Source organism: Streptomyces sp. LARHCF249, from assembly GCF_052871255.1.
Genome location: NZ_JBIXJQ010000016.1, coordinates 1 through 115,343, shown reverse-complemented (window position 1 = coordinate 115,343; position 115,343 = coordinate 1). Strand labels below are relative to the sequence as shown.

General features: G+C 73.3%; 55 protein-coding genes and 2 pseudogenes (1 of these 57 running past the window's edge). 46 read left to right on the top strand and 11 right to left on the bottom strand.

From position 1 onward, the window contains the following. The 5 genes from ACIPUC_RS33380 to ACIPUC_RS33360 all read left to right on the top strand — a co-directional run. A protein-coding gene (locus ACIPUC_RS33380; protein ID WP_446594133.1) for an amino acid adenylation domain-containing protein crosses the window boundary here: on the top strand, positions 1–890 show its 3' portion. 667 nt of this gene lie to the left of the window's left edge; 890 of the gene's 1,557 nt are visible here — the last part of the coding sequence; its start codon lies off the left edge, out of view; the stop codon is at positions 888–890. Further along, the gene (locus ACIPUC_RS33375; RefSeq protein ID WP_446594132.1) at positions 887–1,567 is read left to right on the top strand and encodes a hypothetical protein; all 681 of its coding nucleotides are present in this window, start codon (positions 887–889) and stop codon (positions 1,565–1,567) included. Before ACIPUC_RS33380 ends, ACIPUC_RS33375 begins: the two co-directional genes overlap by 4 nt. Then, on the top strand, positions 1,564–1,761 hold the full coding sequence (locus ACIPUC_RS33370) for a hypothetical protein (protein ID WP_446594131.1): 198 nt from the start codon (positions 1,564–1,566) through the stop codon (positions 1,759–1,761). Before ACIPUC_RS33375 ends, ACIPUC_RS33370 begins: the two co-directional genes overlap by 4 nt. A gap of 67 nt (positions 1,762–1,828) precedes the next feature. Beyond that, a complete protein-coding gene (locus ACIPUC_RS33365; RefSeq protein ID WP_446594130.1) occupies positions 1,829–1,969 on the top strand; it encodes a hypothetical protein in 141 nt (46 codons plus the stop codon). A 70-nt stretch (positions 1,970–2,039) separates the two neighbouring features. Beyond that, positions 2,040–3,122 (top strand): hypothetical protein, encoded by a 1,083-nt coding sequence (locus tag ACIPUC_RS33360; protein WP_446594129.1) that lies wholly within the window; start codon positions 2,040–2,042, stop codon positions 3,120–3,122. 10 nt (positions 3,123–3,132) lie between these two features. Here the strand turns inward: ACIPUC_RS33360 and ACIPUC_RS33355 are convergent, their stop codons facing one another. After that, positions 3,133–3,537 carry an ACT domain-containing protein gene (locus ACIPUC_RS33355; RefSeq protein WP_446594128.1) on the bottom strand — a complete coding sequence of 135 codons (405 nt, stop codon included), beginning with the start codon at positions 3,535–3,537 and terminating at the stop codon, positions 3,133–3,135. On the opposite strand from ACIPUC_RS33355, the gene ACIPUC_RS33350 reads away from it, so the two are divergent. Genes ACIPUC_RS33350 through ACIPUC_RS33335 form a run of 4 tightly spaced genes read left to right on the top strand, consistent with a single transcriptional unit; the run spans position 3,502 to position 21,228 of the window. Continuing rightward, positions 3,502–10,632, top strand: a complete 7,131-nt coding sequence (locus tag ACIPUC_RS33350; RefSeq protein WP_446594127.1) for an amino acid adenylation domain-containing protein — start codon at positions 3,502–3,504, stop codon at positions 10,630–10,632. The two genes, ACIPUC_RS33355 and ACIPUC_RS33350, sit on opposite strands and share 36 nt — an antisense overlap. Beyond that, entirely contained in the window at positions 10,629–16,544 is a 5,916-nt protein-coding gene (locus ACIPUC_RS33345; protein ID WP_446594126.1) for an amino acid adenylation domain-containing protein, read from the top strand. Before ACIPUC_RS33350 ends, ACIPUC_RS33345 begins: the two co-directional genes overlap by 4 nt. After that, positions 16,541–19,798: an amino acid adenylation domain-containing protein gene (locus tag ACIPUC_RS33340; RefSeq protein WP_446594125.1), complete on the top strand. Its 3,258-nt coding sequence runs from the start codon at positions 16,541–16,543 to the stop codon at positions 19,796–19,798. The genes ACIPUC_RS33345 and ACIPUC_RS33340 overlap by 4 nt, the downstream gene beginning before the upstream one ends. A 23-nt stretch (positions 19,799–19,821) precedes the next feature. Next, the gene (locus ACIPUC_RS33335) at positions 19,822–21,228 is read left to right on the top strand and encodes a cation:proton antiporter (protein ID WP_446594124.1); all 1,407 of its coding nucleotides are present in this window, start codon (positions 19,822–19,824) and stop codon (positions 21,226–21,228) included. Positions 21,229–21,236: 8 nt separating this feature from the next. Here ACIPUC_RS33335 and ACIPUC_RS33330 read toward each other — a convergent pair whose 3' ends face one another. Beyond that, on the bottom strand, positions 21,237–21,992 hold the full coding sequence (locus ACIPUC_RS33330; RefSeq protein ID WP_446594123.1) for a 2OG-Fe dioxygenase family protein: 756 nt from the start codon (positions 21,990–21,992) through the stop codon (positions 21,237–21,239). A gap of 16 nt (positions 21,993–22,008) precedes the next feature. Then, the gene (locus tag ACIPUC_RS33325; protein ID WP_446594122.1) at positions 22,009–22,446 is read right to left on the bottom strand and encodes a hypothetical protein; all 438 of its coding nucleotides are present in this window, start codon (positions 22,444–22,446) and stop codon (positions 22,009–22,011) included. Positions 22,447–22,608: 162 nt separating this feature from the next. On the opposite strand from ACIPUC_RS33325, the gene ACIPUC_RS33320 reads away from it, so the two are divergent. From ACIPUC_RS33320 to ACIPUC_RS33305, 4 genes are all read left to right on the top strand, one after another. After that, positions 22,609–24,435: a prolyl oligopeptidase family serine peptidase gene (locus ACIPUC_RS33320; RefSeq protein WP_446594121.1), complete on the top strand. Its 1,827-nt coding sequence runs from the start codon at positions 22,609–22,611 to the stop codon at positions 24,433–24,435. After that, complete coding sequence (locus ACIPUC_RS33315; protein ID WP_446594120.1) at positions 24,432–24,620, top strand: hypothetical protein; 189 nt, start codon at positions 24,432–24,434, stop codon at positions 24,618–24,620. Before ACIPUC_RS33320 ends, ACIPUC_RS33315 begins: the two co-directional genes overlap by 4 nt. Next, the gene (gene rsgA / locus ACIPUC_RS33310) at positions 24,620–25,720 is read left to right on the top strand and encodes a ribosome small subunit-dependent GTPase A (protein WP_446594119.1); all 1,101 of its coding nucleotides are present in this window, start codon (positions 24,620–24,622) and stop codon (positions 25,718–25,720) included. The genes ACIPUC_RS33315 and rsgA overlap by 1 nt, the downstream gene beginning before the upstream one ends. Positions 25,721–25,912: 192 nt before the next feature. Then, positions 25,913–28,291: an AAA family ATPase gene (locus ACIPUC_RS33305; RefSeq protein ID WP_446594118.1), complete on the top strand. Its 2,379-nt coding sequence runs from the start codon at positions 25,913–25,915 to the stop codon at positions 28,289–28,291. Positions 28,292–28,300: 9 nt separating this feature from the next. Here the strand turns inward: ACIPUC_RS33305 and ACIPUC_RS33300 are convergent, their stop codons facing one another. Next, positions 28,301–30,055, bottom strand: a complete 1,755-nt coding sequence (locus ACIPUC_RS33300) for a 3-hydroxyacyl-CoA dehydrogenase family protein (RefSeq protein ID WP_446594117.1) — start codon at positions 30,053–30,055, stop codon at positions 28,301–28,303. Continuing rightward, positions 30,052–31,443: a crotonyl-CoA carboxylase/reductase gene (gene ccrA / locus ACIPUC_RS33295; RefSeq protein ID WP_446594116.1), complete on the bottom strand. Its 1,392-nt coding sequence runs from the start codon at positions 31,441–31,443 to the stop codon at positions 30,052–30,054. Before ccrA ends, ACIPUC_RS33300 begins: the two co-directional genes overlap by 4 nt. Positions 31,444–31,627: 184 nt before the next feature. Here ccrA and ACIPUC_RS33290 point away from each other — a divergent pair, with 184 nt between their 5' ends. From ACIPUC_RS33290 to ACIPUC_RS33255, 8 genes are all read left to right on the top strand, one after another. Then, on the top strand, positions 31,628–32,395 hold the full coding sequence (locus ACIPUC_RS33290; RefSeq protein WP_446594115.1) for a thioesterase II family protein: 768 nt from the start codon (positions 31,628–31,630) through the stop codon (positions 32,393–32,395). Beyond that, entirely contained in the window at positions 32,392–33,414 is a 1,023-nt protein-coding gene (locus ACIPUC_RS33285) for a 3-oxoacyl-ACP synthase III family protein (protein ID WP_446594114.1), read from the top strand. The genes ACIPUC_RS33290 and ACIPUC_RS33285 overlap by 4 nt, the downstream gene beginning before the upstream one ends. A 145-nt stretch (positions 33,415–33,559) precedes the next feature. Then, on the top strand, positions 33,560–34,825 hold the full coding sequence (locus ACIPUC_RS33280; RefSeq protein ID WP_446594113.1) for a beta-ketoacyl-[acyl-carrier-protein] synthase family protein: 1,266 nt from the start codon (positions 33,560–33,562) through the stop codon (positions 34,823–34,825). Further along, positions 34,822–36,069: a ketosynthase chain-length factor gene (locus ACIPUC_RS33275; RefSeq protein ID WP_446594112.1), complete on the top strand. Its 1,248-nt coding sequence runs from the start codon at positions 34,822–34,824 to the stop codon at positions 36,067–36,069. Before ACIPUC_RS33280 ends, ACIPUC_RS33275 begins: the two co-directional genes overlap by 4 nt. Positions 36,070–36,163: 94 nt before the next feature. Continuing rightward, positions 36,164–36,430: an acyl carrier protein gene (locus ACIPUC_RS33270; RefSeq protein WP_446594111.1), complete on the top strand. Its 267-nt coding sequence runs from the start codon at positions 36,164–36,166 to the stop codon at positions 36,428–36,430. 53 nt (positions 36,431–36,483) lie between these two features. Beyond that, positions 36,484–36,747 carry an acyl carrier protein gene (locus tag ACIPUC_RS33265; RefSeq protein ID WP_446594110.1) on the top strand — a complete coding sequence of 88 codons (264 nt, stop codon included), beginning with the start codon at positions 36,484–36,486 and terminating at the stop codon, positions 36,745–36,747. Between the two features lie 2 nt (positions 36,748–36,749). Further along, entirely contained in the window at positions 36,750–37,820 is a 1,071-nt protein-coding gene (locus ACIPUC_RS33260; RefSeq protein WP_446594109.1) for a hypothetical protein, read from the top strand. After that, positions 37,813–38,730, top strand: a complete 918-nt coding sequence (locus tag ACIPUC_RS33255; RefSeq protein WP_446594108.1) for an MBL fold metallo-hydrolase — start codon at positions 37,813–37,815, stop codon at positions 38,728–38,730. The genes ACIPUC_RS33260 and ACIPUC_RS33255 overlap by 8 nt, the downstream gene beginning before the upstream one ends. 18 nt (positions 38,731–38,748) lie before the next feature. On the opposite strand, the gene ACIPUC_RS33250 is transcribed toward ACIPUC_RS33255, so the two are convergent. Then, complete coding sequence (locus ACIPUC_RS33250) at positions 38,749–39,201, bottom strand: nuclear transport factor 2 family protein (RefSeq protein ID WP_446594107.1); 453 nt, start codon at positions 39,199–39,201, stop codon at positions 38,749–38,751. A gap of 202 nt (positions 39,202–39,403) precedes the next feature. On the opposite strand from ACIPUC_RS33250, the gene fabG reads away from it, so the two are divergent. The 15 genes from fabG to ACIPUC_RS33175 all read left to right on the top strand — a co-directional run bounded on the left by fabG (position 39,404) and on the right by ACIPUC_RS33175 (position 65,865). Beyond that, entirely contained in the window at positions 39,404–40,189 is a 786-nt protein-coding gene (gene fabG, locus ACIPUC_RS33245) for a 3-oxoacyl-ACP reductase FabG (RefSeq protein ID WP_446594106.1), read from the top strand. Positions 40,190–40,211: 22 nt separating this feature from the next. Further along, a complete protein-coding gene (locus ACIPUC_RS33240) occupies positions 40,212–41,177 on the top strand; it encodes an aromatase/cyclase (RefSeq protein ID WP_446594105.1) in 966 nt (321 codons plus the stop codon). 300 nt (positions 41,178–41,477) lie between these two features. Then, on the top strand, positions 41,478–43,982 hold the full coding sequence (locus ACIPUC_RS33235; RefSeq protein ID WP_446594104.1) for an FkbM family methyltransferase: 2,505 nt from the start codon (positions 41,478–41,480) through the stop codon (positions 43,980–43,982). A 16-nt stretch (positions 43,983–43,998) separates the two neighbouring features. Further along, entirely contained in the window at positions 43,999–44,850 is an 852-nt protein-coding gene (locus ACIPUC_RS33230; protein ID WP_069924401.1) for a 3-hydroxyacyl-CoA dehydrogenase family protein, read from the top strand. A 75-nt stretch (positions 44,851–44,925) separates the two neighbouring features. Continuing rightward, on the top strand, positions 44,926–45,180 hold the full coding sequence (locus ACIPUC_RS33225; RefSeq protein WP_069924400.1) for an acyl carrier protein: 255 nt from the start codon (positions 44,926–44,928) through the stop codon (positions 45,178–45,180). Positions 45,181–45,201: 21 nt separating this feature from the next. Continuing rightward, positions 45,202–46,380 (top strand): acyl-CoA dehydrogenase family protein, encoded by a 1,179-nt coding sequence (locus tag ACIPUC_RS33220; protein ID WP_446594103.1) that lies wholly within the window; start codon positions 45,202–45,204, stop codon positions 46,378–46,380. Between the two features lie 3 nt (positions 46,381–46,383). Continuing rightward, positions 46,384–47,454 carry an HAD-IIIC family phosphatase gene (locus ACIPUC_RS33215; protein ID WP_446594102.1) on the top strand — a complete coding sequence of 357 codons (1,071 nt, stop codon included), beginning with the start codon at positions 46,384–46,386 and terminating at the stop codon, positions 47,452–47,454. 60 nt (positions 47,455–47,514) lie between these two features. Then, on the top strand, positions 47,515–59,274 hold the full coding sequence (locus ACIPUC_RS33210; protein WP_446594101.1) for an amino acid adenylation domain-containing protein: 11,760 nt from the start codon (positions 47,515–47,517) through the stop codon (positions 59,272–59,274). Beyond that, positions 59,267–60,124: an alpha/beta fold hydrolase gene (locus ACIPUC_RS33205; protein WP_446594100.1), complete on the top strand. Its 858-nt coding sequence runs from the start codon at positions 59,267–59,269 to the stop codon at positions 60,122–60,124. The genes ACIPUC_RS33210 and ACIPUC_RS33205 overlap by 8 nt, the downstream gene beginning before the upstream one ends. A gap of 15 nt (positions 60,125–60,139) precedes the next feature. Then, positions 60,140–61,438: a cytochrome P450 gene (locus tag ACIPUC_RS33200; RefSeq protein WP_446594099.1), complete on the top strand. Its 1,299-nt coding sequence runs from the start codon at positions 60,140–60,142 to the stop codon at positions 61,436–61,438. A gap of 107 nt (positions 61,439–61,545) precedes the next feature. Beyond that, the gene (locus ACIPUC_RS33195; RefSeq protein WP_446594098.1) at positions 61,546–61,989 is read left to right on the top strand and encodes a DUF3291 domain-containing protein; all 444 of its coding nucleotides are present in this window, start codon (positions 61,546–61,548) and stop codon (positions 61,987–61,989) included. Positions 61,990–62,056: 67 nt separating this feature from the next. Further along, positions 62,057–62,569, top strand: a complete 513-nt coding sequence (locus ACIPUC_RS33190) for a DinB family protein (protein ID WP_446594097.1) — start codon at positions 62,057–62,059, stop codon at positions 62,567–62,569. Between the two features lie 125 nt (positions 62,570–62,694). Then, positions 62,695–63,879 (top strand): macrolide family glycosyltransferase, encoded by a 1,185-nt coding sequence (locus tag ACIPUC_RS33185; protein ID WP_446594096.1) that lies wholly within the window; start codon positions 62,695–62,697, stop codon positions 63,877–63,879. A gap of 813 nt (positions 63,880–64,692) precedes the next feature. After that, on the top strand, positions 64,693–65,397 hold the full coding sequence (locus ACIPUC_RS33180; RefSeq protein ID WP_446594095.1) for a hypothetical protein: 705 nt from the start codon (positions 64,693–64,695) through the stop codon (positions 65,395–65,397). A gap of 51 nt (positions 65,398–65,448) precedes the next feature. Beyond that, entirely contained in the window at positions 65,449–65,865 is a 417-nt protein-coding gene (locus ACIPUC_RS33175) for a hypothetical protein (RefSeq protein WP_446594094.1), read from the top strand. 367 nt (positions 65,866–66,232) lie between these two features. Here ACIPUC_RS33175 and ACIPUC_RS33170 read toward each other — a convergent pair whose 3' ends face one another. The 3 genes and pseudogenes from ACIPUC_RS33170 to ACIPUC_RS33160 form a co-directional block, all read right to left on the bottom strand. Next, positions 66,233–66,685 carry a hypothetical protein gene (locus ACIPUC_RS33170; RefSeq protein WP_446594093.1) on the bottom strand — a complete coding sequence of 151 codons (453 nt, stop codon included), beginning with the start codon at positions 66,683–66,685 and terminating at the stop codon, positions 66,233–66,235. A gap of 184 nt (positions 66,686–66,869) precedes the next feature. Continuing rightward, positions 66,870–67,196: a hypothetical protein gene (locus ACIPUC_RS33165; protein ID WP_446594092.1), complete on the bottom strand. Its 327-nt coding sequence runs from the start codon at positions 67,194–67,196 to the stop codon at positions 66,870–66,872. 132 nt (positions 67,197–67,328) lie between these two features. Then, a pseudogene (locus tag ACIPUC_RS33160) lies at positions 67,329–68,053 on the bottom strand (IS5 family transposase); the annotation flags it as partial. Positions 68,054–68,667: 614 nt separating this feature from the next. Between ACIPUC_RS33160 and ACIPUC_RS33155 the strand changes: the two are divergent. After that, positions 68,668–68,865 (top strand): annotated as a pseudogene (locus tag ACIPUC_RS33155) (transposase); the annotation flags it as partial. Between the two features lie 163 nt (positions 68,866–69,028). On the opposite strand, the gene ACIPUC_RS33150 reads toward ACIPUC_RS33155, so the two are convergent. Together ACIPUC_RS33150 and ACIPUC_RS33145 are read right to left on the bottom strand one after the other, a co-directional pair. Next, positions 69,029–69,349, bottom strand: a complete 321-nt coding sequence (locus ACIPUC_RS33150) for a hypothetical protein (RefSeq protein ID WP_446594091.1) — start codon at positions 69,347–69,349, stop codon at positions 69,029–69,031. A gap of 1,232 nt (positions 69,350–70,581) precedes the next feature. Next, positions 70,582–76,956 (bottom strand): RHS repeat-associated core domain-containing protein, encoded by a 6,375-nt coding sequence (locus ACIPUC_RS33145; protein ID WP_446594090.1) that lies wholly within the window; start codon positions 76,954–76,956, stop codon positions 70,582–70,584. Positions 76,957–77,546: 590 nt separating this feature from the next. Here ACIPUC_RS33145 and ACIPUC_RS33140 point away from each other — a divergent pair. The 9 genes from ACIPUC_RS33140 to ACIPUC_RS33100 form a co-directional block, all read left to right on the top strand. Further along, positions 77,547–81,473: a ricin-type beta-trefoil lectin domain protein gene (locus ACIPUC_RS33140; protein WP_446594089.1), complete on the top strand. Its 3,927-nt coding sequence runs from the start codon at positions 77,547–77,549 to the stop codon at positions 81,471–81,473. Between the two features lie 164 nt (positions 81,474–81,637). Further along, on the top strand, positions 81,638–83,464 hold the full coding sequence (locus tag ACIPUC_RS33135) for a hypothetical protein (protein ID WP_446594088.1): 1,827 nt from the start codon (positions 81,638–81,640) through the stop codon (positions 83,462–83,464). A 166-nt stretch (positions 83,465–83,630) separates the two neighbouring features. After that, positions 83,631–84,875, top strand: coding sequence for a helix-turn-helix domain-containing protein (locus ACIPUC_RS33130; protein WP_446594087.1), 1,245 nt, complete (start codon positions 83,631–83,633; stop codon positions 84,873–84,875). A 127-nt stretch (positions 84,876–85,002) separates the two neighbouring features. After that, complete coding sequence (locus tag ACIPUC_RS33125; RefSeq protein ID WP_446594086.1) at positions 85,003–85,137, top strand: hypothetical protein; 135 nt, start codon at positions 85,003–85,005, stop codon at positions 85,135–85,137. Beyond that, on the top strand, positions 85,130–85,342 hold the full coding sequence (locus tag ACIPUC_RS33120; protein ID WP_446594085.1) for a hypothetical protein: 213 nt from the start codon (positions 85,130–85,132) through the stop codon (positions 85,340–85,342). The genes ACIPUC_RS33125 and ACIPUC_RS33120 overlap by 8 nt, the downstream gene beginning before the upstream one ends. A 176-nt stretch (positions 85,343–85,518) precedes the next feature. Next, complete coding sequence (locus ACIPUC_RS33115) at positions 85,519–87,156, top strand: glycoside hydrolase family 1 protein (protein ID WP_446594084.1); 1,638 nt, start codon at positions 85,519–85,521, stop codon at positions 87,154–87,156. A gap of 91 nt (positions 87,157–87,247) precedes the next feature. Continuing rightward, positions 87,248–98,959 (top strand): SDR family NAD(P)-dependent oxidoreductase, encoded by an 11,712-nt coding sequence (locus ACIPUC_RS33110; protein WP_446594083.1) that lies wholly within the window; start codon positions 87,248–87,250, stop codon positions 98,957–98,959. A 174-nt stretch (positions 98,960–99,133) separates the two neighbouring features. Further along, positions 99,134–109,972: a beta-ketoacyl synthase N-terminal-like domain-containing protein gene (locus ACIPUC_RS33105; protein ID WP_446594152.1), complete on the top strand. Its 10,839-nt coding sequence runs from the start codon at positions 99,134–99,136 to the stop codon at positions 109,970–109,972. Continuing rightward, on the top strand, positions 109,969–115,343 hold a 5,375-nt coding region (locus tag ACIPUC_RS33100; RefSeq protein WP_446594082.1), incomplete at its 3' end, for a type I polyketide synthase. The genes ACIPUC_RS33105 and ACIPUC_RS33100, both read left to right, overlap by 4 nt.

The window sequence follows — 115,343 nt, the reverse complement described above, 5'->3', positions numbered from 1 at the left end:
TGCTGCGCGGCGGCGGCCTGTGGTCGCTGCCCGAGCTGCTCGAGGTCACCGCCGCCCACGGCATCACGATGTGGCAGCTGCCCACCGCCTACTGGACCCTGCTCGGAGCCGAGGCCGCCGTACGCGGCGACCTGCGACCGCCGCCCTCGCTGACCACCGTGCTGATCGGCGGGGAGGCAGCGGCCACGGCCGCCGCCCGCCGCTGGCTCGGCTCGCCGATGGGCGCGGTCCGGCTGCTCAACGCCTACGGGCCCACCGAGGGCGTGGTCACCTCCACGCTGTACGAGGTGCCGCGCGCGGCCGGGGCCCTGCCGCCCGGGGAGATCCTGCCCATCGGCCACCTGCTGCCCGGCCGCTCCGGCCTGGTCCTCGACGAGGACCTGCGGCCCGTTGCCCCCGGCAGCGCGGGCGAACTGTTCGTCACCGGGCCCTGCCTGGCCGACGGCTACGCCGGGGACGAGGCGGCCACCGGCCGCGCCTTCCCCACCCTGCCCGACGGCCGCCGGGCCTTCCGCACCGGCGACCTCGTCACCGAGACGGCCGGCGGCGTCCTCGTCTACCACGGGCGCCGGGACCGGCAGTTGAAGATCTCCGGCGTACGCGTCGAGCCCGGCGAGGTCGAGGCCGCGCTCGCCGCCTGCACCGGGGTCACGGCAGCCGCCGTCACCGTCGCCGGCGAGGGCGACCGCAGCCGCCTGGTGGCCCACGTGGTGCTCGCCGAACCGTCCGGCGACCCGGCGCGCCGCGCCGGCGCCCTGCGCGGCGAGCTCGCCGGCCGGCTGCCCGCGGCCATGGTGCCGGCCCGGGTCGAGTTCCACGACCGGCTGCCGCGCACGGTGAACGACAAGGTCGACCATCACGCCCTAAGCGAGAGCGAGGAGAGCCGGTGACCACCGCATCCACGGCCGCCACGCCGCCCACGACCACCACCACCGCGGCCACCCCGGTACGGGAGTTCGCGCAGACCCTGGCCCGGGCGGAACTCGCCGGCGCCGCCCGGGAGCTCACCGCCTTCGCGGACGCCCTGGACACCGCCACCGCCGAGCCCGAGCGGCCCGCGCCCGTCCCGGGCTGGGTCGAGGTCACCGGCGAGGGCGAGGACGCGACCGTCGCACTCGTGCCCGCCGGGGTCTCCCGGCTGTACGAGGAGCTGTGCCGCATCGCGGACCCCGCGCTGCTGCGCGCCGCCGTGGTCCTGCTCCTCAACCTGAGCGTCCGCCTCCAGCAGGTACCCGGCGGCGCACAGGCCGCGGCCGCGGTGATGCAGTGCGGGGCCGAACTGGCCCCCGTGCTGGAGGCCGTCAACGGCGGCGCCCCGCCCCTGGTGGGCCGCGCCGCGCTCCAGCTCACCGTCGAAGGCGAGCAGGTGCTGCTCGCCGACGAGCAGGCGCGCTGGATCGCGGCCGAACTGGACCGGCTGCCCGCCGGCCCGCGCCGCCGCTCCGTCCTCGGGCTCGCCGCGCTCGCCGAGCAGCTGGAGACCGATCCGGACGCCGTGCGGGCCGCCTCGACCCTGCGCACCGTCGCGGCGGACGCCGCCCGCGCCCTGGAAGGGGAGATCCGGTGATCACCAGCCAGACGCTCGGGACCACGCTCTACCCCGTCAGCATCGGCGGCCACCTCGTGGAGGCCGCCGTGGAACTCGCCCGAGGAGCGGCGGCCCGGCTCGGTGCCGGGCTCGACCAGGAACGGCTGCGCGCACACGGTGACGCGGCGGCCGCCCTCCTCCGCCTCACGGCAGCGGAACAATCCGCGCCGTGACCCACAGACGCCGGACCCCGCACCAGGCGGGAGCCGGAGCTCCACCAAAACACGACTAGGAGTCGACGTGACCCAGAACAACATGGACCAGCAGTCCGCCATCGAGCAGCAGTCCGCCCAGGTCGACAGCAAGCCGGTCGCCCAGGAGAAGGCGTCGATCAGCTCCCGCATCGGCAAGTACAAGAAGTACGACCGCCTCGAGGGCTGAGTTCGAGTCGTGTTCCGGGGTGCGAGCGAACGGCGCTCGCACCCCGGCACGCCTTTACAGGGAGGTTTCCGTGAGCACCGCACCGTCCGTACCGATCAGCCCGGAGCAGTTCCGCAAGGTGTTCGGGGGTGACCTCGGAGACGTCTTCCTCCTGGTCACGTCGCCGGGCGTGCGCAGCGCGCTCACCGTGGAGAGCAGCGCGACCCCGGTACAGGAGTACAACTGGACGGGCCCGGAATCCCGCGCGGGCCTCATCGCCGAGATGGCCGCCATCCGCGCCTCCGGCCGCCGCGCCTGCGTCCTGTGGATCGCCGACGACGAGTTCGTCCACTTCGAGGACGAGGAACTCGAAGGCATCGCCATGGGCGCCTTCTCCAGCTGGTCGGCCCCCTTCTCCGCGGAGACGCTGCGCAACAACATCCGCGTCGTGGCCGAAGTCGACTACGAGCGCGAGCTCGGCATCGAGGAGGAGTTCCTGACCCTCCTCGACCAGGCCGACGACATGCTCTTCCTCGGCCGCGAGTTCGGCACCGAGGCCGTCTTCCAGCACCAGCTCTCCGAGCACTGGTTCTCGCTGCACGGCCCGCTCATGCCCGGCCAGCAGGTCGTCCTGCCCACCGGCGAGCTCAGCTCGCTGGTCAACGCCTCGGGCGAGTTCGAGCTCGACACCCACTTCACGCTGAACGGCGAGATCACCCTCCAGGGCGCCCCCATCGTCCACCGCGGCGACCAGAAGACCAGCCTCGCCGAGACGGAGCAGGTCTACCGCGACCTCGTCTCCATGGCCGACCAGCCGGCGATCATCACGCTGGTCGAGGGCCGCATCACGGCGGTCCGCCCGGCCGTCGCCGGACGCACCGAGTTCGCCGCCAACCTCGAGAAGCTGCTGGCGAAGGACGAGCGCTACGCCAAGCTGCACGAGATCGGCTTCGGCACCAACACCAGCTGCGCCCCGCTGCAGCCCAGCAACTACTTCGCCAACGAGCGGCACCCGGGCGTCCACCTCGGCCTGGGCCTGGGAACCTTCACGCAGTACCACATCGACCTGATGAGCACCGCCATCGACGTGCTGATGCGGGGTGTCGACGGCAAGGACGTCGCGCTCTTCCCGGCCCTCGGGGTGGCCCCGGCGCGGATTCCCGCCGGGGTCTGATCCCCCGGAGTCAAACCGCCGAGAGGGTGTGCCCGGCCGCTTCCAGAGCGGTCCGGGCGCTCTCGTACTTCTCGGCCGGTACGAGTACGAGATCCGCGTCGAAGGTCGACGCGGCGAACACGCCGATCCCGGCACCGGCCAGCGGCACCAACAGGCTCGCCAGCATGCCGGGCAGGTCCAGGCCGTGGGCGTCGGCCCCGTACAGGCCGCGCCAGGGACCGCTGACGGGCCCGTCGCAGGCCGGCAGGCGCTCGGCGCACACCACGGTGAGCCCGTCCCGGGCCCGGGTGACCGAGGACCACGGCCGGGCGGGCAGCGCGGGCACGGGGGCATCCGACGGCAGGCGGTGCACCCACAACTGGTCAGGGAGGACGTAGAAGTGCTGCGGAACGATGGTGACGGAGAGTTCGGCCATGGGGACGACCCTAGGGCCTGTCCTTCGGATCAGGCCGGGTACTGGCTCCCGCGGCTGACCGGCGCCTTTCCCGAACCCCTCCTCGAGCCCGAGGCCTCCCCGGCCGCCGCCCCCGCCGGGCCCGCCGCGGTCGGTCCCGAAGCCGCCGCCGCCCTGCACGCGATGACCGGCGGCGCCCCCGAGGGCCTGCTGCTGCTCACCGTCGCCGCCGCCAGGATCGCCCTCGCCGGACTCACCGGGCACGGCGCGCGGGGCCGGGTGCCCGTCGTCGTACCGGCCCTCGGATCCCCCGGCCCGCAGGCGGAGTTCGCGCTGCTGGCCCCGATGGACCCGGCCGCGCCCGCGACCTCCTTCCTGGAGGCCCTGCACGCCGAGCTGGAGCAGGCCGCCGCCCGCCCCTGGCAGGACCGGGACGCGCTGCGCGCCCGGCTCGACGCCGTCACCCCCGGGGCCGGCGCCACCCTGTCCCAGCTCGCCGTCGTCTGCCCCGCCCTGTACGGGGACCGCTCGCCGGAGCCCGGGGCCGCGCTGGTGCTGCGCGTCGAACGGGCCCCGGACGGCGGCCTGTCGGTCGGGGCGCAGGGCACCGCCGCCCTCACCGGGGCCCTGCCCCGCTGCGTGGCCGCCGTACTCGAGGCCCTCGCCGCCGACCCGCGCCGCAGCCCCGACGCCATCGACGTCCTCGGCGCCGCGCTGCGCGCCGAACTCCTGGACCTCGCCGCCCTGCCCGCCCCCGCCGCCTTTCCGGCCGCCACCCTGACGGGCCTCTTCGAGGAGGCCGTGCGCCGCACCCCCGAGGCCGTCGCCGTCACCGGCGAGGGCCGCACCCTGACCTACCGGCAGCTCGCCGCCGAGGCCGGGCGGGCCGCCGCCGCGCTCACCGCCCGCCACGGCGTCGGCCCGGGCGACGCGGTGTGCGTCCTGGCCCCGCGCGGCGCCGGCCTGGTCACCGCCTTCCTCGCCGTCCTGCGCACCGGCGCGGCCGTCGTCCCCCTCGAACCCCGCCAGCCCGCCGCCCGCGTGGCCCTGCTGGCCCGCCTCAGCGGCGCCCGGCTCGCGCTGCGCGCCGAGGGCGTCGGACCCGCCGGCGCGGACCTTCCCGTACCCGTGGCGGACCTCGCCGGCCTGCTCACCGACGAGGCGGACGCGGCGGATGAAGCGGCGGCGGACCGGGCCGAGCCCGGCGGCCCCGCGATGATCCTGTTCACCTCGGGATCCACCGGAACCCCCCGGCCCGTCGCCGTCCACCACGACCAGCTGAGCCACAAGGTGCTCACCGGGGCCCGCGCGCTCGGCATCGACGCCCGCACCCGTACCGCGATGCTCTCCGCGGTCACCTCCGACGCGACCGCCTTCCAGGTCTTCACCACCCTCTTCGCGGGAGGCGCCCTCGTCGCCGTCGGCGACCCCGACCGGCTCGACCCCGACGCGCTGTGGCAGCGGGTGCGGGTCGGCGAGGTCAACCTCGTCAACTGCGTGCCCGGACTCCTCTCCGTCCTGCTGCGCGCCCTGCCCGAGGGCGCCGAACTCCCGCTGCGCCACCTCCTGCTGGGCGGCGACACCGTCCCGCGCGGCCTGCTGCCGCGCACCGCCGGACGGCTGCGCATCGGCACCTTCGCCAATCTGTACGGGCCCAGCGAGGCCACCGTCGAAGCCACCATGTTCATCCGCGACGGCGCGCCCGCCCAGAGGCTCGACCGGGTGCCCGTCGGCCGCCCCTCGCCCGGCTACGGCGTCTTCGTGGTCACCCCCTCCGGGGAGCTGGCCCCGCCCGGCGTACCGGGCGAGATCCAGATCGCCGGACCCGCCGTCGCCCCCGGCTACCGGGGTGACGCCGAGGCCACCGCCGTACGCTTCGGCCGCTCCCCGCACGCCGGGGACGCCCCCGTCTTCCGCACGGGGGACCAGGGCCGCTGGAACGCCGAGGGCGAACTGGAGTTCCTGGGCCGCTCCGACGGCCAGGTGCAGATCTTCGGCACCCGCGTCGAGACCGGCGAGGTCGAACAGACCCTGGTCCGGCACCCGGGCGTGGTCGAGGCCGTGGTCGTGCCCCGCACCGCCGCCGACGGCACCGTGACCCTGCACGCCTGGTACGTGGCCCGGAGCGCCTCTTCCGACGCGCCGCCCGAGCCCGCCGCGCTGGCCGACTGGCTGCGCGAACGGCTGCCCGCGCCGATGCTCCCGGCCGGCCTGCACCGGCTCGCCGCCCTGCCGCTCACCGTCCACGGCAAGGTGGACCGGGCGGCGCTCCTCGCGCTCCCCACCACCGGGCGGGGCCCCGTGTGGCAGCCCGCCGACTCCGTGGACCGCCTGGTGTACGAGGCCTGGACCGAGGTGCTGGGCCGCCCGCCGCTCTCCGCCCACGAGGACTTCTTCCGGGCCGAGGGACACAGCCTGTCCGCCGTCCAGCTCGTCGCCACGCTCTGCGAGGCCACCGGCCGCCCCGACGCCGCCCGGGTCCACGAGGTGTTCGACCTGCGGACCCCGGCCGAGCTGGCCGCCGTACTGCGCGCACGCGGGGCGCTGCCCCGGAGCCGCGCCGAGGGCGCCCCGGCCGCAGCGGACGAGGCCGCGCCCGCCGCCCCCCTCGCCGGGGACGCCTTCCCCGCCTCCAACGCCCAGCGCCGGATGTGGCTGCTGGACCGGATGGACGAGTCGCCCGTCCCCCCGTACACGATGGTCGAGGCCTACCGGCTCGACGGCGTCGTGGACGAACCCCGGCTCGCGGCCGCCGTCGACGCGCTGGTGGCCCGGCACGCGTCCCTGCGCACCGTCCTGCGCCAGACCCCCGAAGGCCTGACCCAGGTCGTCCTCGACCCGCCCGTCGGCGTCCTGCGCACCGAGCGCGACACCACGCCCGAGGAGGCCTTCGCGCGCGCCTGCCGCCACCGCTTCGACCTCGCCGAGGGCCCCCTGGCCAAGGTCTCCTGGGTGCCGGACGCCCCGGCCGGCGGCGTCCTGCTCTTCACCGTGCACCACGCGGTGTGCGACGGCTGGTCCTTCGGCCTGCTGATGCGCGACCTGCTGCGGCTGCTGACCGGCCCGGCCGGATCCGCGGAGCCCGCCCCCGCCTACACCGAGCACACCGAACGGCTCGCCGCCCGGCTGGCGGGTCCGCAGGGCGCCGCGCACCGCGCGTACTGGCGGGAGCGGCTCGCCCGGCTGCCCGAGCCGCTGGAGCTGCCCGCCGACCGCCGCCGCCCGGCCGCCCGCAGCGCCGCGGGCGGCACCGTACGCCTCACCCTCGACCCGGAACTGGTCGGCGCGCTCGGCGAACTGTGCCGGGACAGCGCGGCCACCTCCTTCATGGGCTTCACCGCCGCGCTGCGGGTGCTGCTGTGGCGGCTGTGCGCGGAGCCGGACGTCCTGCTCGGCACCGTCGTCGCGGGCCGGCCCGACCGGCGCTCCGCCGAGACGGTCGGACTGTTCGCCAACACCGTCGTCCTGCGCACCCCGGTGGACACCGGCGGCTCCTTCCGCGAGCTCCTGGCCGCCGTACGGACCACCGCGCAGGAGGCCATGACCCACCAGGAGTACCCCTTCGAGCAGCTCGTCGAGGACCTCGCGCTGCCCCGCGACCCCAGCCGCAACCCCGTCTTCGACGTGCTCGTCGAGACCGCCCTGGACGACGCCGTCGCGGGCGGACCCGGCCTGGCCGTCCGCCACCTCCCCTTCGAGCAGCCCGTCAGCGACTTCGACCTGGCCTTCAGCTTCCAGGACGCGCGGGCCGGGGCCGCGGGCGAACTGTGGGTCGGCTACACCGACGACCTGTTCGACCGGGACACCGCCCGGCGCATGGGCGAGCGGCTGATCCACCTGCTGGCCGGCCTGCTCGCCCGCCCGGACGCCCCGCTCGCCGGCATCCCCGTCCTGCCCGCCGCCGAACGGCGGTTCCTGCTCGACGAGGTCAACGAGACCGCCGCCCCCTTCCCCGCGGACCGCACCCTCCTGGACCTGGTCGAGGCGCAGACCGCCGCGGGCCCGGACCGGCCCGCCGTCGTGCACGGCACCACGGTCCTCACCTTCGCCGAGCTCGACGCCCGCGCCGAAGCCGTCGCCGCGCGCCTGCGGGAGGCCTGCGCGGCGGGCCCCGGCGCGCTGGTGGCCGTGGTCACCGAGCGCACCGAGTGGATGGTCGTCAGCGCGCTCGCCGTCCTGAAGACCGGCGCCGCGTTCGTCCCCCTGGACCCGGAACAGCCCGGCGACCGGCTCGCGTTCGCCCTCGCCGACAGCGGGGCCCTCGCGGTCCTCGCCGACGGCGGCCACCACGCCAAGGCCGCCGCGCTGACCACCCTGCCGGTCCTGGACCCGCGTACCGCCGCGGCGGGCGCCGCCCCGGCCGCGCTGCCCCCGGCGCCCCGGGCCACCCCGAGCGACCTCGCGTACGTCATCTACACCTCGGGCTCCACCGGCCGCCCCAAGGGCGTCATGATCGAGCACCGCGGCATCGTCAACACCGTCCACTACCGGGCCGGCTACTACGGGTTCGGGCCGGACGCGGCCGTGCTCCAGGTGCCGCCGCTGCACTTCGACAGCGGGGTCAACGACATCTTCTCCGCGCTGGTCGCCGGCACCCGGGTCGTGGTCCTCGGCAAGGACCGGCTCCTGGACGTCGAGCACGTGGCCGAGGAGATCGGGCGCAACCGCATCACCCACATCATGCTGGTGCCCAGCCTGTACCAGCTGATGCTGGAGCGCTGCGCCCCCCGCCTGGTCTCGGTCCGCCAGATCGTGCTGGTCGGCGAACGGCTCCCGCAGGCCCTCGCCGCCCGCCACGCCGAACTGCTGCCCCACACCGTCCTCTACAACGAGTACGGGCCCACCGAGGACAGCGTGTGGACCACCGTCCACAAGATCACCGACGCGGGCGCGGACATCCTGATCGGCCACCCCATCGCCAACAAGACCGTCGACGTCATCGACGCCCACGGGGACCTGGCCCCGGTCGGCGTCCCCGGCGAACTGTGCATCTCCGGCGCCGGACTGGCCCGCGGCTACCTCGGCAACCCCGAGCTGACGGCCGACCGGTTCACGCCCCACCCGCTGCGCCCCGGCCGGCTCATGTACCGCACCGGCGACCGGGCCGCCCGCCGGCCCGACGGCAACCTGCTCTTCCTCGGCCGCATCGACGACCAGGTCAAGATCCGCGGCCAGCGGGTCGAGCCGGGCGAGGTGGCGGCCGTCCTCGCCGAGCACCCGGACGTACGGCGCTGCGCGGTGCTGGCGGTGCCCGACGAGCGCGGCGAACCGGCCCTGGTCGCCTACGTGGTGGGCGCGGCCGCCCCGCGCGTCCTGCGGGCCTACCTCGCCGAGCGGCTGCCCGCCGCCATGGTGCCCGGCACGTACGTGGAGATCGCCGAGCTCCCGCTGAACCCGAACGGCAAGCTCGACCGCCGCGCACTGCCGGCCCCGCCCCGCGGGGAGGCCCCGGCGCGCACCGGTCTGAGCCCCGCCGAGGAGCGGGTGGCCAAGGTCTGGGAGGAGGTGCTCGCCGTGCCGGTCACCGACCCCGACACCGACCTGTTCTCCCTCGGCGGGCACAGCCTGACCGCCGCCCGCCTGGCGGCCGCCCTCCAGGAGGAGTTCGGCGTACGGGTCCCGCTGGTCACCGTCTTCCAGCAGCAGACCGTACGGGCCCTCGCGGCGCTGCTCGGGACGCCCGTCGGCACCCCGCCGGCCCCGCCGGTCCCGGTGGCCCCGCCGGCCCCCGCAGCGGAGCTCGGGCGGGCCGCCGACGGTGTCGTCCTGCCCCTCTCCCGCGCCCAGCGCCGGATCTGGATGGCGGCCCGGACCAGTCCCAGCCCGGTCGCCCTCAACATCACCGACGCCGTACGGGCCGGCCGAACGCTGGACACCGGCCTGCTGCGGGATGCCGTCGGCGCCCTGGCGGACCGGCACGAGGTGCTGCGCACCCGGGTGGCCGTCGTCGACGGAACCGCCCGGCAGATCGTCATGGACCGGCTCCCCGACGGGCCGCCGCTGTCCGTCGTCCGCGTCGGCGCCACCAACGAGGCGGTCGCCGAGGCGGTGACCGCCGCCCACTCCACGCCCTTCGCCCTCGCCACCGGACCGCTGTTCGCCGTCCGGCAGCTGATCGGCCACCCCGGCGGCGACGTCCTGGTGATCACCGCCCACCACCTCGTCTACGACGGCGACAGCGCAGCCCTCGCCGCCCGCGACCTCCTCGCCGCCTACGACGCCCTCGAGGCGGGAGCGCGGCCCTGGGACGGCCGCCCCGCCCGCCCGTACCGGGACTGGGTGGCCGAGGAGGCCGCCTGGCTGGAGAGCGCCGAGGCCGCGCGACAGCGCGCGTACTGGACCCGTACCCTCGCCGGGCCGCTGCCCCGGCTCGACCTGCCGGACGCCGGACCCCGCGCGGGCGCCGGACGCCAGGGCGCGGGCCTGGTCCGCCGGGCGCTGCCCGCCGCCGTGCTGCACGCCGCGGCCGAGGGCGGCGCTGCCACCCCGTTCACCGCCCTGCTCACCGCCTGGGCGCTCGTGCTGCACCGCCGCTCCGGCAGCGCCGAGGTGATCATCGGCTGCCCGGCCGGCACCCGCGACCGCGCGGACACGGCCGAGGTCGTCGGCTGCTTCGTCAACGCCCTGCCGGTGCGGCTCGCACCCGGCGAGGCACACAGCACCGCCGAACTGCTCACCCAGGTGCGCGACCGGCTCGCCGAGGCGTACGACCACGCCCGCTTCCCCTTCGACACCACGGTCATGGAGATCGCGGAGCGGCCGGCCCCCGGCCGCCGCCCCGTCTACGACGCCGGACTGAGCTGGGAGACGGCCGAACGCTTCGACGACGGGCCCGTGTTCCTCCCCGCGGACCCCTCCCAGGCCCCGCTCAGCGACGACCTGCGGATCTACGCGAGCGAGCGCGACGGCCGGGTCCTGCTCGAACTCGTCTACGACCGCGCCCTGTTCACCGAAACCACCGCACGCGAGCTGCTCGACGAGGTGGTCGGCGCCCTGCGCTGCCACCCGAACTGGTACCTCGCCGCAGGCCGGCCCTCGGACGGGCCCGCACACCCCCCAACCTCCTGCACCGACGAAACCGACCGACTGCAACCCGCAGGGAGCGTACGGCCATGACCGCAGCACCCCTCAGCCTTCCCGTGACGCGGGAACCGGCCACCGCGGCCACGGCGCTGCGGCCCCGGCTGACCCGCGAGAGCGGCCCCGGGCACGCCAGGCGCAGCCTGCCCCTGCCCGCCGCCTCCCGTACCGCCCTGCGCCGGGCCGGCGGGCACCCCGTGGACGAACTGGTGCTGCTGTGCGCCGCGGCGGCCCTCGCCCTGGCCGCCGCCGAGGACACCGACACCCCCGCCGTGACCGTCGCCGGCCCCGCCGGGCCCGTCGGCGTCACCGTCACCACCGCCCCGGCCGGCGGCCAGGGCGACGGCACGGCCGGAGCCCTGCTCGGGCGGATCCGCGAGCAGCTGCTCGCCGCCCGCCCCGCCGGGCCCCGCGCCGGGACCCTCACCGTCGCCGCGGAGGGCCCGGACCGGCCCGCCCCGGCCGGCGAGGCGCTGCTGCTCACCCTGGAGGGATCCGGCGAGGACCGCGTCCTGCACGCCGACGTGGACACCGGGCGCTGCGAGACCTGGTTCGCGGACACCGTGCTGCGCGTCGTCGCCCACCTGCTGGCCCAGCTCGGCGACCCCGGCCGCGAACTCTCCGCCCTCACCCTGGCCGACGCCACCGACCGGGAGACCGTCAAGGGCTGGGGGCGGGCCGGGTTCTGGCCGCCCGCCACCGCGACCACCCTGCTCGAGCGGCTGGAGCGCGGCCACCGGGCGGGCGGCGAGGGCCTGGCCGTCGTCACCGGCGGGGAAGGGGCCGAGGGCCCCGGCGAACTGGGCCACGCCCAGCTGCGCGCCGAGTCCGTGCGCGCCGCCCGCCGTCTGCACCACGCGTACGGGGTGGGCCGCGGCGACCGCGTCGCCCTGCTGGTCGGCAAGGGCCGCCACGCGCTCACCGCGCTGCTCGGCACGGTCCGGTCCGGCGCCGCCTACGTACCGCTGGACCCGGCGCAGCCCGAGGAGCGGCTCGCCGCCGTGCTCGCCGACGTCGGCGCGGCCGCCCTGGTGGCCGAGCCCGAACACCTCGGCCTGGGCCGCGCGCTGGCCGGGCGTACGGGCCTGCGGCTGCTGTCCGCCGCCGATCTGGCCGCCGACACCGCCGATCTGGCCGCCCTGCCCGAGGAGGAGCCCGAGCCGCCGCGCCCCGAGGACACGGCGTACGTCATCTACACCTCCGGATCCACCGGGCAGCCCAAGGGCGTCGTCATCCGCCACTCGGCGATCGAGAGCTACCTCGCCTGGAAGCACGACTACCACCGGCTGTCCCCCGACACCTGCCTGCTCCAGGTGCCCGCGCTGTCCTTCGACAGCTCCGTCTCGGACGTGTTCTCCGTGCTCGGCGCGGGCGGCGCGCTGGTCCTGGTCGACGGGGTGCGCCGGCTCGACGGGGCCCACCTGCGCGGGCTCGCCGAGCGGTACACGGCCACCCACGTCACCCTCGTGCCCAGCCTCTACGCCGCCGTCCTCGACGAGCTGGCCGCCGCCGGCACCCTGCGCGTGGTCACCGTCGCGGGCGAGGCGATGCCCGGCGAACTCGTCGCCCGCCACCAGCTCCAGCTGCCGCGCACCCGGCTGGTCAACGAGTACGGGCCCACCGAGAACTCCGTCGGGGCCACCGCCTTCGACTACCCCGCGCACCCGCTGCCCGGCACGCCGATCGGCTGGCCGCTGTCCCACACCGCCGTCGAGGTGCTCGACGGCGCGGACCGGCCGGTGCCCCCCGGCTTCCCCGGCCAGCTGCACTTCTCGGGCCCCGGACTCGCCGACGGCTACCTGCACCGGCCGGAGCTCACGGCGGCGGCCTTCCCCGCCGCGCCCGAGCAGCCCGGCGGCCGGCGCTACCGCTCCGGCGACCGGGGCTGGTGGCAGCCCAACGGCACCTTGCAGTTCCTCGGCCGCGCCGACGACCAGGTCAAGATCCGCGGCAACCGGGTCGAACTCGGCGACGTGGAGGCCGCCCTGGCCGCGCTGCCCGCCGTGGAGGCGGCCGTCGCCGTGGTCTGCCCGGGCGCGGGCGGCCGGCCCTCGCTGGTCGCCTTCGTCACCGGCCCCGCCGCCGAGACCCCCGCGGCCGTCCACGCGTACGCGGGCACCGTGCTGCCCGCGCCGCTGGTCCCCGACCGCGTCCTGCCGCTGGACCGGGTGCCGCTCACCACCAACGGGAAGATCGACCGGCGGGCCCTGGCCGAGCGCGCCCAGCAGGCGGAGCCCGCCGACGAGCCCGCCCCGGCCGCCGCGCCCGAGGCCCCGCAGAGCCTGGAGGAGCGCGTCGGCGCCGTCTTCCGGGAGACCCTCGGCGTCGACTCGATCGGCCCCGACGACAACTTCTTCGCCTGCGGCGGCCACAGCCTCCTCGCCGTCGACGTCATCGCCGCCCTCGAACAGCGCCACGGCCTGGTCCTGGGGATCGACGAACTCCTCGACGGCCCCTCGGTCCGCGAGGCCTGCGCGGTCCTGCGCGGCCGCGGCGAAGACGACGCCGGCCCGCAGCCGGCCGCCGCGGCCGAGGAGGGCGCCGACCACCCGCTGTCCGCCGCCCAGCGGCAGCTGTGGACCCTCGCCCGGCTCGACGACGGCGCGGACAGCGCCCACCACCTCACCGACGTCTTCCGGATCGACGGGCCCCTGGACGAGCGCCAGGTCGCCCAGGCCCTCGCCGACGAGGCCGCCTGCGCCCAGCTCCTGCGCGCCCGCTTCTTCGTCCGCGACGGCGAACCCCGCCAGCGCTTCGTGTACGGGGACCGGCCGCCGCTCACCGTCCTGTGGCCCGCACCCGGCACCGACACCGCCGCGACCCTGCGCGCCGAGGCCCGGCGCCCCTTCGACCTGGAGCGGCAGCCGCCGCTGCGCGCGGTCCTGCTGCGGCTCTCCCCGACCAGGGCGCTCCTCGCGCTGACGGTCCACCACATCGCCTGCGACGGCGAATCGGCGGTCCTGCTGGCGGCACGGATCTTCGACCGGCTGCGGGCGCTGCGCACCGGCACGGCCGCCCCCCGGCCCGCCGAGGGCAGCTACCTCACGCACATCGCCCGCGAGGCCGCCGCCCTGGAAGACCCCCAGGCGCAGCGGGACCGCGCCCACTGGCACGCCGAGCTGGCCGGCCCGCTGCCCTTCCCGCTGCTGCCGGCCGACGGCGAGCGCGGCGCCGCGCCCGGCCCCGGCGGCTCGAGCCGGCTGCGGCTCTCCGAGAGCGACAGCCAGGCCGTGCGGGCGCTGGCCCGCACCTGCGGCACCAGCATGTACGGGACCGGGCTGACCGCCCTGGCCGAACTGCTCCAGCGGTTCACGGGCGAGCACCGGATCCTCGTCGGCACCCCCGTCACCCGCCGCGACGACCCCGCCTACGCGGGGGTGATCGGCCCGTTCCTCAACACGGTGGTGCTGACCTGCGAGGTGGCACCGGACCTCGGCTTCGCCGAGCGCGCCGCCGCCACCCGCTCCGCCGTGGCCTCGGCCATGGCCCACCGGGCCCACCCCTTCGAGCGGCTCGTGGCCGAGCTGCCGGGGGCCCGCGACGGCGGCCGCACGCCGCTGTTCACGGTCATGTTCACCGCCGACGAGCGCGGCGCGGCCGGTACCGGCGACGGCAGCGAGCTGGACGCCGGGCCGGGACTGACCGTACGGCGGGAGCAGTACGCCGATCACGCGGCCGAGTTCGAACTCAGCTTCCACCTCGACAACTCCGCGGAGCGGCTCGAACTCACCGCCGAGTACGACGGCGCGCTGTTCAGCGCCGCCCGCGCCACCCGGCTGCTGCGGCACTGGGCCGACCTGCTGCTGCGCGCGGCCGCCGACCCGGGCCGCACCCCGGCCGGTACGCCGCTGCCCGACGCCGAGGTCGCGGAACTGGCCGCGCTGGCCGACACCTGCGCCGCCCACCCCGGCGCCCGGATCACCGACGCCGCCGGGCGGCCCGTACCGGTCGGCGTCCCCGGCGACCTGAGCACCGGCGCCGGGGCGAGCGGGCTGCGCGCCCACTGGTCGGAGCGGGGCGAGCTGGTGCCGCGCGGCCGCGCCGGGCGGCTCGTGCCCGACCCGGACCGTCCCGGCACCCACCTCGACCCGGCCGAGGCCGAAATGCTGCTGCTGGCCCACCCGTCGGTGCGCGCCGCCGAGGTCCGCGCCGCGGCGCCGGGCGAGCCGGGGCCCCTGACCGCCCGCGTCACGCCGCATCCCGGGCACACCGTGAGCCCCGGCGCGCTGCGCACCCTGCTGCGCCGGGCGCTGCCGCTGCGGCTGACCCCGGCGACCGTCCACGTCCTCACGGCGCAGGAGGGACCGCAGGCGCCGGAACCGGCCCGGCAGTCCCCGGCGGCGCAGCCCGCCGCCGGTCCCGTCGAGCTCGTCGCCCAGGCCGTCGCCGAGGCGCTCGGGCACGAACGGGTCGGCCCGGACGAGGACTTCTTCGACCTCGGCGGCGCGTCCCTGGACGCCGTCGCCGTGGCCGCCCGGCTGCGGATCTCGCTCGGCCGGGACGTGTCGCCCCGGCTCGTCTTCGACTCCCGCACCCCGGCGGCGATCGCCGAAGCCATCGGCGGGGCCGTCCCCGCCCCGGCCGCCGCCCTCGCGCGACCGGACGGTCCTGTGCGCGGACCGGCCGGCGGCCCCGCCCCGCTCAGCGCCGAACAGGCCGAGATCTGGCAGGCCCTGCAAGGCGGCGCCGCCCCCGCCGCGTTCGTCGTGTTCGAGGCGCTGCGCGCCTCCGGCCGGACCGTCGACCCGCACGCCCTGCGGCAGGCCGTCGAGCACACCGCCGCCCGCCACGACGCCCTCTCCTCCCGGCTCGTCGTCACCGACGCCGGCCCCCGCTGGCAGCCGCTGACCGTGCCCCGCACCGGCTGGGCCGAGGACGACCTGTCGGCGCTGCCCGAGGCGGACCGGGCGGCCGCACTCGACGCGCTGGCCCAGCGGCACCTGGAGGAGCCCTTCGACCTCGCGGCCGGACTGCTGCTGCGGGCCCGGCTCGTGCGCCTGGGCGCCCATGAGCACGTCCTGCTGCTGGCCGTGCACCACATCGCCGTCGACGGCCGCTCCATGGAACTGCTCGTGCACCAGACGGAGGCCGCCTACGAGGAGTTCGCCGCCGGACGCTGGCCCGCCGACCGGGCCGGCGAGCCCCCGCTGCGGCTGGCCGACGTGGCCCGCTGGCAGCAGGAGCGCACCGCGGCCGGGGCGGACGAGGACTGGCGCCGCGCGCTGGCCGGCGGCGAGCCGCCACGGCTCCCGCTGCCCTACGACCGGCCCCGCCTGGTGCGCGGCGCGCTGATGCCGACGGAACTGCCCTTCGCCTTCCCGGCCCCGGGCACCGGGGCCTTCGGCCGCGCCGGCGGCCTGAGCCCGTTCGCCCTCGGCCTCACCGCGCTCGTCGCGGCCCTGGCCCGGGGCGGCGACGGCACGGACGGGCCCCCGGACGAGGTGTGGCTCGCCACCGTCCTCAGCACCCGGTCCCGGCCCGGCCTCGCGGACGTCGTCGGCCCGCTCACCGCCACCGCCCTGCTGCGGGTGCCGACGGGCGCCGCCGGCACCTACCGTGAACTGGCCCGCGCCGTCGGGGACGCGCTGCTCGCCGCGCACGACCGGCCCGGAGCGGGCCTGGACGCCGTATCCGCCCTCGCGGAGGGCGAGTTCGGCGTGGACCGGGCCCGCCTGAGCCAGGTCCTCGTGGTCGCCCAGGAGGACGCGGCCCCGGCCGCCGGCGCCCTGTTCACCCCCGACGGCACCATCGCCGCCACCCGGCCCACCGCGACCGCCTTCGACCTCGTGTGGTCGCTGCGCACCGGCGAGGACGAAGCCGACGGCGTCCTCACGTACAAGGGCGAGCTCTTCGACGGCTCGACCGCCGGACGCCTGGTCGAAGGCACCCGGCAGGCGCTGGCCGCCCTGGTCGCCCACCCCGACACTCCCTGGAGGCAGCGGCCGTGACCCCCGACCCCGGCGCCGTGACCGCCGACCGCGCCGACCCCGCCGGTACCCCGGTGGCCTGGCAGCGGACCCTGGCCGCCCTCAACGACACGGCCGCCCCCGTCCCGGACGGGCCGGTGGCCGCGCTGCTCGCCGAGCGGGCCCGCCCGGTCGCCGGCCGGCCCGCCGTGGTGGCCCGCGACCGCTCCCTCAGCCACGGCGAACTGCACACCCGCGCCGAGGATCTGGCCGTCCGGCTGCGCGCCCGCGGCGCCGGGCCCGGCGTACTGGTCCGGGTCTGCCTGCCCCGCTCCGCGGAGCTGGTCGTGGCCGTACTGGCGGTGCTGCGGGCCGGCGCCGCGTACGTGCCGCTGGACCCGGACCACCCGGCCGAGCGGCTCGCCCAGCTGGTCGACAGCGCCCCCGCGCCGCTCACCCTGACCACCGCCGCGCTGGCCGGGCTGTTCCCCGGCCCGGGCGTGCTCACCGTGGACCTCGACGCCCCAGACGCCCCCGACACCCCGGCCGCGCCCGCCGCCGGGGTGTCCGTTCCGCCGGTCGGCGGCCCGGCGCCGGGCCCGGACGACCTCGCGTACGTCATCCACACCTCGGGCTCCACCGGCCGCCCCAAGGGCGTGGCCATCGAACAGCGCTCCCTGGTCAACCTGCTCGAGGCCACCGCCGTCCCCTTCGGCCTCGGCCCGGACCGGCGCGTGCTGCAGTTCGCGAGCCCCGCCTTCGACGTCTCGGTGTGGGAGATCCTCGCGCCGCTGTGGGCCGGCGCGGCCGTCGTCGTCTTCGACGAGCCCGTCGCCTCCGCCGAGGCCCTGGCCGCGCTCGTCCGCGAACGCCGCGCCGACACCGTCTTCCTGCTCGCCGCGCTGCTGGCCCAGCTGGACCCGGCCGCCTTCCCGGACGTACGGACGGTGGTGACCGGCGGCGAGTCCTTCAGCCGGGCGCTGGTGGACCGCTGGGCCCCGGGCCGGGACCTGATCTACGTCTACGGGCCCACCGAGGCGACCGTGTTCCAGTCCTGGCACCGCTGCCCGCCCGGCCTCCCCGAGGAGCCGCCCACCATCGGGCGCCCCATGGCCAACCTGCGCTACTCCGTGCGCGACGCCTCCGGCGCACAGGTCGGCCCCGGCGTGGAGGGCGAGCTGTGGATCGGCGGCATCGGCGTGGGCCGCGGCTACCTGGGCGATCCCGGGGACGTGCCGGCACGCTTCGTACCCGACCCCGGCGACCCCCGCCCCGGCGCCCGGCTCTACCGGACCGGAGACCTGGCCCGCCACCGGGCGGACGGCACCCTCGACTTCCGGGGGCGCGCCGACCGGCAGGTGAAGATCCGCGGCTTCCGCATCGAACCCGGCGAGGTGGAGACGGCGCTCGCCGCGCTGCCGGGCATCGCGGCAGCCGCCGTGGTCGTGCCCGAGGGCACGGCGCAGCCGCTGCTCGCCGGATACGTCGTCACCGACGGCCCGCTGCCCGCCGACTGGCGGGCCCGGCTGGCCGAGCGGCTGCCCTACTACATGGTCCCGGCGGCCGTCGTTCCCGTGGAGCGGTTGCCCAGCACCCCCAACGGGAAGATCGACCGCCGCGAACTGGCCGCCCGGCCGCTGCCGGACACCCCGGCCGGGCCGCCGTCCGGCGAGGCCGGGGGCGAGGGCGCCGATGAGGTACGGGCCGTCCTGCGCGCCCTGTTCACCGAGGCGCTCGGCCGGCCCGTCGGGGACGACGGGGACTTCTTCCTCCTGGGCGGGACCAGCCTGAAGGCCGCCTCCGTGGCCGCGGCCGCCTCCCGGCGGCTCTCCGCGCCGGTGCGGACCCGCGACGTGTTCGACTGCCCGAGCGTCGCCGCCCTCGCCCCGAGGCTCGCGCCCCGCGTCGGCACCGCCGCCTCCGCCTCCGCGCCCGCCTCCGACTCCGCCGGCTCCCCGGCCGGGGGCCCGCGACGGGCCTCCGCCGTCCAGAGCTGGCTGTGGCTTGAGGACCGCGCCCGGCGCGCGGGGAAGGCGGGTACCGCCGCCTACCACGTGCCCATGCTGCTGGACTGCCACGGCACGGCCGATCCCGCTGCCCTGCGCGCCGCCTTCGCCCGGCTCCAGGAACTCCAGCCGCAGCTGCGCACCGTGTTCCGCGAGGAGCGCGGCGAGCCGGTGCCCGGCCCCGCGCCGGCGCCCGCCCGCCTGGAGGTCCTCGACCTGCCCGACGAGCCCGCGCGCGAGGCCCTCGTACGGGAGTGGGCCCACCGGCCCTTCGACCTGGCGGCCGGGCCGCTGGTGCGCGCGGCCCTGCTGCGCCGCCCCGGCGGCCGGGACCGGCTGCTGGTCGTCCTGCACCACATCATCGCCGACCAGACCTCGCTCGAGGTCATCGCCCGCGCGCTGGCCGGGGCCGGGGGACCGGAGGCCGAAGCCGCCCCCGAGCTGCCGGTGCCCAGCCCGCACGAGCAGTCGTACGACGCCCAACTGGACTACTGGAAACGGCAGTTGACACCGCTTGCAGCTCCCCTCCCGCTGCCCGTGGACCATCCGCGCACCGGCCCGGCCGGCCGCGGCACCGCCGTCACCACCGTCCGGCTCGACGCGCGGGAGCTCGGCGCGCTGGAGCGGCTCGCGCGCGGCCACCGTACGGGGCTGTTCGGCGTGCTGGCCGCCGCCGTGGCCGCCGCCCTGCACGAGGCGACCGGCGCCGCCGACATCAGCCTCGGCACCGCCGTCAGCCGCCGCCCGTCCCTCGGGCCGGCCGGCGCGGTGGGCTGCCTGGTCAACACCGTGGTCCTGCGGACCGCCGTCCACGGGGAACTGCCCTGTACGGAGCTGATCGCGGACCTCGCCGGCAAGACGGTCGGCGCGATGGACCACGGCGGGCTGCCGTTCAGCGACCTCGTCCACGCGCTGGACCCGCCGCGCGTGCCCGGGCGCAACCCGCTCTTCGACGTGTGGGTGACCCTCTGGGACGAGATCGACACCGGGCCGGGCACGCTGCGGCTGACGGGCGGTCCGATCCCGCTGGACGAGGGCCTGTTCGACCTCTCGTTCCAGTTCATGCGTTCCTCGAGCGGATTGAGACTGCTCCTCCAGTACGACCGCGCACTCTACGAGCCAGGTACGGCAGCGCTACTGGCCGAGAAGGCCGCCCGTGCCGCGCGCCGCCTCGCGGCGGCCGGTCCGCAGGCCCCCGTCTGCTCGCTCGTCCCCGAGGCCCCGGCGCCGCAGGACCCCACCGGCCGCCCGGCGTTCGCGGGATTCTCCTGGGACGCCTCCCGGCCCTGAATCCCGAAAGGGAGCGCCTGGCAATGCCCAGCAACAACGAACTGACCATGCTGTTCTTCGTGCAGCTCGGCACTGTGCTCGTCATGTGCAGGCTGGTCGGGCTGCTGTTCCGCAAGCTCGGCCAGCCGCAGGTCGTCGCCGACATGGTGGCCGGCTTCCTGCTCGGCCCCACCCTGCTCGGCTACGTGTTCCCGGCCCTGTTCCAGGACCTCTTCCCCAAGGTGCTGGCCGTGCCCGGCACGGAGGCGGGCGTCCAGCACCCGGCCCTGAGCACGCTCTTCGTCGTCGGCCAGCTCGGCCTGGTGCTGTACATGTTCCTGGTCGGACTGTCCTTCGACCACTCGATCCTGGCCGGACACCTCAAGCAGTCGGCCCTCGCCTCGGCCGCGGGCATCCTCGCCCCGGTGCTGATCGGCGGCTTCCTCGGCTGGCAGCTGGCCGGCAGCGACACCTTCTTCCCCGAGGGCGTCGCCGCCTGGCAGGGCGCCATGTTCGTCGGCGCCGCCTGCTCCATCACCGCCTTCCCGCTGCTCGCGCGGATCATCTACGAGCGCGGGCTGACCCGGACCAAGGTCGGCACGATCGCCCTGGCCTCCGCCGCCGTCGACGACGCCGCCGCCTGGATCCTGCTCGCCGTCGTCATCGCGGGCACCACCGGCGACCCGCTGCTCGCGGCCCTCGCCCTGGGCGGCAGCCTCGTGTACGTCGCCGTCGTGATGTACGCCAAGAAGCGCCTGGCCCGCCGCGCGGAGCGGCTGGAGGAGCCGGGCACGCTGAACCGGTCCGGCGCCCTCGGGGCCGTCGTGATCCTGCTCCTGGTCTGCGCCACCTTCACCGAATGGGTCGGCGTCCACGCCGTCTTCGGCGCGTTCGTCCTCGGCGCCTGCATGCCCCGCGGCGCCTTCGCCGACGACCTGCGCGCCCGCCTGGAGCCGATCACCGTCCACGTGCTGCTGCCGGTCTTCTTCGTCTACGCAGGCCTGAACACCCACCTCGACGCCCTGCTGGACCCGGTCGTCCTGGGCACCTTCTGCCTCGTCCTCGTGGTGGCCTTCGCCGTCAAGGGCGGCGCGTGCACCCTGGCCGCGCGCTCCGCCGGCACCTCCTGGCGCGACGCGGCCTCGCTCGGCACGCTGATGAACGCCCGCGGCCTGACGGAGCTGATCCTCCTCAACATCGGCCGGGACAAGGGCCTGATCACCACCGAGCTCTACACGGTCATGGCCCTGATGACGATCGTGACCACCCTGGCCGCGACCCCGCTCTACGAGTGGATCCAGCGCCGCTGGCCCTCCCCCGACAACCTCTTGCGAGACCTCCCCCCGAACCTGACCCCCGCCCCGACCACCGCGACGGCGCCCCGGCCGGCCGCCCGGGCCGAGGCATCCGCCGAGAAGCAGCCCGAGGTTCCCGCCGGGATCGCGGTCTAGCGAGCAGGTCAGCCGATCCGGCGATAGCTGGTCAGGAGCATGTCGCGGTAGCCGTACGGGCGGCCCGACGCCGGGTCCAGGCGGACCGGTTCGGTGCCGTGCAGGATCCGGCGGTCGTCCGCGTACAGGGAGTCCAGCGGTGCGGCCAGCAGCGGGCGGGCCAGGGGGCGCTGCGAGGGGTCGCAGATGATGCTGCGGCCGCCGGTCACCCCCGCCCGGCCGATCAGGTGCAGGGAGATGTAGTCGAAGCCGTCCCGGTGCACGCCCTCGGGGGAGGGCAGGCCCTGCTCCCTGGCACTGGCCCGGATGCGCACCAGGTGCACGTCCACCTCCCAGTCCAGGGTCCGCCCGGGCTCCGCCCCGTCGAGCTCCGAGAACACGCCGACGCCGTGCAGCAGCAGCCGGTGCAGGAACGGGTTGACCCGTACCGCCCCGGTGACGGGCGCGAACAGGCGCGGCGAGCCGCCCGCGAACGGGTTCACCTCGGCGCTCTGGTGGTAGGGGCCCGGCGGGTGCGCGCGCAGCACCCCCTGCGAGGCCGCCCGGTGGGTGTAGCGGACGTGCCGGCGGAAGCGGTACGCCCCGCCGTCGGCCAGGTACTCGTCCGGCCGGAGGTCCTCGTAGGCCCGGCTCAGCTGCCGGAACTCCTGCGCCCCGGGACCGGTGTCGAAGCCGGTTCCCGGGGCGAACACCCAGCCCTGCTTCCGGATCCCCTCCCCGATGTCCGTGCGGGTCAGCGGGCCGGGAAGAACTGCGGAGGGCATGTGAGGTCTCCTTGCGTCAGCTCCGGCCCACGAGGTCCAGCATGCGAAGGAGAGCCTCCCGGGCCGGCTTGAGGCCGCTCTCCTCGTCCCACTCGTTCTCCCGGTCCTCCGGGACGTGGCGGGTGTCCGTGAATTCGCCGCCCCGGTCGGGGCGCAGCACCGGGAACCGGCCGTCGCGGACGGTCTTTGAAAACGTGTCCCCGTCGCATGGAGAGAAATCCGGATCGACCCGGAGTCGTCCGTCGTCCGGTTTCTCGATGGTTTTCAGCTCGCCGTCGAGAAAGGTCGCGAAGGAGGAGTTGTTCTCGGCCCGTTCGATACCGGAGACCCCGGTTGGCGAGTACGGGATCCGGCTGCCGGTACACACGATTACGCGGCGGGCCCGGCGGGCGGTGCCGGCCGCGTCCGTGGCCGTGAACAGGCTCTCGCCTCGGGAAAGTCGCCCCCGGTCCACCGACCGACCCCCTTCGCTCGGTTCTCAAGCCGCGCCCGAAGAAATGGAAGAGGAATGCACAAAGCGCAGGGACGGCGCCATGGGAATTTCACCCGGCCACCCTGTGGCTCGAATTGGATATTCGCTCTTCCTAGGCCTGTTCGTCTTCTGCATAATGGCCTGGTGACTGTATATACCGCTGCGCTCGAGCCGGAGTCGAGACCGGTGGACCGGTGCACCGCGCCCGCCGTCGAACTCCCCTTCTGGGGCCGACTGCGGCCCGAGGTCTGCGCGCTGCGGGGCAACGCCACCGGCACCGCGCAGTTCTACCTCTGGGACCGGGCCGGCGGCGGGATCCGCCAGCTCACGGACGCCCCGCACGGCGTCGAACTCGGCCTGCTCGACCCGGCCGGACGCTGGCTGTGGTGGTACCACGACGAGGACGGCACCGAGCACGGCACCTGGATGCGGGCCCCGCTGCGCGGCGGCCCCGCGGTCCCCGCCCTGCCCGGCGTCCCGCCCGGCACGCCCGAGGGCCTGGCCGTCGGCGCCTCGGGCCTGGCCGTCGCCGGAGTCACCGCGGCCGACGGCCGTACGGACATCCACCTGCTCCGGGCCGGCGCGGACCGGGCCGAACCGCTGTACGGCGCGGACACCCCGCTCTACCTCGGCGGCCTCAGCGACGACGAGGCGTACGTGCTGGTGCTGCACGCCGAGTACGGCGATCCGCTGCGGCCCTCGCTGCGCGTGCTGGACACCGACGGTGCGCTGGTGGGGGAGTTGAGCGACTGGCCGCACAGCGGGCTGCACGTCGTTCCGTACGGCTCCCCGTTCCTGCCCGGCGGCCGGCTGGTGCTGGCCACGCACACCCGGGGCGGCCGCCCCGCCCCGCTGCTGTGGGACCCCGTCACCGGTGAGGTGCGGGAGATCGACACCGGCCTGCCCGGCGACGTACGCGCCGGGTTCGTGCCCGACGGCACCGCGCTGCTGCTCCACCACCGCACGCACGGGCGCAGCGAGCTCTACCGCTACCGGCTCGCCGACGGGCACCTGGAGCAGCTGCCCGTGCCGCGCGGCACCGTGCACACCGCGGTGGCCCGGCCCGACGGCGACTGCTGGTACACCTTCTCCTCGGCGACCACCCCGCCCGTCCTGCGCGACCTCGCCGGCAAGGACCTGCTGTCCGTGCCCGGCCCGGTCGTACCGGCCGCCCCGGTCACCGAAGTCCCCGTGCCGCACGGGGAGCTGACGGTCCCGGTGTTCCTCAGCGTGCCGGCCGCCGGCCGGGCCCCGTACCCGACGGTCTTCCTGCTGCACGGCGGCCCGCACACCGCCGACGGGGACGAGTACAACGGCCCCGCCGCCGCCTGGAACGACGCCGGCTACGCGGTGGCCCGCGTCAACTACCGGGGCTCGGCCGAGAACGGCACCGCCTGGCAGTTCGGCCACCGCGAGGCCGTCGGGCTCACCGAACTCTCCGACGTGGCCGCCGTCCGCGCCCACCTGGTCGCATCCGGCGTGGCCGACCCCGACCGCTGCGTGCTCGCGGGGAGTTCCTGGGGCGGCTACCTGACCCTGCTCGGCCTCGGCACCCAGCCCGGCCTGTGGGCCTGCGGGCTCGCGGAGGGCGCCGTCGGCGACTACCCGGCCGCCTACCGCGAGCAGTTGCACAGCCTGCGCTGGGTGGACCGGGCCATGTTCGGCGGCAGCCCCGACGAGGTGCCCGAGCGCTATGCCGCCGCCTCCCCGCACACGTACGCCGACGCGGTCCGCGCACCCCTGCTCGTCCTGGCCGGGGACCGCGACGCGCGCTGCCCGGTCGGCCAGATCGAGTCATACGTACGGGCGCTGGCCGCCCGCGGCGCGGACGTCGACCTCCGGCTGCGCTCCACCGGCCACGCCAGTGCCCGCGCCGAGGTCGGCGCGGACGCCATGTCAGCCCAGATCGCCTTCGTGCGGAGCCGCATCGGCGACTCCGCACCGACCCGGAAGCAGGAGCAGAACGCATGACCGAGCAGACCCCCTCGAACGCAGCCGGCACCACGACCGGCACCACGACCGGCACCACAGCCGCCGCCCCGGCCGCCGCCCCCGCGCCGCGCCGCCGCCTCACCGTCCAGCGCGGCGGCTGCGGCTGCGAGGGCAAGCCCTCCCCGACCAAGCAGCCGAAGCCCCAGCCCACGGAGAACAGCTGATGACGTCGGAACCCGACTCCGCCGCACTCGCCCCGCTCGGCTGGCACGAGGCCCTCGCCGAGGCCTGGCCCGGACACCTGGCCGCACTCGGCGGCGCCGCCCCCGGCGAAACCCGCTTCCCCGCCCGCGTCGGCCAGGTCGACCGGGGCGCCGCCACCATCCTGACGCCCGGCGGCGAACTGCGCGCCCAGCTCGGCCCCCGGCTGTTCCAGCACGGCGAACCGCCGCTGGGCGGGGCCCAGCTGGCCACCGGCGACTGGGTCGTGGTCGGCGGCCCCGCCCCCCACCTGATCCTCGACGTCCTGCCGCGCCGCTCGGCCTTCGTCCGCGGCACCGCGAACCGCAGGACCGAGTCCCAGATCGTCGCCACCAACGTCGACACCGTCTTCGTGGTCGCCGCCCTCACCGGCGAGCAGCGGCTGCGCCGCATCGAGCGCTACCTGGCCGTCGCCTGGCAGAGCGGAGCCCAGCCCGTCGTGGTGCTGAGCAAGGCCGATCTGCACCCCGATCCGGCCGCCGCGGCCGAGGAGGTGGAGCGCATCGCGCTCGGCTCCCCCGTCCACACCGTCTCCTCCCGTACCGGCGAGGGCCTCGACGCCCTGGACCAGTACGTCGAACAGGGCCGTACCGTCGCCCTCGTGGGCCTGTCCGGCGTGGGCAAGTCCACGCTGACCAACCGGCTGCGCGGCGAGGAGGTGCTGTCCACCCAGGAGGTCCGCTCGGACTTCAAGGGCCGGCACACCACCACGCACCGCGAGCTGGTCCCGCTGCCCGGCGGCGGCCTGCTCATCGACACCCCCGGCATGCGGGCACTGGCCGTGTGGGACGCCGAGGAGGGCATCGACAAGGCCTTCGCGGACGTCGAGTCCCTCACCGGCGACTGCCAGTTCCGCGACTGCGGCCACCAGGACGAGCCGGGCTGCGCCGTCCGGACCGCCGTCGTCACCGGCTCCCTGGACGCGGACCGGCTCGGCAACTGGGAGAAGCTGCGCCGCGAACAGCGCATGCTGGAACTGCGCCAGGACGCCCGCGCCCGGTCCGAGGACAAGCAGCGCGTCCGCACCCGCGCCCGGGCCCTGAAGAAGCGCCCGCACCGCTGACCGCTGACCGCTGACCGCTGACCGCTGACCGCTGACCGCTGACCGCCGAGCGCTGACCGCCGGCGCTCCCGTCCGGTGTCCGGCTCCGCGGCTTCCCGGCCGGGGCTCGAGCGCGCCTCAGGTCGCCCACCAGCGGCTTTTCGCCCGGCCCCGGCACACTGCCGGGAGCGGCACCGCACGGGGGGAGAGCCGATGACACCAAGGCCGCAGGAACTGGTGCGGCGGGACCGGGAACTCGGCAGGCTCCGGGAGCTGTTCGCCGTGACCCGGCGCGGCGAGGGCCGGGCCGCCCTGGTCACCGGCAGCCCCGGCACCGGCAAGACCGCGCTGGTGCGGGCCTTCACCGCAGAGGCGGCGGACGCCGGGGCCCTCGTCCTGCACGCCTCCGCCTCCCCGGCGGAACAGGGCATCCCGCTCGGCGTCGCCGGACAGCTGCTGAGCGCCGTACCCGGATTCACCGGGCCCGATCCCGAACCGGCGGCCGCCCTGCCGGTGGTACGGGACGTCCTGACGGAGCTGGCCGCCACCGCCCCGGTCGTCGTCGCCGTCGACGACATCGAGTACACCGACGAACTCTCCGCGCGCTGCCTGCTGTACCTGTGCGGCCGGATCGGAGCCGCGCGCGTCATGCTGCTCGGCGCGGGCTCCGCCTACCAGCCGCCCCACCGGCCGGCCGCCGCGCTGCCGGTCGCCGAACTCGCCCGCCACCCCCGGTGCCTGGCCATCGCCCTCACCACCCTCGACGAGGACGGCGTCGCCGGGTTCCTGCGCGCCCCGGACGGCGGGGCCATGGACCCGGCCGAGGCCCGGCGGCTCGCCCCCGCCTGGCACCGGGCCACCGGCGGGAACCCGCGGCTGCTGCACGCCCTCGCCGAGGACCGGCTGAGTTGCGGACCGCTGCGCTCCGTCCGCCCGGTGGCCGCCGCCGCCTTCAAACGGGCCGTCACCGGCTGCCTGCGCCCCGACGGCACCCGGGACGCGGCACGGGCCCTCGCCGTACTGGGCCCCTCCGCCACCCTCACCACGCTCGCCCGGCTGCTCGGCGTCCACGAACGGGCCGTGGGGCCGCTGATGGACGTCCTCACCGACACCGGGCTGCTGGACTCCGGACGGCTGCGCCACGAGGCGGTGCGGGCCGCCGTACTGGAGGAGCTCCCGCCCGGCGAGAGCGCCCGGCTGCACACGGAGGCCGTCGCCCTGCTGCGCGCCGACGGAGCCGGGGCCGAGACCGTGGCCCGGCACCTGGTCGACGCCGACGGGCCGGCTCCGGCGGCCGCGGAGCCGTGGGCCGTCGACGTTCTGGCCGAGGCGGCCGAGCAGGCCCTGCGGGCCGCCCGGCCCAAGGCGGCGGCGGGCTTCCTCGACGCCGCGCACCGCCGCTGCCCCGACCCGCAGCGCCGGGCTGCGCTGCTCGACGCGCTGGCCGGCGCCGAGTGGGAGAGCGACCCCGCCGCCGTGACCCGCCACCTCCCGGCCCTCGAACAGGCCTTGGACGCGGGGCGGTTCGCGGCGGACGGGGCCGCCGGCCCGCTCGGGCTGCTGCTGTGGCACGGCCGCCCGGGCGCCGCGGCCCGCGCGCTCGACACCCTCGAGGCCCTCGACGCGCCCGGCGGGGGAGAGCGGGCACGGCGGCTGCGCGCCGGGGCGGCGTACGTCTACCCGGAACTGGGCCCGGCGGACGGGCCGCGGCACGGCCGGGCGGACGGCGCGGCGGACGGCGCGGTGGACGATCCGGCGGACGGCCCGCCCGACGGCCGGGAGTTCGGGCCGGCGTTCGGGCCGGCCGGCGATGCCGACCACACGGCCGCCGTGGAACGGGCCGCTGCGGCGCTCGTATCGCGCCAGCACCCGGCCCCCGGGGTGACGGCGGCCCTGTGCGCCCTGCTGTACGTGGGGGAGAGCGACCGGGCCGAGCACTGGCACGCCCTGCTGCGCGAGACGCGGACCACGCCGGGAGCCCTGGACACCCCCGCCCGCCGGGCGGTGGCCGCGGCCGCCGCCGCCCTGGTGCACGGCCGCCTGGGCCGGCACGCGGAGGCGGCCGCCGAAGCGGAGCGGGCACTGGGCCTGCTGGCGCCCGGGGCCTGGGGGATCGCCGTCGGGATGCCGCTGGCCGCGGCCGTGCTGGCCGCGACCGGGCTCGGCGACCACGAGGAGGCGGCCCGGCTGCTGCGCGTGCCCGTTCCGGAGGCGATGTTCCGCACCCGTGTCGCCCCGCACTACCTGCTCGCCCGCGGCCGGTTCCGGCTCGCCGCGCAGCAGCCGGTGGCCGCCCTCGGCGATCTGCACGCCTGCCGGGACCTGATGGCCCGCTGGGGCATCGAGCCGTGCGAGGCCCTCGACTGGAGCCCCCCGGCGGCCGGCCACCAGGACCCCGTGGCACGGCTGAGCCGGGCGGAGCGGCGGGTGGCGGTCCTGGCCGCCCAGGGCTGCACCAACCAGGTCATCGCCGCCCGCCTGTTCGTGACCGCGAGCACGGTCGAGCAGCACCTGACGAAGGTCTACCGCAAACTGGGCGTGCGCTCCCGCACCGACCTCGCCGAGCTGGTCGGCCCGGGCCGCGCTGCCTGAGCCGCGCGGTCAGCCGCGGCGCTCGCCCGTGCGGAAGCCCCGCTGGTTCTTGCGGCCGAGGGCGCCCGCCGCGACCAGTTCGGCCAGGGGCTGTGAGGGGACCAGTTCCGGCAGGCCGAAGCTGTCGAAGAGCCGTTCCTGGATGGCGAGGGAGACGTCGAGGCCGATCGTGTCCAGCAGGGCGAACGGCCCCATCGGGTAGCCGTACCCCTGCTCGACGGCCGCGTCCGTCGCCGCGATGTCCGTGCCGGCCCGCTCGAGCAGGTCCAGCGCGTCGCCGAGGTACGGGAACAGCAGCCGGTTGACGATGAACCCGGTCCGGTCCGGGCACTCCACGGCCGTCTTGCCCAGGTCGCGGCAGAGCGTCCGGGCGGTCGCCAGCGCGTCCTCGTGGGACTCGGCGGTGTGCGCCAGCTCCACCAGCCGCATGACCGGGGCCGGGTTGAAGAAGTGCAGGCCGATCACGTCGGCCGGGCGGCCCGACGCCTCGGCGCAGGCGGCGACGGACAGGCTCGAGGTGGTGGTGGCCAGGACGGTGCCCGGTGCGCAGACCTCCCCGAGGCGGCCGAACAGGACCAGCTTCGCGTCGAGGTCCTCGACGACGGCCTCCACGACCAGATCGCAGCCGCCGAGCGCCGCCAGGTCGGTGGACGTCTCCAGCCGGGCCAGCGCCGACTCCCGCTCCGCGGGGGAGATCCGGCCCCTGCGCACCCGGCGGGTCAGCGAGTCCCCGACCGCCGCCAGGGCCCGCTCGGCCTGCTCCGCGCCGCGCGCCACGAGCACGGTGTGCCGGCCGCCGGCCGCCATGACCTCGGCGATGCCGCGGGCCATGGCGCCCGAGCCGACCACGCCGACGCGGGTGACCGGCCGGGCCCGTCCCGCGCCCGGGCCGCCGGCCGCAGGCGCCACCACGGCGCCCAGTTCGTCGTACGCGGCGAAGCCCTCGCCGCTCTTGCGGCCCAGACGGCCGGCCGTGACCATCCGGCTGAGGAGCGGCGACGGCTCGAACGCGCAGTCCCCGGTGCGCCGCCAGCGGGCGAGGAGCGCCGCGTGGGCCGAGTCGATGCCCATGAGGTCGAGCGTCTCCAGCGGGCCCAGCGGAAGACCGCAGCCCAGCCGCATCGCGGTGTCGATGTCCCGGGCGCTCGCGTAGCCCTCGTCGCACAGGATCGCGGCGCGGTTGAGGTAGGCCAGCACCAGGTCGTCGGCGTCGGCGGCCGACGGGGCGGCGACGGCGACCGGCCGCAGGCCCAGCTCCTCCACCAGGGCGTCGAGCGCCGCCGCGGTGGCGGCCGAGGCCAGCGGGGAATGGACGGGCAGGACGGGCCCGCCGGCGGCGGGCGGCGTGAAGAACCGCAGGCCCGCGACCGATCCGGGGCTGCCCGAGCCGATGGCCAGCCGGGGCACGGACAGCGTCGTGGTGGTGGTCAGTACGGGCACGCCGGGCGCGCACCGGGCGACGAGGTCGCCCAGCACGGCCTTCTTGACGGCCTCGTCCTCGGTGACGGCCTCGATCACCAGCTCCGCCCGGGACAGGGCGGATGGGTCCGTGGTCAGGGTCACGGCGGGCCGGCCGGCCCCGTCGGCCCCCTCACCGCGCGCGGCGTCGGCGGCCTTGAGCCGCCGGGCGGTGCGGTCCAGCGCGTCCAGGGCGGTGTCGACACCGATGACCTCGTGCCCGGCCTCGTGGGCCAGGCGCAGCAAGGCCTCGCCGAGGGTGCCCAGTCCGACGATCCCGGTGATCGGGGTGTGCTCGGTGGTCACTGTCCGGCCTCCTCGGGCCCGGTACCGATGCCGGTCCCGGTGTCGGTGCCGAGGTCGGTCCGGAACCGGTTGATGGCGTCGAGGTGCGTGGCGCGCAGCTCGTGGTTCCGTACGCCCAGGCCCTCCCGCGGGGCCAGCGCGAGGACGCCGACCTTGCCGTGGTGGAGGTTCTGGTGGACCTCGTACGCGGCCTGGCCGGTGTCCTCCAGGGAGTGGACCTTCGACAGGGTGGGGTGGATCTTGCCCTTGGCGATCAGCCGGTTGGCCTCCCACGCCTCGCGGTAGTTCGCGAAGTGCGAGCCGACGATCCGCTTGAGCGACATCCACAGGTAGCGGTTGTCGAACTCGTGCCGGTAGCCGGAGGTCGAGGCGCAGGTGACGATCGTGCCGCCCTTGCGGGCCACGTACACGGAGGCGCCGAAGGTCTCGCGGCCCGGGTGCTCGAAGACGATGTCCACGTCCTCGCCGCCGGTCAGCTCGCGGATGCGCTTGCCGAAGCGCTTCCACTCCCTCGGGTCCTGGGTGTCCTCGTCCTTCCAGAACCTGTAGCCCTCGGCGTTGCGGTCGATGATCGCGGTCGCGCCCATCCGCCGGCAGATCTCGGCCTTCTGCGGACTGGACACCACGCACACGGGGTTGGCGCCGCCGGCCAGGGCCAGCTGGGTGGCGTACGAGCCGAGTCCGCCGCTGGCGCCCCAGATCAGGACGTTGTCGCCCTGCTTCATGCCGGCGCCGTTGCGGGAGACCAGCTGGCGGTAGGCGGTGGAGTTGACCAGGCCGGGGGAGGCGGCCTCCTCCCACGTCAGGTGCTCGGGCTTGGGCATCAGCTGGTTGGACTTCACCAGTGCCAGCTCCGCCAGGCCGCCGAAGTTGGTCTCGAAGCCCCAGATGCGCTGCTCGGGGTCGAGCATCGTGTCGTTGTGGCCCTCGGCGGACTCCAGCTCCACGGACAGGCAGTGGGCCACCACCCGGTCGCCGGGCTGCCAGCGGTTCACGCCGGGGCCGGTGCGCAGCACCACGCCGCACAGGTCGGAGCCCAGCACGTGGTACGGGAGGTCGTGGCGCCTGGTCAGTTCGCTGAGCCGGCCGTAGCGCTCCAGGAACCCGAAGGTCGCCAGCGGCTCGAAGATCGACGACCACACGGTGTTGTAGTTGACGGCGCTCGCCATGACGGCGATCAGCGCCTCGCCGGGGCCCGGTTCGGGGGTCGGCACGTCCTGGAGGTGCAGGGACTTGCGGGGGTCCTTGTCCGCCGTCGCCATGCCTTCGAACATGCCGGTGTCTTCCTTGCGGACCACATTGCCGCGGTAGCTCTCCGGCAGCCGGAGGTGCTGGAAGTCACCCGGGGCCGCGTCCTCGGAGAGCAGAGCACTGATGATCTCGTCCACGTGATGTCCCTTGAAGTCGAGGAGCGCCTCAGCCAAACGTAGGAACGCGCCCCCCTGCCCCGGCACCCCAGACGTTCCCCTAGGCCCGGGCGGCGCCGCGGCCAGGGGGGTTCCAGGGGATCCGGACCCGGCGGGGGCACCCGCAGGCTGGGTTTCGAGCTCTGTCCGGGAATGAGGAGATCCGATGACGCGAACGACCGACGGAAGTCCCTGGTTCAGGAACTACCGGCCCGCCCCGCAGGCGCCCGTCCGGCTGTTCGCCCTGCCGCACGCGGGCGGGTCCGCAAGCTACTTCCACCCCCTGGCCTCCGTGCTCTCGCCCGCCGTGGACGTGTACGGCGTCCAGTACCCGGGCCGCCAGGACCGCCGCTCCGAACCGGGCGAGACCTCGCTGGAGCGGCTCGCCGACCGGATCACCGCCGAGCTGCTGCCGCTCGACGACGGCCGCCCGTACGCCCTGTTCGGGCACAGCATGGGGGCGATGCTGGCCTTCGAGGTGGCCCGCAGGACCGAGGCGGCCGGGCAGGGCCCCGCCCACCTGTTCGTCTCCGGCCGCCCGGCCCCCTGCCAGGACAGCTACGAGGCCTGGTTCCCCCGCACCGACGAGGAGGTCGTCCGGGAACTGCGCGCCTTGAACGCCACGGACGACGGACTGCTCGACGACCCGGAGGTGCGGCGCATGCTGCTGCCGCCGCTGCGCACCGACTACCGGGCGGTGCGCGAGTACCGCTTCGCGCCCGGGCCGCCGCTGCGCACCGCGATCACCGCGCTGACCGGCGACGCCGACCCCATGGCCGAGGTCGGCAAGGTCGACGCGTGGCGCGCCCACACCGGCTCCGCGTTCGGGCTGTGGGTGCTGCCAGGCGGCCACTTCTACCTCAGCGACCGCCTCGAGGAGGTCGCGGCCGCCGTCACCGACGCGCTGCTGCTGCCCTCGGCGGTGGCCGCGTGAGCGTCCACTCGCCCGGCCTGGGATCCATCGGCATCCTCGGCACCGGCTCGTACCTGCCCGAGCGGATCGTGCCCAACGAGACGATCGCCGCCCGGGTCGGCGTGACCCCCGCGTGGATCGAGCGCAAGACCGGGATCAGGGAACGCCGGTACGCGGCCCCGCACGAGGCCGCCTCCGACCTGGCCGCCGCGGCCGCCCTGCGGGCACTGGAGGACGCCGGCACCGACCCCGGGGACCTCGCCTGGATCGTGGTCGCCACCTCGACGCCCGACCACACCCAGCCGGCCACCGCCGCCCTCGTGCAGCACCGGCTCGGCGCCCGCCAGGCGGCCGCCTTCGACGTGAACGCCGTCTGCAGCGGCTTCGCCGCGGCCCTGCACACCGGCGCCCGGCTCCTCGCCGCCCCCGAGGCCGACGGCCGGCGCCGCCCGGTGCTCGTGGTCGGAACCGACGTGTACTCCCGCATCGTCGACCCCGCCGACCGCAGGACGGCCCCCCTGTTCGGCGACGGCGCGGGCGCCGTCGTCCTCGGCCCGGTGCGCGAGGGGTACGGGCTGCTCGGCACCGGCCTGCGCACCGACGGCAGCCTGCACGGGCTGATCGGCGTCGGCGCCGGCGGCAGCCGCAAGCCGGCCGCCCTGAAGACGGTGGCCCGCGGCGAGCACTACTTCGCGATGCGGGGGCGCGACGTACGGGACTTCGTCGTACGGGAACTGCCCGGTGCGGTCGAGGAGATCCTGCGCACCTTCGGCGTCGGGCCCGGGGAAGTGGCCCACTTCGTCCCGCACCAGGCCAACGGCGAGATGCTCCGCTCCCTGACGGGCCCGCTCGGCCTGACCCGGGCCACGGTCCACCTGCCCGTGGAGTTCCACGGCAACACCGGCGCCGCCTCCATCCCGCTGGCCCTGGACCACGCCGTGCGCGGGCCCGGCGGACCGGCCGACGGCGACCTCGTACTGCTCGCAGGCTTCGGCGGCGGCATGAGCGTGGGCACCGCGCTGCTGCGCTGGGGCGGCTGATTCCCGGCGCCTCGTCCATGCCTTTGCACGGATCTTCTAGCCGTGCTCCAGCCCGGAGCGCGAGGCTCGCAGTACTGAACCCGTAGTGCGGTGCGAGCCCGACGCCCGGTGCCGGGCCTGGAGGAAACACAGTGAAGGACAGTCGATGAGACGGGTAGTCATCACCGGGATCGGCGTCGTCGCCCCGGGAGGAGTGGGCACCAAGGCGTTCTGGGAGCTGCTCACGGCCGGCCGGACGGCGACCCGGGCCATCACCCTGTTCGACGCGTCCTCCTTCCGGTCCCGGATCGCGGCCGAGGCCGACTTCCACCCCGCCGACCACGGCTTCGACGCGCGGGAGGCCGCCCGCCTGGACCGCGCCGCGCTGTTCGCGCTCACCAGCGCGCGCGAGGCGATCGCCGACAGCGGCGTCGCCGACGGGCTGGACCCGCTGCGCACCGGCGTCAGCCTCGGCAGCGCCGTCGGCTGCACCACCGGGCTCGACAACGAGTACGCGGCCGTCAGCGAGCTGGGCCGGCGCTGGAACGTGGACCACACCCGGGCCGTCTCCCACCTCTACGACTACTTCACCCCCAGCTCCCTGGCCGCCGAAGTGGCCCGGGACAGCGGCGCGCAGGGCCCCGTCGCGCTCGTCTCCACCGGCTGCACCTCCGGACTGGACTCCGTCGGCCACGCCGTCGAGCTGATCCGCGAGGGCACCGCCGACGTGATGGTCACCGGCGCCACCGAGGCGCCCATCTCGCCGATCACCGTGGCCTGCTTCGACGCGATCCGCGCCACCTCTACCCGCAACGACGACCCGGCGACCGCCTCGCGGCCCTTCGACCGCACCCGCAACGGCTTCGTCCTCGGCGAGGGCGCCGCCGTCCTGGTGCTCGAGGAGCTGGGGCGGGCCCGCCGCCGCGGCGCCCGCATCTACGCCGAGGTCTCCGGTTTCGCCAGCCGCAGCAACGCCTACCACATGACGGGACTGCGCTCCGACGGCGCGGAGATGGCCGAGGCCATCACCGCCGCGCTCGCCGAGGCCCGGCTGGACGCCTCCGCCATCGACTACGTCAGCGCGCACGGCTCGGGCACCAAGCAGAACGACAAGCACGAGACCGCGGCCTTCAAGCGCAGCCTGGGACAGCGCGCCTACGAGGTGCCCGTCAGCTCCATCAAGTCGATGATCGGGCACTCGCTCGGCGCCATCGGCGCCCTGGAGGTGGCCGCCAGCGCCCTGGCCATCGTGCACAACACCGTCCCGCCCACCGCCAACCTGCACGAGGCCGACCCGGACTGCGACCTGGACTACACCCCGCTCACCGCCCGCGAGCACCGCACCGACGCCGTCGTCAGCGTCGGCAGCGGCTTCGGCGGCTTCCAGAGCGCCATGGTCCTGAACCGCCCGAGCCTGAAGGAAGCCGCATGACCGCCGCCGCACCCGCCCCCTCCGGCGCCCCGGAGGCGCGGACCGCCACCGCCGTCTTCACCGGCGTCGGCGTCACCGCCCCCAACGGGCTGGGCGCCGAGGCCTGGTGGGCCGCCGTCCTGCGGGGCGAGAGCGGCATCCGGCCGCTGACCCGGTTCGACGCGAGCGGCTACCCCGTACGCCTCGCCGGCGAGATCCCGGGCTTCGTCGACGCGGACCACGTGCCCAGCCGGCTGCTGCCGCAGACCGACCGCGTCACCCGGCTCTCGCTCGCCGCCGCCAAGGAAGCCCTCGACGACGCGGGCGCCGACCCCGCGCAGCTGCCCGAGTACGCCGCGGGCGTGGTCACCGCCTCCGCCGGCGGCGGCTACGAGTTCGGCCAGCGCGAGCTCGAGGCCCTGTGGAGCAAGGGCGGCCAGTACGTCAGCGCGTACCAGTCCTTCGCCTGGTTCTACGCCGTCAACTCGGGCCAGATCTCCATCCGGCACGGCCTGCGCGGCCCCAGCGGCGTCCTCGTCACCGAGGGCGCGGGCGGCCTGGACGCCGTCGCCCAGGCCCGGCGCCAGCTCCGCAAGGGCGCCGCCCTGATGGTGACCGGCGCCGTCGACGCCTCGCTCTGCCCCTGGGGCTGGGCCGCGCACCTGGCCGAGGGCCGGATGAGCCAGGTCCCCGATCCGGCCCGCGCCTACCTGCCCTTCGACGCCGAGGCCTCGGGCCACGTCGTCGGCGAGGGCGGCGCCCTGCTCGTCCTGGAGGACGCCGAGGCGGCCCGCGCCCGCGGCGCCCGCACGTACGGCTCCTTCGCCGGATACGCGGCCACCTTCGACGGCCCGGACACGCCCCGGCTCGCCGACGCGGCCCGCCTCGCGCTCGCCGACGCGGGCCTGGACGCCGCCGAGGTCGACGTGGTCTTCGCCGACGCGGCGGGCGAACGCGCGGCGGACCGCGCCGAGGCCGAGGCCATCACCGCCCTGTTCGGCCCGCGCGGGGTCCCGGTCACCGCCCCCAAGTCGATGACCGGACGGCTGCTCTCCGGCGGGGCCTCCCTCGACCTCGCGGCCGCCCTGTTCACCCTGCGCGACCAGGTGGTCCCGCCGACCACCGGCACCGTGCGGCCCGCCGACGACTGCCCGCTCGACCTGGTCACCGGCGCCCCGCGGACCGGCGGCGTCCTGCGCACCGCCCTGGTGCTGGCCCGCGGCCGGGGCGGCTTCAACGCCGCCGCCGTGGTCCGCGCCGCCTGACGCCGCCCGCCGCACCCCGCCCGCACCCCGCACCCCGCACCTCGAACCCGAACCCGAACCCGAACCCGAACCCGAACCGCCAAGAGGAGAACCCATGCGGCACCTGGAGCTGACCGACCTGATGCGCCTGCTGCGCGACTGCGCCGGCGCGGAGGAGGGCGTGGACATGGCCGGCGACCACGTCCTCGACACCCTCTTCCTCGACCTCGGCTACGACTCGCTGGCCCTCCTGCAGACCACCGGACTCATCGAGCGCCAGTACGAGATCTCGCTCGACGAGGAGGCCATGGACGAGGCCGAGACCCCCCGCAAGTACCTCGAGCTCGTCAACCGGGTGCTCTCCGTCGGCGTCACCGCCTGAGCCGCCCGGCCGCGCCCGGGCCGCCCGTACCCACCCCACCAAGGAGAACCGACATGCCACGCATCCAGGCCATCAAGGAGTTCATGGTCCGCGAGTTCCTGCCGGACGTCCCCGCCGGTGAGCTGGACGCGGACCTCGACCTGCTGGCGGCGGGCGTCGTCGACAGCCTCGGCCTGCTCAAGGTGATCGCGTGGCTGGAGGACGTCCACCACATCAACACCGACGAGTTCGAGCTGGACCCGGAGGCCTTCCGCTCGGTCGCGGCCATCGACGAGTTCATCGCGGACGCGTCCCGCCTGCAGGCGGAGGCCGCGTAACCATGCACGACGCCGTCGCCGCCGTCATCGGGCAGGACCGGCCGGTGGACCTGCCCGTGTGGCGCTCGTTCTGGGACGAACTGCACGCGCGCGGACCGCACCACGAGCGCGGGCCGCGCCAGGGCGAGGCCGTCGCCCTGCTCGCCTCGCTGTCCACCGCGCTGCCCGGCCGCACCACGCTGACCGCCCTGCTCGACTCGCTCGTCGAACGCCGCCCCGGCCACGCGGGCCGTGCGGCAGGCGGCCCGGGCGCCTTCGACGGCGCGGTCGCCGTCACCGCCGACGGCGGCGGCCCGCGCACCTTCGACACCGCCACCGCGGCCGCGCTGGTCGCCGCCGCGATGGGCACCCCGGTCGTCAGGACCGGCCTGCGCGCCTTCACCTCCCCGACGGACCCGGCCGACCTGCCGCAGCGCCTCGGCATCCCGACGGCCCGGTCGTACGAGGAGGCCCACGAGACCCTCGAAGGCTGCGGCATCGCCTTCGCCGGGTCCTTCGCCTACCCGGCGGAACTCGCCCTGCTGGCCCGCGCCGCCTCGCCGCTGGACATCCGCGGGCTCGGCCGCGGCCTCGGCGCACTCGCCCCCTTCCTCGCCGACGTGCCGGTCTCCGCGCAGGTCACCGGCGTCGGCGGCGCCCGCCCCGCGCCCGCGCTGCGCACCGCCGCCGCGCACACCGCCCGCACCGCCGGCCGCCGGATCTGGCTGGCCGGCAACGACCTGGGCACCGGCGGGCTCCTCGGCTGCGCCACCAACCGGGTGCACGTCTACGAGGCGGGCGGCGAGGACGAGTTCACCCTCGACCCGGCCCTGCTCGGGCTGCGCCCCGGCACCCTGGAGGGACTGCGCCCGCGCGGCGCCGACCCGGCGGCCCACTTCCGCGCCGTGCTCGGCGGCGAGGGGCCCCGCGAGGCCGAGGACACCGTGTGCCTGGGCGCCGCCGCCCTCGCCGTCGCCGGACACGCCACCGGCGACTGGCACGGGGCACTGGCCGGCGCCCGCGCGGTGATCCACGACGGAGGCGCCCTCGCGCTGCTGGAGCGGCTGCGCAGCCGGACGGCCGTCCATGCCTGAGCCGGACCCGTCCGCCACCACCACGGAGATCGCCGACGGCGTGTACGCGTACGTCCAGGGCGACGGCGGCTGGTGCCTGAACAACGCGGGCCTGGTCACCGGCGCGAACGGGCAGAGCCTGCTCGTCGACACCGCCGCCACCGAGCGCCGCGCCCGCACCCTGCGCGAGCAGGTGCTGCGGCTGGTCCCCGAGCCGCCGCGGGCCCTGGTCAACACGCACTTCCACGGCGACCACACCTTCGGCAACTACCTCTTCCCCGAGGCCCTGGTCGTCGCCCACGAGCAGACCCGCGCCATGATGGACCTGGCCGGACTGCACCTGACCGGCCTGTGGCCGGAGGTCTGCTGGGGCGACCTGGAACTCGCGCTCCCGGACGTCACCTACCGCGACGAACTCACCCTGCACATCGGCGGCGTACGGGCCGAACTGCTGCACCTGGGACCGGCCGCGCACACCACCAACGACACCGCCGTATGGCTGCCGGAGCAGCGGGTGCTGTTCGCCGGCGACCTGCTGATGTCGAACGCCGCCCCCTTCTGTCTGATGGGGTCCGTCTCCGGGTCCCTCGCCGCGATGGAGCGGCTGCGCGCCCTGGGCGCCGAGACCGTGGTCCCCGGCCACGGCCCGGTCGGCGGCCCCGAGCTGATCGACGCCAACGAGGCCTACTTCCGCTGGATCGCCGAGCTCGCCGAGCACGGGGCGGCGGCCGGGCTGACCCCGCTCGAGCTGGCCGCCGAGGCGGGCCGGGGCCCGTTCGCGGACCTGCTCGACGGAGAGCGCCTCGTACCGAACCTGCACCGGGCGTACGCCGAGCTGGCCGGGGCGGCCCCGGGGGCCCCGCTCGACGTGGGCGCCCTCTTCCGGGAGATGGCCGAGTTCAACGGCGGGCTGCCCGCCTGCCACGCCTGAGCCCGGGCACGAGCCCGCTCAGGCCAGGTCGTCGCGGGTCACCCGGCGGGTCGCGACCTGCAGCGCGCCCTCGACGCGCACCAGGACGTCCTCGCACACGCACACCCGGTGCACCTGGGAGTCCCCGCCGATGTCGGAGGCGTAGACGATCGCGTACGAGCGGACGTGCACGGAGCCGTCCGGGCGCTCGGAGACGTCGAACATGCCCATGAAGTGACGGTGGCGCTGGCCGGCCTCGGTCAGCTGGGCGGCGGCGCGGCTGGTCGCCGCGACCAGGCCCGCCCGGCCGCGCACCGGCTGCGGCAGCGTCGGCACGTCGAAGGCGGCGTCCTCGGTGAACGTCTCGGCCCAGCGCTGCGCCTCACCGAGGTCCAGCAGCTGCATCTGGTGGGCGTAGAACTGCTGCACCTCGGCGTAGAGCGCGCCGAAGGCCGCGGCGGCCTGCTGTCCGATGCCGGCCTGGATGGTCATGGAGGACTCCGATCTGGTGAGTGTCCCCACCCTCGCCGCTCCGGGTCGAGCGGGATTCGAAGACGCCTCGATGCGGTTGCCGTCCGCGTCGCCGTCCCGCGCGTTGCGCGCCGTCCGCGACCGGCCCTCAAGCGGGGTTCGTGCGGGCTTCGAGGGGTTCAGGACACGGTCGGACCATCAACGCCGTTCTGGAGGTACACCGATGACGACCGAGACGAAGCGGGTAGCCCTGGTCACCGGGGGTACGAGCGGGATCGGGCTGGCCGTGGTCCGCGATCTCGCCCGCCGCGGGCACCGCGTCTTCCTCTGCGCCCGTACCGAGCAGCAGGTCAAGCAGACGGTCGAGGACCTGCGGGCCGAGGGCCTGGAGGTCGAGGGCGCCGCCGCCGACGTCCGCGACCCCGCGTCCGTCAAGGCCCTGGTCGCCGCCGCCGTCGAGGCCTTCGGGCCGATCTCCGTCCTCGTCAACAACGCCGGCCGCAGCGGCGGCGGGCCGACCGCCGAGCTCACCGACGAGCTCTGGTACGACGTCATCGACACCAACCTCAACAGCGTCTTCCTGCTGACCCGCGAGGTCCTCAAGAACGGCGGCCTCGAGGGCGCCCCCTACGGCCGGATCATCAACATCGCCTCCACCGCGGGCAAGCAGGGCGTGGTGCTCGGCGCCCCCTACTCCGCCTCCAAGCACGGCGTCGTCGGCTTCACCAAGTCGCTCGGCAACGAGCTCGCCCCGACCGGCATCACCGTCAACGCGGTCTGCCCCGGATACGTCGAGACCCCGATGGCCCAGCGCGTGCGCACCGGCTACGCGGCCGCGTACGACACCTCCGAGGAGCAGATCAAGCAGAAGTTCACCGCGAAGATCCCGCTCGGCCGGTACTCCACGGCGGACGAGGTGGCCGGCCTGGTCGGCTACCTGACCACCGACGTGGCCTCGTCCATCACCTCGCAGGCGCTCAACGTCTGCGGCGGCCTCGGCACCTTCTGATCCGGAAAGCAGGAACTCCACGATGCCCGCTGAGCGTGTGCACCGCACGACGCACGAGGTGACCATCGCCGCCCCCGCCGGGGTGGTCTACGGCCTCATCGCCGACGCGGCCAAGTGGCCGCTGTACTTCCCGCCCAACGTGCACGTCGAGCAGCTGGAGTCCGACGGCTCCCGCGAGCACCTGCGCATGTGGGCCACCGCGGGCGGCCAGATCAAGTCCTGGACCTCGCGGCGCACCCTGGACGTGGCGCAGCGCCGCATCGAGTTCCGCCAGGAGGTGCCCGCCTCCCCGCTGGAGTCGATGGGCGGCACCTGGATCGCCGAACCGCGCGGCGCGGCCTCCTGCCGCCTGGTCCTGCTCCACGACTTCACGGTCGCCGGCGACGACGCCGACTCGGCCGCGTGGGTCGAGAGCGCCACCGACACCAACAGCCGCGCCGAGCTCGGCAACATCAAGCAGCTCGCCGAGGGCTGGGAGCGCCTCGACGACCTGGTGATGTCCTTCGAGGACTCCGTACGCGTCGACGGCCCGGCCGCGACCCGCGTCTACGAGTTCCTGCACCGCGTCCAGGACTGGCCCGCGCTGGTCCCGCACGTCTCGCGCCTGGACCTGACCGAGCCCGAGCCGGGCGTGCAGGTCATGTCCATGGACACCCTGACCGCCGACGGCAGCTCCCACACCACCGAGTCGGTGCGCATCTGCTTCCCCCACGCCCGGCGCATCGTCTACAAGCAGACGGCGACGCCCCTGCTGATGTCCGCCCACACCGGCGAGTGGTCGCTCGTCGAGGACGAGTCCGGCGTGACCGTCACCTCGCAGCACAGCGTCGTGCTGCGCGAGGAGAACATCGCCCGGGTCCTCGGCCCCGAGGCCGGCATCGCAGAATGCCGCCGCTACGTCCGCGAGGCGCTCGGCCGCAACAGCACGGCGACCCTCAACCTCGCCAAGTCCTACGCCGAGTCCCGGCTCCCGACCCACGCCGCCTAGTGCTGTGGCCGGAAGGGTTTGCCGGGCACCGCGACTCGGTGAACCTTTCCGGTCACAGCACTAGCTGCCGACGGCCGCGTCCACCATTGCTCCGGCTCTGCTCAAGCAGTCCTGACCAGGCTGGTCACGACGGAATCCTCGGACAGATACCAGGGCGGCACGCGGGCGCTCCTCAGACATGTGCAGCCCCGGTCCCCCAGGCCGGGGTTGCTTTGCGTGCACCTGCGGCACCCGCTGTTTTGGCCTGAGCGGCCGCGCGTCGGCCGTTCGCCCGGTTTTCCGACACACCCAAGGAGAGGTATGACCCCCAACACGATCACCGCCGAGGAGAGGCACGAAGCGGCGGGCCCGCCGACCGGTCCGCTCCCGTTCCACCTCGACCTGGTCAGCGGGACCAACGGTGCCTCCCTCGACGCCGGACTCGCCGCCCTCAAGGGCGCGGCCGCCCCGGCCGCCGCCGCCCCGGTGACCCGGCGCTCCGCCGGTTCCGGCGCCGCCTCCGGCACGCACCGCGGCGCCGTCCTGACCGGGCCCGAGGGCCCGGCCGAGCTGGGTGCCAAGGAGACCGGCGCCACCTCCGCGCCGCTGGCCTTCCTCTTCCCGGGCCTGGGCGACCACTACCTCGGCATGGGCCGCGACCTCTACCGGGACTTCCCGGTCTTCCGCGCCGAGGTCGACCGCTGCGCCGAACTGCTCGCCCCCGACCTCGGCCTGGACATCCGCGAGGTGATCTTCCCGGCCGCCGCCGAGCCGGCCGCCGCGCAGCCGGCCGGCGACGCCGCGAAGGCGCCGGCCATGGACCTGCGCCGCATGCTCGGCCGCGACAGCGGACCGGTGAGCGCCGAGGAGCGCCGGCTGAACGCCACGAAGCTGGCCCAGCCCGCCCTGTTCGTCATCGAGTACGCCCTCGCCGGACTGTGGCGCAGCTGGGGCGCCCGCCCCGCCGTCCTGACCGGCTACAGCCTGGGCGAGTACGTCGCCGCGACGCTGGCCGGGGTGCTCTCCCTCAAGGACGCGCTGACCCTCGTCGCCCGCCGCGCCGCGCTCATCGACGCGCTGCCGCAGGGCGCCATGCTCGCCGTCATGCTGCCCGAGCAGGACGCCGTGGCCCTGCTCGGACCGAACCTCTCGCTGTCCGCCGTCAACGGCGACGCGTTCTGCGTGGTCGCGGGCCCCGAGGAGGACATTGCCGCGCTGGAGGCCTCCCTGCGCACGCGCGAGGTCATCAACCGCCGGGTCGCCACCACGCACGCCTTCCACTCCACGATGATGGAGCCGATCGCGGACGAGCTGACCGCGCTCGCGCGGACCCTGACCCTGAACGCGCCGAGCATCCCGTACGTCTCGAACGTCACCGGCGAGCTCATCACCGACGAGCAGGCCACCGACCCCCGCTACTGGGCCCGCCACCTCGTCAGCCCGGTCCGCTTCGCCGACGGCCTGCGCGCCATCGGCGAGGACCACGTCCTGCTCGAGGCCGGCCCCGGCCAGACCCTCGCCAGCCTCGCCACCGAGGTCCGCGGCGTCGGCAACGGCTCCGTCATCGCCTCGATGCGCCACCCGCTGGAGCGCCGCTCCGACACCGCCGTCGCCCTCAAGGCGCTCGGCCGGCTGTGGCTGGCCGGCGGCGCCGTGGACTGGACGGTCCACCCCGCCCAGGACCTCGTGACCGACGGCACCGCCGCCCCGGCCCCGGCTCCGGCCGCCGCCGAGGGCGAGCCGGGCGCCACCGAGCAGGAGCTGCACGCCCTGTGGGCCCGGCTGCTCAAGACCGAGGAGCAGCTCCCGCGGGACATCTCCTTCTTCGAGCTCGGCGGCAACTCGCTGCTGGCCACCCGCCTGATCCTGCGCATCACCCGCGCCTTCTCCGTCGAGCCGACGCTGCGCCAGATCTACGAGTGGGCCACCCTCGCGCGGACCGCGACCGCCATCGACGCGCTGCGCGCCGGCCGCGACCCGCAGGAGGCGCTGGCCGGGGACGGCTCCGGCTCCTCGCACACCGGAAGCTCGCTCGCCCGCTTCCGTCTGCCCAACGGCCTGATGATCTCCCACCAGAACGAGGCGGAGACCCTCCACTTCTACGAGGACATCTTCGACCACCGCGTCTACGCCAAGAACGGGATCACCCTCCCCGACGGCGCCACCGTGGTCGACGTCGGCGGCAACATCGGCCTCTTCACGCTCTTCGCGCACTACGAGGCCAAGGACGTGACGGCCTACACCTTCGAGCCGGCCCCGCCGCTGTTCGAGCTGCTCAGCCGCAACGTCGCCGAACACGGCGTCGACGCGCGGCTGTTCAACATCGGCATCTCCGACGCCGAGTCCGAGGCGCAGTTCACCTTCTACCCGCGCAGCTCCGGCATGTCCTCCTTCCACCCGGACGAGGCGGAGGAGAAGCACAACCTGCGCACGATCATCGCCAACCAGCGCGAGGCCGGCGGGGACGAGGCGGCCGACCAGCTCGCCGAGTACACCGAAGAGCTCATGGACGTGCGCTTCGAGGCCATCGAGTTCACCGCGAAGCTGCGCCCGCTGAGCGCCGTCATCCGCGAGCAGAACATCGAGCGCATCGACCTCATCAAGATCGACGTGCAGAAGAGCGAGCGCCAGGTCATCGACGGCATCGCCGACGAGGACTGGCCCAAGATCCAGCAGATGGTGCTGGAAGCGCACGACGCCGACGGCGAGGTCGCCCGGCTCGTGGCGCTCCTGGAGAGCCGCGGCTTCACCGCGCACGCCGAGCAGGACGAGCTGTACGCCGGCACGGACATCCACAACATCTACGCCGTACGCGGCGCACGCTAAACGGAGTCGACCACCAATGGAATTCACGACAGCAGGAGTCGTCGGAGCCGGCGTCATGGGCGTCGGCGTCGCACAGAACCTCGCCCAGACCGGCCACCGCGTCGTCCTGGTCGACGTCTCCGAGGAGATCCTCGACAACGCGCGCAAGGAGCTGCGCAGCAGCCTGCGGGCCTTCGCGATGTTCAACCGCAAGGCCGCGGTGGACCCCGCCGAGGTCTTCGAGAAGATCGAGTTCACGACCGACTACGAGCTGCTCGCCAAGGCGGACTTCGTCGTCGAGAACGTGACCGAGGAGTGGGCGGTCAAGGAGAAGGTGTACAAGGAGCTCGACCGGATCTGCCGGCCCGAGGTCGTCTTCGCCGTCAACACCTCGGCCATCTCCATCACCCGCGTCGGCTCCGTCACCAGCCGCCCCGAGCGCGTCGTCGGCATGCACTTCATGAACCCGGTGCCGCTCAAGCCGATGGTCGAGGTCATCCGCGGCCACCACACCACCCCCGAGACGATCGACACCGCCCGCCGCTTCCTCGCGGAGCTGGGCAAGGAGTGCATCGTCGTCGAGGACGTCCCAGGCTTCGTCTCCAACCGCGTCCTGATGCTCACCATCAACGAGGCCGTCTTCCTCGTGCAGGACGGCGTCGCGCCCCCGGCCGACGTCGACCGCATCTTCAAGACCTGCTTCGACCACAAGATGGGCCCGCTGGAGACCGCCGACCTCATCGGTCTCGACACCATCCTGAAGTCCGTCGAGGTGCTCTACGAGAGCTTCAACGACAGCAAGTACCGGCCGGCGCCCCTGCTCAAGAAGATGGTCGCCGCCGGCCTGCTGGGCCGCAAGAGCGGCCAGGGCTTCCACACGTACCGCTGACACCGCCGGCCGGGCGCGCGTGCGTACCGACCGCCCCCGCCCCTCCCCGCACCGAAGACGACAGGACGGAACGAGATGAGCACGGACAACAAGGCCAGGATCGCGGAGTACCTCTCCCGCTTCATCCCGGTGCAGGACCTCAAGGACGACCAGGACATCTTCGAGCTCAGCTTCGTCAGCTCGATGTTCGCGATGCAGCTCGTCTCCTTCGTGGAGCACGAGTTCGGCATCACCGTCGAGAACGAGGACCTCGAGCTGGAGTACTTCCGCTCCATCAGCGCCCTCGACGCGTTCGTCAGCCGCAAGCTGGCCGCGTCGGTCCCCCAGTAGGCCGAGCGGAGCCGACCCCAGATGACGACGATGCTCACCGCGGAGCAGGCGCAGGCCCAGAAGGAGTTCCGGGCCTTCGCCGACAGCCGCGTCGCCCCGTACGCCGACGCCTGGCACCGGGCCCAGCGCACCCCGCCCGAGGCCGTCCGGCTGCTCGCCGACGAGGGCCTGCTCGGGCTGCACGTCGCGGCCGAGTACGGCGGCGGCGGCCGCGACGCGGTGACGCTCGGCCTGCTCGCGGCCGAGCTCGGCCGCGCCTGCTCCTCGCTGCGCAGTCTGCTGACCGTGCACACGATGGTGGCGCACGCAGTCGCCCGCTGGGGCACCCGCGCCCAGAAGGACACCTGGCTGCCCCGGCTCGCCCGCGGGGAGCGCGTCGCCGCGCTCGCCGTGTCCGAGCCGGGCACCGGCAGCGACGCCTCCGCCGTCACCACGCGGGTCACCCGCGACGGCGAGGACTGGATCCTCGACGGCCACAAGAAGTGGATCACGTACGGCGAGACCGCAGACCTGTTCCTCGTCGTCGGGCGCGGCGAGCAGGGCCCCACCGCCCTGCTCGTCGAACGCGACACCCCGGGCCTGCGCACCGAGCTGATCGAGGACATGATCGGCATCCGCGCCTCGATGACCGCGAACGTGTACTTCGACAACTGCCGCGTCCCGGGCGAGAACCTGCTGGCCCGGCCGGGCCTCGGCGTCTCCCACGTGACCGGCGCGGCCCTGGACCTCGGCCGGTACACGGTGGGCTGGGGCTGCGTCGGCATCCTCGACGCCTGCCTGGACGCCAGCACCGACTACGCGGCCGAGCGGGTCCAGTTCGGCGTCCCCATCAGGGAGCACCAGCTGGTCCGCCGCATGATCAGCGAGATGTACACCTCCGCCCGGGCGGCCCGGCTGCTGAGCCTGGAGGCCGGCCGGCTGCGCGACGCCCGCGACCCGGGTGCCCTGGCCGCCACCTCCACGGCCAAGTACTTCGCCTCCACCGCCGCCGCCCGCGCAGCCACCGACGCCGTGCAGATCCACGGCGCCAACGGCTGCGGCCCCGACTACCCCGTACAGCGCCTGCTCGGTGACACCAAGGTCATGGAGGTCATCGAGGGCAGCTCCCAGCTCCACCAGGTCGGCCTCGCCGAGTACGCCTTCCAGGAGCGGGCCCCGTTCCGCCGCACCCCCGCCGCCGCAGCCCGTGGAAGTGAGTGACCGATGACGACGACGACCACCGAGACGACGACCGCCCCCGCCCTCAAGACGGCCACCGTCAAGTGCGTGGTGTGGGACCTCGACAACACCGTCTGGGACGGCGTCCTGCTGGAGGACGCCCAGGTCACCCTGCGCCCCGAAGTGGTGGAGACCCTGCGGATCCTGGACGAGCGCGGCATCCTGCACTCCGTCGCCAGCCGCAACGACCACGCCGCGGCCATGGCCAAACTGGAGGAGTTCGGCATCGCCGAGTACTTCCTCTACCCGCAGATCAACTGGGGCAACAAGTCCGAGTCCGTGCAGGCCGTCGCCAAGGCGATCAACATCGGCATCGACACGCTCGCCTTCGTCGACGACCAGCCCTTCGAACGCGACGAGGTCGCCTTCGCCCACCCGCAGGTGCGCTGCATCGACGCCGTCGACGCCGCCGGCATCCCGGACCTGCCCGAGATGCACCCCCGGTTCGTCACCGCCGACTCCCGCGAGCGCCGCCACCTCTACCGGGCCGACGCGCAGCGCAACGCCGCCGAGGAGTCCCACGAGGGCACCTCGGAGGAGTTCCTCGCCTCGCTCGGCATGCGCTTCACCATCAGCCCCGCCGAGGAGCGCGACCTCCAGCGCGCCGAGGAGCTGACGGTCCGTACGAACCAGCTCAACGCCACCGGATACACCTACTCCTACGAGGAGCTGGACGCCTTCCGCCTCTCCCCGGACCACGACCTGCTGGTCGCCGGCCTGGAGGACAAGTACGGCACCTACGGCAAGATCGGCCTCTCGCTCGTGGAGCGCGGCGAGGACGTGTGGACCGTCAAGCTGCTGCTGATGTCCTGCCGCGTCATGTCCCGCGGCGTCGGATCCGTCCTGCTCGGCCACCTGATCCGCGAGGCCCACCGGGCCGGGGCGAAGCTGCGCGCCGAGTTCGTGCCCACCGACCGCAACCGGACCATGTACATCACCTACAAGTTCGCCGGCTTCCGCGAGATCGCGAAGAAGGGCGACATCTCGGTCCTGGAGAACGACTTCTCCCGGATCCCCGAGTTCCCCCCGTACATGGACGTCACGCTCGGGAACTGACCCGACTCCTCTCCTCCCCTTCCCCCAGACCCCAGACGGCAGTGCCACAGAACGAGACGGATGGCCAAGATGAGCGCCCAGGCGAACGAGGACCGGCTCCGGCGGGCCATGGCTGCGGTGATCCAGCTGCAGCAGCGCAACGCCGAGCTGGAGAACGAGCGGCACGAGCCGGTGGCGGTCGTCGCCATGGCCTGCCGGCTCCCGGGCGGCATCACCACGCCCGAGGAGTTCTGGGAGCTGCTGGCCACCGGCCGTGACGCCATCGGCCCGCTGCCCGCCCGCTGGGACGGCCTGGACCTGTACGACCCGGACCCCACGGCGACCGGCAAGAGCTACGCGCAGGAGGGCGGATTCCTCGACGGGCTCGAGGAGTTCGACGCCGACTTCTTCGGCATCTCCCGGCGCGAGGCCGTCTCCATGGACCCGCAGCAGCGGCTCGTCCTGGAGGCCTCCTGGGAGGCGCTGGAGCGGGCCGGGCTGCGCCCCGACACGATGGCCGGCAGCCGCACCGGCGTCTACCTGGGCGCCATGCGCTCCGACTACGACACCGGCAACGCGCCCCTGGAGGTCCTCGACGGCTACCAGGGCACCGGCATCTCCGGCAGCGTCGTCTCGGGCCGCATCAGCTACGCGCTCGGTCTGCAGGGACCGGCCCTGACCATCGACACCGCCTGCTCCTCCTCGCTGGTCGCCATCCACTCGGCGGTCGCGGGCCTGCGCGGCGGCGACTGCGAACTGGCCCTGGCCGGCGGCGTCACCGTGATGAGCTCGCCCGCCATGTACGTGGAGTCCAGCCGGCTCGGCGCGATGGCACCCGACGGGCGCTGCAAGAGCTTCTCCGCCCAGGCCGATGGCGCCATCTGGTCCGAGGGCGTCGGCATCCTGGTCCTGAAGAAGCTGTCGGCGGCCCGGCGCGACGGCGACCCCGTCCTGGCCGTGATCCGCGGCTCGGCCGTCAACCAGGACGGCCGCAGCCAGGGCCTGACCGCCCCCAACGGGCCCGCGCAGCAGCGGGTGATCCGCGACGCGCTCGACTCCGGCCGCCTGACCCCCGCCGACATCGACGCGATCGACGCGCACGGCACGGGCACCCCGCTGGGCGACCCCATCGAGGCCGGCGCCCTGGCCGAGGTCTTCGGCCCCGGACGCGACGGGGACCGGCCGGTGTGGCTGGGCTCCTCCAAGTCCAACCTCGGCCACACCCAGGCCGCCGCCGGTGTCGTCGGCGTGATGAAGATGATCCTCGCGCTGCGCCACGAGGCGCTGCCCCCCACCCTGCACGCCGCCGAGCCGAGCCCGCAGATCCCCTGGGAGGACAGCGGACTGCGGCTCGTGCAGGAGCTGCGGCCGTGGCAGCGCGGCGAGCGGGTGCGCCGGGCCGGCGTCTCCTCGTTCGGCATCAGCGGCACGAACGCGCACGTCATCGTCGAGGAGGCCCCCGCCCCCGCCTCCGCCGAGGCCGGGGCCGAAGCCGCATCCGCCGGGCCCGCTCCCGAGCCCGCCCCGGCCGGGGCCCAGGCCGGCCCCCGCCCGCTGCTGGTCTCCGGCTCCGACACGGCGGCGCTGCGCGCCCAGGCCGCCCGCTGGGCCGACTGGCTCACCGCCCGCCCCGACGCCCACTGGCCGGACGTCCTGCGCACCGCCGCCCTGCACCGCACCCCGCTGGAGGCCCGCGCCAGCGTCCTCGCGGCCGGGCCCGCCGAGGCCGCCGAGGCGCTCACCGCCCTCGCCGCGGGCCTGCCGCACCCGGCCGTCACCTCTGCCACCGCGCGCGAGCGCGGCAAGGCGGTCTTCGTCTTCCCCGGCCAGGGCTCGCAGTGGCTCGGCATGGGCCGCGAACTCATGGAGCAGAGCCCGGTGTTCCGGGACGCGGTCCAGGAGTGCGACGAGGCCCTCGCCCCGTGGACGGGCTGGTCCGTCGCGGCCTTCCTGCGCGGCGAGGCCGACCCCGAACTCACCCTGGAGCGCATCGACGTGCTCCAGCCCGCCCTGTTCGCCGTGATGATCGGCCTGGTCGCCGTCTGGCGTTCGCTCGGCGTCGAGCCGGCCGCCGTGGTGGGCTCAAGCCAGGGCGAGGTACCCGCCGCCGTCGTCAGCGGCGCCCTCACCCTCGCCGACGGAGCCCGGCTGACCGCGCTGCGCTCGCAGGGCCAGCTGCGCGAGTGCAGCGGCCGCGGCGCGATGGCCCTGGTCGAACTGCCCGTGGCGCGCACCCGCGAGCTCATCGAGCCGTACGGGGCCGCCCTGTCGGTGGCCGTGGTCAACACCGCCGGCTCCACCGTGGTGTCCGGCGACGTGGACGCCGTGGAGCGCCTGCTGGCCGAGCTCGAAGGCGGCGACGTCTTCTGCCGCCGCATCCAGTCCGACACCGCCGGCCACAGCGCGCACATCGACCCCATGCTGCCCTGGCTCGCCGAGCAGCTCGCCGACCTGCGCCCCGGCGCGTCGGCCGTGCCCTTCTACTCGACGGTGACCGGCACCGTGGTCGAGGGAACCGCCCTCGACGGCGCCTACTGGTGCCGCAACGTCCGCGAGACGGTCCGCATGGACCTCGCCCTGGCGCAGCTCGTCGCCGACGGCCACGGCGTCTTCGTCGAGATATCCCCGCACCCCGTCCTCGGGATGCCCCTGACCAGCGCCACCGCCGACAGCGACGGCGCCGTCGTCGGCAGCCTGCGCCGCGACCAGGGCGGCCTCGACCAGCTGCTGCGCTCGCTGGGCGCCCTGCACACCCAGGGCTACGAGGCCGACTGGACCCGGGTGTTCGCCCCGGCCGACGGCTCCGCGGCCCGGCTCGCGGACCTGCCCACGTACGCCTTCCAGCGCAAGCCCTACTGGACCGACGTCCCCGGCTACCGCCGCCTCGACGAGGCCGAGATCGCCGCCCTCGGCCGCGCCGCCCAGGACACCGCGGACGAGGACGCCACCGGCCCGGCCGCCCTGCGCGCCCGCCTCGCCGCCCTCGGCGAGGGCGAACGCCTCGAAGTCCTCACCGAGCTCGTCCGGCGCGAGGCGGCCGCCGTCCTCGGCGCCACCGAGCCGGTCCCCGCAGAGAAGCGGCTCCAGGAGCTCGGCCTCGACTCGATCATGGCGCTCCAGCTGCGCAACCGGCTGACCGAGCTGACCACCGCCGCCCTCCCGGCGAACCTCGCCTTCCAGCACCCCACCGCGCAGGACATCGCCGGGCACCTGCTCGCGCACGCCCTCGGCGCACTGGAGAGCGCGCCCACCACGGCCCTCGAGCGCTCCGGGCGGCGCGACGAGCACCCCGCGACCGACGGCCAGCGCCGGCTCTGGTTCCTGGAGCAGCTGCGCCCCGGCAGCGCCGAGTACCACACCCCCCTCGTGCTGCGCACCGAGGAGCGGCTCGACCCCGCCGCGCTGCGCTCCGCCCTGACCTGGGTGACCGCCCGCCACGAGGCGCTGCGCACCTCGCTGGCGACCCGCGACGGTGCCCTGGCCCAGATCGTCCGGCCCGAAGCGGAACCGCAGTTCACCCACGAGGACCTCAGCCACCTCGACCCGCGGGAGCTCGACGCCCGGGTGCGCGAGGAGGAGCGCCGGCCGATGCCGCTCGACGGCCCCGCCCTGCTGCGCTGCCTGCTCGCCGACACCCACGACGGCGGCCAGCTGATCGGCATCTTCCTGCACCACGCCGTCACCGACGGCTGGTCCCTGTCCGTCTTCACGCAGGAGCTCCACGCCGCCTACACCGCCTACGCCGAGGGCCGCACCCCCGAGGCCCCCGAACCCGCCTTCCAGCTCGGCGACTTCGCCGCCTGGGAGCAGCGCGCCCTGGAGGAGGGCCGCTTCGCCCGGGGCCTGAGCGTGATCGGCGAGCGGCTCACCGGCATGGGCCGCCTCGAACTGCCCGCCGCCGACGGCGCGAGCGAGGGCGGCACCACCGGATTCACCCTCCCCGCCGAACTGCGCACCCGGGTGGAGGAACTGGCCACCCGCACCGGGGTCACCCCCTACACCGTGTACGCGAGCGCCTTCGCGGTCCTGCTGGCCCGCACCACCGGCGCGTACGACTTCGGCCTGGGCACCGTCTGGGCCAACCGCCAGCTGGCCGGCACCGAGGGCCTGCTCGGCTTCCTCGTCACCACCCTGCCGCTGCGCTGCGAGCTGACCGGCGACCCCAGCTTCGAAGAGGTCCTCGCGCAGGCCGCGCCGCGGGTCCTGGAACTGATGGAGCACCAGGACCTGCCGCTGACCGAGCTCGTCAAGGCCGTCGGCGGCGAGCGCACCGGCGAGGACAACCCGCTGTTCAGCGCCGTCTTCAACTACCGGGCGAGCAGCCTGCCCGCGCTCGGCGAGGGACGCGGCGCCTGGGTGCCGTCCGCGGACGCCGCCGTGGGCGGCGGTCCGCGCGGGGTTGCCAAGTCGGCCGTCGGACTGACCCTCGCCCCCGACGGAGAGGGGCTGGTGGGCGAGGTGGAGTTCCTCCCCGGCGTCCTCGGCGCCGACGCGGCCGCCCGCCTCGCGGACAACTTCCGGACCCTGCTGGAGTCCGCCGTCGCCGACCCGGCCCGGCCCATCGGCGCCCTGGAGCTGATCTCCGGCGACGAGCTGGCCTGGCTGGAGGAGCGCGGCGGCCGGGTGTCCGGCGAGGCCGCCGGCCCCACCGCCCTGGAGCGGATCCTGGCCCAGGCCCGCCGCACCCCCGACGCGTCCGCGCTGGTCGACGGCGACCGCACCTGGACGTACGGGCAGGTGGTGGCGCGGGCGGCGGAGATGGCCGGGCACCTGCGCTCCGCCGGAGCCGGCCCCGAGACGCTGGTCGGCATCCACCTGCCGCGCTCGGCGGACCTCGTGGTGTCGGTGCTCGCGACCTGGCTCGCGGGCGGCGCGTACGTACCGCTGGACCCGGAGTACCCCAAGGCCCGCCTGGAGCACGTGATCCGCGACAGCGGCCTGTCGCTGGTGGTCTCCACCCGCGAGGGCTCGGCCGACGTCGCCTCCGACGACGTGGCGGTCCTGCTGGCCGACGCGCTGGCGCACGCCCCGGACCAGGGCGGGATCCCGGACGACCCGGACACGCTCCCGGGGCTGTCCGACCTCGCGTACGTCATCTACACCTCGGGCTCCACCGGCCTGCCCAAGGGCGTCCAGCTGGAGCACGCCCAGTTCGCCACCTTCTGCACGGCGATGGACGAGCGGGTCGGCGGCGGCCCCGGCGACACCTGGCTCGCCGTCACCAGCCTGTCCTTCGACATCTCCACGCTGGAACTGCTGTGGACCCTGACCCGGGGCTACCGGGTCGTCGTGGGCCGGGGCGGACCGGCCGGCTGGGCCGACTACCTCCCGTACGCCCCCACCCATCTGCAGTGCACGCCCTCGCTGGCGCGCATGCTGCTGGCCGACGCCGACGGCCGCGCCCTCGTCCAGGGCCTGGACCGGATGCTGGTCGGCGGCGAGGCCCTGGACCGGGGCCTGGCCCGCAAGCTGGACCGGCTGTGCCCCGGCGGCCTGATGAACATGTACGGGCCGACGGAGACCACCGTCTGGTCGGCGGCTTGGGACGCGGTACCGGGCGAGGTCTCGCTCGGCCTGCCGCTGCACGGCAACGTGCTGTACGTGCTGGACGCGGCCGGCCGCCGGGTGCCGCGCGGCACCCGCGGCGAGCTGTTCATCGGCGGCCTCGCCGTCGCCCGCGGCTACCTGAACCGGCCCGAGCTCGACGCCGAGCGCTTCCTCGCCGACCCGTTCGCCGGGGACGGCGCCCGCATGTACCGCACCGGGGACGTCGTGCGCTACCGGGCCGACGGCTCCCTGGAGTTCTGCGGCCGCGCCGACGCGCAGGTCAAGCTGCGCGGCCACCGCATCGAACTCGGCGAGATCGAGGCCGTCGCCGCCGAGCACACCGGCGTCGCCGAGGCGGCCGCCGTGGTCCGCGAGGACGTGCCGGGCGACCCCCGGCTGTGCCTGTACCTCACCACGGCCCCGGGCCGCACCGTCGCCGACGAGGAGCTGCTCGCCGCGCTCGCCGAGCGGCTGCCCGCGTACATGGTCCCGTCCCGGCTGGTCCACCTCCCCGAACTGCCGCACACGCCCAACAAGAAGGTCGACCGGAACGCCCTGCTGCGCCTGGACGCACCGGCGCCGGCCGCCGCTGCGGCCGCGCGCACCGCCGAGGGCCGGGAGCCCGCGGGCGAGGGCGGCATCGAGTCCCTGGTGTCCGGCGCCTGGGCCGACGTGCTCGGCATCCCCGTCGTCGACCCCGACAAGGGCATCTTCGACCTCGGCGCCAACTCGATGAGCGCGCTGGAGGCCCACAAGCTCATCTGCGCGGGTCTGGGCCGGGAGTTCCCGCTCTCCACCCTCTTCCGCTACCCGACCGTCCGCCAGCTCACCGCGTACCTGCGCGACGGCTCGCACGCCACGCTCGCCCGACAGGAGTCGGCGGCCCGCCGCGAGCGCTCCGGCGAGGACGCCGTCGCCATCGTCGGCATGGCCTGCAAGCTGCCCGGAGCCCCCGACGTCGACACGTTCTGGCGCAACCTGCGCGGCGGCGTCGAGTCGATCACCCACTTCAGCGACGAGGAACTGCGCGCGGCCGGCGCCACCGAGGAGGAGCTGGCCGACCCGGCGTACGTCCGCTCCCGCGGCCTGATCGACGGCGCCGACCTCTTCGACGCCGCCTTCTTCGACTACTCGCCCGCCGAGGCCGAGGTCATGGACCCGCAGCACCGGCTGTTCCTGGAGGCCGCCTGGCAGGCCCTGGAACACGCCGGCATCGTGCCCGCCGCGTTCGACGGCAACGTGGCCGTCTTCGGCGGCACCGGCTTCGGCGGCTACCACCAGGACGCCTCGGGCGACCTGTCCTCCTTCTACCGCTCGATGATCGGCAACAAGAACGACTACCTGGCCACCCGCGTCGCCCACAAGCTCGACCTGCGCGGCCCCGCCCTCTCCGTGCAGACGGCGTGCTCGACCGGCCTGGTCGCCGCCCACCTGGCCCGCGAGAGCCTGCTGCGCGGAGAGTCCGACGTCGCCCTGGTCGGCGCCTCCTCGCTGACCATCCCCCTCAAGCGCGGCTTCGTCCACCAGCCGGGCCTGGTCGTCTCCCCGGACGGCAAGTGCCGCGCCTTCGACGAGAAGGGCGCGGGCACCGTCTTCGGCAGCGGCGTCGGCATGCTCGTCCTGCGCCGGCTGTCCGACGCCGTCGAGGCGGGGGACACCGTCTACGCCGTGCTGCGCGGCAGCGCCGTCAACAACGACGGCGCCGCCAAGGCCGGTTTCACCGCGCCGAGCGTCCAGGGCCAGGCGTACGTCATCGCCGAGGCCCAGGCCGCGGCGGGCGTCACCCCGGACAGCGTCGGCTTCATCGAGGCGCACGGCACCGCCACCTCGCTGGGCGACCCCATCGAGGTGCAGGCCCTCCAGCAGGTCTTCGGCTCCGCCGAGCGCGCGGAGCCCTGCGCGATCGGCTCGGTGAAGACCAACATCGGCCACGCGGACGCCACCGCCGGCATCGCCGGGCTCATCAAGGCCGCGCTGGCCGTGCACCACGGCGAGCTGGTGCCCAGCCTCAACTTCGAGCACCCGAACCCGGAGATGGGCCTCGACCCGAACCTCTTCTACGTCAACACCGAGACCAAGCCCTGGCAGGAGGACGGACCGCGCCGCGCGGGCGTCTCCTCCTTCGGCATCGGCGGCACCAACGCCCACGTCGTCCTCGAGCAGGCGCCGGCCCCGGCGGGGGCTCAGGCGCCCGCAGCGGGCGCGCAGGCCGCCACCGGGGCGGCGGCGCCCGCGGCCGGGTCCCTGCCCGTCGTCCTCTCCGCCCGTACCGAGGCCGCCCTGCGCGAGCAGGCCGGCCGCTGGGCCGACTGGCTGGAGGACCACCGCGCCGTCCCGCTCGCCGACGTCGCCCACACGGCGGCCCTGCGCCGCACCCACTTCGGCCACCGGGCCCTGGTCACGGCCGCCACCGCCGACGAGGCCGCCGCCGCGCTGCGCGCCCTCGCCGAGGACCGCTCGCACACGAACGTCAGCCGGGCCACCGCCCGGGGCCGCGGCCGCACCGTCTTCGTCTTCCCCGGCCAGGGCAGCCAGTGGGACGGCATGGGATCCACCCTCCTCGAGCAGTCGCCCGCCTTCGCCCGGACCGTCCGGGACTGCGACGCCCTGCTGGCACCCGAGCTCGGCTGGTCGGTCACCGACGTCCTGGGCGGCGCCGGCGGCCCCGAACTCTCCGCCCGCCGCCTGGACGTCGTACAGCCCGTGATGTTCACCATGTACGTCGCCCTCGCCGCCGCCTGGCGCGAGCTGGGCATCGAGCCCGACGCCGTCACCGGACACAGCCAGGGCGAGGTCGCCGCCGCCGTCGTCGCCGGCGCGCTCACCCTGGAGGAGGGCGCCCGCATCATGGCCGTCCGCAGCCGCGCCCTGCAGGCGGTCGCGGGCGTCGGCGCCATGGCCGTCGTCGAACTCCCGCTGGAACAGGTGAAGGAGCGGATCGCGCCGTACGGGGACGCCGTCTCCGTCGCCGCCGTCAACACCCCCACCTCCGTGGCCCTGTCCGGCGACGCCGACGCCATCGAGGACCTGCTCTTCGCCCTCGACGACGAGGACATCGTGTGCGGCAAGCTGGAGGCTCCCGTCGCCTCGCACAGCCACTGGATGGACGCGCTGCTCCCCGGCCTCGAGGCGGACCTCGCGGACCTCGCGCCCGGCAGCGGCCGGCTGCCGTTCTACTCCACCGTCACCGGCACCCTCCTCGACGGGCGCGAACTCGGCGCCGCCTACTGGTGCCGCAACCTGCGCGAACCCGTCCGCCTCGACCTCGCCCAGCAGCAGCTGATCGACGCCGGCCACGACGTGTTCATCGAGGTCAGCCCGCACCCCGTGCTCGCCATGCCGCTCACCGAGGGCAGCGAGCGGGCCCTGGTGGCCGGCACCCTGCGCCGCGGCCACGGCGAGCGCTCCGAATTCCTGCGCACCCTCGGCGAACTGCACATCCACGGCCACCGGGTGCCCTGGGAGCGGATCCTGGACACCGCCGCCCCCGCCGCCAAGGTCGCCGAACTGCCCTCGTACGCCTTCCAGCGCCGCTCGTACTGGATCGACCCGCCGAAGGCGGAGGACGCCCCCCGCGCCGCCGCCGACCAGGCCTTCTGGGAGGCCGTCCGCGAGGAGGGCCCGGCCCGGCTGGCCGAGCTGCTCGACGCGCCCGAACGCCTCCGTGAGGGCATCGGGGAACTGCTCCCGCTGCTGTCCGCCTGGTGGCAGGGCCAGGAGTCCCGCGAGACCGTCGCGGGCTGGCTGTACGAGGACGCCTGGGAGCTCTCCCCGGCGCCCGCCGGCCCGACCTCCCTGGCCGGGCCCTGGGCGCTGGTGACCACCGCCGCCGAGACCGGGGCCGCCGACGCGGTCGAGGACGCCCTGCGCGCCGCGGGAGCCACCCCGTACCGCATCGAGGCCGTCGCCGACCGGACGGCGCTCGCCGCCGCCCTGGCCGCGCTGCCCGAGCCGCCCGCCGGAGTCCTCACCCTCGGCTCCCTCGACGCCACCCCCGACGGCTCCGGCTCCACTGCGGGCTTCGCCACCACCCTCACCCTGCTCCAGGCACTCGGCGACCTCGGGCTCACCGCCCCGCTGTGGGCGCTGACCCGCGGCGCGGCCGACACCGACGGCGCCGGCACCCCCGCACCCCTGCAGGCGCTGGTCACCGGCCTCGGCCGGGTCGCCGCGCTGGAGGACCCGCTGCGCTGGGGCGGCACCGTGGACCTGCCCGCGCGGCCCCACCCGGGCTGGGCCGGCGCCCTGGTGGCCTGCCTCGGTGCGGGCGACCACGAGGACCAGGTGGCGCTGCGCGCCGACGGCCGCCACGTACGCCGCCTGCGGCGCACCGCCCCGCGCCCGGCCGGGCCCGGGACGTGGTCCACCCACGGCACCGCGCTGATCACCGGCGGCCAGGGAGCCCTCGGCCTGCACCTGGCCCGGCGGCTCGCCGCACGCGGAGCCGAGCACATCGTGCTCGCCTCCCGCCGCGCCGGGGCGGCCCCCGAGACGGAGCTGCTGCGCACCGAGCTCGCCGCCCTGGGCGTGGAACTCACCCTGGAGCAGGCCGACGTCAGCGACCGCGACCAGGTCGCCGCACTGCTCGCCCGCACCGGCGACGCGCGGCGCCCGCTGCGGGCCGTCGCCCACCTGGCGGGCCTGTCCCGCCCGGCCGCCCTCACCAGCCTCACCCCCGAGGCCGCCGCCGAGGAGAACGCGGCCAAGGTGCACGGCGCCTGGCACCTGCACGAGGCCCTCGCGGGCCGCGAGCTCGACGCGTTCGTGCTCTACGGCAGCGGCGCCAGCCTCTGGGGCGGCGCCGGGCAGGCCGCGTACGGAGCCGCCAACACGGCGCTCGACGCCCTCGCCCGCCACCGCAGGGCCCAGGGGCTCACCGCCACCGTCCTGCACTGGGGCGGCTGGGCCGGCGGCGGCATGGTCACCGCCGAGGCCGAGGCGGCCGCCCGCTCCCGCGGCCTGCGCACCATGGCACCCGAACTCGCCCTGGACGCCCTCGACATCGCCCTCGGCGCCGGCCTGGCGGCGCTCGGCGTCGCCGACATCGACTGGGCGGCGTTCGCACCCGCCTACCGGGCGGCCCGCCCGCGCCCGCTGCTCGACACCCTGCCCGAGGCCCGCGAACCGGAGGCCGAGCAGGCGCCCGACGCATCGGCCGGAGCCGAACTGCGCACGGCCCTGGCCGGGCAGAGCCCCGCCGAACGCCAGGCCGCGCTGACGGCCCTGGTCAAGGGCGAGGTCGCCCCCGTCCTCGGGATGCCGGAGGCGGAGCTGGACGCGGACCGGCCGCTCCAGCAGCTGGGCCTGGACTCGCTGATGGCCGTGAAGGTACGCAACGAACTGACCCGCCGCACGGGCCTCGCGGTCACCACCGAGGCGATCCTGCGCCACGCCACCTGCGAGGGCATCGCCGCCCACCTCGGCGCCACGCTCGCCCCCGAGGGCAGCGCACCCCCGGCCCCGGCGGCGGGCGGCAGCCGGGACAACCCCTGGCTGCGCGTCCTCAAGCCGGCCGAGAACCCGCGGGCCCGGATCGTCTGCGTCGCCGGCATGGGCGGCACCACCGGCGGCCACGTGCCGCTGGTGCGCCACCTGCCCGACGACGTCGAACTCCTCGGCGTGCAGCTGCCGGGCCGCGAGGGCCGCTCCGACGAGGAACCCGTCACCGACATGATGGCCCTCGCCGACCAGGTCGTCGCCGCCCTCGCCGGCCGGCTCGCCCCGGACGCCGGCGCGGCGCCCGTCGTCCTGTACGGGCACAGCCAGGGCTCCTGGCTGGCCTGGGAGGTCGCGCACCGCCTCGCCCACCGGCCCGGCGTGCCGCCCCTCGCCCTCGTCGCGGCCTGCGCGCTGCCGCCGCTGGCCCCGCTCACCCCGGGCCTGGACCGGCTCGGCGAGCTCACCGGGGACCTGGACGGCGCCGACCCGCGCGAACTGGCCGCCCTCCTGGAGGGGCTGCTGCCCGACGAGGTCCTCGCCAGCGAGGAACTGCTCGCCGAGTACGTCCAGCGCCTGCGCACCGACACGGTCCTGGCCGAGAACCACCGGGCGGTGCTGCGCGGCGCCAACCGCCCGGCCCTGGACGTACCGCTGTTCGCGGTGTCCGGCACCGCCGACCCGGTGCTGCCCGAAGGGTCCATGGAGGTGTGGCGCGAGCTGGCCGGCGCCCTCTACGTACCCCGCGCCATCGAGGGCTCCCACGCCGCGCCGATCACCAACCCCGAGGCCATGGCGGCCGAACTCATGAACGCGATCGCCACGATCGCCACCAGCCTGGAGGAGAACCATGCCTGAGACCGTGCGCCCGGACGGGGCGCGGATCCACTACGAGGTGCGCGGCACCGGCTTCCCCGTCCTGCTCATCGGCCCCGGCGAGATCCCCGGCCAGTGCGACACCGAGCGGGCCGCCTTCACCGAGACCGCCGACGCCCTCGCCGGGCAGTTCCAGGTGATCACGGTCGACGCGCGCCACCAGGGCTCCAGCACCGGCCCCGCCGAGCCCTTCTGCTACGGGCGCACCGCCGCCGACCTGCTGGCCGTCCTCGACGAACTGGGCGTCGAGCGCGCCCACGTCGCCGCCTCCGGCGCGGGCACCGCCCAGGCCTGGCGCCTCGTCCAGGACGCCCCCGAGCGGATCGCGTCCGTCGTCGCCCACGCGCCCGTCGGACTCGCCGAGGGCAACACCCTCGGCGACTTCCTGGCGACCTTCGACGAGCCGATGCGCCTGGTCCGCGCCGAGGGCATCGACGGCGTCATCGAGGAGGCCGCCCGGGGCGGCGGCTTCGCGGTCCGGCCCGGCGCCGGCCCGTACGCCCGCGGGCTCGAGGGCTCGCCCGAGTTCCGCGAGGAGGTCCGCACCCTGCGCCGCGAGCGCTACATCGTGCGCGTCGTCCGGTTCCGCGACGGCGTCTGGCCGCAGGGCTCCGCCTACTTCTCCGTACCGGAGGAGTCGATGGCGCAGTTCCCCGCGCCGCTGCTGGTGCTGCCCGGCGACAGCACGCTGGCGCCCGCCGCCCTCGCCAAGCGGCTCGCCGCCGACGTGCCCGGCGCCCGCCTCCTCGACGGCGCCGCCGACACCGCCGACCGCCGGACGGAGACCCTCGCGTCGGTCGTCTCCTTCCTCCTCGAGACCACCGCACGCTGAAGGAGACGTACCGTCATGCTCACTCTCGACACCCTCGACATCACCGATGAGGCCGCCTACGCCGCGAACGGCGGCTACCCGTACGCGGAGTTCGACCTGCTGCGCCGCGAGGAGCCGGTGTTCTGGTACCGGCGCCCCGGCTTCGAGCCGTTCTGGGTGCTGACCCGGCACGAGGACGTCGCGTACGTCTCGCGCAACCCGAAGCTCTTCTCCAGCGCCCAGCGCGTCACCCTGGACACCCCCGAAGCCGTGGAGATGTTCGAGGCCCAGCTGGAGGCGCGGGCCGAGATGTTCGGGCACGCCCCGGACATGCCGCCGGCCCTGTCGTACATGGACGCGCCGCGCCACCGCCACCTGCGCCAGGTCATGGCCCCCTGCTTCACGCCCAAGGCGATCAAGGAGCTGGAGGAGCGGTTCCACGAGCTCGCCGCCGAGTACGCGCAGGCCTTCACCCGCCTGCTCGACGAGGACGGCAGCACCGCGGACGTGGCCAAGAGCCTGTCCGCGCGGCTGCCCGTCGCGGCGATCTGCGAACTGGTCGGGGCGCCCCTGAAGGACTGGGACGACATCTTCGAGTGGACCGAGGGCACCACTGCCCCCGGCGACCCCGACAACCAGCGCGACGGCGAGGACGCCGAGGCCGCCTTCGCCCGCAACATGGGCGCCCTCAACGGCTATGTCGCCGGCCTGGTCCAGCAGCGCATGGCCGAGATCGACGGCACCGGCACGGACGTGCTCAGCCGGCTGGCCCGGGCGCGCATCGAGGGGGAGGCGCTGTCCTTCCACGAGATCCTCTACACCATCTTCAACCTGCTGGTCGCGGGCATCGGCACCACCCGCAACGCGACGACCGGCGGCATCCAGGCCCTGCTGGAGCACCCGGACCAGGTGCGGAAGCTCATCGAGGACCCGTCGCTGATCGACGGCGCCGTCGAGGAGATTCTGCGCTGGACGTCGATCGCGGTGAACTTCGTGCGCACCGCCACCCAGGACACCGAGATCGGCGGCAAGCTCATCCGCAAGGGCGAGACGGTCGCCATGTGGTACCCGGCGGCCAACCGCGACGAGGCGGTCTTCGAGGACCCGTACCGCTTCGACGTGACCCGCGACGCCAGCGACCAGATCGCGTTCGGCGGACACGGCGAGCACGTCTGCCTGGGCCACCACCTGGCCCGGCTGGAGCTGCGGGCCGTGCTGCACGCCGTGCTGCCGCTGCTCCCGGAGCTGGAACTCGTGCGCAAGCCCGAGTTCGGTGTGCTCCACCTCCAGGCCGCGGAAATCAAGCGGCTTGTCGTACGACGCAAGGAACGGTGAAACACCCAATGTCCGAGAATTCAGCACCGCAGCCGCGGCCGGTACCGGTTTCCCTCCGGGAATTCGCGGCCGGGGACGAGTCCGACCTCAACGTGGTCGCCCCGTGGGTGGGACCCGCGGTCGACGAGGAAACCGGCCGTCTGAAGGAACCGCTCCGCAAGCGGCACCTGATCGCCACGTCCGTCGGCTGGCCGAAGCCCGGACACGAGCCCGCCGCCATCGCCCTGAACGAGGCCATTCTCGCCGAGCTGTATGTCCGATCCGGCCTGCTGGCCGTGACGCTCGCGATATCCGAGAAGAACTTCAACAGCACCCGGAGCCTCAGCATCTGGGAAGACGAAGAGGCGCTGAAGGGATTCCTGAAATCGGGTCCGCACATGGCGGCGGCGCGCCAGGTGAGGGAGCTCATGTACGACTGGGAAGGCGCGAACTGGGTTTCCGAGGAAACCCTGGAACTGCCGACCTTCGACGATGCGAAGGCAAAACTCGACGAGGTCCGGGCGCCCGGCCCGAGCGCATTCGAGTCGTACGACGGGGACCGTTCCGCCTGAGATCACCGAGGACCGCTCGAGGACCCCTTGAGCCCCACTCGAGAACGACAAGAGAAGGAGCAACCGCATGACCGTGACCGCCGAGGCGCCGTCCCAGTCGCTGACCACCCATTTCCTGCACCATTTCGACCTCGCCTACGGCATGGTGCTGGAGCTCGCCGAGGATTTCGACAACGAGACCGCGCGCCTCGCGCCGGCCCCGCACAAGCCGCTGGTCTGGTTCCTCGGGCACCTCATCTGTGCCACGGACTACTTCTCCACCCTGCACCAGGGCACCGAGTCCCTCGTCACCGAGGAGTTCTCCCGGCACTACGCGGGCAACGACAACAACGACTGGTCCTGGGGGCCTTCGCTGGCGGAGATGATCGAGCTCTACCAGCAGGTGCACGCGCGGATGCGGGCCTTCGTGGCCGGGCTGCGCCCCGAGGACCTCGACAGCGAGTCCCCGCTCGAGCCGTTCGGCGACGACCGGCTGAAGAACCTCGGAAAGGCGCTGTCCATCATCCAGATGCACGACGCCTACCACTGCGGCCAGATCGGCTGCCTGCGCGTCGCGCTCGGCAAGTCGGTGCCTTTCTAGCCATACTCCTCCCGGTTGGCCGGAAAGCTCCGGTATCCCGGATCCACCCGGATTCGGGATACCGGAGCCACTGCTACCGTGGCACACGGTTCGCCCGTACCGCGGTTCCAGGAAGAGGGGTTTTCATGCCTTCGCACATTGCGTTCTTCAATTTTCCGGCCATCGGCCACGTGAATCCGACGCTCGGCGTCGTCGAAGAACTGGTCAAGCGGGGGCATCGGGTCACCTGCACGGTGACCGACCACTTCGTGCCCGCAATAGAGGCGGTCGGCGCCGAGGCCGTCCGCTTCGACTCCGTATTCGGTGAGTTCTACCGCTCCCCTTACACGGAGGAGTCCAACGCGGGCGAGGGAATGCGTTGTCTCGATGACGCGACCGGCCTCGTCGAGCAGGTCAGCCCCTTCTACGAGAAGAACCGCCCCGACGTCATCGTCCACGACTTCATGTCGTGGGGCGGGCGTTTCTACGGCGGTAAGCACGACATTCCGCTCGTCCGTCTCTACCCCACCTACGGGGCCAACGAGCACTTCTCCATCCAGGAGAAGTTCCCGCTGGCCACATACGCCGACCCGCAGGTCATGGAAATGTTCGGCAAGCTCGCCGGTCTCCTTCCGGAATTCAACCTGCCGGCCGACCCGATGGCCTTCTTCCAGAACATCGAGAAGCTCGGCGTCATCTTCCTGCCGCGCGACTTCCACTACGACGGCGACACCTTCGACGACCGCTTCGTCTTCGCCGGCCCCTGCCTGGGCGACCGCTCGTTCCAGGGCTCGTGGGAGCCCGCCTCCGCGGACCGCCCGGTCCTGCTGATCTCCCTCGGCACCGCCGCCACCGGCTGGGCCGAGTTCTTCCGCACCGCGGTCACCGCGTTCGGCGACACCGAGTGGGACGTCGTCATGGCCGTCGGCGACCACATCGACGCCGCCGACCTCGGCCCGCTGCCCGCCAACTTCGACGTGCGCCGCCACGTGCCGCAGCTCGAAGTCCTGCGCCACGCCAAGCTGTTCGTCACCCACGGCGGCATGAACAGCGTCATGGAGTCCCTGTACAACGGCGTGCCCATGGTCGTGATCCCCCAGATGAACGAGCAGAAGGCCAACGCCCTGCGCGTCGACGAGCTGGGCCTGGGCCGCCACCTGGCCAAGGACGACACCACCGTCGACAGCCTGCGCGACGCCGTCGCGGCCGTGGCCGGCGACAGCGCGGTCACCGCCCGCGTCGAGACCATGGGCGCCGCGATGCGCCAGGTCGACGGCCCGTCGGTCGCCGCCGACGCCATCGAAAAGTACCTCGCCCAGCACGCCGGCTGACCCCCGCCCCGAAGCAACCCCTGCCCCCGGCCGCATCCATGGCCGGGGGCAGCTGCGTTCCGAGGCCCCTCGGCCGAGCACGCCCAGGGTCGGTAGCTCCTCAGCCCTGGCGGGCTTGCGGTGCCCCGCCGGGGTGGCCGGTCATCATGGGCGACTGCGTGTCGGACGTGCTGTGAAACAGGGAAGCGTGGCTGAGGCCGGAGGTGGTGCGGGTGGCCACTGGCTGTGCTCGTTCGGCGAACCGAGCGTCGGGGCTCACATTCGGTGGTGCAGGTTCGAGCGGGTTCAGTCGGCGGGACGCATGTGAGTGGCTGTCACGGTGATGGTGCGTCATATACCGGTTGGTTGGCCGACGTCCGTGGCGGGTTGCTCTTGTAGTAAGAGAGCGCCCCGATTTGCAGGCCTCTGACTAGCTGGTTTGTCACAGCGCACGTGTCCCCCAGGACACACTTCGAGTACCCAAATGTGTACCCAGCGAGCACATTTCGCGAAAAAATCAAGCACCGGTTGATTTCCAGAAGAGGCCGATGGGCTCCGGATCGCCGCAGGTCAGAGGGTTGGGCCTACCGGCGGACAGCCCCTCGAAAACTGCCTGCTGTCTACACCAATGTGCTCTCATTGTGACACGCCAACTCAAGCAGCCGTGTATTTTCGGCGCTTGCGGACAGAAAAACTTCACGCCTTGTGTACTTTCGAGGTCCGAGTCGAACAGATCCCGGATCGGCGGCGTCTTCCGACGCGTCGACCCGTCAAAAGACAAGCACGCGTTGATTTTTGGATAGTCTCGGACCGCCTGAGGAACGAGGAGGTCCTGTGACATCTGATCCGCCCGCCCGTCGTCAACAGCGCGGGCCCCGGCCTGTACCCGTCCCTGCCGCCACGGGCAGCGAGGCCGAGTACGGCGACATCCTGGCCGTCCTCGGGCAGCAGCTCGGAGAGAAGGTGGCACACGCCGCCGACCCCAGCGGCCGTCGCCGGCTCAAGGGAATCCACTTCGAGTACACGGCTGACCCCAAGGCCGTGCACGACATGGCCGGGGGAGCCGGTTACAGCCTGGCCAGCAACTGGTTCACGCAGCTGCTGGCCCAGTTGGCCGTCGCGAACAGCATCACCAAGTCCCAGCTCTGCGTGTTCCTCTTCGTGGCCGGAGGGCAGGTGCCGGGCACCGGCATCACCCAGTACACGCAGCAGGAGATCACGGACGGGCTGAACAAGATTGCCGCGCAGAAGGGCGGCAAGATGATCACGCGCTCCACGGTGAACCGTGCCGTGCAGGCGCTCTGCGGCTACAACTGGGTGGAAAAGGCCGGCAACGGCCGGATCCAGATCAACGTGCGCCTGTGGTTCCAGGGCAACAGCACGGCCCAGCACGAGGTCCTCGCCGAGATCGGCGAGAGGCACGAACACGACCCCGAGGCGTTTCCGTACGCGGTGGGACCGGAGGGGGCCCATCAGGAAGAGCTGGACCTCGACTTCGGGGTCAAGGAAGATCTCCAGGCAAGGAAGCGAACCGGGTGATGGCGCTGCCCGGCCAGAGCACGGGCGATCGCTCACGAGGAAGGTTGTCCCATGGCCAACGTCATGTCTCCGATCGTCGCGGAGCGCATCTGGGCCCTGCCGCTGTCAGGGTCCGCCGTCAAGTTCCTCCAGTACCTCATTTCCCGCAGCGAGTTCGGGGGGACGCTGCCGGTCCGGCAGAAGGACATGGCCGCCGAGTACGGGGTCACGCCGCAGGCCGTCAGCGGGCTCATGGCGCCACTGTGCGACCTGAACATCGTCCTGCGGCCGCGCAGCGAGGAGCGCGCCGGTAATTCCTACAGTCTTCACCCGCTCGCGGCGAAGTACGAGACCCCGGAGTCCATGGAGGCGGCGTTCCGCGCCGCCCTCGTCCGCATCCAGGCGGGGGACCTCCCGAACCTGAAGCTCCCGACCTACCACCAGGCCCCGCCCGCCCCCACGGGACGCCCGAAGCTCCAGGTCGCCTGACCTGGCCCGAAGCCGCCCAAAGACGCAAGGCCCCCCACCGAGGTGGGGGGCCTTCCGCGCCATGAGTAACAGCTGTTGCCCGCACCGTATCGACCGGGCCCCGGGGGCACGCAGCCGGATCGAGTCATGCGAGGGGCCCGTGTCCGCGTCGAGCCATCTCCGGCGCACGGCTGCGAGGTCGTGGTTAGTGCGCAGCACTGCAGGCTCGGAAGCGGTAGAGACTGCGCCGCTGGAGTTTCAGGACACAGGCTGCTCCTGGCGCCGGCGGGAATGAAGCCTGCCCCGCATTGGGACATCTGCACCGCACACGGGCGGAGCCCCCGTCAGTGGCCTGACGAGGGCTCCGAACACCTGAACTTATAGAGCGTCATCTCGCATTTGACGGCCTTGAAAATCGCTCACCGCGCGCGACGTCATGAAGCAGGTGGATCTCCCCGCTTGGATCTCCTCCTACCCACACCGCCCAAATATTACACACCGGGGACTGCGGGTTCGGGACCCTGTAGTCAATACGCACACCGGGACTCTCGTCAGGATATCGGGCAAATTCCCATACCCCCTCACCCGTGGCCAATTCCTGAGATTTGGCATCCTCCGGAGGGAAACAGCTCGGATTTTGTTTGATCCCGTTCAGTGCAGCCTTGCCATCTTCCCTGATCTCAAATTTGCCCCCCTTGGATCCAACCCAGATTCCGACGATATCCGCATTGACGATCTTGCGATCGTTCTCGTCTCCCGATTGGGTGATTGATAATCCAGCTGCTCCTGCGGTGAACAGAAGCAAAGCCAGTGACAATAGAATAACGGGCCGCTTTTTCATGCCTCGCCTTCATTTCTCGCCTGGCATTATCATCCGGCGGCCGGCCTTGGCCGGCACCACCGAGCCGCGGGCCGGGACGGCCACGGTGGTGGTGCGGATCGGCCGCTGCTGTACTCGCTCACCACGGTCAGGGCGCCGGTGCTGCCGCGATGAGTCTCAGGGTCTAACACAATGAGGTTGCTGACTACATGCAGGCGATGGAACGGGTGAGGTCTTCCGTGAGGAAGATTGTGAAGCGTCGCTGCGAGCCGGTGATCGTCGCCAGGTAGATCCGGGCTGTTCCCGCGGCATGGAGTCTGTCGACGGCTGCGGCCAGCCCGGGACGAGGGGTAACTCCGGTGTCGAGCATGACCTGATGCCGGTGCGACCAGATGTCCCAGAGCTGGTGTGCGGAGGCGGTCTGGCTCTGGAAGAGCTCGAAGGCCGAACCTGCCTGGAGCTCGGCCAGTGCGGCACGTGCGGAGGGACTACCGTCCTGATTGAGTGCGGATTCCAGGTCGTCGCGGTTCATGCGATCAGTCTGCCGGACCCGTCTTCCGGCATGGGCGGTTGCTGGTCAGGTAAGCGATAGCACTTGGCGGTGGGTGATCAAGCAGCAGGCGAGCTTGAGGAAGGCTTCGTGGATATCAGCTCGGCGTTCCCAGCGGACGCGGAGTCGTTTGAAGCCGTGGAGCCAGGCGAAGGCGCGCTCGACGACCCATCGGTAGACGCCCAAGCCGCTGCCGTGGGCGGTGCCGCGTCGGGCGATGGCCGGGATGATCCGGCGGGCCCGGACCTGATCGCGGTAGATGTCGTGGTCGTAGCCGCGGTCGGCGAAGATGGCCTGGGGCTTGCGGCGTGGCCGGCCGCGCCTGCCTCGGACGGGTGGGATGGCGTCGAGCAGGGGCATGAGCTGGGTGACATCGTTGCGGTTGCCACCGGTGAGGATGACCGCGAGCGGTGTGCCGTGTCCGTCAGTGATCAGGTGATGCTTTGAGCCAGCTCGTCCCCGGTCGACCGGCGACGGGCCCGTCTGGAGCCCCCTTTTAATGCCCTGACGTGGCTGGAGTCGACGAATGCCCTCGACCAGTCGAGCCGAGCGGCAGCATTCAGCTCGGCCAGCAGCACCTCGTGCAGCCGCTGCCAGACACCTGCCTCGTTCCAATCCCGCAGCCGTCTCCAGCAGGTCATGCCTGAGCCGAAGCCGAGCTCCTGGGGCAAGTGTTCCCATTGGATGCTGGTGTGCAGCACGAAGAGGATCCCGCACAGCACCTGCCGGTCCGGTACCGGCCTGCGGCCCGGGTACCTGAACCGTCGCTCCCTCTTCGGTAATAGCGGCTCGATCCGCTCCCACAGGTCATCCGACACGATCCACGGTGAAGCCCCCATGGCCTGGACAACACCCAACCCAGCGAACGGACATGGCCACCAGGACCGACCCACCTCATTGTGTTAGGCGTTCTTAGAGCAGCCGAAGACCGGGCGTACGGAGAAAAAAGTCCATTTCTGCCCACTCGAATAGACATGCGGCAAGAACAGCAGCCGCCGTAGGGGCGGCGAACTGCCAGTCCCCAGCCTTCCTCGCAGCCCGGGCCTCACCACGTTCCAGCAGATCAATGCTCAGGCCCCTCGTAGTGAAAGCCAGATTGACAGAAGGTCCCGTAAAGCAGACCGATCGCTTCGGTCGGGAGTAGGCGGAAGAGACCGTAACCCGGCAAGCCTCATTGTCCAGGCTAACTGCGATCCCGCTGCGCAGTAGCTTGCGGGACAAGAAACCCGGAGCTGCAAGCCCGTGAGCTTTCAGTCTCTGCTCGCCTTGGAGGGACACGTCCCAGTCTTCCCACGCTTCTGCGGCCGATTCGACGTTCGCTCGGTCTCCAGGCCGCCGGGTCAGAATGACTCTGCCCAGAGGCGTGCTACCGCTTGCATATACGGCCTCCTGGCGGGCAGGGGCCCGCCAGGCAGTCAGGGAAACATTCCTCGTCAATTTCACGTACAACACCCTCGCTGCTACTTCACGTGAACGGAGCCAACCCCGCAGGTGGGAGCCCCGCCGCCTCCGGCTCCGCCTCTTCTCCGCCGCCGCCCAGATAGTCACGACCGCCCGCCGCCAGCACCTGAGATTCGCACGACACTGGCCCTGGACCGACGTGATCACCGACGCCCTGGCACGGCTCGAAGCTCTCCCCAACCCCGGCTGACCAGCACTTTCCCGTCCCTGCAAGCAGCACCATCCCGACCGGAGCCGTGGAACCCGGCACCCACCCGACGCGACAGCGGGGCCATCAGCCTGGCCACCACCCAGCCCGAACAACCGAAACGGCCCCGCCGAAGAAACCGACGGACCGTCACGAAAGATCGCGGTTAGATCCAGTTGCCCCAGCCGAACGTGGCGATGTAGGCCCGTCGAACTGCGTCCCAGCCACGGCCGCTGCCGACGCGAACCACTGCCAGCGCAAGAATGAACCAGGCCACGAAGGCACCGGCAACGATCAAGGTCCATCGAAAACCGGAGAAACTGGCAACCACGATCAAGATGATGACCGTTACTCCCAGGCCCATGTGGGCAGCGGGGAGATCCGCGCGCAGAGCCTCGCGCACGGAGTGGCGTTCGTCGTGAATATCCTGGTTATATCGAGCAGGTGCCGAGCCATCGCCACTCTCCCGCTCAGAGCCGTGCTCCATGAGTAAGACTCCTGTAGATCCAGCTACAATTGCAACACAGGCAGCTTATGGCACGCCGTGACCGCGGCCCGCATCGACTGCCGACTGGGGCTACCCCCGGTACTGGGCGAGACCTACTGTTTGCCTCACCCGTGTCCACATTCCGCGGGTCACTTCACATGCCCAGCCACCTGCCTAACGCCAATCGTTAGTCAAAGGCAGCCGAGTTCGGAACACGCAAGTACCGGACAACCGTGTCGCAGTCAGCGTCATAGCACAGGAACCGAATCGCCTCCCCTTCCGGCGTTCGGTACTGAAGGATCAGCGTGCCTGGCCGCCAGTGGGCATGGCGCGAGATCCGACCACCCACCGGCACCCGGATCAGGCGGTGCAACGGCCGCGTGAAGTACGCGCCAAGAGCGTCACTAGCGAGCGTCCCGTAGACGAAACCCCGCACACCATTTCCGGCCTTCCAAGCCAATCTACAAGGGACATAGACATCCGCACCTCCAGCAACGGTCTCTGCTCGCCGACCGGCTCTTCGGGAAGTCACTGCCCGCGTCGCAGCACCAGCGGCCCACCCAACCATGGCCAGGAGGACGGCCCCCACCACAAAGTCCATACCTGTTTCCCCATCCATCAGCAGGACATCCTGACTGCACAGCATATCGGCAGGGCACACCTATCCACTATCGAGCCGACCTAGACGGTCGGTCCACCCGTGGGGGATCCCGTTGCACCAGGCGCCAATACGTCACCATCAGCCTATCGCGCTGGGGGAACAATCCATATCGGCATAAATAAGACCTCGGTGTGAGTATTGAGTCTGCACCCCTGATAGGCCCAGCTGCGCCATTAGGGCCGCGACCGCAAGCGGGGCCAACCATACGCACCTAAGAGAAGGCCGGAGGATTATCCACGCAGGCGATTGCGTTTTGCCCACATCGGAGCACATTCGCACGGACCTCACCGTGGAATTTTCGCCTCTTCGGCGGAATAAGCCTTAGCCTACTTAGCTAGTAACCCTTGATGGCAGAGTCCAGCAATGGCTTGACAAGCGGATGGAGCATCCTAGGTCTCATCAGCCTAACCGCACATCCGGAGGTTAATATGACCATCCAAGGCTTTCGCTAGCGGGATCCACGTCATTGCCACCTGCAGTCATTTTACCTTTCAGGCGGGTTTTGGAATAAAAAATGCTGCCGCCCGGAGCAACCCCGGGCAGCGGCACAATCCTAGGGCGCCACATTAACCTAGAAGAGATTCTTCATGTACGAAACTACCCTTCCCCTCATGCTGGCGAAGTCGGTCCTGCCGAGACCAGCGAAGAGAGGGTCAGAGGCTCCTCGGGTCGTGAGTCCCGGGCCGGCGATTCCCTGCTTGGGGCCCATCAGAAGGCCGCCCAAAATTCCTCGACCAAAGGTCGCCCCACCAATCATCCCCATTGCCTCAGCCTTCGCGGTAGGCAGAAGAAATTGCGTAGCCCCTCGAGCTCGCTCTTCTTCAGACGCAACCATCATATGGGCGGCCACCCCGGCAGTGAATAGGTAAGCCGCGCCCACCAAGAACAAGCCGCCACCGCATACCACGGATGCAATGCAAGCCGCCGTTCCCGCCGCCGCAAGAAAACCGACTACGACGTTTACGCCTTTATGTCTCCACCAGTCCTCACTCCCAAGCGTGTTGTCCCACTTCTTGACTACACCATTCTTCAGGGAGTCCCAGAGGGTCTTCTTCTCAGCCTTCTTAGGGGAGTTTGACCGGTACGCTTTATAGGACTTGCAGCTGGGGTCTTTTCGGCAGGCGTATTTGTTGCGTGCCTTTTGTTTCACATATTCGGGTGCGAGTGTTCCGCCGCTGTTGGTAACTTCTCGCTCGTAGTTGTTTCCGTATCCGGTGGGCTGGGTTCCACCCTTGGTGCAGGTGTACATGCCGCTCTTGCACTCTTCGAGCGCTTCGCCGGTCGGGTCGGACTCGGTCAGGGGGCTGTTGTTGGCGTACTGGTAGGCGTTGTGTTGGCGGGGGTCGTCCACCACCATCAACGGGTCCACGGAGAGGAAGCGGCCGAGGGCCGGATCGTACTCGCGCGCTCCGAGGTGGGTAAGGCCTGTGGTCTTGTCCTGGGTGCCTCCGACGAAGCCGTGCTCACCCGGCCAGGCGGCCGGCGCGGCGCCGCGCTCCTCGCCGAACGGCTTCGTCGCTCGGCGCTGGACTTGGAGTGTTGCTGCGTCGATCGCGGTGGTGCCGGTGTTGTGGTGGTCGACTGCGACGTAGGAGACCTTGCCGTCGGAGGTCCGTACGATCGTGGTGCCGCCGGGTGTGGAGTAGTAGCGGGTTCCGGTCACCGTGTTGGCGGCGGTGTTGAGGGTGAGTTCGGTCGAACCGAGGTAGAGGGTCGTCTTGCCGGGGTCCTTCCGCAGCAGGCGGTTGCCCGCCGCGTCGTAGGCGTAGGTGGAGGTGCCGGCCTTGGTGGTGGCTGAGGCGAGTTTGCCTTCGGGCGTCCAGCTCAGGGTTTGGGTTGATCCTGCGGCATCGGGGCGGGTGACCGTGTTGCCCGCCGCGTCATATGTCGTCTCGGCCGTGACGGCCGGACCCGTGCCCAGCGTCCTGCTGGTGGAGATCGGGGCATGTGGGCGAGAGGAGCCGGGAGCCGGGTAGGTATGGGCCGTGGTGACGGTCTTGGCGGCGTCGCCTGCCGGGTCGTGGTCGACGCTGGAAGTGCGGTTGCCCGTCACGTCGTAGGTGAAGGACTGGTGGTATGGGGTTATGCCGCCGACTTTGCCGGGCTGGGGAGCGGTGTTGGTGCAGCCGCCGATGCCCGGGACGGACGGGCCCGGCTGGGTTGTGGTGGTGCCGGTGTCGGTCCAGGCCTGGGTCAGGCGGCGGAGGTAGTCGTAGGTGAAGCACTGGGTGTCGCGGGTCGCGCCCTGCGTATTGGTGATCGAGGTGACATCGCCGGCCTGCGTGTAGGTGTAGTTCGTGATGTCGACCGCGGTGTTCGTGTCCTGCTTCTTGAACTCAGTGCTCAGGAGACGTCCGGTCGCCGGGTCGAGCACGTTCGTGAAGCTCGCCTGCTTGGGGTCGTCGCCGAAGGTGGTGCGGCGGACCTGGCCGAGTTCGTCGTAGTCGGTGAAGTTGACGTAGTTGACGCTGTCCGCGCCGTAGGAGACGGGCAGCCCGTTGGCGTTGCGGCTGGTCGTGAGGCGCTCGGACGGCAGGCCCCCAGCGGCGGGAACGACGGTGCGGCGCTCCAGGCCCGTGATGGGGTCGTAGCTGGTGGTGGCGGTGTAGGTGCCGGTGAGGGCTCCTTCGCCGGCCGGCACGGTCAGCTTCGTGCCGGTGGGCCGGTAGCCGATGTCGTAGCCCGTGGTCTCCTGGCGCCAGGCCTTGCCGTCCACCCAGCTGGTCGAGGCGGTCAGCTGACCGGGGAGCACGGTGTCGTACTCGTAGGTCGCCAGGTTCGGTCCGTCGGCAGCGTTGAGGTTGCGGGACGTCGGGCGGCCGAGGATGTCGTAGCTGGTGAAGACCGTCTTGCCTCGGGCGTCCACGGACGATACGGGCCGGTCGGCCGCGTCATACGTGACCGTGGACGTGCCCTTGTCGGGGTCCATGGCACGGATCTGGCGGCCGTGGAGGTCATAGTCGTACGTCCAGGCGTTGCCGGCCGGGTCGGTGATCCGGGTCAGCTTGCCGTCGGTGTTGTAGGCGTAGCGGGTGGCGTCGTACTCGCCTTCAGGCTTGCCGGTCTTGTACTTGCGCCGCTCGACGGTACGGCCTTGGGCGTCCGTGATGACGCTGCTCGCGCTTTCGCCCTTGGGTGGGGTGGTGTCGGTGCGGTCGGCACCGGGATAGGCGGTGACGGTGCGCCACTGCTCCTGTGCCTTGGAGGAGAGCACGCTGGCTGTCGGGCGTCCGAGGCCGTCGAAAAGGGTGGTGGTCGTTGAGGGGACCATGTCTTCGTTGGCGATGAAGCGGGTCTTCACCGGGGCGGAGTCGGCGTTGACGTAGGCATTGTTCGTCTTGACGGCACGTCCGTGACTGTCGTACCAGGTGTCGGTGACGACCCGGCGGCCCACCTCGCCGTTCTGCGGTACCGACTGGACCTGCACTTGCTGTCCCAGTGAATCGAGGATGCTGATAGAGGTCGCGTACGACAGGTCCGACCGCAGCGTCTGGGTGGTGACAGAGCTCGTCGCGGTGTTGCTGACGTCGTACGTGAACACCTTGCTGGCGCTGGCACTGCGCGCGCGGCCCGGCAGCCAGACGGCGGTCGTACGGCCTAGCGCGTCGTACTCCACCTCGGTGGTCCGGTTGTTCTGGTCCACGGTCTTGACCGGCGCTCCCCGCAAAGGGTGCGAGGTGGTCGTGGTGGTCCAGTCCTTGGCGTTGGTGACCTTCATCGTGGTGGCGCGGGCCGGTGCTGCCGGCTCGTACACCGTCGTGGTCTTCGCGCCCGCGGCGTCCGTGGCGCTGGTGACGCGGCCGTAGGCGTCGTAGGTGGTGGTGCCGTTCAGGCTGTACTTCGGCTGGCCGGCCTCGAAGCGGTCGAGTTCCTCGGTGCTGGTGGCCTGACCCGGACCGTTCAGTGTGCCGTGAGGCTGGTTGTCGTAGTAGGTCCGGCTACGGCTGAGGGTGTTCGCCTCGGTCTCGGTGGCGCTGCAGTCGCTTCTCTGGGTCTCGATGGTTTCAGAGACGCGGTCGATCATCCAGGTGGCGGTGTTGCGGGCGTAGGAGAGGTTGGTGCAGGTGTCCGGAAGCCCGTTTGCCTGGTCGCGGGTCCACTCCTCCATGCCGTAGGTCTCGTCGTACTTGACGGTCTCCGAGGTGGTCTGCCACGTCTTGTCGGCGCGGAGCTTCTTCTCACGGGAGGAACCGTCGCGCTGCATCTGCGCGGTGAGGACCGGGAGCTTGGTGCCGCGGCTGTGGGTGGCGGTGACAGGGGAGAGCCACGGCTCGTTCTGGGCCACCATGATGAGTTCGCCGCCGTCGGCGGCGAAGGTCTGGGTTTCCCGTACGGTGCCCGCGAGCGGGCCGCTGTCCTTGACCGTGTTGCCGGCCAGACCGGTGAAGGTGGCCGTGCGCTTGCTGCCGTCGGCCTTGACGTCGCCGTCCATGCCGCGCAGGTAGAAGGCCGCGGTCTTGGAGACGGGGTCAGGGGCGGTGCCGGCGCGGGTGATGACCTGTTCGTAGCCGCGGAACTGGTTCCAGGTGCGGCGCTTGTCCTCAGTCAGTTCCTCGTCGTCCCGGTGCCAGGCGGCGCCGCCGACGTACTCGTAGCGGACCTCTTGAGGGCGGGAGCCGCCGATGTTGTCGAGTTCGGTGACGCGGGTGACGACGTACTTGTGGAACCAGTCCAGGGTCGGGTCGAGCGGGCTCTTGTCGTCCGGGTTCCAATAGACCGGGAAGCAGCGGGTGACGTTGCCGTCCTTGGAGGACGGGAGCCCGGCGCCCGGGGCGCAGTCCGGATCGGCGTAGCCGATGTCCGTCACCTGGCCGGTCTCGGAGGTGATGCCGACGATGCGACGCCGGTTCATCGCAGGCCTGTTGTCGACACTTGAGTCGACGCGGTTGTTCAGGAAGTCACCTGTGAAGGTGACGGGCTCGGTGGTGGTCGCGCCGTCATGGCCCGTGTGCCGGATGGAGGCGAGCCACAGAGCGGGGGCGGTCTTGTCCTCCGGGTTCGGAAACTCGTGCGTCAGCTCGTAGAAGTCGACGTTGTCGTAGCCGCCCGTGCCGTTCAGGACCTGAGTGGTGATCTTGGTGAGGCGCTTGGTGGTCCAGAACGTGGCGGAGTAGTTCTCGCAGATGCCCGTGGTCGCGCAGTTCTGGTCGAAGGGAACGTCGGGCCATTTGGTGGCGTTCGCCTTGGTCAGCTTCGCCGGGGCGCAGTCGAAGACGTCCTTCTCCGGGAGGCAGCGCTCGGAGGTTTCGAAGAGGACTTGGGCGGTCGGCATGACGGTGTCCGCGTCTGCCAGTTTCGAACCGTAAGTGATCTTGGTGAGGGTGCCGCCGCGCGTGTACGGGGTGAGCGTGCCGTCCGGAGTCGCCGCCGAGACCCCTTGCTTGTAGCGGTTGGTCTCCGTGGTGTACCAGTGGGTGGTCACGCCGCCGCGCGGGTCGACGACGAAGTCGAGGTTCCAGCGCCAGGCCTGAAGGCACGAGGATGCGGCGAAGGTCGGCTTGTTGCACTCCTCGCCCGCGTTGTTCCCGTAGACAGGGGTGGTCCAGGCGGAGTTGGTGGCGGGCGCGGTGGAGCTGCCGGGCTTGCGGCCGACACCGAAGTAGTACTGGGTCCCGTCCGGCGTGGTGATCTTCCAGTACTCGCCGTTGTTGTCGCCGTTGGCCGCGCCGGTCAGGCGTTCGACCTTCGAGGCGTCGTCGTTCTCGAGCCGCCAGGCGCCGGACGTGTCGTCGCGTACGAGGGTCGAAGACCGTCCGTTCAGGGAGATCGTCGCGTTGTGGCCGGCGATGCACTGTTCGCTGGATTCGGCCTGGCCGTCCTTGGCGCAGGGCTTGAAGCTGCGCTCCACGAAGCCGGGCGAGTAGTCCCAGCCCTCGCCGATCCATGAGGACTGGTTGTTCGTGGCTGCCGTCCGGCCGTCCACGGACTGTGAGCTGTAGGAGAGCGAGATGGCCGGCTTTCCGCCGCCCAGTCCGTCCGGTACGGCGATGGGGTACGACCAGGAGAAGCCGCCGGTGTTACCGCCGCTGCTCCACTTGCCCGACGGTGCCAGGCTCGTGGCCGTGTACGTGCCCGCCGGGCCGCCGGGGGCGGTCGTCACGCCGAGCACCGTAGCCCCGCCGGCCACACCCATATCGGTCGAAGCAGCATTGGTACGGGCGCCCTCTGCCACGGAGTCGCTCTTGAGTGGAACCTCCGTGCTGAGCAGCCCGATCCGGTCGCCGTTCCTGGCTGTCTGCATAGGAGTCTGCCTGCGGCACTCCGCGCGCTCGGGAGTGGTCAGCGCGCACTCGGGGAGCGTGACCAGCCGTGCCCTGGAGAGCCAGTCGCCGCCGAACGCCCCCGCGATGTGCGAAACGTCCACCGAGACCTTGACTGGGCCGCCCTTCACCGATGCATCGGCAGGCCGGACCGCCAGCAGCATGCCCTGGACACCGGCCTTCTCGGCGGCCGTCCGGTCCGTCAGCTGCACAGCGGCTTTGCCGGTGCGAGGTGCGTCCTTGTCTGCAGTGGGGCTCACCCAAATTGGCGCGGCTCCAGCGCGGTTCGGGTCTGCGGCAGGCGCCACCGGGCCGCCGCTGGAGGGCGCCGGTTTGGTGAAGAGCGAACCGCGCGGCGCAGCAGGCGGCGCGGCAGGCGGCGCGGCGGCCAGATCCACCTCGGCCTTGGAGGCGGGTGGCCAGAACACGTCCCGAGGGCGCCAGGCGGCCGCGCCGTCGCCCTTCGGCCTCTTCGGGTCGGACTTCGGAGCAGTTTTTCCGGAGACCGATTCGGTTTTGCTCAATGTGCCCGGTGACCAGCGGCGTTGATCTTTGGGCTGCCACTGTGCGGCCTGGGCCGTCCCCGCGCCCACGAGCAGCGAAAGCGCGACTAAAAGCGGAACTGTGATGCGTTTTTGGATCGTCGAGCGTCTTCTTATCGTGCGCAGTCCAGCTGGTGCCGACACGGCACGCCCCCCACGGTCGCCGAGTAGATCAATTGGGCCGAGATCTTAGCCTGCCGGGAATTCGCTCAACCCGAACCAATCTGGACAAGCCACCCCACCGACCTGCAAGATTCGTAAGATTGCCCGAAACTCGACCCTTCGTATGCGCGATGGCTGGATTCCCTCGATTGGTTGGTCGCGATTCCACTAAAAGCCACATGGAATACCATCCTCCGAATTCATATTGGCAACGGTCTGCGCCGCCAGGCTGTTAGCGTTCAGGCCCAGTTGTCGGTAACGATCACATCGGGGAGTTTGCCGTGGGGGGCATACGAAGAGAAATGCGACCGGTCCGCCGGCCGGTCGCGCTGGCGGGGCTGGTCGCTCTGGCCTTGTCCGTCGCATCGGTCGGCGCCGGACCAGCCGTCTCAGCGGCGGAGAAGTCGAGCGCGGGGAGCGCTCAGACACCGCCTGAACGACCGACGACCGAGCGGGAGCGCGCGGAGAACGCCGCCCTGGCGGAGGCCAAACGGACGGGGAAGCCCGTGCCCGTGGCGGCTGCGACGACCGAGACGGACACGTTGACGGCCAATCCGGACGGCACTCTGGGTATGACCCGGAGCGTCGCCCCGTTACGCACCAAGCGCGGCGGCGAGTGGGTCGACCTCGATGCCACTCTCGTCAAGGCGGCCGACGGCTCACTCCGTCCGAAGGCAACGGCCAGCAGCCTGATCCTGTCCGGTGGGGGTACCGCGCCGCTGGCCACCCTGAACCAGGACGGCAAGCAGCTCGTACTCAGCTGGCCGGATCCTCTTCCCGCCCCCTTGCTCGAGGGGGACAGTGCCGTCTATCGCGAAGTGGTCCCGGGCACCGATCTCAGGGTGACGGCCGACGAGGGCGGCGGCATCTCCCAGATCCTCGTCGTGAAGTCCGCCGAGGCCGCCAAGCACCCGAAGCTCGCCAAGCTGGCCACCGGCCTCAAGGGCGAGGGCGTCACCGTCTCCGCGGACGTCAACGGCAACCTGAAGGCCGCCGATGCCGCGGGCCGTACCGTCTTCCAGGCACCGGCGCCGACCATGTGGGACTCCACCGCGTCCGTCCAGGCTCCGTCGGCCAAGCCCTCCAAGGCCACCGCGTTCTCCCAGGCAGTCACGGGCTCGGAGGGCACGCCGCCTGCCACGGCCGACGAGGCGGCCAAGCCCGTCTCGGACAGCGATGGACCGGGAGACTTCGCCAAGGTCACCCGGCTCCAGACCGACCTCGGCAAGGACACCGTCACCCTCACTCCGGACCGTTCCTTCCTGAGCGACCCCGCCACCGCCTACCCGGTCTACATCGACCCGGCCTGGCAGCCCACCAACCGTGGCACCCAGCACTGGGCCTGGGTCCAGGAGGCCTACCCCACGACCGTCAGCTACGACGACTACAGCGACACCTACGACCCGGGCGTCGGCTACCAGCGGTGGCGCACCCGGACCGGCCTGGAGCGCTACTACGTCCAGGTCGACACCAGCGACCTGCGGGACAAGAGCATCAAGAAGGCCGCCTTCTCCGCAATCCAGTCGTACGCGGCCGACGCCACTTGCAGCAACACGTACAACGTGGACCTGCACTCCACCGAGCCGCTGCTCTCCGACATCTCCTGGAGCACCCAGCCCCGCGACTGGGAGGTCCTGCGCACGACCTCGCTGAACAGCGCGGGCGGCCCCGGCTGCCCGGACGCGACCACGCGCGGGGAGTGGGACGTACGCGAGCACCTCGCCGCCAACGAGTGGCGCGGTAGCGTCACCTACGGCCTCTTCGCCTCCAACGAGTCCAAGACCAGCGGCAACACCTCCTTCAAGAGGTTTACCCGCGACCGCAACAACCTGCCGTTCCTCTACATCGAGTACAACCGCGCCCCGTACAACCCGTGGGAACTGGGCACGTTTCCCGCACCCCAGAACCCGAACGGGAACGGCTGCGGCTGGGTCGGCGCCACCAACTACGCTGGCCTGAGCATCGGCGCCTGGGTCGGCGATCCTGACGGACAGCAGAACGATGCCCGCTTCCTGATCCACGACACCGCGGACTCCAGCCTCGCTTTCGACAGCGGCTGGATCGGCCAGGCGAGCGGAACCCACTGGGTCTCCGCACACCCGACCGGCCTGCTGGACGGCCACTCCTACACGTGGCACGTGCAGAGCGGCGACGGCGACATGACATCCAGCTGGGTGGCCGGTTGCACCTTCACCATGGACACCCAGCCGCCGTCGGTCCCGGTCGTCACCTCCGCCGAGTACCCGCCGTCGGGGACCCTGCCGGGTTCCACGAAGCACATTGGCCAGCCCGGGACCTTCCAGGTCAAGGCCACCGACACCCTCAGCGGTGTCCTGTACTACGAGTGGTCCTTCAACTCGACGATCCCCGTCGGCGGCGCGAACCGGGTTGATGCGTCCGCCGACGGCGCCGCGGCCATCCCACTGACTCCCACGACCTGGGGCACCAACATCCTGCGCGTCCAGTCCGTGGACCGGGCGGGCAACCGCTCCCAGCAGCAGACTTACACCTTCTACGTCCCTGACAATCCGGCAGCCAAGACGACACTCGGCGACATCACCGGCGACGAGCGCGTCGACTTCATCGCACCCACGCAAAACGGGGACCTTGTCGTCTACCCGACCGCGGTCGACCCCGCAGCGGGCGGAGTACTCGCCTCGAACGTGGCGAACAGCCCCGGAGGAAAGGGATGGGGTGGAAGCACACTCACCTCCCACCGCGGCGGAAACGGCATCCGTATCGATGACCTGTGGGTCCACAGGGACGGGCAACTGAGGCTCTACCGCAACTCCCTCACCCAGGGCGGCCTCGCGGCAAACGGAGGCCTGTACTACAACTCCGCCAAGTCCGTACCGGTACAGCGGCCCTACGCAGAGGACTGCACCGTCGCTGCCACCGGCCAAACCTGCGGCAGCGAGTACGCGGAGGACTGGACCAGGGTCAAGCAGCTCCTGGCCGTCGGTGACGCCCTGCCGGAGGCCGGTGCCACCCCTCGCAACGACCTCCTCACCGTGGAGAGCGGCGGCACAGGCGCCGCGCAGCTGGTACTTCTGCAGGGTGCCGGTACGACGGGCGAGCTGCGCGATCCCATCGTGCTCGTTCTGAGCCTGTCTGGCTGGGAAAACCTCACCCTCATCGCGCCCGGCGACGCCACCGGTGACGGGCTTCCCGATCTCTGGGCCCGCGACAACAGCACGGGTGACGTCTACCAATACGCCAACGTCCCCGGGAATCCGGCAGCTCTCGGCGACCACACCAAGCGCACGAAGATCGGCTCTGGCCTCAAAGCGGCCACCCATCCCGTCATCGGCTCCTCCGGCGACACCAGCGCAGACGGCGTCCCCGACCTGTGGGGCCTGGACAGCCGCCACCGGCTGATGACCTGGGATGGCGTCGCCACCTCCGGGAAGGTCAGCAGCCTCCGCACCGGTCACACCATGGGCGATGCCCGGATCTCCCGCTCCCACTGGAAGCTGAACGAAGGCACGGGAAGCACCGCTGCCGACCTGCGCGGACGCAGCAACGCCACCCTCAGCGCCACCGGCGCCACCTGGACCGACGAGACCGTCAACGGCACGGCAACCAAGGTCGTCGCGCTCGACGGCACGACCGGCACGGTCACCGCGGCCGGCCCGGCCGTCGACACCACCCGCAGTTTCACGATCTCCACCTGGGCCAACTCCAACGAGCCCTCACCCCTCCTGGCTCAGGAGGGTCAGCGCTCCAGCGGCCTCGTCCTCTGGCACGACCAGGACGGCACCTGGCGCTTCGGAATGGCCAAGAAGGATGCCGATGTCTGGGATTACGACCAGACCGCAGTCGTGAACGCCGCCGCCATGGTCCGGACCGGCTCATGGACCCAACTCACCGCCACCTACGACGACCAGACCGGCCTCATCGCCCTCTACGTGAACGGCACCCTCGCCGGCACGGGCCATCACCCCAAGTCAAACGCCTGGAGCGCCACCGGACCCCTCGTCCTCGGCCGCTTCAAGGACCGGGGCCAGCCCACATCCTTCTGGAAGGGCCGGATCAGCAACGTGGCCGTCTACAACCACTCCACCGTCCCCTCAGCCACTAGCACCACCCTCGTCTCGGCGGTCAGCAGCACCAAATGCGCGGACGACAACCACGGGAGCACGGCCGAGGGCAACCGTATCCAGATCTGGGACTGCAACACTGACCCGGGCGCCCCCCAACTGTTCGAGATCCGCGAGAACGGTGAGATGCGCGTGGTCGGCAAGTGCGTGACCGCCGCGGGCGGCGGCACCGCCAACGGCACCCTCGTCCAGCTCGCCACCTGTGACGGCGCCGGTGGCCAGCAGTGGCTCCCCACGGCCACCAGCGGCTTCTACAACCCGCAGTCCGGCCGCTGCCTCGACCTCCCGAACGCCCGCATCGACAACGGCAGCCAACTCGCCCTGTCCGACTGCAACACCTCCAACGCACAACGCTGGCACACCGCCGACCTGGCCTCGCCCCTCGGGGCTGGTGGCTGACCCTTCGTCGCACCGGGATGCTGGCCTCGCTCCGCGGTCCAACAGGGCGGGGCCGGCGCCTCGGCTGACGGTTTCACCGGCCTGGTGCGCATCGGCGTACGCCTGTCAGGGGTCGTGCTACAGCCGGGCGTTCCGCAGTGCAGGCATCTCACGGAAATCTGGTTATGACGCAACTGACACCCTCGCCCACTGCCGGGACCGAAGACGCCCGCTGCGCGGGGGATCCCTCGGCGGACGGCCATCCCCGCGCAGGGTGGTGGCAGGCCCGCTGGGTGGTGCCGTCGGCGCTCGCCGTCGGATACGCGCTCAACGTGCTCTTCCGGCTCTCCCTGGTCACCGGTCAGGACCACCCGACGGTGAGCCCGGACGAGCAGATGTACCTGGTGATGGCCAGAATCATGGCCGGCAGACCGACGACCGAGATTCCCGGTGATCAGATCATCCCAGGCGGGTACTCGCTGCTCATCTCGCCGGCCATGCGCATCACCCAGGACCCGGTTCACGCGTACCACCTGATCATGGGCATCAACGCCCTCATCAGCTGCCTGATGCTTCCCCTCGCGTACTGGGCACTGCGCTGTCTGAACATCTCCCGGCCGGTCTCGTACGCCGCCGGCCTTGCCGCGGTGATGCTCCCGACGGTGCTCTTCTACACGCAGTACGCGATGGCCGACACCCCACTGCCGGTCCTGGTAATGCTGTGGCTGATCGGTGTGCACGGCCTCTTCTCCGAGGGCAGCGGGCGCCGCAGGGGCTGGTTCGGCCTCCTGGCCGGCTTCGCCGCCGGGTACTGCCTGCTCACCCATGACCGTGGTGGTGTGATCATCGCATTGACTGCCGTGGTGCTGCTGGTGGCGCTGGCCTTCAACTGGGCACCACGCATGGCCAGTACGCTGGCGCTGGCCATGCTGGCCGTTCTGTTCGTCGTCAAGCGGCTGATGACCGCCTGGCTGATGTCGCGGATTGACGGTGCCCGCCCGAGCGAAGTCGGCAACGCCGTCTTCGAAACCCTCGCGAACACCCGGCTGATGCGCCGCACTTTCATGCGCGCGATCGGCCACCTCTGGTACTTCATGACCTCCACGTGGGGTCTGGGCGCGCTGGCCCTCGTGGTCTGTGTATACGCGGTGTTCAGCAAGCGGTTCAGCCTGGCCAACCGTGTGGTCGCCTTCCTGATGGTGGCGCTGCTGGGCGGCATCACCCTGGCGGCGGCCGCTGGCCTGCCCGCCGACGGCCGGATCGACACCATCACCTACGCCCGCTACTTGTCCCCGCTGGCCGCGGTGTACGTGCTGGTCGCGATGGCGGCGCTCTACCACGTCCGCGGCTGGAAAAAGATCGCCGCGCTCGGCACGGCCGCCTCAAGTGTGACGCTGGCACTCATGGCGGTGCTGCTCCACATGGCGGGCAAGGAGCTTCACACGTCCCACTTCGTCCTCTGGGGCCTGCCGGACTCCACCTTCCTCGCCAGCCTCTGGCCCGCAAACGGCGACTGGGGCAGCTTCCACGCCGGCCGCACCACCGTGATCGCCCTGATCGTGCTCGCCGTCGTCCTGATGCTGCGCCTGCTCGGCGGCAACCACAGGGCCGCGCTCGCCACCGGCGCCATCGGGATGTCGCTGGCCGTGTTCGCCGGCGCAGGGAGCGCGGCCGTCACCGACCACATCACCAAGCCCCGGACCAGCGGGACCCAGTGGATCGCCAGCGGATTCATCGAGGCGGCCGGCATCCGGCCCGGCGACCGGATGGTGATGGACGACGGCCTCGTCTGGGAGATCCGCGCGACGATGACGTTCATGGTGCTCGACGGCCGGGTCTGGTCCCGCGCCCTGAACAAAAACGAGGCCGTGCCGGCCCAGGCCAACGTCGCTGCGCTCCCCCTCTCCGACGAGAGCGCCCTGGCCACCGACAGCTGGCGCGACGCCCCGCCCGGCTGGCACGTCGACCGGGATGTCCGGGAGCGCCACTACGTCATCTGGCGCCGAGGCTAGCTCTGCCGAAGGTGTTGCCGTCTGGTTGGAAGAGATCAGCAGGCCGGCCGCTGGGATGGCACCCTGCGGCGGATACCTACGCCGAGCGTGCCGTCGCAGGGGACACCGAAGGCGGCCCTGCCCCATACCCTGTCAAGGTCGAGCTGCAAGGAGAGGGGCAAGGCCCATGTCCACCGAAGCTACGCCGGACCCGTACCGCGATCAGTTGCTCTTCGGCCAGAGACTCCTGATTCTCCGTACCCGGAGAGGACTCACCCGCGACCAACTCGGCGGTCTCACCGGCCGGTCCGGTTCGTGGGTCAAAGCTCTCGAAACGGGGCGTCTGAAGACACCCCACCTGCCCGTCATCCTCCGCTTGGCCGAAGTGCTGCGGGTCCGGGACCTGTCCGACCTCACCGGCGATCAGTCCCTGCAGGTCAGTCTGTTCACCGGCCCCGGACATCCCCGCTTCGCCGCAGTGCGCGAGGCCCTCAACTCGCTGCAACTCGGCGGCGGCCGTGAAGCCCCGCCCGCCGCGCACCTGTCAGCCCGACTCGCCCGCGCATGGTCGGCCCGGCACTCCGCTCCCAACCACCGCGACGTCATCGGCTCCCTGCTTCCCGACTTGGTCCGCGACGCGCAGGCGTCCGTACGGCAGGCCGAGACGGTCGCCGACCGCAAGGCGGCACAGGCATCCTTGGCGCAGGTGTACTTCCTCGCCCAGTTCTTCTGTGCCTACCAGCCCGACGCCCCCCTCGTGTGGCGGGTCGCGGAGCGCGGCATGATGGCCGCGCAGGACTCCGAGGACCCGCACGCCATCGGCCTGGCCGCGTGGCTGACCACGCAGGCGCACCGCGAGAGCGCCCACCTGGATGCGGCGGACGCCGTCAACCTGGAGGCCCTCCGCTACCTGGAGCCGCTCCTCCCCGATGCCGGAGCGGACGTACGGGCGGTGGCCGGCGCACTCACGGTCGAGGCCGGGCTGACCGCGGCCCGGCGCGGCGAAACGGGTACGGCGTGGCGGTACTGGGACGAGGCCCGGGCACTGGCCGAGGGCCTGCCCGCAGGGTACTTCCACCCCGTGACCTCCTTCTCCCGGGCAGTCATCGGCGCGCACGCCGTCACGGTGGCCGTGGAACTGCACGCCGGAGGGGAGTCGGCGCGGCAGGCAGCCCGCGCGGAGGCCGAAGCGATCCCGTCCCGGCCGCGACGGGCCCGGCACCGGATCGAGCAGGCCCGCGCCTACCACCTGGACGCGCAGCCCGACGTGGCACTGGCCACGCTGGCGCAGGCCCACGAGGCGGCACCGGAAACCGTCCAGTACAACGGATACGCCAAGCGCATCGTGTTGGAGGAGGCCGAGGCCAAGAGCCCCGCCCGGCGCCGCAGGGCATCCGAACTCGCTACCAGGTTCGGCCTGCTGACGGCGTAACCAAGGGGGCACAATCTGTGTCCCTGCCGCACCGAGCCCGCCCCTACGGTCGTCCTGACCACCCGCTGACGACGGTAGGGGAGTGACCTCTGTGACCAGCCGCACCACGCCACGCTGTACCCGAGGCGTGCTCAGCATCGACACCCCGGATGACGCCCACGTGGGCATCTGCGCGGCGGCCGGGCCCCGCCCCGAGCTCCTCGACCGCGCGCACGCCGGCCCGGAGCGCTTCCCCGGTACCGAGGGGCCGTCCGATGGCTGAGGCGTACGCGTACGTGCCGCACCGCCTGCTCCGCAAGCGCGTCCGCGACATCGCCTCCGGCGTCGAGGGCGAGCTGATGGCCGTCATCAACGAGAACGTCTCCGCCACCGGCATCGAGCACTGGGTGGAGCTGGCCTACATCCGCGGCGCGAACGGCCGCGAGTTCTCGACCGCCGTCGACAACGTCGAAGCGGCCGGCCCCTGAGCCGGGCCGGGCGGCGAGCAGGCCGGCGGCCAGCAGTCCCCCGATGAAGCAGCAGCGGCCAACACGGCCCGGCGGTAGGCCCCTTCGCGGCTGTACGGCGCCTCCAGCGCTCTTCGAGACGGTCTCACGAGGGTGGGGGCGGACGACTCAGCCCTCGGCCCCCTCTGGAAGGCATCGTGAAACGACTTTTGCAGACCGCGGCGGCGGTGCTCCTCACCGCAGGACTTGTGGCCCCCACGGCGGCCGCCGAGGAAGCATCCTCCCTGGCCCAGCGATCGGCGCGGTTCGCCCAGCCGGGCTCCCTCTCCTCGCCGTTCGGAAAGGGCAGCTTCCGGTTCGGTGTCTCGAGCTCCGCTACCCAGATCGAGGACCAGAACACCCACACCGACTGGTACAAGTGGACCCAGCCCGTCGCCGAAGGCGGCATGGGCAAGAGCCCCGCCGTCGGAGAGGGCGTCGACGGCTACACGCTGGCCATCGAGGACATCGACCTCATCGCCGCCCTGAAGGTGGACTCGTACCGCTTCGGCATCGAGTGGGCGCGCATCGAACCCCGCCGCGGCCAGATCGACGAGCAGGCGATCGCCCACTACAACAAGGTGATCGACGCCCTCGTCGCCCGCGGCATCCGCCCGGTCGTCACCATCCACCACTTCGCCAACCCGGTGTGGGTGGACAACCCCGAGGACCTCACCTGCGCGGCCGGCCCCTCGGACACCAACCTCTGCGGGCTCGACCACCCCCAGGGCGGGCCGCTCGTCGTCAAGGCCATGGCCGACCACTCCACGCTGCTCGCCCAGCGGTTCGGCGACCGGGTCCGCGAGTGGGTGACCCTCAACGAGCCCGGCGTGTACATGATGTTCTCGCACGCCTTCGGCGCGGGCCCGCCCGGCAAGGCCAACCTCCCCACCAACTTCGACACGAAGTTCGCGCCCGCCGTGCGCACGTACATCTCCGCGCACGCCGCCATGTACAAGGCGATCAAGCAGGTGGACCCGGGCGCCAGCGTCGGCCTGACCGCCAGCGTCAAGCAGTACGAGGCCGTCCGCGACGGCAAGATCAGCACCGAGCCCCGCGACATCGCCGCCCGGGACCGCTTCCGCCGCTTCTTCGAGCTGAACTTCCTCGACTCGCTGCGCAACGGCACCTTCGACGCCAACTACGACGGCACCCCCGACGAGCAGCACCCGGAGTGGAAGAACACCCTGGACTGGCTCGGCATCCAGCTCTACGACCGCACCGGCGTCACCGATCCGACCACCCCCGGGCCGACCACCCTGCCCGTCATCAACGTCGACGTGTGCGGCGCCCCGCCCTGCTTCCCGCTCAAGGACCCGACGTACTTCATCCCCGACATGGGCTACGAGTCGGACCCGCAGGGCCTCTACCCCGTCCTCAAGGACTTCAGCCGCCGCTACAAGGGCCTGCCGCTGCTGGTCTCCGAGTCCGGCATGGCCACCGCCTCGGGCACGCGCCGCGCCGAGTTCATCGTCCGCGCCCTGGAGCAGATCCAGCGGGTCCGGGCCGAGGGCGTCGACGTCCGCGGCTACTACCACTGGAGCCTGATGGACAACTTCGAGTGGCTCGGCGGCTACAAGCCGCGCTTCGGCCTCTACGCCGTCGACCGCACCACCATGAAGCGCACCCCCACCGAAGCGGTGGGCGTCTACGCCCAGATCGCCGGGTCCCGCACCCTGAGCCCGGCCCTGCGCGCCCAGTACGGCGGCAGCGGCCCGCTCACCCCTGAGCCGGGCAACGCACCCGCCGCCCCCGCGGGCACCGCCGAGCCGGCCGTCACCGGCCGCCGGGACTGACCCTCACGGCCGGGCGCGTCGCCGCGCCCGGCCTCCCCGTCTTCTGCCTTCTGCCGAGGCCTCGGTTCGAACGATCTCCAAGGATGCCCAGATGAGCAACGCCCAGGTGAACAGCGGCACCGCTGCCGCACCCGTGCCCGTCGCCGCGGACATAGCCGCCCGGCTGCGGGAGACGATCGCCGGACTCCTGGAGATCGGCGCCGAGTCGGTGGACGAGAACCGTTCCCTGCGGGACCTGGGAATGACCTCGGTCTCCATCGTGGCGATGCTGGAGAGCATCGCCACGTGGCTGGGCCGCCCCGTCCCCGCCTGGGTCGCCTGGCAGTACCCCACCGTGGCCGCCCTCGCCGGACACCTCGCGGGCGACGACCACCCCGCGGCGGCCGGCGCCGCCTCCCCCCGCACGCGTACCCGCGCGCACGCGCAGGAACCGATCGCCGTCGTCGGCCTCGGCTGCCGGCTGCCCGGCGGCATCGAGACCCCCGACGCGCTGTGGCAGAGCCTCCTCGACGGCATCGACGCCGTACGCGAGGTCCCGCGCGAGCGCTGGAACGCCGACGAGTGGCTCGACCCGGACCCCCGCGCCCCCGGCCGCATGACCACCCGCTGGGGCGGCTTCCTCGACGACGTCGCCGGCTTCGACGCCGAGCTGTTCCGCATCTCACCCGCCGAAGCCCGCCAGATGGACCCCCAGCAGCGCATGGCCCTCGAGACGGCCTGGGCCGCCGTCGAGGACGCCCGGATCGTCCACGGCGACCTCGAGGGCACCCGCACCGGCGTGTTCATGGGCACGATGGCGCAGGAGTACCACCTGGCCACCGGCGCCGACCCGCAGGACATCGAGACCCACTCCGCCACCGGCTGGGACAACTCGATCATCCCCGCCCGCATCGCCTACACCCTCGGCCTGCACGGCCCCGCCCTCGCCGTCGCCACCGCCTGCAGCTCCTCGCTGACCGCCACCCACCTCGCCGTGCAGAGCCTGCGCTCCGGCGAGTCCGACCTCGCCCTCGCCGGCGGCGTCAACATCATGCTCAGCCCGAACACCACCGTCGCCATGACCAAGTTCGGCGGCATGAACCCCGACGGCCAGTGCCGCGCCTTCGACGCCGCCGCGAACGGCTACGTCCGAGGCGAGGGCTGCGGCATCGTCGTCCTGCGCCGCCTGTCCGACGCCCTCGCCGAAGGCGACCGCATCTACGCCGTCATCCGCGGCAGCGCCGTCAACAACGACGGCGCCTCCAACGGCCTCACCGCCCCCAACCCCCGCGCCCAGACCGAGGTCCTGCGCGCCGCCTGGCAGGACGCCGCCGTCGCCCCCCGGCACGTCTCCTACGTCGAGGCCCACGGCACCGGCACCCTCCTCGGCGACCCCATCGAAGCCGAGGCCCTGGGCAGTGTCTTCGCCGAGGGCCGCGAGGAGCCCCTGCGCATCGGCTCGGCCAAGACCAACTTCGGCCACCTGGAACCCGCCGCGGGCGTCGTCGGCCTGATGAAGACCGCCCTCGCCCTGCACCACGGCGAACTCCCCGCCAGCCTCCACTTCGACACCCCCAACCCGCACATCGACTTCGAGGCGAGCCGCCTCGAGGTCGTCGCCGAGCGCCGCCCCTGGCCGCACGGCGGCCGCCGGTACGCGGGCGTCAGCGGCTTCGGCTTCGGCGGCACCAATGCCCACATCGCCCTCGAAGAAGCCCCCTACCGCCGGCGCCTGCTCGTACCGCTGGCCGCCGACACCGACGAGGAGCTGCGCGAGGCCGCAGGGGCCCTGACCGCCCGCGCCCGCGCCGGCCACGGCTGGTACGCCCCCGAACTCCTCGCCCGCGCCGCCGGCAGCCAGCGCATCGTCGCCGCCGTGAGCCACCCCGACGAGCTCGCCGACGCCCTGCGCGAGCGCCTCGACACCCGTACGCCGCGCACCCCCGGCGCCCGCCCCTCGCTGGCCTTCTTCTTCTCCGGCCACGGCTCCCAGTGGCTCGGCATGGGCCGAGACCTGCTCGCCGAACCCGCCTTCCGCACCGCACTCGACGCCTGCGACACCGCGATCCGCGAGGTCACCGGCTGGTCCGTCCTCGAGGAGCTGCTCGCCGGACCCGACACCTCCCGGCTGGACCGCACCGACGTCGTCCAGCCCGTCCTGTTCGCCGTCCAGGTCTCCCTCGCCCGCACCCTGGAGGCCTGGGGCCTGGAGCCGTGCACCGTCTTCGGCCAGAGCATCGGCGAGGCCGCCGCAGCCGTCGTGGCCGGCGCCCTGCCGCTGGCCGAGGGCGCCCGCCTCATCGGCACCTGGTCGCAGCTCATCGCCGAACGCGCCGCCGGGCAGGGAGCCCTGCTGCTCTGCGAACTCCCGCTGGAGCGCGCCGACGAGCTCGTCGCCCGCCACCCCGGCCGGATCTCGCTGGCCGGCCACCTCGCCCCCGGCCAGACCGCCCTGTCCGGGCCGCTGGACGCCGTGGCCGCCGTGGAACGAGAGCTCGCCGAGTCCGGGGTGCGCTGCCAGCGCGTCCACATCGACTACGCCTCCCACAGCGAGCAGCTCACCGCCCTCGCCCCCGAACTCGAACGCCGCCTGGGCACCCTGCGCACCCGCCCCGCCGCCATCCCGTTCTGGTCGACCGTCACCAACGGCTTCACCGACGGCACCGCCCTCGACGCCGCGTACTGGGCCCGCAACATGTGCGCGCCCATGCTGATCACCGAGGCCGTCACCGCGCTCGCCGACGAACGCGGCCTCGCCATCGTCGAGATCGCCCCGCACCCCGTCGCCCGGCACTCCCTCAAGCGCACCCTGACCGCACTGGCCGAAGCGGGAACCGGCACCGGGCAGACCACCCCCGGCCCCTCTTCGGTGCTGGTCACCGGCCGCCGCGACCGCTCCGCCCGCCGGTCACTCGAGGACGTCGCCGTCCGCCTGTGGTGCGAGGGCTATGACGTGGACTGGGGCGCCGTCACCGGCCGGCCCCAGCGCCCCGCCCCCACCGCGCCCGTCGCCGTGACCGTTTCCGGCAAGAGCCCCGCCGCCCTCGCCGCGAACGCCGCCGCCCTCGCCGACCACCTGGCCGGCGCCTCGACGGCCACCCTCCTCGACACCGCGTACACCGCCGCGGGCCGCCGCTCGCACCTGGAGCACCGGGCCGTGGCCGTCGCCACCACCGCCGACGAGGCCGCGGAGGCCCTGCGCGCCCTGGCCCAGGGAGCGCCGCACCGGGCCCTGACCGAAGGCACCGCCCGCCAGGGCGACCTGGCCGTGCTCTTCACCGGGCAGGGCAGCCAGCGCCTCGGCATGGGACGCGCCCTGTACGGCGCGCTGCCCGCCTTCCGCCAGGCCTTCGACGACGTGTGCGCGGAACTCGACCGGCACCTGCGGATCCCGCTCGTCGCCGTGCTGTTCGCCGACCCCGACGGCGCCGACGGTGCGCTCGTCCACGAGACCGAGTTCACCCAGCCCGCCCTGTTCGCCGTCGAGGTCGCCCTGTTCCGGCAGTGGCAGGCCTGGGGCGTGGAGCCGCGCGTCCTGGCCGGCCACTCGGTCGGCGAACTCGCGGCCGCGCACGCGGCCGGCGTGCTCGGCCTGGCCGACGCGGCCCGCCTGGTGGCCGCCCGCGGCCGCCTCATGCAGGCCTGCGAGCCCGGCGGGGCCATGGCCTCCGTCGAGGCGTCCGAAGCCGAGGTGCTGGACGTCCTCGCGGACGTGGCGGGGCGGATCGCGGTCGCCGGGCTCAACGGGCCGGCGCAGACCGTCGTCAGCGGCGACGCCGACGCCGTCACCGCCGTCATCGGCCGGTTCGCCGCCCGGGGACGCCGCACGCGCCGGCTGGAGGTCTCCCACGCCTTCCACAGCCCGCACATGGACGCCATGCTCGACGCCTACCGGCACGTGGCCCAGGAGTGCGTGTTCGACGCCCCGGAGATCCCGCTCGTCTCCACCGTCACCGGCACCTGGTCGGACACCGGCCTCGCCCCCGGCGAGGGGATGCGCTCCGCGGAGTACTGGGTCCGCCAGGTCCGCGAACCCGTCCGCTTCCTCGACGCCATGGCCACCCTGGAGCGGGCCGGCATCGCCCGCTACCTCGAATGCGGCCCCGCCGCCGTGCTGTCCGCGACGGGCGCCGGCTGCGTCGAGCGCGAGGTCCCCTTCATCGCCTCCCAGCGGGCCGACGAGAGCGACGAGGCCCGCATCCTCGTCCAGGCCCTCGGCGCGCTCCACGTCAACGGCCAGGACGTCGACTGGTGCAAGGTGTTCACGGGCACCTCCGCCACCGTCACCGACCTGCCCACGTACGCCTTCCAGCGCGAACGCCACTGGATCGACGCCCCCGACCGGGTCCGCGGCGGCCGCCCGCCCGCCGACGAGGCGCTGTGGCAGGCCGTCGGAAGCGGCGCGGCCGACCGCGTCGCCGAACTCCTCGGCATCGCCGACAGCGTCACCGACAGCACCGCCGTCGCCGCCCTGCTGCCCCACCTCGCCGCCTGGCGCGAACGCCAGGACTCCGCCGACACGGTCGCCGACTGGCTGTACGAACAGAGCTGGGAACCGGTCGGCGCGCTCCCCGCGGCCCCCGCCGCCGCGGGCCACTGGCTGCTGGTCACCCCTGCCGCGGCCCAGGCGCTCGCCGACGCCGTCGCCGAGGCGCTCACCGCCGCCGGGGGCACCGTTCACGTCCTGTCGGCCCACGACGACCGCACCGGCTACGGGGCCCCGCTGGCCGCGCTCACCGCGGAACTCGGGGACCGGCAGCCGGCCGGCGTACTCGCCCTCACCCCCCTCGACACCACCGCCCACCCCGCCCACCCGGCCACCACCACGGGCGCCGCCCAGACCCTGGCCCTCGTCCAGGCCCTCGGCGACGCCGCGGTCCGCGCCCCGCTGTGGCTCGTCACCCAGGGCGCCGTCCACGCCGCCCCCGCCGACCCGGCGCCCCGGCCCGACCAGGCCCTCGCCTGGGGCCTGGGCCACGTCATCGCCCTGGAGCACGGCACCCGCTGGGGCGGCCTCGTCGACCTCCCGGCCGACCCCGCCCAGGCCCTGGCCCAGGCCCCGCGCCTCGCCGCAACCGTCAATGCCGTTAACGGCGTTAACGCCGTTAACGCCGTCAACGCGCCGGGCGCCGACTCCGCCGGAGCCGAGGAGCACCTGGCCCTGCGCCCCGTCGGCGCGTACGCCCGCAGGCTGCGCCGGGCCACCGTGCCCGCCGCGACCCCCTGGACGCCCCGCGGCACCGTCCTCATCACCGGCGGCAGCGGCGCCCTCGCCGGCCACCTCGCCCAGCGCCTCGCCGAGCGCGGCGCCGAACACCTCGTCCTCGTCTCCCGCCGGGGCCCCGCGGCCGAGGGAGCCGCCGAGCTCACCGCCCGCCTCGAAGCCGCCGGCGCCCGCGTCACCTTCGCCGCCTGCGACCTCACCGACCGCGGCCAGACCCAGCGGCTGCTGGACGGCCTCGACGCCGAACAGCCGCCCCTGCGCGCCGTCTTCCACACCGCGGGCATCCTCGACGACCGCCTCCTGGACCGCCTCGACACCGAGGCCCTCGCCGCCGCCGCGGCGCCCAAGCTCGGCGCGGCCCGCCTGCTGGCCGAGCTCACCCGCGACCACGACCTCGACGCGTTCGTCCTCTACTCCTCCGTCGTCGGCGTCCTCGGCAACCTCGGCCAGGCCAACTACGCCATGGCCAACGCCGCCCTCGACGCCCTCGCCGAATCCCTGCGCTCCTCCGACGTCCCCGCCCTCAGCCTCGCCTGGGGCCCCTGGGCCGACGGCGGCATGACCCACGGCGCAGCCGAGGCCCAGCTGCGCGCCGCCGGACTCGCCCCCATGGCCGTGGCCCGCGCCCTGACGGCCCTGGACGCGGCCCTCGCCTCGGGCCGCTCCCTGGTCGTCGCCGACATCGACTGGCCCAAGGCCGCCGCCGGCTACGGCGAAGCCCGCCCGCGCCGCTTCCTCGACGAGATCGCGCAGGCCCGTACCGCACCGGCCGCCGCAGCCGCCGCCACAGCCGCAGCCGGGGGCGACACCAACCCCTTCCTCAGCAGCGTCCTGGCCCTGCCCGAGGCGGACCGCGCGGCCCGCGTACGGGCCGTGCTCGCCGCCGAGGCCGCCGCCGTACTCGGCATCAAGGACCCGGAATCCCTCGACCCGGAACGCGGGTTCAAGGACCTCGGCTTCGGCTCGATGATGTCCATCGACTTCGCCGCCGGCGTCCAGAAGCGCACCGGCGTCACCACCCCCAAGACGCTGGCCTTCGACTGCCCGAACCTCAGCACCGCCACCGACTGGCTGCTCGCCAAACTCGCCCCCGCGGCCCCCGCCGCCGCCCCGGCCGGCCCCCGGGCCGGCTCCCGCTCCGGCCACGCGGACGAGCCCCTCGCCATCGTCGGCGTCGGCCTGCGCATGCCCGGCGGCGCCCACGACCTCGACAGCCTCTGGACCGTCCTCGCCGAAGGCCGCGACACCGTCACCACCGTGCCCGCGGACCGCTTCGACATCGAGTCCTTCTACGACGCCGACCCGGACGCGGAGGGCCGTACGTACGCCCGCCACGCCTCCTTCCTCGACGACGTCGCCCACTTCGACGCCGCCTTCTTCGGCATCAGCCCGCGCGAGGCCGAGCCGATGGACCCCCAGCACCGCCTGCTCCTCGAAGCGGCCTGGACCTCCCTCGAGGACGCCGGGATCCGGCCCCGCGAGCTGCGGGACTCCCGTACGGGCGTGTTCGTCGGCGCGGGCGTCGGCGAGTACGGCAAGTACCGGCAGGGCGGCGCCCCCGACACCTACACGCTGACCGGCACCCTGCCCAGCTTCAACGCGGGCCGCCTCTCCTACCACCTCGGCCTCCAGGGCCCCGCGCTGTCCGTGGACACCGCCTGCTCCTCCTCCCTGGTCGCCCTGCACCTGGCCTGCGAGGCGCTGCGCAGCGACGAGTGCGAACTCGCCCTGGCCGGCGGCGTGCAGGTGCTCGCCGACCCGGGCGCCTTCATCGCGCTCAGCCGCTCGCACGCCCTGTCCCCGGACGGCCGCAGCAAGACCTTCTCCGCCGAAGCGGACGGCTACGGCCGCGGCGAGGGCGTCGGCGTGCTCGCCCTCATGCGGCTCTCGGCCGCGCAGGCGCAGAACCGTACGGTCCTCGGCGTGATCCGGGCGACCGCCATCAACCACGACGGCGCCAGCAGCGGCATCACCGCCCCCAACGGAACCTCCCAGCAGAAGGTCATCCGCGCCGCCCTCGCCTCGGCGGGCCTCGCGCCCGCCGACGTCGACTACGTCGAATGCCACGGCACGGGCACCTCGCTGGGCGACCCGATCGAGGTCCAGGCGCTGGCCGCCGTCTACGGCGAAGGCCGCACGCCGGGCCGCGAGCTCGGGCTGGGCACGGCCAAGAGCGTCATCGGGCACCTGGAGTCGGCGGCCGGTGTCGCGGGCGTCTGCAAGATGCTCGCCTCCTTCCGCCAGGACGCCCTCCCGGCGACCCTCAACAGCTCTCCGCGCAACCCGAACATCGCCTGGGACGAACTCCCCGTCCGGGTCGTCGACTCGCTCACCCCGTGGGAGCGGGACCGGTCGCGCCCGCGCCGCGCGGGCGTCTCCTCCTTCGGCCTGAGCGGTACCAACGCCCACGTGGTGCTGGAGGAGCCCCCGGCCGCCGCGACCGCCCCGCCCGCCGCCCAGGACACCGGGGCGAGGGCCTCTTCGTACCCGGTGGTCGTGTCGGGCCGTGACGAGGCCGCGCTGCGCGAGCAGGCGGGCCGCTGGGCGGACTGGGCCGAGGCACGTCCCGGAGTTCCGCTGGCCGACGTGGCGGCTACGGCCGCCCGTCACCGCTCGCACTTCGAGTCGCGGGCGAGCGTGGTCGCGGCAGACACTGCCGGTCTGGTGGAGGCGCTGCGGTCGCTGGCCGAGGGCGCTTCGCACGACGCGGTGGTGACGGGCTCGGCCGCGCGTCGCGGCAAGGTCGTCTTCGTCTACCCGGGCCAGGGCTCGCAGTGGGTCGGCATGGGTCGGGCGCTGCTCGCGGAGAACGAGACCTTCCGGCAGGCGATCGACGCGTGTGACGCCGCTCTGCGTCCGTTCACGGGCTGGTCGGTGCGTGAGGTGCTCTCCGGTGAGGAGGGCGACCACCCGCCGTTCGACCGGGTGGACGTGGTCCAGCCGGCCCTGTTCGCCATGGGTGTGGGCCTGTCGGCGGTCTGGCGCTCCCTCGGTGTGGAGCCGTCCGCCGTTGTGGGCCACTCGCAGGGTGAGGTCGTCGCGGCTGTGGTGAGCGGTGCTCTGACTCTGGAGCAGGGCTCGCAGATCGTCGCGCAGCGCTCGCAGGCGGTCCTCGCCTGCGCGGGCCAGGGCGGCATGGCCCTGATCGAACGCCCGCTGTCCGAAGTGGAGGGCTTCCTCGCCCCCTACGGTGACGCGCTGTCGGTGGCCGCGGTGAACACGGCCGGCTCGACGGTGATCTCGGGCCAGGCCGACGCCATCGCGAAGATCGTCGCGGAGCTGTCCGACCAGAACGTGTACGCCCGCAAGATCAATGTGGACTACGCGTCCCACAACGCGCAGATGGACCCGCTGCTGCCCGCCCTGGCGGAGGGCTTCACCGGGATCGTCCCGCAGTCCGCGGACATCGCCTTCTACTCCACCGTCACCGGCCGGGTCGCCGACGGCGCCGAACTCGACGGCTCGTACTGGTGCCGCAACCTCCGTGAGCCGGTCCGCTTCGACAGAGCCCTGAACCAGCTCCTGGACGACGGCCACGGCGTGTTCGTCGAAATCAGTGCCCACCCGGTCCTGTCCATGCCGCTCACCGACGGCAGCGCCGAGCGCGGCGGCATCGTCGTCGGCTCGCTCAGCCGTCGCGACGGGACCCCGGCCCAGCTGCAGCGCAACCTCGGCCTGCTCCACGTCCAGGGCCACGACCTCGACTGGGACCGCGTCCTGGGCGCCGGACACCTCGTACCGCTGCCCTCGTACGCCTTCCAGCGCGAGCAGTTCTGGCTCCCCGTCGCCCAGACCTCCGGCGACGCCGGCTCCCTGGGCCTGGAAGCCTCCCGGCACCCCTGGCTCGGCGCGGGCATCGAACTCGCCGACGCCGACGGCCACGTCTTCACCGGCCGCCTCTCGCTCACCGACCAGCCGTGGCTGCGCGACCACACCGTCTTCGGCTCGGTCATCGTCCCCGGCACCGGCCTGCTCGAACTGGCCACGGCCGCCGCCCAGGAGGCCGGGGCCGCCGGCATCGCCGAACTCACCCTCGCCGAGCCGCTGGTCATCGAGGACGCCGTACGCCTCCAGATCACCGTGGGCGCCCCGCACGACGGACGCCGCCCGATCACCCTGCACAGCCGCCCGGACGGCCCGGGCCGCGCCTGGACCCGCCACGCGAGCGGCGAGCTGCTGCTCGACCCCGCCGGCCCGGACGCCCCCAGCGCGCAGGAGGGCCGCGACGGGTTCGCCGACCTGCGCAGCTGGCCGGTGCCCGGCGCCGAGCGGGTCGGACTCGACGGGTTCTACGACCGCTTCAGCGCCCAGGGCATCGACTACGGCCCCGTCTTCCAGGGCCTGACCGAACTGTGGCGCAAGGGCAGCACCGCGTACGGGCTCGTCCGTCTCCCGGACCCGGCCGCGGGCGCCGAGTACAACGTGCACCCGGCCCTGCTCGACACCGCCCTGCACGTGATGAAGGGCGCGACGGCAGGACAGGACGAACCCGAGGGAGCGCTGCTGCCGTTCGAGTGGACGGACGTCGAGCTGTTCGCGGCGGGCAGCGGCGAACTGCGCGTCCGCATCGACGTCGAGCAGTCCGAGGCCGGCCAGTCCGTCCGGGTCTGGGCCGCCGACGCGGCGGGCGCACCCGTCGTCCGCGCCGGCGCGCTCCACCTGCGGCGGGCCACCGCGGACCAGCTGCGCGCCGCCCGTTCCACCGGCGCCCAGGACCTGCACCGGCTGGTCTTCCAGCCGGTACCGGCGGCCGCCACCGCCGCCGGCCGCCGCACCGCGGACCTCGTGGTCGGCGGCACCGGCGAACTCGCCGCGCTGCTCGGCATCGAGGCGCTGCCCGGCACCGACGCCCTGGCCGCCCGGCTGGCCGCCGGCGGCCCGGCGCCCGCCCGCATCATCGTGGACACGACCGGACGGGCGCCCGCCATGAGCCCGTCCGAGGCCGTGTTCCGGGGCGGCGAGTACACGCTCGCCCTGCTCCAGACCCTGCTGGCCGACGAGCGGCTCTCCGACACCGAGCTGGTCTTCACCACCCGGGGCAGCATCGGCGCCGTCGAGGGAGACCTCCTCGACGGACTGGCCTACGCACCCCTGTGGGGCCTGGTCAGGTCCGCCCGCGCCGAACACCCGGGCCAGGGCCTGCGCCTGCTGGACCTCGGCCAGGACAGCACCAAGGACGCCGTCGAGGCCGCCCTGGCCTGCGCCGACGAGCCGGAACTCGCCCTGCGCGGCGGGCGGCTGCTGGCCGCCCGCCTGGTCACGGCCGACCGGACCGCCGGAGCCGGCACCGGCGAGCTGCGCACCCTCGATCCCCAGGGCACCGTCCTGATCACGGGCGGCGTCGGCGAGCTCGGCCGCGAGGTCGCCCGCCATCTGGTCCGCCGGCACGGCGTCCGGCACCTCGTACTCACCTCACGGCGGGGCGCCGAGGCGCCCGGAGCCGCGGAACTCATACATCAGCTCACGGAAGAAGGCGCGGAATGCGTGCGGGTAGAGGCCTGTGATGTCGGTCGTCGCGATGACGTGGAGAAGGTGCTCGGTCTTGCTGAGGAGGGTCGGCCCTGGACGGCGGTCCTGCACCTCGCGGGCGTCCTGGACGACGGTCTACTCCTCGGCCAGGACGCACAGCGGCTCGCTCATGTGATGGAGCCCAAGATCACCGGCGCCGTCCACCTCGACGAGCTGACCGCCGGCATGGGCCTGGACCTCGCCGCGTTCGTGTTCTTCTCCTCCGCCGCCGGCACCGTCGGCACGGCCGGACAGGGCATCTACGGCGCGGCCAACGCCTGCCTCGACGCGTACGCGGCCCACCGCCGGGCCGAGGGACGCCCGGTCACCAGCCTCGCCTGGGGCCTGTGGCACCAGGCCGGGGTGGGCATGACCTCGCACCTCGGCAAGACCGAACTGGACCGGATGCGCCGCCAGGGCATCGCCCCGCTCGGTTTCCAGCACGGCCTGGACCTGCTGGACGCGGCGCTCGCCCGCCCGGCCGGCAACTTCGTACCCCTGCAGCTCGACCTGCGGGCCGCGCAGAGCGAGGTGGACCAGGGCAGGGCGGCGCCCGCCCTGTTCCGGTCCCTCGTACGGGCCCGGCCGCGCCGGGCCGAGGCCCCCGCCGCCGTCTCGGGCGGGCCGGCCGGCCTGCGGGAACGGCTCCTCGCCGTGCCCGACGACCAGCGGGCCGACCTGGTCACGGAGCTGGTGCTGCGCGAGGTGGCCGCCGTACTGGGCCTGAACTCGACCGGCTCCCTCTCCCCGCAGGAAGTGCTCAAGGGGCTCGGCCTCGACTCGCTGATGGCGGTGGAGCTGCGCCGGCGCCTGGCGACGGAGAGCGGGGTACCGCTGCCCGCGACCCTCGCCTTCGACCACCCGACGCCCGAGCACATCTCGCGGCTGATCCTGAGCCGGCTGAACCTCCCCGCTCCGGCTCCGGCGGCGGCCGCTGCGACGACGGCCGCGACGCCGACGGCGGCCATCGAGGACCTCGGCGTCGCCGGCGACGGCACGGACGACGGGGCCGACGACGGCGAACGCTCCGTCGAGGACCTCAACGCCGAGCTCGACGCCCTGTTCGCGGCCGAGGGATTCGGCCTCGACTAAGGCCTCCGCCCAGGCCCCTGTCCGGGCCTCCACCAAGGCCTCCGAGGCCGCGCCACCGGGCACACCAGGTCACGTTGACCCGGGCTCAAGTGTTTGCCGATTGGCTGATCCGGTCCCCGTGTTGTCGGCGGGGACCGGAAAGCTCGCGGTGGCCGCGCAGAGAGGCGCTCGATGGTGTCGAAAACAAACCAGGACCGGATGCAGGCTGCACTGCCCGCGATCCGCGCGTTGCAGAAGCGCGCGGCGGACCTCGAGGCGAAGCAGTCCGAGCCGATCGCGGTCGTGTCGATGGCCTGCCGGCTCCCGGGCGGCATCGACACCCCGGAGGGCTTCTGGGAGCTGCTCGCCTCCGGCGGGGACGCCGTCGGCGGCCTGCCCTCGCGCTGGACCGGCCTGGACCTGTACGACCCCGATCCCGAGGCCGTCGGCAAGACGTACTCCCAGGACGGCGGATTCCTCGACGGGGCCGAGGACTTCGACGCCTCCTTCTTCGGCATCTCGCCGCGCGAGGCCCTCTCCATGGACCCGCAGCAGCGCCTGGTCCTGGAGGCCTCGTGGGAGGCCCTGGAGCGGGCCGGCATCCGCCCCGACTCGCTGATGGAGAGCCGTACCGGCGTCTACCTCGGCACGATGAGCTCCGACTACGGCCACCTGGGCCGCGATCTGGACGCCCTCGACGGCTACGTGAGCACGGGCAAGGCCTCCAGCGTGGTCTCCGGCCGCGTCTCCTACACGCTGGGCCTGCAGGGCCCGGCCGTCACCGTCGACACCGCCTGCTCCTCCTCGCTGGTCGCCCTGCACCTCGCGGTGCAGGCCCTGCGCCAGGGCGAGTGCGAACTCGCCCTCGCGGGCGGCGTCACCATCATGAGCGCCCCCTCCCTCTTCGTGGAGTTCTCCCGCCTGAAGGGCATGGCGGCCGACGGCCGCTGCAAGTCGTTCTCGGCGGGCGCCGACGGCGCCGGCTGGGCCGAGGGCGTGGGCGTGATCGCGCTCAAGCGGCTGTCCGCCGCCCAGCGGGACGGCGACCGCGTCCTGGCCGTGATCCGCGGCTCCGCCGTCAACCAGGACGGCCGCAGCCAGGGCCTCACCGCCCCCAACGGCCCCTCGCAGCAGCGGGTGATCCAGGACGCGCTGGCCGCGGCCCGGCTGACCCCCGCCGACATCGACGCGGTCGAGGCGCACGGCACCGGTACGTCGCTCGGCGACCCGATCGAGGCGGGCGCGCTCGCCGAGGTCTTCGGACCGGGGCGCGAGGCGGACCGGCCGGTCTACCTGGGCTCGTCGAAGTCGAACATCGGGCACGCGCAGGCGGCCGCCGGTGTCATCGGTGTCATCAAGATGGTGCTGGCGCTGGAGCACGGCGTACTCCCGAAGACCCTGCACGCCGAGGAGCCGACCCCGCTGATCGAGTGGGACACCAGCGGCCTCGAGCTGCTCAACGAGGCGCGTGCGTGGGAGCGGGGCGCCGAGCGCACCCGCCGCGCGGGCGTCTCTTCGTTCGGCCTGAGCGGTACGAACGCCCACGTGGTGCTGGAGGAGGCCCCGGCCCGGGAGGCCGCCGAACCGGCCGCCGCCGGCCTGCCGGCCGGCCCGCTTCCGGTGGTCGTCTCCGGCCGTGACGAGGCCGCGCTGCGGGAGCAGGCGGGCCGCTGGGCGGACTGGCTGTCGGCGCACGGCACCCAAGTCCCGCTCGCCGACATCGCGGTCACCGCCGCCCGGCACCGTTCGCAGTTCGAGTCGCGGGCGAGCGTGGTCGCGGCCGACACCGAGGGTCTGGTGGAGGCGCTGCGCGCGCTGGCCGAGGGCGGCTCCCACGATGCGGTGGTGACCGGCTCGGCCGCGCGCCGCGGCAAGGTCGTCTTCGTCTACCCGGGCCAGGGCAGCCAGTGGGTGGGCATGGGGCGTGAACTGCTCGCCTCCCACGCGGTCTTCGCGGAGACGATCGACGCGTGTGATGCCGCGCTGCGGCCGTTCACGGGTTGGTCGGTGCGTGAAGTGCTCGCCGGTGAGGAGGGTGATCACCCGCCGTTCGACCGGGTGGACGTGGTCCAGCCGGCCCTGTTCGCCATGGGCGTCGGTCTCTCCGCCGTCTGGCGCTCGCTGGGCGTGGAGCCGTCCGCGGTGGTGGGTCACTCGCAGGGTGAGGTAGTCGCCGCGGTGGTGAGCGGTGCTCTCACTTTGGAGCAGGGTTCGCAGATCGTGGCGCAGCGCTCGCAGGCGGTCCTGGCCTGCGCCGGTCAGGGCGGTATGGCCCTGATCGAGCGTCCGGTGGCCGAGGTCGAGGAGCTCATCGCCCCGTACGGTGACGCGCTGTCCGTTGCCGCCGTGAACACGGCCGGCTCGACGGTCATCTCGGGTCAGGCCGACGCGATCGTGAAGATCGTGGCGGAGCTGTCGGCGCAGAACGTCTACGCCCGCAAGATCAATGTGGACTACGCCTCCCACAACGCCCAGATGGACCCGCTCCTCCCCGGCCTCGCGGCCGGGTTCGAGGGGATCGCCCCGACCGGCACCGACATCGCCTTCTACTCCACCGTCACCGGCCAGGTCGCCGAAGGCACGGACCTGGACGGCTCGTACTGGTGCCGCAACCTGCGCGAGCCGGTCCGTTTCGACCGTGCCCTCGACCGGCTCCTGGACGACGGCCACGGCGTGTTCGTCGAGATCTCGGCGCACCCGGTGCTGTCCATGCCGCTGACCGACGGAAGTGCGGAGCGCGGCGGGATCGTCGTCGGCTCCCTCGCCCGCCGGCACGGCGAGCCGGCCCAGCTGCTGCGCAACCTCGGCCTCCTCCACGTCCAGGGCCACCAGCTGAACTGGGACCGCGTGCTCGGAACCGGCACGGGAACCCTCGTACCGCTCCCCACCTACGCCTTCCAGCGCGAGCGCTACTGGCTCGAGTCCGACGAGCGGGCAGGCGACGTCCGTTCGCTGGGCCTCACCGCCTCGGCGCACCCCTGGCTCGGCGCGGCCACCGCGCTGGCCGACGGCGAGGGGTACCTCTTCACCGGCCGGCTCTCCTCCGCGCAGTACCCCTGGCTCCGGGAGCACGCGGCCTTCGGTACGCCGCTCGTCCCCGGCACCGGCCTGCTCGAGCTCGTCCTCACCGCCGCCCACCACGTCGGCGCCCCCGGCGTCTCCGAACTCGTCCTGACCGAGCCGCTGCTGCTCGGCACGGACGGGGCGATCCGCCTCCAGGTCGCCGTCGGCGCCCCCGACCGCACCGGCCGCCGCCCCGTCGCGGTCTACAGCCTCCCGGAGAACGCCGCCGACGACGCCCCGTGGCGCCGGCACGCGGCCGGCTCCCTCTCCCACGCGCCGACCGCCGACAGCGACACGTTCGCCGAGCTGGCCCAGTGGCCCGTCCCCGGCACCCAGCCCGTCGACCTCGAAGGGTTCTACGACCGCCTGCGCGCCCGCGGCCTCGACTACGGGCCCGCCTTCCAGGGCCTGACCGAGCTCCACCGCGCCGGCGACACCGCGTACGCGCGGGTCCAACTGCCGGAGGGGCTCAAGGCCGACGAGTTCGGCATTCACCCCGCACTCCTCGACGCGGCCCTGCACGCCCTGGTCGGCGTCCAGGACACGAGCACCGGGACCGACTCCTCGCAGGTGCTGCTCCCGTTCGAGTGGACGGGCGTCGAGCTCCTCGCCGCCGGAGCCACCGAGCTCCGCGTACGCGTCGCACTCGACCCCCGGCAGAACAGCGTGCGCGTCACCGCCACCGATCCGTCCGGCCGGCCCGTCGCCCACGCCGACGGACTCCAGTTGCGCGCCGCGGGCGCCGAGCAGCTCAAGGCCGCCGAGACCGTCGACCACCTCTACCAGGTCGCCTTCCAGGCCCCGCCCGTGCTGGAGGAGGCCCCGCAGGACGGCCCGACCTGGGTCCTGGGCGACGACACGCTCGGCTTCGACGCCGCCCACCCGGACGCGGACGCACTGCTCGCCGCCGTCTCCGCCCTCGGCGCCGACGAGGACGCCCCGGACCGCCTCCTCGTCGACGCCACCAGCCTGATCGGCACGACCGCCCTCGCGGAGGCCACCGCCGGGCTGGAGCTGCTGCAGCGCCTCCTCGCCGAGCCCCGCCTCGAACGGACCGAGCTGATCTGGCTGACCCGGGGCGCGGTCCACGCCGACGGCCCCGTACGCGACCTCGTCCGTGCGGGCCTGTGGGGACTGCTGCGCACGGCCCGCAGCGAGCACGCCGACCGCGTGATCCGCCTCGTCGACATCGACGCCGAGCCGTCCGCCGAGCCGTCCGCCGTGGCGGCGGACGTGGCGCGCGCCCTGTCCGTCGCCGGTGAGCCGGAGCTGGCGGTGCGCGGCGGCGAGATCCGGGTGGCGCGTCTGGTGCGTGCGGAGACCGGCGGGGAGCTGCCGGAGTTCGCGGCGGACGGATCCGTCCTGGTGACGGGTGGTACCGGTGAGCTGGGCCGGGCGGTTGCCCGCCACCTGGTGTCGGTGCACGGTGTACGTCATCTCGTACTGACCTCCCGGCGGGGTATGGAGGCTCCGGGGGCCGGTGATCTGGTGGCCGAGCTGGAGTCGGCCGGGGCCGAGTCCGTGCGCATCGTCGCGGCCGACGTCTCCGACCGGGCCCAGGTCGCCGGTCTGCTCGCGGATACGGACCGCCCGTGGACGGCGGTGTTCCACCTGGCCGCGGTACTCGACGACGGTCTGCTGGTCTCGCAGGACGCGGAGCGTCTGGCGCGTGTCTGGCAGCCGAAGGCCGAAGCCGCGCTCCACCTGCACGAGCTGACGCAGGGTCTGGACCTGGCGGCGTTCGTGCTCTTCTCCTCCGCCGCCGGCGTTCTCGGCGGCGCGGGACAGAGCAATTACGCGGCGGCGAACACCTTCCTGGACGCCCTGGCCGCCCACCGCCGGGCGAGCGGCCTTCCCGCGACGAGCCTGTCGTGGGGTCTGTGGCAGCAGGCCGGACAGGGTCTGACCGCCATCCTCGGCCAGGCCGAACTCGCCCGCCTCCGTCGCCAGGGCGTCGCCGCACTGAGCGAGGCGCAGGGCCTGGCGGCCCTGGACGCGGCCCTGGCTTCGGCCCAGCCGCACCTGGTCCCCGTACGCCTCGAACTCACCTCGCTCCAGCGCGAGCTGGACGGGGGCGCGGCGGTTCCGTCCCTGCTCCGCGGCCTGCTGCGCGCCCGACGCCAGCGGGCCGGGCAGTCCGCCGGCACGCCGACCGGCCTGCGCGACCAACTGGCGGCGCTGCCCGAGGCCGAGCGGCTCACGTCGCTGACCCGGCTGGTGCAGCGCGAGGCCGCCGTGGTCCTCGGTGTCGCGACCGCCGACGGGATCGGAGCGCAGCAGGTCCTCAAGGAGCTCGGGATCGACTCCCTGATGGCCGTGGAGCTGCGCCGCCGCCTGTCGTCCGAGACCGGGGTCACGCTGCCCTCGACGCTCGCCTTCGACTACCCGACCCCGACCGCGATCGCGGGCCTGCTCCTCGACAGGCTGGACCTGACCACCGGCAAGCCCAAGGCGAAGGCCAACGCGCTGCGCCACACCGCGACCGCCCCGGCGGCGGACGACCCGATCGCGGTCGTGTCCATGGCCTGCCGCCTCCCTGGCGGGATCGACACCCCGGAGGGCTTCTGGGAGCTGCTCGCCTCCGGCGGCGACGCCGTCGGCAGCCTGCCCTCGCGCTGGGACAGCCTCGGCGTCTACGACCCCGACCCGGAGGCCGTCGGCAAGAGCTACTCGCGCGAAGGCGGCTTCATCGAGGACATCGAGCGCTTCGACGCCTCGTTCTTCGGCATCTCGCGGCGCGAGGCCGTCTCGATGGACCCGCAGCAGCGCCTGGTCCTGGAGACCTCGTGGGAGGCCCTGGAGCGGGCCGGCATCCGCCCCGACTCGCTCAGCGAGAGCCGCACCGGCGTCTACCTCGGCGCCATGACCTCCGACTACGGGCACATGGGCCACGACCTGGACGCCCTCGACGGCTACACCAGCACGGGCTACGCCTCCAGCGTGGTCTCCGGCCGCGTCTCGTACGCGCTGGGCCTGCAGGGCCCGGCCGTCACCGTCGACACCGCCTGCTCGTCCTCGCTGGTGGCCCTGCACCTGGCGGCGGGCGCGCTGCGCCAGGGGGAGTGCGAGCTCGCCCTCGTCGGCGGCGTCACCGTCATGAACAGTCCCGCTCTCTTCGTCGAGTTCTCCCGCCTGAAGGGCATGGCCCCCGACGGCCGCTGCAAGTCCTTCTCGGCGCAGGCCGACGGCGCCGGCTGGGCCGAAGGCGTCGGCATCCTCGTCCTCAAGCGGCTGTCCGCCGCCGAGCGCGACGGGGACGAGGTCCTGGCCGTGATCCGCGGCTCGGCCGTCAACCAGGACGGCCGCAGCCAGGGACTGACCGCCCCCAACGGCCCCTCGCAGCAGCGCGTGGTCCAGGAAGCCCTGGAAGCGGCGCGCCTGACGCCCGCCGACATCGACGCGATCGAGGCGCACGGCACCGGTACGTCGCTGGGCGACCCGATCGAGGCGGGCGCGCTGGCCGAGGTCTTCGGCCCCGACCGGGACGAGGACCGGCCCGTCTACCTCGGCTCCTCCAAGTCCAACATCGGCCACGCGCAGGCCGCCGCGGGCGTGGTCGGCGTGATGAAGATGATCCTCGCCCTCCAGCACGAGACCCTGCCCAAGACCCTCTACGTCGACGAGCCCAGCCCGCACATCGCCTGGGACGGCAGCGGCCTGGAACTGCTGAACGAGGCGCGTGCGTGGGAGCGGGGCGCGCGGCGCACCCGCCGCGCGGGCATCTCCTCCTTCGGTCTGAGCGGCACGAACGCCCACGTGATCGTGGAGGAGCCGCCCGCGGCGACTCCCGCTCCGGGCGCCGCGGCCGCCGCCGAGGCACCGCTTCCGGTGGTCGTCTCCGGCCGTGACGAGGCCGCGCTGCGGGAGCAGGCGGGCCGTTGGGCGGACTGGTTGTCCGCGCGCGCCGATGTCCCGCCGGCCGATGTGGCGATCACTGCCGCCCGGCACCGTTCGCACTTCGAGTCGCGGGCCAGTGTCGTGGCCGCGGACTCCGCGGGTCTGGTGGAGGCGCTGCGCGCGCTGGCCGAGGGCACGGCGCACGACGCGGTGGTGACCGGGACCGCGCACGAGCGCGGCAAGGTCGTCTTCGTCTACCCGGGCCAGGGCAGCCAGTGGGTGGGGATGGGCCGTGCGCTGCTCGCCTCCAACGCGGTCTTCGCGGAGACGATCGACGCGTGTGATGCCGCGCTGCGGCCGTTCACGGGTTGGTCGGTGCGCGAGGTGCTCGCCGGTGAGGAGGGCGATCACCCGCCGTTCGACCGGGTGGACGTGGTCCAGCCGGCCCTGTTCGCCATGGGCGTCGGTCTCTCCGCCGTCTGGCGTTCCCTCGGTGTCGAGCCGTCAGCGGTCGTGGGCCACTCGCAGGGTGAGGTCGTCGCCGCCGTGGTGAGCGGTGCTCTCACTCTGGAGCAGGGCTCGCAGATCGTCGCTCAGCGCTCCCAGGCGGTCCTCGCCTGCGCCGGTCAGGGCGGCATGGCGCTGATCGAGCGCCCGCTGGCCGAGGTGGAAGGATTCCTCGCCCCGTACGGCGACGCCTTGTCCGTAGCCGCGGTCAACACCACCGGCTCGACGATCATCTCCGGTGTGGCGGACGCGATCACCAAGATCGTCGCGGAGCTCTCCGACCAGAACGTCTACGCCCGCAAGATCAACGTGGACTACGCCTCCCACAACGCCCAGATGGACCCCCTCCTCCCCGGTCTCGCCGCCGGCTTCGAGGGCCTGGTCCCGTCCCGGACGGACATCGCCCTCTACTCGACGGTGACCGGCCAGGTCGCCGAAGGCACCGAGCTCGACGGCACGTACTGGTGCCGCAACCTCCGCGAGCCGGTCCGCTTCGACCGTGCCCTGAACCAGCTCCTGGACGACGGCCACGGCGTGTTCGTCGAGATCAGCGCCCACCCGGTGCTGTCCATGCCGCTGACCGACGGAAGTGCGGAGCGCGGCGGCATCGTCGTCGGCTCCCTCGCCCGTCAGCACGGTGAGCCGGCCCAGTTGCTCCGCAACCTCGGCCTCCTCCACGTCCAGGGCCACGACCTGAACTGGGACCGCGTCCTCGGCGCCGCCACCGGCAGCCTCGTACCACTCCCCACCTACGCCTTCCAGCGCGAGCACTACTGGCTCGAGGCCGCCAAGCCCACCGGCAACGTCCGCTCCGTCGGCCTCGACGTGCCCGAGCACCCGTGGCTCGGCGCGGTCACCGCGCTGGCCGACGGCGAAGGACACGTCTTCACCGGCCGGATCTCCCTCGCCGAGCACCCCTGGCTGGCACAGCACGCGGCCTTCGGGACCGTCCTCGTCCCCGGCACCGGCCTGCTCGAACTGGCCCTCACCGCCGCCCACCACGTCGGCGCGGAGTCGGTCGGGGAACTCACCCTGCTGGAGCCGCTGACCCTGACCGAGGACTCGGCCGTCCGGCTCCAGGTGGTGGTCGGCCCGTCCGACGCCACCGGCCGCCGCCCGGTCACCGTCTACAGCCGTCCGGACGAGGTCTCCGACTCCGGCTGGCGCCGTCACGCGACCGGCGAACTCGCGGAATCCGCGGAGGCACCCGCCCCTGCCGACGGCGAGGCGTTCGCCGAGCTGGCGCAGTGGCCGGTCGCGGGCGCCGAGTCCGTCGATCTGGACGGTTTCTACACGGGCTTCCGTGAGCGCGGCCTGGACTACGGTCCGGCGTTCCAGGGTCTGACGGAGCTGTGGCGCAAGGGCGACACGGCGTACGGACTCATCCGTCTGCCCGAAGGCTTGGCCGCCGACGACTTCGGTGTTCACCCGGCCCTCCTGGACGCCGCGCTGCACACCCTCATGGGCGTACGCGGCCAGGACCCGAACGACCGACAGGTGCTGCTCCCGTTCGAGTGGACGGGCGTCGAGCTCCTCGCCGCCGGTGCCACCGAGCTCCGCGTGCGCATCGACCTGGACGACACCCGCACCAACACCCGCATCTGGGTGGCCGACCCGGCCGGGCAGCCCGTCGTCCGGGCCCGCGGCCTTGCGATCCGCGAGGCGAGCGCCGAGCAGATCCGCGCCGGCGAGCGCGCCGAGCACCTCTACCGCATCGACTTCGCCGCCCGCGGCGCGCTGGCTCACGAGGACGCCCCGGCGGGCGGCACATGGATTCTCGGCGACCACGCCGAGATGTTCACAACCCTGGAGGCCGACTATGTGGCTGATGTGGATGTACTCCTTGCCCAGATCGATGAGCGGGCCGAGCTACCCCTTCGACTGGTTCTGGATGCGACGCGAGGGATAGGGCGGAGCGCGGAGCAGCTGACCGCCTCCGCTCTCACCACGCTCCAGCGTCTGCTCGCAGAACCCCGGCTGGCCTCGACCGAGCTCGTCTGGGTGACCCGCTCGGCCGTGGACACGGGCGACGGCGTGGCCGACCTGGCCCACGCCCCGTTGTGGGGCCTGGTCCGGGCGGCCCGTGCCGAGCACGCCGACCGGGTGATCCGCCTCATCGACCTCGGCACCGAAGGCGCGGCCGACGACGCCCTGCTGCCCCAGGCCCTGTCGGTCACCGGTGAGCCGGAGCTGGCGGTGCGCGGCGGCGAGATCCGGGTGGCGCGTCTGGTGCGTGCGGAGACCGGCGGGGAGCTGCCGGAGTTCGCGGCCGATGGTTCCGTCCTGGTGACGGGTGGTACGGGTGAGCTGGGCCGGGCCGTGTCCCGTCACCTGGTCACTGTCCATGGTGTGCGTCATCTCGTACTGACCTCCCGGCGCGGCCCGGAGGCTCCGGGGGCCGCGGATCTGGTCGCCGAGCTGGAGTCGGCCGGCGCCGAGAGCGTACGGATCGTCGCGGCCGATGTCTCCGACCGTGCCGAGGTCGCCGGTCTGCTCGCGGATACGGACCGCCCGTGGACGGCGGTGTTCCACCTGGCTGCGGTACTGGATGACGGTCTCCTCGTCTCGCAGGACGCGGAGCGTCTGGCGCGGGTCTGGCAGCCCAAGGCCGAAGCCGCCTTGCACCTCCACGAGCTGACGCAGGGCCTGGACCTGGCGGCGTTCGTCCTGTTCTCCTCGGCTGCCGGTGTCCTGGGTGGGGCGGGTCAGAGCAACTATGCGGCGGCGAACACCTTCCTGGACGCCCTGGCCGCCCAGCGCCGTGCCGATGGCCTTCCCGCGACGAGCCTGTCGTGGGGTCTGTGGCAGCAGGCCGGTCACGGTCTGACCGCCACCCTCGGCCAGGCCGAACTCGCCCGCATGCGCCGGCGCGGCATCGCCGCCCTCAGCGAACCGCAGGCTCTTGCGGCCCTGGACGCGGCCCTGGCTTCGGCCCAGCCGCACCTGGTCCCCGTACGCCTCGAACTCACGCCGCTGCAACGCGAACTGGACAACGGCGGCGACGCACCCGCCCTGCTGCGCGCCCTCCTGCGCGCCCCGCGCAAGCGCGCGGGCGGCGAGACGGCGACCGCAGGGAACGGACTGCGCGAGCAGCTGACCGCCCTGCCGGAGGGCGAGCGCCTGCCGCGGCTCGCCCAGCTGGTGCAGCGCGAGGCCGCCGTGGTCCTCGGTGCTCCCGGCAGCGCCGGCGTCGGCGCCCAGCAGGTCCTCAAGGAGCTCGGCATGGACTCCCTGATGGCCGTCGAGCTGCGCCGCCGCCTCTCCGCCGAGACCGGCATCTCGCTGCCGTCCACGCTCGCCTTCGACTACCCGACGCCCACCGCCATCGCCGGCCTGCTCCTCGACAAGCTGGCCGTGGGAACCGGGGGAGGGGCGCGGCCCGGACAGCGCGTGACGAAGAACCAGATCGACAACCTCGTGGAACTCCTGCGTTCCGCGACACCGAAACAACTCGAGGAGCCGGGCCTGGCCGCCGGCCTGCTGGCCCTGCGGGACGGACTGGCCAAGGCCTCCGCCGCGGCCGGCACCGCCGACGCGGCAGAAGCCGAGACCGAAGCCGACCTTGGCGGCGACAGCACCGATGACCTCCTTCAGTTCCTGGATCGCAAGCTTGGAGTGAGCGAATGAGCGCGTCCGAATCCGAGAAGCTGGAAAAGCTCGAGGCGTACCTGAGGCGCACGGCGAACGCGCTCGTCGAGACCGAGAAGGAACTCAACGCCGAGCGGGCCTCGCGTACGGAGCCGATCGCGGTCGTGTCGATGGCCTGCCGGCTGCCCGGCGGGATCGACACCCCGGAGGGCTTCTGGGAGCTGCTCGCCTCCGGCGGCGACGCCGTCGGCGGCCTGCCCTCGCGCTGGGACAGCCTCGGGGTCTACGACCCCGACCCGGAGGCCGTCGGCAAGAGCTACGCCCGCGAGGGCGGCTTCATCGACGGAGCCGAGGGCTTCGACGCCTCCTTCTTCGGCATCTCGCCGCGCGAGGCACTCTCGATGGACCCGCAGCAGCGCCTCGTCCTGGAAACCTCGTGGGAGGCCCTCGAGCGGGCCGGAGTCCGCCCCGACTCGCTCAGCGAGAGCCGCACCGGCGTCTACCTCGGCACGATGAGCTCCGACTACGGCAACCAGCAGGGCCACGACCTCAACGCCCTCGACGGGTACAGCACCGGCAACGCCAGCAGTGTCGTCTCCGGCCGCGTCTCCTACACGCTGGGCCTCCAGGGCCCGGCCGTCACCGTCGACACCGCCTGCTCCTCCTCCCTCGTCTCCATCCACCTGGCCGTCCAGGCCCTGCGGCAGGGCGAGTGCGAGCTCGCCCTGGCCGGCGGCGTCACCGTGATGAGCACCCCGGCGCTGTTCGTGGAGTTCTCCCGCCTGAAGGGCATGGCCGCCGACGGCCGCTGCAAGTCCTTCTCGGCCGGCGCCGACGGCGCGGGCTGGGCCGAGGGCGCGGGCGTGATCGTCCTGAAGAAGCTGTCGGCAGCGCAGCGCGACGGCGACCCGGTCCTCGCCGTGATCCGCGGCTCCGCCGTCAACCAGGACGGCCGCAGCCAGGGCCTGACCGCCCCGAACGGCCCCTCCCAGCAGCGCGTCATCCACGACGCCCTGGAAGCGGCCCGGCTGACCCCCGCCGACATCGACGCGATCGAGGCGCACGGCACCGGCACCCCGCTCGGCGACCCCATCGAAGCGGGCGCGCTGGCCGAGGTCTTCGGCCCGGAGCGGGACGGGAAGCGTCCCGTCTACCTGGGCTCCGCCAAGTCGAACCTCGGGCACGCGCAGGCGGCCGCCGGTGTCATCGGCGTGATCAAGATGGTCCTGGCGATGCAGCACGGCGTGCTCCCGAAGACCCTGCACGCCGAGGAGCCCAGCCCGCACATCGAGTGGAAGAGCAGCGGCCTCGAGCTGCTGAACGAGGCGCGTGCGTGGGAGCGGGGCGCCGAGCGCATCCGCCGTGCGGGCGTCTCGTCCTTCGGCCTGAGCGGTACGAACGCCCACGTGGTCCTGGAGGAGCCCCCGACCGCTACCCCGGCCCCCTCGGCCGAACCGACCGCAGCCGCCCCGCTTCCGGTGGTCGTGTCGGGCCGTGACGAGGCCGCGCTGCGGGAGCAGGCGGGCCGTTGGGCGGACTGGCTGTCCGGGCGCACCGAGGTCCCGCTGGCAGACGTCGCGGTCACGGCCGCCCGTCACCGTTCGCACTTCGAGTCGCGGGCGAGTGTGGTCGCGGCGGACACTGCCGGTCTGGTGGAGGCGCTGCGGTCGCTGGCCGAGGGCCACGCGCACGACGCGGTGGTGACCGGGTCCGCGCGTGAGCGCGGGAAGGTCGTCTTCGTCTACCCGGGCCAGGGCTCGCAGTGGGTCGGCATGGGCCGTGAACTCCTCGCCCAGAATCAGGTGTTCGCCGACACCATTGACGCGTGTGACGCGGCCCTGCGTCCGTTCACGGGCTGGTCGGTGCGCGAAGTCCTGGCGGGGGAGGAGGGTGATCACCCGCCGTTCGACCGGGTGGACGTGGTCCAGCCGGCCCTGTTCGCCATGGGTGTGGGCCTGTCGGCGGTCTGGCGCTCCCTCGGTGTGGAGCCGTCAGCGGTCGTGGGCCACTCGCAGGGTGAGGTCGTCGCGGCTGTGGTGAGCGGTGCTCTGACTCTGGAGCAGGGCTCGCAGATCGTCGCGCAGCGCTCGCAGGCGGTCCTCGCCTGCGCCGGTCAGGGCGGCATGGCGCTGATCGAACGCCCGCTGTCCGAGGTCGAGGAGTTCATCGCCCCGTACGGGGAGGCTCTTTCCGTAGCCGCGGTGAACACGGCCGGCTCCACGGTCATCTCGGGCCAGGCCAACGCGATCGAGAAGATCGTCGCGGAGCTCTCCGAGCAGAACGTCTACGCCCGCAAGATCAATGTGGATTACGCGTCCCACAACGCGCAGATGGACCCGCTGCTCCCCGGTCTCGCCTCGGGCTTCGAGGGCATCGCCCCGACCGGCACCGACATCGCCTTCTACTCCACGGTCACGGGTGAGGTCGCCGACGGCACCACGCTCGACGGCTCGTACTGGTGCCGCAACCTCCGCGAACCCGTCCGCTTCGACCGGGCCCTGAACCGGCTCCTGGACGACGGCCACGGCGTGTTCGTCGAGATCAGTGCCCACCCGGTCCTGTCCATGCCGCTCACCGACGGCAGCGCCGAGCGCGGCGGCATCGTCGTCGGCTCCCTCGCCCGCCGGCACGGCAAGCCGGCCCAGCTGCTCCGCAACCTCGGCCTCCTCCACGTCCAAGGCCACGACCTCGGCTGGGACGTCGTCCTGGGCTCCGGAAACCTCGTACAGCTTCCCTCGTACGCCTTCCAGCGCACGCACTTCTGGCTGGACACCCCGAAGAGCTCGGGCGACGTGCGCGGGGTCGGCCTCGAGGTCTCCGAGCACCCGTGGCTCGGTGCCGTCACCTCCCTCGCCGACGGTGAGGGGTACCTCTTCACCGGCCGCATCTCCCTCGCCGAGCACCCCTGGCTGGCCGGTCACGCAGCCTTCGGCTCGGTCCTCGTCCCCGGCACCGGCCTGCTCGAACTGGCCCTCACCGCCGCCCACCACGTCGGCGCCCCGGGCGTTGCCGAACTCGTCCTCACCGAGCCGCTGTTGCTCGGTACGGACGGCGCCGTCCGCCTCCAGGTCGCCGTCGGCGCACCCGAGAGCACCGGCCGCCGCCCGGTCACCGTCTACAGCCGGCCCGAGGGCAGCGACGAGGAATGGCGCCGTCACGCGACCGGTGAACTCGCGGAGCCCGCGGACCTCACCGCGCCCGCCGACGGCGACACGTTTGCCGAGCTGGCCCAGTGGCCGGTCCCGGGCGCCGAGTCCGTCGATCTCGACGGCTTCTACGAGGGCTTCCGCGAGCGCGGTCTGGACTACGGCCCTGCCTTCCAGGGCCTGACGGAACTGTGGCGCAAGGGCGACACGGCGTACGGTCTCATCCGCCTCCCCGAGGGCCTGAAGGCCGATGACTTCGGTGTTCACCCGGCCCTCCTCGACGCCGCGCTGCACACCCTCATGGGCGTACGCGACGAAGAAGCACGTCAGCGCGTGTTCATGCCGTTCGAGTGGACGGGCGTCGAACTCCTCGCCGCCGGCGCCACCGAACTCCGCGTACGCATCGACGTCGCGTCGGGCGCGGACGAGCACCTCACCCTCAGCGTCGCCGACGGCGCCGGCCACCCCGTCGTCCGCACCCGCGGCCTCGCGATCCGCGAGGCGAGCGCCGAGCAGATCCGCGCCGGCGAGCGGGCCGAGCACCTGTACCACGTCGAGTTCCGCCCCACCCGGACCCCGGGCGACGCGGAACCGGCCGGGGAGACCTGGGCCCTCGAGGGCGACGCCGGGATCGCCGCCGCCCTCGGCGCGCAGGTGTTCGCCGACGTCGACGCACTCCTCGCCCACCTCGCCGAAGGAGCCGACGCCCCGGCCCGCGTCCTCGTCGACGCCACCGGCCACGCATCTGCCGCCGACGCCCGTGAGCTGACCGCTTCCGCCCTCGGGATCCTCCAACTCCTGCTGGCCGAACCGGGTCTCGAACAGACGGAGCTGGTCTGGCTGACCCGCTCCGCCGTTAACGGCGTTAACGCCGTTGCCCCCGGCGACGGCATGCCCGGCCTGGCCCACGCCGCCCTGTGGGGTCTGCTCCGCGCGGCGCGTGCCGAACACGCCGACCGGACGCTGCGCCTCATCGACCTCGGCACCGACCGCGCCCGGGACGACCTCGCGCTGGCCCCGGCCCTCACCCTCACCGACGAGCCGGAAATCGCGCTCCGCGACGGGGAGATCCGTACCGCCCGCCTCGTCCGTACGGCCAAGGCGTCCGACGCCCCGCGCCTGGACCCCGACGGTTCCGTTCTGGTGACGGGTGGTACGGGTGAGCTGGGCCGGGCGGTTGCCCGCCACCTGGTGTCGGTGCACGGTGTGCGTCATCTCGTACTGACCTCCCGGCGGGGTATGGAGGCTCCGGGGGCCGGTGATCTGGTGGCCGAGCTGGAGTCGGCCGGCGCCGAGAGCGTACGGATCGTCGCGGCCGATGTCTCCGACCGTGCCGAGGTCGCCGGTCTGCTCGCGGATGCGGACCGCCCGTGGACGGCGGTGTTCCACCTGGCCGCCGTACTGGACGACGGTCTCCTCGTCTCGCAGGACGCGGAGCGTCTGGCGCGGGTCTGGCAGCCCAAGGCCGAAGGCGCCTTGCACCTCCACGAGCTGACGCAGGACCTGGACTTGGCTGCGTTCGTCCTGTTCTCCTCGGCTGCCGGTGTCCTGGGTGGGGCGGGACAGAGCAACTACGCTGCGGCGAACACGTTCCTGGACGCCCTGGCCGCCCACCGCCGGGCGAGCGGCCTTCCCGCGACGAGCCTGTCGTGGGGTCTGTGGCAGCAGGCCGGACAGGGTCTGACCGCCACCCTCGGCCAGGCCGAACTCGGCCGCATGCGCCGCATGGGCATCGGCGCGCTCACAGAGCAGCAGGGCCTCGCCGCCCTCGACACCGCCCTCGGCTCCCCGCACCCGCACCTGGTCCCCGTCAAGCTCGACCTGGTCACCCTGCAACGGCGCCCCGACGAACTGCCCGCCCTGCTGCGGGCCCTCGTCCGCGCGCCGAAGAAGCGCGTCGGCAGCGCGGCGAGCGCTCCCTCGGGCCTGCGCGACCAGCTGGCGGCGCAGCCCGAGGCCGAGCGGCTCACGTCGCTGATCCGGCTGGTGCAGCGCGAGGCCGCCGTGGTCCTCGGCATCGCGACCGCCGAGGGGATCGGTGCGCAGCAGGTCCTCAAGGAACTCGGCATCGACTCCCTGATGGCCGTCGAACTGCGCCGCCGCCTGTCCTCCGAGACCGGGGTGACGCTGCCCTCGACGCTCGCCTTCGACTACCCGACCCCGACCGCGATCGCGGGCCTGCTCCTCGACAGGCTGGACCTGACCACCGGCAAGCCCAAGGCGAAGGCCAACGCGCTGCGCCACACCGCGACCGCCCCGGCGGC

Coding starts and splice junctions, on each gene's coding strand:
- ACIPUC_RS33355 (WP_446594128.1), bottom strand. CDS start 3,537: ATGGCCGAACTCTCCGTCACCATCGTTCCGCAGCACTTCTACGTCCTC.
- ACIPUC_RS33345 (WP_446594126.1), top strand. CDS start 10,629: ATGACCGCAGCACCCCTCAGCCTTCCCGTGACGCGGGAACCGGCCACC.
- ACIPUC_RS33335 (WP_446594124.1), top strand. CDS start 19,822: ATGCCCAGCAACAACGAACTGACCATGCTGTTCTTCGTGCAGCTCGGC.
- ACIPUC_RS33330 (WP_446594123.1), bottom strand. CDS start 21,992: ATGCCCTCCGCAGTTCTTCCCGGCCCGCTGACCCGCACGGACATCGGG.
- ACIPUC_RS33315 (WP_446594120.1), top strand. CDS start 24,432: ATGACCGAGCAGACCCCCTCGAACGCAGCCGGCACCACGACCGGCACC.
- rsgA (WP_446594119.1), top strand. CDS start 24,620: ATGACGTCGGAACCCGACTCCGCCGCACTCGCCCCGCTCGGCTGGCAC.
- ACIPUC_RS33305 (WP_446594118.1), top strand. CDS start 25,913: ATGACACCAAGGCCGCAGGAACTGGTGCGGCGGGACCGGGAACTCGGC.
- ACIPUC_RS33290 (WP_446594115.1), top strand. CDS start 31,628: ATGACGCGAACGACCGACGGAAGTCCCTGGTTCAGGAACTACCGGCCC.
- ACIPUC_RS33280 (WP_446594113.1), top strand. CDS start 33,560: ATGAGACGGGTAGTCATCACCGGGATCGGCGTCGTCGCCCCGGGAGGA.
- ACIPUC_RS33275 (WP_446594112.1), top strand. CDS start 34,822: ATGACCGCCGCCGCACCCGCCCCCTCCGGCGCCCCGGAGGCGCGGACC.
- ACIPUC_RS33270 (WP_446594111.1), top strand. CDS start 36,164: ATGCGGCACCTGGAGCTGACCGACCTGATGCGCCTGCTGCGCGACTGC.
- ACIPUC_RS33265 (WP_446594110.1), top strand. CDS start 36,484: ATGCCACGCATCCAGGCCATCAAGGAGTTCATGGTCCGCGAGTTCCTG.
- ACIPUC_RS33260 (WP_446594109.1), top strand. CDS start 36,750: ATGCACGACGCCGTCGCCGCCGTCATCGGGCAGGACCGGCCGGTGGAC.
- ACIPUC_RS33255 (WP_446594108.1), top strand. CDS start 37,813: ATGCCTGAGCCGGACCCGTCCGCCACCACCACGGAGATCGCCGACGGC.
- ACIPUC_RS33250 (WP_446594107.1), bottom strand. CDS start 39,201: ATGACCATCCAGGCCGGCATCGGACAGCAGGCCGCCGCGGCCTTCGGC.
- fabG (WP_446594106.1), top strand. CDS start 39,404: ATGACGACCGAGACGAAGCGGGTAGCCCTGGTCACCGGGGGTACGAGC.
- ACIPUC_RS33240 (WP_446594105.1), top strand. CDS start 40,212: ATGCCCGCTGAGCGTGTGCACCGCACGACGCACGAGGTGACCATCGCC.
- ACIPUC_RS33235 (WP_446594104.1), top strand. CDS start 41,478: ATGACCCCCAACACGATCACCGCCGAGGAGAGGCACGAAGCGGCGGGC.
- ACIPUC_RS33230 (WP_069924401.1), top strand. CDS start 43,999: ATGGAATTCACGACAGCAGGAGTCGTCGGAGCCGGCGTCATGGGCGTC.
- ACIPUC_RS33225 (WP_069924400.1), top strand. CDS start 44,926: ATGAGCACGGACAACAAGGCCAGGATCGCGGAGTACCTCTCCCGCTTC.
- ACIPUC_RS33220 (WP_446594103.1), top strand. CDS start 45,202: ATGACGACGATGCTCACCGCGGAGCAGGCGCAGGCCCAGAAGGAGTTC.
- ACIPUC_RS33215 (WP_446594102.1), top strand. CDS start 46,384: ATGACGACGACGACCACCGAGACGACGACCGCCCCCGCCCTCAAGACG.
- ACIPUC_RS33210 (WP_446594101.1), top strand. CDS start 47,515: ATGGCCAAGATGAGCGCCCAGGCGAACGAGGACCGGCTCCGGCGGGCC.
- ACIPUC_RS33205 (WP_446594100.1), top strand. CDS start 59,267: ATGCCTGAGACCGTGCGCCCGGACGGGGCGCGGATCCACTACGAGGTG.
- ACIPUC_RS33200 (WP_446594099.1), top strand. CDS start 60,140: ATGCTCACTCTCGACACCCTCGACATCACCGATGAGGCCGCCTACGCC.
- ACIPUC_RS33190 (WP_446594097.1), top strand. CDS start 62,057: ATGACCGTGACCGCCGAGGCGCCGTCCCAGTCGCTGACCACCCATTTC.
- ACIPUC_RS33185 (WP_446594096.1), top strand. CDS start 62,695: ATGCCTTCGCACATTGCGTTCTTCAATTTTCCGGCCATCGGCCACGTG.
- ACIPUC_RS33175 (WP_446594094.1), top strand. CDS start 65,449: ATGGCCAACGTCATGTCTCCGATCGTCGCGGAGCGCATCTGGGCCCTG.
- ACIPUC_RS33170 (WP_446594093.1), bottom strand. CDS start 66,685: ATGAAAAAGCGGCCCGTTATTCTATTGTCACTGGCTTTGCTTCTGTTC.
- ACIPUC_RS33165 (WP_446594092.1), bottom strand. CDS start 67,196: ATGAACCGCGACGACCTGGAATCCGCACTCAATCAGGACGGTAGTCCC.
- ACIPUC_RS33150 (WP_446594091.1), bottom strand. CDS start 69,349: ATGGAGCACGGCTCTGAGCGGGAGAGTGGCGATGGCTCGGCACCTGCT.
- ACIPUC_RS33140 (WP_446594089.1), top strand. CDS start 77,547: ATGACCCGGAGCGTCGCCCCGTTACGCACCAAGCGCGGCGGCGAGTGG.
- ACIPUC_RS33135 (WP_446594088.1), top strand. CDS start 81,638: ATGACGCAACTGACACCCTCGCCCACTGCCGGGACCGAAGACGCCCGC.
- ACIPUC_RS33130 (WP_446594087.1), top strand. CDS start 83,631: ATGTCCACCGAAGCTACGCCGGACCCGTACCGCGATCAGTTGCTCTTC.
- ACIPUC_RS33120 (WP_446594085.1), top strand. CDS start 85,130: ATGGCTGAGGCGTACGCGTACGTGCCGCACCGCCTGCTCCGCAAGCGC.
- ACIPUC_RS33110 (WP_446594083.1), top strand. CDS start 87,248: ATGAGCAACGCCCAGGTGAACAGCGGCACCGCTGCCGCACCCGTGCCC.